This window comes from Marinobacter sp. H13 (genome assembly GCF_059072335.1).
The window spans coordinates 4004479-4119821 of the sequence record NZ_JCACRU010000001.1 but is presented as its reverse complement, the minus strand read 5'-3'; the positions used below and the strand labels follow the sequence as shown (position 1 = coordinate 4119821).

101 protein-coding genes and 14 pseudogenes (2 of these 115 only partly in view) are annotated in these 115343 nt (G+C 54.6%); 31 read left to right on the top strand and 84 right to left on the bottom strand.

What is annotated here, in order from left to right:
* From AC5JQH_RS19255 to AC5JQH_RS19230, 6 genes are all read right to left on the bottom strand, one after another.
* Positions 1–1889, bottom strand: the 5' portion of a protein-coding gene (locus AC5JQH_RS19255; protein ID WP_493805880.1) for a hypothetical protein. 799 nt of this gene lie to the left of the window's left edge; 1889 of the gene's 2688 nt are visible here — the first part of the coding sequence; the start codon lies at positions 1887–1889; its stop codon lies off the left edge, out of view.
* 8 nt (positions 1890–1897) lie between these two features.
* Entirely contained in the window at positions 1898–2860 is a 963-nt protein-coding gene (locus AC5JQH_RS19250) for a hypothetical protein (RefSeq protein ID WP_039881919.1), read from the bottom strand.
* A complete protein-coding gene (locus tag AC5JQH_RS19245; RefSeq protein WP_412537408.1) occupies positions 2857–4893 on the bottom strand; it encodes a hypothetical protein in 2037 nt (678 codons plus the stop codon). Before AC5JQH_RS19245 ends, AC5JQH_RS19250 begins: the two co-directional genes overlap by 4 nt.
* Before the next feature lie 57 nt (positions 4894–4950).
* Entirely contained in the window at positions 4951–14778 is a 9828-nt protein-coding gene (locus AC5JQH_RS19240; RefSeq protein ID WP_493805879.1) for a DUF6603 domain-containing protein, read from the bottom strand.
* Between the two features lies 1 nt (position 14779).
* Complete coding sequence (locus AC5JQH_RS19235) at positions 14780–15376, bottom strand: hypothetical protein (protein ID WP_008172101.1); 597 nt, start codon at positions 15374–15376, stop codon at positions 14780–14782.
* Positions 15377–15773: 397 nt separating this feature from the next.
* Positions 15774–16649: a LysR family transcriptional regulator gene (locus AC5JQH_RS19230; protein ID WP_039881921.1), complete on the bottom strand. Its 876-nt coding sequence runs from the start codon at positions 16647–16649 to the stop codon at positions 15774–15776.
* 94 nt (positions 16650–16743) lie between these two features.
* Here AC5JQH_RS19230 and AC5JQH_RS19225 point away from each other — a divergent pair, with 94 nt between their 5' ends.
* Positions 16744–17244, top strand: coding sequence for a lactoylglutathione lyase family protein (locus AC5JQH_RS19225; protein WP_008172104.1), 501 nt, complete (start codon positions 16744–16746; stop codon positions 17242–17244).
* Between the two features lie 52 nt (positions 17245–17296).
* Here AC5JQH_RS19225 and AC5JQH_RS19220 read toward each other — a convergent pair whose 3' ends face one another.
* The 3 genes from AC5JQH_RS19220 to AC5JQH_RS19210 form a co-directional block, all read right to left on the bottom strand.
* Positions 17297–17833: a GNAT family N-acetyltransferase gene (locus AC5JQH_RS19220; RefSeq protein WP_008172106.1), complete on the bottom strand. Its 537-nt coding sequence runs from the start codon at positions 17831–17833 to the stop codon at positions 17297–17299.
* Between the two features lie 98 nt (positions 17834–17931).
* Complete coding sequence (locus tag AC5JQH_RS19215; RefSeq protein WP_008172108.1) at positions 17932–18195, bottom strand: Txe/YoeB family addiction module toxin; 264 nt, start codon at positions 18193–18195, stop codon at positions 17932–17934.
* On the bottom strand, positions 18192–18434 hold the full coding sequence (locus AC5JQH_RS19210; protein ID WP_008172109.1) for a type II toxin-antitoxin system Phd/YefM family antitoxin: 243 nt from the start codon (positions 18432–18434) through the stop codon (positions 18192–18194). The genes AC5JQH_RS19215 and AC5JQH_RS19210 overlap by 4 nt, the downstream gene beginning before the upstream one ends.
* Positions 18435–18861: 427 nt before the next feature.
* Here AC5JQH_RS19210 and istA point away from each other — a divergent pair, with 427 nt between their 5' ends.
* The 6 genes from istA (at position 18862) to AC5JQH_RS19180 (ending at position 26925) form a co-directional block, all read left to right on the top strand.
* Positions 18862–20406, top strand: coding sequence for an IS21 family transposase (gene istA / locus AC5JQH_RS19205; protein WP_493805878.1), 1545 nt, complete (start codon positions 18862–18864; stop codon positions 20404–20406).
* Between the two features lie 14 nt (positions 20407–20420).
* Entirely contained in the window at positions 20421–21176 is a 756-nt protein-coding gene (gene istB, locus AC5JQH_RS19200; protein WP_493792073.1) for an IS21-like element helper ATPase IstB, read from the top strand.
* Between the two features lie 275 nt (positions 21177–21451).
* A complete protein-coding gene (locus tag AC5JQH_RS19195; protein ID WP_139043652.1) occupies positions 21452–21757 on the top strand; it encodes a hypothetical protein in 306 nt (101 codons plus the stop codon).
* A 62-nt stretch (positions 21758–21819) separates the two neighbouring features.
* On the top strand, positions 21820–25278 hold the full coding sequence (locus AC5JQH_RS19190) for an RHS repeat domain-containing protein (RefSeq protein ID WP_493805877.1): 3459 nt from the start codon (positions 21820–21822) through the stop codon (positions 25276–25278).
* A 20-nt stretch (positions 25279–25298) separates the two neighbouring features.
* Entirely contained in the window at positions 25299–26189 is an 891-nt protein-coding gene (locus AC5JQH_RS19185) for an RHS repeat domain-containing protein (RefSeq protein ID WP_493805876.1), read from the top strand.
* Between the two features lie 328 nt (positions 26190–26517).
* Positions 26518–26925 carry a hypothetical protein gene (locus AC5JQH_RS19180; RefSeq protein ID WP_139043667.1) on the top strand — a complete coding sequence of 136 codons (408 nt, stop codon included), beginning with the start codon at positions 26518–26520 and terminating at the stop codon, positions 26923–26925.
* On the opposite strand, the gene AC5JQH_RS19175 is transcribed toward AC5JQH_RS19180, so the two are convergent.
* Together AC5JQH_RS19175 and AC5JQH_RS19170 are read right to left on the bottom strand one after the other, a co-directional pair.
* Positions 26908–27459: an RNA 2'-phosphotransferase gene (locus tag AC5JQH_RS19175; protein ID WP_008172787.1), complete on the bottom strand. Its 552-nt coding sequence runs from the start codon at positions 27457–27459 to the stop codon at positions 26908–26910. The two genes, AC5JQH_RS19180 and AC5JQH_RS19175, sit on opposite strands and share 18 nt — an antisense overlap.
* 313 nt (positions 27460–27772) lie before the next feature.
* The gene (locus tag AC5JQH_RS19170; protein WP_008172791.1) at positions 27773–28810 is read right to left on the bottom strand and encodes a DNA-binding protein; all 1038 of its coding nucleotides are present in this window, start codon (positions 28808–28810) and stop codon (positions 27773–27775) included.
* 205 nt (positions 28811–29015) lie between these two features.
* On the opposite strand from AC5JQH_RS19170, the gene AC5JQH_RS19165 reads away from it, so the two are divergent.
* The 4 genes and pseudogenes from AC5JQH_RS19165 to AC5JQH_RS19150 all read left to right on the top strand — a co-directional run.
* Positions 29016–29510, top strand: coding sequence for a hypothetical protein (locus AC5JQH_RS19165; protein WP_008172793.1), 495 nt, complete (start codon positions 29016–29018; stop codon positions 29508–29510).
* Entirely contained in the window at positions 29500–30759 is a 1260-nt protein-coding gene (locus AC5JQH_RS19160) for a site-specific integrase (protein ID WP_008172795.1), read from the top strand. The genes AC5JQH_RS19165 and AC5JQH_RS19160 overlap by 11 nt, the downstream gene beginning before the upstream one ends.
* Positions 30760–30766: 7 nt before the next feature.
* A complete protein-coding gene (locus AC5JQH_RS19155) occupies positions 30767–33796 on the top strand; it encodes a Tn3 family transposase (RefSeq protein WP_050898297.1) in 3030 nt (1009 codons plus the stop codon).
* Between the two features lie 81 nt (positions 33797–33877).
* Positions 33878–34876: pseudogene (locus AC5JQH_RS19150) on the top strand (ISL3-like element ISPpu12 family transposase); the annotation flags it as partial.
* 42 nt (positions 34877–34918) lie between these two features.
* Here the strand turns inward: AC5JQH_RS19150 and AC5JQH_RS19145 are convergent.
* The 12 genes and pseudogenes from AC5JQH_RS19145 to AC5JQH_RS19090 all read right to left on the bottom strand — a co-directional run bounded on the left by AC5JQH_RS19145 (position 34919) and on the right by AC5JQH_RS19090 (position 46876).
* A complete protein-coding gene (locus tag AC5JQH_RS19145; RefSeq protein ID WP_493805875.1) occupies positions 34919–35311 on the bottom strand; it encodes a hypothetical protein in 393 nt (130 codons plus the stop codon).
* 1179 nt (positions 35312–36490) lie between these two features.
* A complete protein-coding gene (locus AC5JQH_RS19140) occupies positions 36491–37060 on the bottom strand; it encodes a toll/interleukin-1 receptor domain-containing protein (RefSeq protein WP_493805874.1) in 570 nt (189 codons plus the stop codon).
* A 265-nt stretch (positions 37061–37325) separates the two neighbouring features.
* Positions 37326–37895 carry a Thoeris type III anti-phage system protein ThcA gene (thcA, locus tag AC5JQH_RS19135; protein ID WP_493805873.1) on the bottom strand — a complete coding sequence of 190 codons (570 nt, stop codon included), beginning with the start codon at positions 37893–37895 and terminating at the stop codon, positions 37326–37328.
* Between the two features lie 2 nt (positions 37896–37897).
* A complete protein-coding gene (thcB4, locus tag AC5JQH_RS19130; RefSeq protein ID WP_493805872.1) occupies positions 37898–39040 on the bottom strand; it encodes a Thoeris type III anti-phage system protein ThcB4 in 1143 nt (380 codons plus the stop codon).
* Between the two features lie 81 nt (positions 39041–39121).
* Positions 39122–40738: a CBASS cGAMP-activated phospholipase gene (locus AC5JQH_RS19125; protein ID WP_493805871.1), complete on the bottom strand. Its 1617-nt coding sequence runs from the start codon at positions 40736–40738 to the stop codon at positions 39122–39124.
* Between the two features lie 244 nt (positions 40739–40982).
* Positions 40983–42308: an IS1182 family transposase gene (locus AC5JQH_RS19120; protein ID WP_493805870.1), complete on the bottom strand. Its 1326-nt coding sequence runs from the start codon at positions 42306–42308 to the stop codon at positions 40983–40985.
* An 80-nt stretch (positions 42309–42388) separates the two neighbouring features.
* Positions 42389–42988, bottom strand: a complete 600-nt coding sequence (locus AC5JQH_RS19115) for a TIR domain-containing protein (RefSeq protein WP_493805869.1) — start codon at positions 42986–42988, stop codon at positions 42389–42391.
* Positions 42989–43211: 223 nt separating this feature from the next.
* Entirely contained in the window at positions 43212–43697 is a 486-nt protein-coding gene (locus tag AC5JQH_RS19110) for a TIR domain-containing protein (protein ID WP_473801209.1), read from the bottom strand.
* A gap of 11 nt (positions 43698–43708) precedes the next feature.
* Positions 43709–44236: a toll/interleukin-1 receptor domain-containing protein gene (locus AC5JQH_RS19105; RefSeq protein ID WP_493805868.1), complete on the bottom strand. Its 528-nt coding sequence runs from the start codon at positions 44234–44236 to the stop codon at positions 43709–43711.
* A gap of 359 nt (positions 44237–44595) precedes the next feature.
* Positions 44596–45490, bottom strand: a pseudogene (locus AC5JQH_RS19100) (IS91 family transposase).
* Positions 45487–45675: a tyrosine-type recombinase/integrase gene (locus tag AC5JQH_RS19095; protein WP_493805986.1), complete on the bottom strand. Its 189-nt coding sequence runs from the start codon at positions 45673–45675 to the stop codon at positions 45487–45489. The pseudogene AC5JQH_RS19100 and the gene AC5JQH_RS19095 overlap by 4 nt, the downstream one beginning before the upstream one ends.
* Before the next feature lie 202 nt (positions 45676–45877).
* Complete coding sequence (locus tag AC5JQH_RS19090) at positions 45878–46876, bottom strand: lipid A deacylase LpxR family protein (protein WP_493805867.1); 999 nt, start codon at positions 46874–46876, stop codon at positions 45878–45880.
* A gap of 698 nt (positions 46877–47574) precedes the next feature.
* Between AC5JQH_RS19090 and AC5JQH_RS19085 the strand changes: the two genes are divergently transcribed.
* Positions 47575–48138: an SLAC1 family transporter gene (locus AC5JQH_RS19085; RefSeq protein WP_493805985.1), complete on the top strand. Its 564-nt coding sequence runs from the start codon at positions 47575–47577 to the stop codon at positions 48136–48138.
* Between the two features lie 11 nt (positions 48139–48149).
* Here the strand turns inward: AC5JQH_RS19085 and AC5JQH_RS19080 are convergent, their stop codons facing one another.
* A complete protein-coding gene (locus AC5JQH_RS19080; RefSeq protein WP_350035550.1) occupies positions 48150–48641 on the bottom strand; it encodes a cytochrome b/b6 domain-containing protein in 492 nt (163 codons plus the stop codon).
* A gap of 107 nt (positions 48642–48748) precedes the next feature.
* The gene (locus AC5JQH_RS19075; protein WP_493805984.1) at positions 48749–49372 is read right to left on the bottom strand and encodes a hypothetical protein; all 624 of its coding nucleotides are present in this window, start codon (positions 49370–49372) and stop codon (positions 48749–48751) included.
* On the opposite strand from AC5JQH_RS19075, the gene AC5JQH_RS19070 reads away from it, so the two are divergent.
* Positions 49346–49519: a hypothetical protein gene (locus AC5JQH_RS19070; protein ID WP_493805866.1), complete on the top strand. Its 174-nt coding sequence runs from the start codon at positions 49346–49348 to the stop codon at positions 49517–49519. The two genes, AC5JQH_RS19075 and AC5JQH_RS19070, sit on opposite strands and share 27 nt — an antisense overlap.
* A 59-nt stretch (positions 49520–49578) precedes the next feature.
* Here the strand turns inward: AC5JQH_RS19070 and AC5JQH_RS19065 are convergent, their stop codons facing one another.
* On the bottom strand, positions 49579–50340 hold the full coding sequence (locus AC5JQH_RS19065) for a porin (RefSeq protein ID WP_493805865.1): 762 nt from the start codon (positions 50338–50340) through the stop codon (positions 49579–49581).
* Between the two features lie 28 nt (positions 50341–50368).
* Between AC5JQH_RS19065 and AC5JQH_RS19060 the strand changes: the two genes are divergently transcribed.
* On the top strand, positions 50369–51331 hold the full coding sequence (locus AC5JQH_RS19060; protein WP_493805864.1) for an IS30 family transposase: 963 nt from the start codon (positions 50369–50371) through the stop codon (positions 51329–51331).
* On the opposite strand, the gene AC5JQH_RS19055 is transcribed toward AC5JQH_RS19060, so the two are convergent.
* From AC5JQH_RS19055 to AC5JQH_RS19030, 6 genes are all read right to left on the bottom strand, one after another.
* Positions 51326–51682 (bottom strand): hypothetical protein, encoded by a 357-nt coding sequence (locus AC5JQH_RS19055; protein WP_493805863.1) that lies wholly within the window; start codon positions 51680–51682, stop codon positions 51326–51328. The genes AC5JQH_RS19060 and AC5JQH_RS19055 overlap by 6 nt on opposite strands.
* 74 nt (positions 51683–51756) lie before the next feature.
* Positions 51757–52470 carry an ABC transporter ATP-binding protein gene (locus AC5JQH_RS19050; RefSeq protein ID WP_350035556.1) on the bottom strand — a complete coding sequence of 238 codons (714 nt, stop codon included), beginning with the start codon at positions 52468–52470 and terminating at the stop codon, positions 51757–51759.
* Positions 52467–53231: an ABC transporter ATP-binding protein gene (locus tag AC5JQH_RS19045; RefSeq protein WP_493805862.1), complete on the bottom strand. Its 765-nt coding sequence runs from the start codon at positions 53229–53231 to the stop codon at positions 52467–52469. The genes AC5JQH_RS19050 and AC5JQH_RS19045 overlap by 4 nt, the downstream gene beginning before the upstream one ends.
* A gap of 2 nt (positions 53232–53233) precedes the next feature.
* Entirely contained in the window at positions 53234–54190 is a 957-nt protein-coding gene (locus AC5JQH_RS19040) for a branched-chain amino acid ABC transporter permease (protein WP_493805861.1), read from the bottom strand.
* Positions 54191–54203: 13 nt separating this feature from the next.
* A complete protein-coding gene (locus AC5JQH_RS19035; RefSeq protein ID WP_493805860.1) occupies positions 54204–55067 on the bottom strand; it encodes a branched-chain amino acid ABC transporter permease in 864 nt (287 codons plus the stop codon).
* A 111-nt stretch (positions 55068–55178) separates the two neighbouring features.
* Positions 55179–56348, bottom strand: coding sequence for an ABC transporter substrate-binding protein (locus AC5JQH_RS19030; RefSeq protein WP_493805859.1), 1170 nt, complete (start codon positions 56346–56348; stop codon positions 55179–55181).
* A 241-nt stretch (positions 56349–56589) separates the two neighbouring features.
* Here AC5JQH_RS19030 and AC5JQH_RS19025 point away from each other — a divergent pair.
* Positions 56590–57672 (top strand): annotated as a pseudogene (locus AC5JQH_RS19025) (IS630 family transposase).
* 31 nt (positions 57673–57703) lie between these two features.
* Here the strand turns inward: AC5JQH_RS19025 and AC5JQH_RS19020 are convergent.
* The 6 genes and pseudogenes from AC5JQH_RS19020 to tnpA (AC5JQH_RS18995) all read right to left on the bottom strand — a co-directional run bounded on the left by AC5JQH_RS19020 (position 57704) and on the right by tnpA (AC5JQH_RS18995) (position 61889).
* The gene (locus tag AC5JQH_RS19020; protein ID WP_349343477.1) at positions 57704–58792 is read right to left on the bottom strand and encodes an IS630 family transposase; all 1089 of its coding nucleotides are present in this window, start codon (positions 58790–58792) and stop codon (positions 57704–57706) included.
* A gap of 262 nt (positions 58793–59054) precedes the next feature.
* Positions 59055–59279, bottom strand: a pseudogene (locus tag AC5JQH_RS19015) (transposase); the annotation flags it as partial.
* A gap of 41 nt (positions 59280–59320) precedes the next feature.
* Positions 59321–59590 (bottom strand): hypothetical protein, encoded by a 270-nt coding sequence (locus AC5JQH_RS19010; RefSeq protein ID WP_349343496.1) that lies wholly within the window; start codon positions 59588–59590, stop codon positions 59321–59323.
* A complete protein-coding gene (gene tnpC / locus AC5JQH_RS19005) occupies positions 59580–61229 on the bottom strand; it encodes an IS66 family transposase (protein ID WP_493805856.1) in 1650 nt (549 codons plus the stop codon). The genes AC5JQH_RS19010 and tnpC (AC5JQH_RS19005) overlap by 11 nt, the downstream gene beginning before the upstream one ends.
* 28 nt (positions 61230–61257) lie before the next feature.
* Positions 61258–61602 carry an IS66 family insertion sequence element accessory protein TnpB gene (tnpB, locus tag AC5JQH_RS19000; RefSeq protein WP_350034853.1) on the bottom strand — a complete coding sequence of 115 codons (345 nt, stop codon included), beginning with the start codon at positions 61600–61602 and terminating at the stop codon, positions 61258–61260.
* Positions 61599–61889, bottom strand: coding sequence for an IS66 family insertion sequence element accessory protein TnpA (gene tnpA, locus AC5JQH_RS18995; RefSeq protein WP_493805855.1), 291 nt, complete (start codon positions 61887–61889; stop codon positions 61599–61601). Before tnpA (AC5JQH_RS18995) ends, tnpB (AC5JQH_RS19000) begins: the two co-directional genes overlap by 4 nt.
* 81 nt (positions 61890–61970) lie before the next feature.
* On the opposite strand from tnpA (AC5JQH_RS18995), the pseudogene AC5JQH_RS18990 reads away from it, so the two are divergent.
* Positions 61971–62429, top strand: a pseudogene (locus AC5JQH_RS18990) (IS91 family transposase); the annotation flags it as partial.
* 431 nt (positions 62430–62860) lie between these two features.
* Positions 62861–63949 carry an IS630 family transposase gene (locus tag AC5JQH_RS18985; RefSeq protein WP_349343477.1) on the top strand — a complete coding sequence of 363 codons (1089 nt, stop codon included), beginning with the start codon at positions 62861–62863 and terminating at the stop codon, positions 63947–63949.
* A gap of 16 nt (positions 63950–63965) precedes the next feature.
* Here AC5JQH_RS18985 and AC5JQH_RS18980 read toward each other — a convergent pair whose 3' ends face one another.
* Positions 63966–64232, bottom strand: a complete 267-nt coding sequence (locus AC5JQH_RS18980) for a hypothetical protein (RefSeq protein WP_349343502.1) — start codon at positions 64230–64232, stop codon at positions 63966–63968.
* 100 nt (positions 64233–64332) lie between these two features.
* Complete coding sequence (locus AC5JQH_RS18975) at positions 64333–64467, bottom strand: hypothetical protein (protein WP_493805983.1); 135 nt, start codon at positions 64465–64467, stop codon at positions 64333–64335.
* A 118-nt stretch (positions 64468–64585) separates the two neighbouring features.
* Between AC5JQH_RS18975 and AC5JQH_RS18970 the strand changes: the two genes are divergently transcribed.
* Entirely contained in the window at positions 64586–65725 is a 1140-nt protein-coding gene (locus AC5JQH_RS18970; RefSeq protein ID WP_493805858.1) for an AraC family transcriptional regulator, read from the top strand.
* Positions 65726–65971: 246 nt separating this feature from the next.
* On the opposite strand, the gene AC5JQH_RS18965 is transcribed toward AC5JQH_RS18970, so the two are convergent.
* The 7 genes and pseudogenes from AC5JQH_RS18965 to AC5JQH_RS18935 all read right to left on the bottom strand — a co-directional run bounded on the left by AC5JQH_RS18965 (position 65972) and on the right by AC5JQH_RS18935 (position 71835).
* A complete protein-coding gene (locus tag AC5JQH_RS18965) occupies positions 65972–67288 on the bottom strand; it encodes an IS1380 family transposase (protein ID WP_493805857.1) in 1317 nt (438 codons plus the stop codon).
* 296 nt (positions 67289–67584) lie between these two features.
* Positions 67585–67809, bottom strand: a pseudogene (locus AC5JQH_RS18960) (transposase); the annotation flags it as partial.
* A gap of 41 nt (positions 67810–67850) precedes the next feature.
* Positions 67851–68120, bottom strand: a complete 270-nt coding sequence (locus AC5JQH_RS18955; RefSeq protein ID WP_349343496.1) for a hypothetical protein — start codon at positions 68118–68120, stop codon at positions 67851–67853.
* On the bottom strand, positions 68110–69759 hold the full coding sequence (tnpC, locus tag AC5JQH_RS18950; RefSeq protein WP_493805856.1) for an IS66 family transposase: 1650 nt from the start codon (positions 69757–69759) through the stop codon (positions 68110–68112). The genes AC5JQH_RS18955 and tnpC (AC5JQH_RS18950) overlap by 11 nt, the downstream gene beginning before the upstream one ends.
* Before the next feature lie 28 nt (positions 69760–69787).
* On the bottom strand, positions 69788–70132 hold the full coding sequence (gene tnpB / locus AC5JQH_RS18945) for an IS66 family insertion sequence element accessory protein TnpB (protein WP_350034853.1): 345 nt from the start codon (positions 70130–70132) through the stop codon (positions 69788–69790).
* Positions 70129–70419, bottom strand: coding sequence for an IS66 family insertion sequence element accessory protein TnpA (gene tnpA / locus AC5JQH_RS18940; RefSeq protein WP_493805855.1), 291 nt, complete (start codon positions 70417–70419; stop codon positions 70129–70131). The genes tnpB (AC5JQH_RS18945) and tnpA (AC5JQH_RS18940) overlap by 4 nt, the downstream gene beginning before the upstream one ends.
* A gap of 378 nt (positions 70420–70797) precedes the next feature.
* A complete protein-coding gene (locus AC5JQH_RS18935; RefSeq protein WP_200205258.1) occupies positions 70798–71835 on the bottom strand; it encodes an IS110 family RNA-guided transposase in 1038 nt (345 codons plus the stop codon).
* A gap of 89 nt (positions 71836–71924) precedes the next feature.
* Here AC5JQH_RS18935 and AC5JQH_RS18930 point away from each other — a divergent pair, with 89 nt between their 5' ends.
* Complete coding sequence (locus tag AC5JQH_RS18930) at positions 71925–72266, top strand: hypothetical protein (protein ID WP_493805854.1); 342 nt, start codon at positions 71925–71927, stop codon at positions 72264–72266.
* Complete coding sequence (locus AC5JQH_RS18925) at positions 72263–72475, top strand: ATP-binding protein (RefSeq protein WP_349343494.1); 213 nt, start codon at positions 72263–72265, stop codon at positions 72473–72475. The genes AC5JQH_RS18930 and AC5JQH_RS18925 overlap by 4 nt, the downstream gene beginning before the upstream one ends.
* 127 nt (positions 72476–72602) lie before the next feature.
* On the opposite strand, the gene AC5JQH_RS18920 is transcribed toward AC5JQH_RS18925, so the two are convergent.
* From AC5JQH_RS18920 to AC5JQH_RS18910, 3 genes and pseudogenes are all read right to left on the bottom strand, one after another.
* Positions 72603–73976 carry an IS1182 family transposase gene (locus AC5JQH_RS18920; RefSeq protein ID WP_350034147.1) on the bottom strand — a complete coding sequence of 458 codons (1374 nt, stop codon included), beginning with the start codon at positions 73974–73976 and terminating at the stop codon, positions 72603–72605.
* A 161-nt stretch (positions 73977–74137) separates the two neighbouring features.
* A pseudogene (locus tag AC5JQH_RS18915) lies at positions 74138–74452 on the bottom strand (lipid A-modifier LpxR family protein); the annotation flags it as partial.
* 72 nt (positions 74453–74524) lie between these two features.
* Positions 74525–74689, bottom strand: a pseudogene (locus tag AC5JQH_RS18910) (IS4 family transposase); the annotation flags it as partial.
* A gap of 423 nt (positions 74690–75112) precedes the next feature.
* On the opposite strand from AC5JQH_RS18910, the gene AC5JQH_RS18905 reads away from it, so the two are divergent.
* The 3 genes and pseudogenes from AC5JQH_RS18905 (at position 75113) to AC5JQH_RS18895 (ending at position 79668) form a co-directional block, all read left to right on the top strand.
* Positions 75113–76522, top strand: a complete 1410-nt coding sequence (locus AC5JQH_RS18905; protein WP_493805853.1) for a hypothetical protein — start codon at positions 75113–75115, stop codon at positions 76520–76522.
* Positions 76523–76597: 75 nt separating this feature from the next.
* Positions 76598–78040, top strand: a complete 1443-nt coding sequence (locus AC5JQH_RS18900) for a hypothetical protein (RefSeq protein WP_493805852.1) — start codon at positions 76598–76600, stop codon at positions 78038–78040.
* A 225-nt stretch (positions 78041–78265) separates the two neighbouring features.
* Positions 78266–79668: pseudogene (locus AC5JQH_RS18895) on the top strand (IS1380 family transposase).
* Between the two features lie 167 nt (positions 79669–79835).
* Here AC5JQH_RS18895 and AC5JQH_RS18890 read toward each other — a convergent pair.
* On the bottom strand, positions 79836–80252 hold the full coding sequence (locus AC5JQH_RS18890; protein WP_493805851.1) for a hypothetical protein: 417 nt from the start codon (positions 80250–80252) through the stop codon (positions 79836–79838).
* 382 nt (positions 80253–80634) lie between these two features.
* Between AC5JQH_RS18890 and AC5JQH_RS18885 the strand changes: the two genes are divergently transcribed.
* The 3 genes from AC5JQH_RS18885 (at position 80635) to tnpA (AC5JQH_RS18875) (ending at position 84485) form a co-directional block, all read left to right on the top strand.
* A protein-coding gene (locus tag AC5JQH_RS18885; protein WP_085986444.1) for an IS3 family transposase occupies positions 80635–82178 on the top strand; the annotation gives its coding sequence in 2 pieces (ribosomal slippage) (positions 80635–81106 and positions 81106–82178; 1545 coding nt in all).
* 46 nt (positions 82179–82224) lie between these two features.
* A complete protein-coding gene (locus AC5JQH_RS18880) occupies positions 82225–84000 on the top strand; it encodes a phosphodiesterase (protein ID WP_493805850.1) in 1776 nt (591 codons plus the stop codon).
* On the top strand, positions 83973–84485 hold the full coding sequence (tnpA, locus tag AC5JQH_RS18875) for an IS66-like element accessory protein TnpA (protein ID WP_210425235.1): 513 nt from the start codon (positions 83973–83975) through the stop codon (positions 84483–84485). The genes AC5JQH_RS18880 and tnpA (AC5JQH_RS18875) overlap by 28 nt, the downstream gene beginning before the upstream one ends.
* A gap of 66 nt (positions 84486–84551) precedes the next feature.
* On the opposite strand, the gene tnpB (AC5JQH_RS18870) is transcribed toward tnpA (AC5JQH_RS18875), so the two are convergent.
* Positions 84552–84887 (bottom strand): IS66 family insertion sequence element accessory protein TnpB, encoded by a 336-nt coding sequence (gene tnpB / locus AC5JQH_RS18870; protein ID WP_168450426.1) that lies wholly within the window; start codon positions 84885–84887, stop codon positions 84552–84554.
* A complete protein-coding gene (gene tnpA / locus AC5JQH_RS18865; protein WP_168450425.1) occupies positions 84884–85249 on the bottom strand; it encodes an IS66-like element accessory protein TnpA in 366 nt (121 codons plus the stop codon). Before tnpA (AC5JQH_RS18865) ends, tnpB (AC5JQH_RS18870) begins: the two co-directional genes overlap by 4 nt.
* A 159-nt stretch (positions 85250–85408) precedes the next feature.
* Between tnpA (AC5JQH_RS18865) and AC5JQH_RS18860 the strand changes: the two genes are divergently transcribed.
* Entirely contained in the window at positions 85409–85777 is a 369-nt protein-coding gene (locus tag AC5JQH_RS18860) for a LysR substrate-binding domain-containing protein (protein ID WP_082040614.1), read from the top strand.
* A gap of 62 nt (positions 85778–85839) precedes the next feature.
* On the opposite strand, the gene AC5JQH_RS18855 is transcribed toward AC5JQH_RS18860, so the two are convergent.
* From AC5JQH_RS18855 to AC5JQH_RS18760, 20 genes and pseudogenes are all read right to left on the bottom strand, one after another.
* The gene (locus tag AC5JQH_RS18855; RefSeq protein WP_210425251.1) at positions 85840–86187 is read right to left on the bottom strand and encodes a ketopantoate reductase family protein; all 348 of its coding nucleotides are present in this window, start codon (positions 86185–86187) and stop codon (positions 85840–85842) included.
* A gap of 15 nt (positions 86188–86202) precedes the next feature.
* On the bottom strand, positions 86203–86784 hold the full coding sequence (locus AC5JQH_RS18850) for a ketopantoate reductase family protein (RefSeq protein WP_210425234.1): 582 nt from the start codon (positions 86782–86784) through the stop codon (positions 86203–86205).
* A 28-nt stretch (positions 86785–86812) separates the two neighbouring features.
* Positions 86813–87511 (bottom strand): class III extradiol ring-cleavage dioxygenase family protein, encoded by a 699-nt coding sequence (locus AC5JQH_RS18845; RefSeq protein ID WP_291948268.1) that lies wholly within the window; start codon positions 87509–87511, stop codon positions 86813–86815.
* A 4-nt stretch (positions 87512–87515) separates the two neighbouring features.
* Positions 87516–87707 (bottom strand): 2-hydroxymuconate tautomerase, encoded by a 192-nt coding sequence (gene thmT, locus AC5JQH_RS18840; RefSeq protein WP_168450424.1) that lies wholly within the window; start codon positions 87705–87707, stop codon positions 87516–87518.
* 18 nt (positions 87708–87725) lie between these two features.
* Positions 87726–88520, bottom strand: coding sequence for a 2-oxo-3-hexenedioate decarboxylase (gene dmpH, locus AC5JQH_RS18835; protein WP_168450423.1), 795 nt, complete (start codon positions 88518–88520; stop codon positions 87726–87728).
* The gene (gene dmpG, locus AC5JQH_RS18830) at positions 88517–89554 is read right to left on the bottom strand and encodes a 4-hydroxy-2-oxovalerate aldolase (RefSeq protein WP_168450422.1); all 1038 of its coding nucleotides are present in this window, start codon (positions 89552–89554) and stop codon (positions 88517–88519) included. The genes dmpH and dmpG overlap by 4 nt, the downstream gene beginning before the upstream one ends.
* Before the next feature lie 13 nt (positions 89555–89567).
* Positions 89568–90503 (bottom strand): acetaldehyde dehydrogenase (acetylating), encoded by a 936-nt coding sequence (locus tag AC5JQH_RS18825; RefSeq protein ID WP_291948261.1) that lies wholly within the window; start codon positions 90501–90503, stop codon positions 89568–89570.
* 26 nt (positions 90504–90529) lie between these two features.
* Positions 90530–91315 (bottom strand): 2-oxopent-4-enoate hydratase, encoded by a 786-nt coding sequence (gene dmpE, locus AC5JQH_RS18820; protein WP_345426419.1) that lies wholly within the window; start codon positions 91313–91315, stop codon positions 90530–90532.
* Positions 91315–92187 carry an alpha/beta fold hydrolase gene (locus AC5JQH_RS18815; protein WP_345426421.1) on the bottom strand — a complete coding sequence of 291 codons (873 nt, stop codon included), beginning with the start codon at positions 92185–92187 and terminating at the stop codon, positions 91315–91317. Before AC5JQH_RS18815 ends, dmpE begins: the two co-directional genes overlap by 1 nt.
* Positions 92188–92195: 8 nt before the next feature.
* Complete coding sequence (locus tag AC5JQH_RS18810) at positions 92196–93656, bottom strand: 2-hydroxymuconic semialdehyde dehydrogenase (RefSeq protein ID WP_345426423.1); 1461 nt, start codon at positions 93654–93656, stop codon at positions 92196–92198.
* Positions 93657–93687: 31 nt separating this feature from the next.
* Complete coding sequence (locus AC5JQH_RS18805) at positions 93688–94611, bottom strand: catechol 2,3-dioxygenase (RefSeq protein WP_493791800.1); 924 nt, start codon at positions 94609–94611, stop codon at positions 93688–93690.
* Between the two features lie 10 nt (positions 94612–94621).
* Positions 94622–94945, bottom strand: coding sequence for a 2Fe-2S iron-sulfur cluster binding domain-containing protein (locus AC5JQH_RS18800; protein ID WP_168450416.1), 324 nt, complete (start codon positions 94943–94945; stop codon positions 94622–94624).
* A gap of 250 nt (positions 94946–95195) precedes the next feature.
* On the bottom strand, positions 95196–95981 hold the full coding sequence (locus AC5JQH_RS18795; protein ID WP_168450415.1) for a 1,6-dihydroxycyclohexa-2,4-diene-1-carboxylate dehydrogenase: 786 nt from the start codon (positions 95979–95981) through the stop codon (positions 95196–95198).
* A 10-nt stretch (positions 95982–95991) separates the two neighbouring features.
* Positions 95992–97005 (bottom strand): benzoate 1,2-dioxygenase electron transfer component BenC, encoded by a 1014-nt coding sequence (benC, locus tag AC5JQH_RS18790; RefSeq protein ID WP_345426429.1) that lies wholly within the window; start codon positions 97003–97005, stop codon positions 95992–95994.
* Between the two features lie 160 nt (positions 97006–97165).
* Positions 97166–97660 (bottom strand): aromatic-ring-hydroxylating dioxygenase subunit beta, encoded by a 495-nt coding sequence (locus tag AC5JQH_RS18785; protein ID WP_168450414.1) that lies wholly within the window; start codon positions 97658–97660, stop codon positions 97166–97168.
* Positions 97657–99003, bottom strand: a complete 1347-nt coding sequence (benA, locus tag AC5JQH_RS18780) for a benzoate 1,2-dioxygenase large subunit (RefSeq protein WP_493805849.1) — start codon at positions 99001–99003, stop codon at positions 97657–97659. Before benA ends, AC5JQH_RS18785 begins: the two co-directional genes overlap by 4 nt.
* A gap of 174 nt (positions 99004–99177) precedes the next feature.
* Positions 99178–99395 (bottom strand): annotated as a pseudogene (locus AC5JQH_RS18775) (IS630 family transposase); the annotation flags it as partial.
* A gap of 301 nt (positions 99396–99696) precedes the next feature.
* A complete protein-coding gene (gene tnpA, locus AC5JQH_RS18770) occupies positions 99697–99864 on the bottom strand; it encodes an IS66 family insertion sequence element accessory protein TnpA (protein WP_210425232.1) in 168 nt (55 codons plus the stop codon).
* 27 nt (positions 99865–99891) lie between these two features.
* The gene (gene ltrA / locus AC5JQH_RS18765; protein ID WP_493805848.1) at positions 99892–101085 is read right to left on the bottom strand and encodes a group II intron reverse transcriptase/maturase; all 1194 of its coding nucleotides are present in this window, start codon (positions 101083–101085) and stop codon (positions 99892–99894) included.
* A gap of 668 nt (positions 101086–101753) precedes the next feature.
* Positions 101754–101960, bottom strand: a pseudogene (locus AC5JQH_RS18760) (transposase domain-containing protein); the annotation flags it as partial.
* Between AC5JQH_RS18760 and AC5JQH_RS18755 the strand changes: the two are divergent.
* Both AC5JQH_RS18755 and AC5JQH_RS18750 read left to right on the top strand, forming a co-directional pair.
* Positions 101954–102208: pseudogene (locus AC5JQH_RS18755) on the top strand (transposase domain-containing protein); the annotation flags it as partial. The pseudogenes AC5JQH_RS18760 and AC5JQH_RS18755 sit on opposite strands and share 7 nt — an antisense overlap.
* Positions 102198–102443, top strand: a complete 246-nt coding sequence (locus AC5JQH_RS18750) for a hypothetical protein (protein WP_246864569.1) — start codon at positions 102198–102200, stop codon at positions 102441–102443. The pseudogene AC5JQH_RS18755 and the gene AC5JQH_RS18750, both read left to right, overlap by 11 nt.
* Positions 102444–102788: 345 nt before the next feature.
* On the opposite strand, the gene AC5JQH_RS18745 is transcribed toward AC5JQH_RS18750, so the two are convergent.
* The gene (locus AC5JQH_RS18745; protein WP_200205258.1) at positions 102789–103826 is read right to left on the bottom strand and encodes an IS110 family RNA-guided transposase; all 1038 of its coding nucleotides are present in this window, start codon (positions 103824–103826) and stop codon (positions 102789–102791) included.
* 92 nt (positions 103827–103918) lie between these two features.
* On the opposite strand from AC5JQH_RS18745, the pseudogene AC5JQH_RS18740 reads away from it, so the two are divergent.
* Positions 103919–104254: pseudogene (locus tag AC5JQH_RS18740) on the top strand (DDE-type integrase/transposase/recombinase); the annotation flags it as partial.
* 128 nt (positions 104255–104382) lie between these two features.
* Here AC5JQH_RS18740 and AC5JQH_RS18735 read toward each other — a convergent pair.
* Complete coding sequence (locus AC5JQH_RS18735; RefSeq protein WP_342630632.1) at positions 104383–106209, bottom strand: hypothetical protein; 1827 nt, start codon at positions 106207–106209, stop codon at positions 104383–104385.
* Between the two features lie 94 nt (positions 106210–106303).
* On the opposite strand from AC5JQH_RS18735, the pseudogene AC5JQH_RS18730 reads away from it, so the two are divergent.
* Positions 106304–106525 (top strand): annotated as a pseudogene (locus AC5JQH_RS18730) (integrase core domain-containing protein); the annotation flags it as partial.
* A gap of 132 nt (positions 106526–106657) precedes the next feature.
* On the opposite strand, the gene AC5JQH_RS18725 reads toward AC5JQH_RS18730, so the two are convergent.
* The 9 genes from AC5JQH_RS18725 to AC5JQH_RS18685 all read right to left on the bottom strand — a co-directional run.
* Entirely contained in the window at positions 106658–107011 is a 354-nt protein-coding gene (locus AC5JQH_RS18725) for a hypothetical protein (protein WP_168450408.1), read from the bottom strand.
* A gap of 210 nt (positions 107012–107221) precedes the next feature.
* The gene (locus AC5JQH_RS18720) at positions 107222–107671 is read right to left on the bottom strand and encodes a limonene-1,2-epoxide hydrolase family protein (protein ID WP_168450407.1); all 450 of its coding nucleotides are present in this window, start codon (positions 107669–107671) and stop codon (positions 107222–107224) included.
* A 148-nt stretch (positions 107672–107819) separates the two neighbouring features.
* Positions 107820–109214 (bottom strand): OmpP1/FadL family transporter, encoded by a 1395-nt coding sequence (locus AC5JQH_RS18715; protein WP_493805847.1) that lies wholly within the window; start codon positions 109212–109214, stop codon positions 107820–107822.
* A 178-nt stretch (positions 109215–109392) separates the two neighbouring features.
* A complete protein-coding gene (locus tag AC5JQH_RS18710; RefSeq protein WP_342632592.1) occupies positions 109393–110493 on the bottom strand; it encodes an NAD(P)-dependent alcohol dehydrogenase in 1101 nt (366 codons plus the stop codon).
* Between the two features lie 123 nt (positions 110494–110616).
* On the bottom strand, positions 110617–111669 hold the full coding sequence (locus AC5JQH_RS18705) for a 2Fe-2S iron-sulfur cluster-binding protein (protein WP_342632593.1): 1053 nt from the start codon (positions 111667–111669) through the stop codon (positions 110617–110619).
* A 298-nt stretch (positions 111670–111967) separates the two neighbouring features.
* Positions 111968–113059, bottom strand: a complete 1092-nt coding sequence (gene xylM, locus AC5JQH_RS18700; protein WP_493805846.1) for a xylene monooxygenase subunit XylM — start codon at positions 113057–113059, stop codon at positions 111968–111970.
* 87 nt (positions 113060–113146) lie between these two features.
* Positions 113147–113356, bottom strand: a complete 210-nt coding sequence (locus AC5JQH_RS18695) for an aldehyde dehydrogenase family protein (protein ID WP_493805845.1) — start codon at positions 113354–113356, stop codon at positions 113147–113149.
* A 170-nt stretch (positions 113357–113526) separates the two neighbouring features.
* Complete coding sequence (locus tag AC5JQH_RS18690) at positions 113527–114828, bottom strand: IS1380-like element ISMaq3 family transposase (RefSeq protein WP_011784498.1); 1302 nt, start codon at positions 114826–114828, stop codon at positions 113527–113529.
* An 80-nt stretch (positions 114829–114908) separates the two neighbouring features.
* Positions 114909–115343: the end of an aldehyde dehydrogenase family protein gene (locus AC5JQH_RS18685; protein ID WP_493805844.1), read on the bottom strand. The gene runs 834 nt beyond the window's last position; only the last 435 of its 1269 coding nucleotides appear in the window; its start codon lies off the right edge, out of view; the stop codon is at positions 114909–114911.

Sequence of the window (115343 nt, the reverse complement as noted above, 5' to 3'; positions counted from 1 at the left end):
TACGCCCCGCTGCCGTCGTAGCGACCATCTGCGGAGTAGAGCCGGAGCATCTCTCCTTCAATGCGGCTCTGATACTTCGGGCGAACCTCGTCCTTGTCGGTGGCAGCGTTGGCCAGCCAGCGGCTGCAGTAGGGATTCAGAACCAGAGCTTCACGTACGATGGTCAACACTTCGGGCGGGATTGCGCCCGATCCCAGCGTGGGCACCAGGTCTTTCGCCTTGACCACGCCTTTGATGCCTTTCACCGCCTCATTGGGGTAACGGCACCGTAAACGGCCATTATCATCGTGGAGCCCGTCATAATGATGGCGCAGGCTTGGCTTGGCACCTTTTATGGCCAGCGACGGGGGCTGGGGCATGAAAAGACGGGGTGCGGGTCGTTCAACGGTGCGCCGGTCTTTGAGCGCACCCCGAATCGCATCGGATTTGAGCTCGATTGGTGGAGCTTTGGGCGCTTGCATTTCCTCGCTGAAGACAACTTTGTCACGCCAACGAGGCAGCGGCGACACCCGTTCGGCGGTGCTCTCCTTGCTCATCCTGGCTCGCCCTTTTCGCCCGACCGAAGTTGCGTTAACCGACGCGGAGTCCTCAACGCGCAGATGATCGAGTTTGGCTGCAGGCAAGGGTTTGCCCGGACGAGAGCTGAACATGTCGTCGTGCTCTCGCTCGGCAATATCCCGCAGGCCGTCCTGAGTGCCCATACGGTCCATCAAATCGCTGGTGAAGGCAGCGGCCAGCATTTCAGCGGCACGCCTCTGGGAAACGCTATCGCCAATGGCATCTGCGCCGAGCGCGGTAACCAGATCATCCGTATCAAACCCGGCCGCGACCGACAGCGCCTCTGAGGATGGTCGCTCGTCAATGACAGGCATGTTCTCTCCGATGGGGACGCCTGAAATCATGCCGTGAAAAAGCGACATGAAGGTGGGAGATTTCTGGGCAATAAACAACTTGGAGGCTTTATCAACCGGCAGGCCCATTTCCGGAGTCATGTCGGCGTATGTGAAAGATTCAACGCGGCCTTTTGCCACAAAACTGGTTGGAGTTGCCTCAGCTGGCTGCTTCATCTCCCCTTTCGATAACAGACGTTCCAACACGGCCAGATCCGGTTCGTTGCTGGGCGGCTCGGCTTCCGGATCCAGATACCATCCAAGGTCGGCCATCACATCCAGCAAGTCTTTTTTGCTAACCACCGCCAGCGGATCTTTGTCCATGTCCGTATACCAGCCCGCAACGGTGTAGGTACCGGCATCTTTCTCAAAACCGTCTTTCGCGGTCTTTCGAAGTTCTGGCAGATCTTCCAGGGCATCATGGAAAGCGAAACGATTGGCACTGGCATGATAAGACGCGGTCCAGAGGGGCGATCCGCCTACGGTCCCGTCCAGAGGTTCATAGGTAGGCTGTTCCGAGGTACCGAAATTCGATCCGTTAAAGGAGCCCAGAGGCCGAATGCTCGCGGTTTTTGCATCGATCACCCAGCCTCTTATCATGGGCCGTTTAATCCCGACGGGGAAAAGCGCTCGCACCACAACCCAGTGGTTGGGAAGCTCTGTCATTTCCAGCTCGCCGCCTGCAGCTGATTCGCCCCCCCTCAGGAGCGCATCGGGAAGTGCCCAGTGCAGGTGAACACCATTTTCCGGCACCTGCCCTTCAGCAAAAGGCGCAGGGTCGCCAGGCCCACCGGTCACGGACACCAACGGCTCCGGGTTGGATTCTTTTGCAACATAGGCCTGAACATCGATGGGAACCAGGATGCGTTTGTTCCGCCGCAAATCCGGGTCCCAGGTATTGACGGCGGCCAGGTCAGTATCCGCTCGAACCAGCCAGGCCCATCGTTCGTCATAGACCGCTTTCGTGAGGGTCTTTTTCTTCAACAGGTGTTTGAACATAGCGCCCCTCACAGCTTGAATGTGGCGTTAACCATGGGCTCATAAGCCACGGTCGCCCGGAACATGGCAGATATCGGTGGAACCTGAACCTCCCCAAACACCTGCCGCCATGGGAATCGAATTAACTGCAAGGCGTACTCCGCGCTATCCAGACCATCGCCCGCGCCGGTTTCATCATGCTCAGCCAGAGCCGCGGATAGCCGCCGAATATCAACAACACCGGATGACCCCACGCGAAACGGCACATCTATGTCCTCCACGTCGAGGTAGCTGAAGTCGCTCTTCCTGCGGGGAGTCAGCGTTGCTGAGCGTTGGTTACCGTTATCCTCGTGTTTGAAGCCAAACTGGACGCCCTGGCGCGGTTCCTCCAGGTGAACAACTTTGGGAACACCATCAAACAGGCAGAGCAAAACGGCGGGGGCCAACCTTTCCAGACGCAGCAGCCGGATTCGTCGGGGATCGTCCTCTTCGAACCGGGCTTCGTCGCCCTCCTCCGGGTCTACATCAAAAGCCCGAACATGCATGCCCGGCCACCCGGATACGGCGGCGGAGCGAAGCAGAAATCCGGTAATGGGACCCGTTTGCCCAGTCAGACGTGGGGCGAGCGTGCGACGACGTACGTTGCGCTCTTCGGTATCCAGTTCGGCGCGGATGGCGTTGTATTGGGCATCCAGTTGGATGCGGTCGTCACTATTCACCGTGCCAACGCTGAGCGCGCCCTGGACCAACGCATCCGTCCAACGCCGATCCATGTAAAACCAGCGAATCGATTCTTGCGGGAGTAGTTCGGAGTCCGCCACCAGATTGGCAAATGGAACCCCGTTGAGCAGCCGCAAGCTGACTAACCAGTTCCTCAGCTCCGCGGGCATCGCGGTGTTTTGGTCAATCCTGAATTCGCTGAGCGGAGCCCGTGCGGTTTTTTCCAGCTCCTGGCCGAGGTTTTCGAGGATGTCCTGGTTTTTGTTGATCATGACTCGTCCTCATCCGTGAAATCTCTGGGGCGGTCCCGCAGGATCACATCCAGATTGTCATTCAAGCCCTCTCTGATCAGGCGATCTGTGACCGGAAATGCAGGGCCGGTCAGGTGTTCGTTGATCAGTTCATTCGACAGCGTGCTGGACACCAGATCGACACGCTGCCGGTCCAGATCCGCCTCCAGGGTGTCCCGCAAATCGACTTTGCCCAGTTCACGTGTAAGCAGGTCTTCTTTGGGCACTTGGACACCCCGCAAACCCTCGAAAACTTTGTTCAGGTCGCCGACGAATAAGGCCGGCGGCAGCCCCAACCCCCGAGCAAGCACGGTGGTGGGCTGACCATTGAATTCCAGAGGCCGTCCCGGTCCGACTTGGGGCATTGGATTTCCCAGAAACTTTTCAGGGGTTCTCACAACAGCATCGGCAAAGAAACGCCCTGAAAGCCGGCCCAGATGGCGGATGTCGATTTGATCAATGCTTGCCCCGAGCACCTCCTCCCAGAGAGTTCTGTTTTTTATGAGCAGGGACTTCAGTCGGGCAGCGTGATAGTCGTTTTGTCGCCACCGCATCAACGAAGCGATGATGGACGGTTGAGACAGTGTGAGAAGACGGCCCGTTTCAAAGGCAGTGGCCAGTGACAGATCTTCCCGGCCATCCGGTATAACCACTCGGAGCTGATCTGAACTATGTGCCAGTTTCAGTCGATCAGCACTGGAATTTCGGGTGGGATGCGGCACCAGCGGTCCTCTGTACCAGGACCGTACCTTGTCACCCTCACGGGTTTGGTGGCCCAGACCGACATGCCCACTTTCGGCAACCTCCAGAGGCAGGCGGCCACTCACGGATTTCTGACCTGGCCCAACATCGCCAAGCAGACGGGAGTCCAGGTTTTCCATCAATGATCGGAAGGTGGTGTCGCCGGTCGTGGTGAAACTCCAGTGCAGTAAAACCGGGAACCGATATTCGGGGTCCAAAGGCAGGGCCTCGAAGGTTTGAATCACCCGAAAGGGCTCGGCCATATTGAGAGCAATGTCTGCCGAAGTGGAGCCTTTGGACTTTTTGATGGCCCAGGTACCGGAGCCGGAATATGGGACCGCGCCGGCCGTTGCCGCAGCGCCGGACTTGAATTGTGTCGACCGGGAGCCTTTGACGCCCGGCGCCAGAGGCACCGGCTGAGTCAGATTCTGAAGGTCACCGGCATTGATTCCCGCGGCCCGTGGAGCCAGAGCCGTGCCCATCACCTGATGGTCGTCGTAACTGGCCATACTCTGGTGAACGGTACTCTTGACCATGAAAGGTGTAACGAACGACGGCACCGGATCCGGGGACCGGTCCAACAGCACATCGTATTGGCCCTCAAGATTCACCAGGCAGGCCAGATACTTCACCGGGGCATCATTGCCGTCTTCGTCCTTACCCGGCACAGGCAGTCGGTTGCTGATGACAACGGCAAGAAACCCGTCATCATCACCCATCATCAGTTCGGTATCGTGGATGTCTACTTCCCGGGCATGAGCCAGCAGGTCCACGTCGTTTTTGGTGGGAAAAACCTTATCGATGATTGATTTTCTGATGGCCAGACAGTTGCCCTTGGCGACTTCTTTTAATCCGTCGAGTTCAACGCCCTCGGTTACGCAATTCGCGACATCAACGCCGGTTTCCAGCCTGGCTTCCCCTTCGGCGATGAGCACAAGTGCCAACCAGGGTGTATTGGCGGGTGCACCGTCAAGGCGGCGCTCCCATGGCAGAGTCCGCCTTTTGATGACCACCTGTGGCAGGCGGCTGCCATAGCTACCAAAAGAATTGGCCGGTGGATAGGTCGACAGAATCTGATCAGGCGGCAGAATGTAGCGCGGCGACCGAATCCTGAGGTGGATATTCTCCTCGTCCACCTTCAGCGCACCGGCATCCAGACTTGCCTCCGGCGTTTGCGCTGAGAATTTCTGGTTGGCCCTTATTCGCCACAGTCCGGCCTCCAGAGGCGGATTCAGCTTGGCATAGAGCTTGAATTTTCCTTCACCAACAGGCATCGCTTGCTTCCTTCTTGCTATCCTCTTTCGCCGGTCCCTGCGTGGATCTGCACGGCGTTACTCGTCCTGTGCCGGCACCCATTCGATCTCACAGTTGCTGCCGCCAACGGCACGCAGCCTTGAAACCGTTGCGGGCAATCCCTTTTCCGCAATCAATTCGGCCATCGCCTCAGCCGACGCGACCGCCCCAACCATTCCCGCAATTTCACGGGCGCCGCCCTGCAGGGCCCGAACGGAAACACCGGAATGACCGGCAAGGGCATTGATTTCAAAGAGCAGCACCGAGCGCGCCCCTGCCTGAACAACCACCGGCTGAACCGGCTGGCTGAGGTGCCGTGCACCGTGCAGCTCTATTTCCACATCACTGGCAGACCGACCCTCACCGGCTTTCAGAATCACACCAACACAGGTAACTGTGTTTGCGAACCGCGTGGACACGGCAGCCGCACCACGCACCACATTCTGGGCCAGATGCCATCCCACGGAGGCTTTTCCGGCTGTGCCGTTCAGCGACAGAACGCATCCGGCCCCGAGCGCTGATCGACCGGTCAGGCGAACCAGTCTGGACTGGTCATGCCAGCCCACAATTCTCAGACCGGTGGGGCGACCATCGCCTCCACCACTGGCCTGCACGGCAATTGTCGCAGTGTGTTTCGGAACGGCGATCTGACGATCCTGAACCTGCTCATCGGCAGCCACGGCACCGTTGCCCAATAACATGACCACTCGTGCCGCGCCGGTGATCTTGAGTTCAGGCCGGGTATCCTCCCCATCAATTGCGGCATCCGGAGATCGCATGGTGACGATATCGCCGGGGCGCAGTTTGCTACCTGGCGCCTGTGGAACCGGTCCAGCGTCTTTCCCGAGGCCCTTCACATAGGCGGCCCCCGCACCCGAGCCAACCCGGCCGCCGAGATATGTCTGGCTGGCGCTGGTAACGCTGGTGCGAGGTACAGAGCCGCGAACAACGACCGTCAGATCGTTGAAGCTGGACGGAGCATGGGTTGTGTTCAGTTTGATCGGCAAACTGCGGCCCAGTCGGCCGCGAACAGATTCCGTGGACGGTGCCGGGCGGCGCTTGATGCGTTTGTCCGCAACGGTTGTGGTCGCATCCCGCAGGGCCACGCCTGCCCCGCTGCTCATGAATCCGGTCACGAACGGCTTCGTTGGTTTGATGACCCGGGGGCTCTCATCCAGAGACATGAAGGCGGTCGAACCGTTGCTGGCATTCGAGGCCTCCAGGCCATCCATCAGTGTGCCAAACATGGGTGGCGCGGTGCGGGAGTTCTCGTAGATAGCCTGCGCTTTGGCGCTGCGCTGCCCTGTGGCCAGAAGCCCCTCGGGTAACGCGCCGGTGCCGTCCGCAAACAGATACTTCCGGGCTTCAATAAAGGCTTCATCAATGCTCGCGCTCTCGGCAACAACTCCCAAAGCGGTGGCCCGGTTCAGGTTGTCGGCCCGCAACGTACCGGCGGCAGACAACGGCAGTGGTCGCCGGCCTGCTTCAACCCGGTAGTAATCGATTTCCGGGCCGGTTTGCGAACTCATGTCCGCCTCGGCAACCATCTTTAACCGGCTGCCGGCGAAAATAACGTCGCCTTTCGGAATGGGACTGGAAGGTTGCTCGGGATCTTCTGGCGGCCCCCAAACACCGATCGGGAAGGCTTCCAGGCCATAGGTAGGGCCTTCCTCGGCAGTCTTTTCGTCCTTCATGCCCTCCACCAGGGGGCGCAGGTCCGAGGTGCGGTCCGTCCAGGTGTTTCCAACCCTGCGCTCAAGGCGAATTTCCAACTCGCCCTTCAACCCGGCGGCGTTCATGGGGCTCAACCCCATCGCTACCGCGGCGCCACTCGGCAATTTGGGCGTAATGTCCTTGTCGATGGCCGGGTTGTTGAAGTCAAACCGGGTGACCGGGCCGGTTGCGACAACCGATACTTCGAACTCCGCGAAGACTTCGAAGGGCCGCTCATAACTACCGTCACTGGAGGGTGCCGAGGTTTCACCCTCCGTGGAAGCGGGCAAAGCCCCCTTACCCGCTGCCCCCGAGAGCGTCCGCGCCCGGCCGGGCGAGGTTTCTTCCAGATACTTGGGTACGAACTCATCCCAACCCACGAATATGCCGCGAATCTCGCGGGAACTGCCGAACTTCACCTTGATGTCGCAAGGACCTACTTCGATGGTCGCCTTGCCCCGGAAATCAGGCCCCTCGACCTCAATACGTGCACCAAGGCTGATGCTGATTCGAATGGTGCCCAGGAAGGTTTTTATCTTCACACCGGCGGAAATGCGGGCGTAGGCGTCCGCCATGAAGTAAAACGGATCGAAATAGACAATGGCATTCGCACCAAAGGCAATGCGGGCCCAGGCGAAGCCAAAGTCGGCACTGACCTCTACTTCAACCCCTGCCATCAAGGCTTCCGATGTGAGGGCAAAGTAAGAACCACCCTTGATCACAATGGCGTTGGACACCCGCCATTGCAGGCCTAACCTGGCGACAATCGGATACCCGTCACGCTGAAAGCTGGGATGATAGCCGCCCAATGTCAGAACGAACTGGCCGGCATTGGGGCCGAGCCACCAGGTAGCAAAAGCGAAGCCCCCTGTAAGGCGGACCTCGGGGTACAGCAGCCAGCTATTGTCGGTAAGCTGCGCCTGAATCAGGAACAGCCCCTCCGAGGACGAGAACCGGGCAAGCAGCCCCAATTCAATGGATACCAGTGCGGCCTGGGGCCTGGGCAAAGCCATTCGAGCCAGGCCAAATAGATTGAGTTCCAACCCGTTGCCGACGGAAACCGACAACACGGCGACACCATCCACCAGAGAAAAGCTGGTAAAACTGATGCCGGCGGCAAACCAGAAGTTACCCGGCTCCGGAGGGAAGTACTCGGCAAGCTTTCGCAACTCCTCCAATGGATCGGAGGAGACGCTTGCCGCGGGATCCAGAGCCTTGATGAAGGGGTATTCGCCAAACTTTGACAGATCATCCGGAACGCGTAGCCCCCGCTTGATGCCGAGACCGCCCCCAATGCCGGTCAGGAAGAAAGCGGGAGGGCCACCAATGGGGCCTTGAATGGCACCAAACACAAAGAACGAGGGCAGCCCTTTGTCGTCGCTGTATCCGCCGAACAGGGAGAGTCCATACACCCCGAAACGACCCATCAGCATTCCGACGTAGCCGATCTGTCCGTCCAGGTCTGTTTTCAGAAGACCACCGGCGATAGACAGACCACTGAAGTCCCCGGAAACACCCAGGCCCTTCAGATCGACCGCCCAGTTGGTCAACTCGAAGACGTCCCCGCCGAGCCAGTGCAGGCCAAGCTCCTCAACCGATGCCGTTAGCCCGAACAGTGAGACGCGCGCATCGAACAGCAGCGAAATCCCGGTAACGGAACCATCAACTTCGGTGACATCAAAACCAAATTGCTCCAGGTAAAGCGGGCCCAATTGTCTCTGGATCGCCAGCCACCAGGGGCCCGGTGGATCCCCTGCCCTTAATGAAATGCCGAGATCGCCCCCCGGGTTCTTCTGAATCGCCAACGCCGGGCTGAAGGCAGGACGGGCCGAGGGCGACGCATCATTTCCGGCGTCGCTCATGATGTTGTTGGCAACCGCATTGTCGCCGCCGGCCGCCGAGGGCACGATGGCCAGCCCATCAAGCTGAACCTGAACGCCGCCGCCTAACCCTGCCGGCACCGCCTCGCCGTATAAATGAACGCCGATGGCGTCGATACTCATAATACCCAGGTTCAGCAAAGGCCCTGCGTTTTTGCCAACGCGAACGCCCAGACCAGCGATGGAGAACCCCGCATTCAGTTGAAAATCGCTTCCGACCTTTTCAACGAGCAAGATCGACAAACCCGGTGCGATTCCGGGCGACGTCACCCAGTTGGCAACCACTTCGAGATCCACCGTCGGGTCGCTACCACCGAGCGAAATACGCTCGCCCGGGGGCAAAGACACGAAGATGCCTGCAAGATCGCCGTTGCGGGTGAAGCCGACATCCACTTTGCCATCAATGGTAATTTTCAGGTTGTGGTCGGCCAGGTTGAAGCCGAGCTGGAACAGACGCTTCAACAACGCTTCCGGGTCGACGATGTCGTCAAACAGGGTGGGATCCAGGGTTGGTGTGCCACCGGTGAACAGAACATCCTGCAGTGCATCAACCGCATCCGTTCCCAATGTACCAAGTGCTTCCAACGTGACACCTGCGGCCATGGAAACAGCCTGGGACAGGAGCGCCAGGGCCACAGCTGCGGGCTCGTTGTCTTCTGTTTCACCGGACGGTGACTCTTCAACAACAACCACCCGCGGCGGCGTCTGATTCAACGCCCACCGGAACTGAACGGACTGGTCGCCCGTGCCATCAGTGACGAGACCAAGGGCGGCCATTCGGGAGAAACCGGTGCCGGACACGCCGGCTTCAATTTTCGCTACAGGGCGAAGAATCAAACCATTGCCAACGTCGAATCCGCTTGCCACATAGGAAACAGCAACGGCGACGCCGCTCGCGCTGAGTCGCACCCGGTCGAATCCGACCGTTCCGACATCCGCTATCGAAAGAGCCGCGGCCAGTTCAATGGCAGGGCCCGTGGGGCTGGCATCCAGAGTGATCTCCACAGGATCCGTGCTACCCAGTGACAGTCGACAGATTCCCGTCGCAGGCGTCGATGTCGAAACGACAGTACCCGCAGGGTCGAGAGCATTGGCCAACTGCGAAATTGCGGTAACAACCAGATTGGGCAGGCGGGATAAAAGTACCCCGGCGGGGTCTGCGGCAAAGGTCTGAATTCTGGCGTCGGCAAACTGATTGGATTCCAGAAGATCCAATGCGCTACCCAACTCAAACACTGCCGTAGCCACATTTTTTTGCAGCGACGGCGTCGGGTTGGCCCTTTCGGCAATCAATGCGTTAAGCGCGACCGGGATGGCCATACCTGCTCCAGTCGCCAGAAGTGATCCCAGGCCCGGTCCCGAAGGGTAAATCTGCATGGGCGCTGCAGGGGCAGCCCGCAAGAGGTCGATGCGAATGTCTGGCGATAGGGAGATAGCAACGCCCTTCCCATCAAAGGTCGCCGAACTGGAAACGAGGGTGCTAATCGAGCCGTTGGTGGCTATGGACAGGCCGCCGCCCAGGCTGATGATGACCGGAGTCGCGCCCAATGAATGACTTGTTTCGATGGCGACGGCTACATTCAGTCGTTCTGAGGCCACCCCGTAGGTTACGGACACCTCATTACTGAAATCGAATCCGCCTCCGGTGAAGCCGGGTATCAACAACTGGCCGAGCGCATCGAACGCCTGAATCGCCTGGCCAAACGGGTCGGCCTTCCAGGGTGCAGCGCCTGTCTTCAGCCAACCCACCGGGTCCATAAACAACGCCCAGGGCAGCAACACCCTACGTGAGGGCAGTTCAGAAGGCGGCGCCAGCAAATCCAGGCCATCCATTATCACCTCAATGGCGACCCTCGCATCGTCAGAAGCGGTTTCGCGGAGGTGATCAACCAATCCCGCCAGAAGCGTTGACGGGATGAACCCCGCTCCCAGTTTCGCCAGGGCGGCCTGCTCGGAAGTGCTTAGCGATGACAGAAGATTGATTGACGTCGCGGACAATGAACCAGGAGTTTGCCAGGCAATAGTCAGGGCGGGTGAAACTCCACCCGTTGCTGCACTGGCTACAAGCCGAAGACCACCCACATCCGGCTCGATTGCGCCGATGGAGCCGGAGATGGAGGCCGAGGATGCCGAAGCAAATAGCGTCAGGCCCAGTGGAACAAGGTCTGCCGCCACATGGTTTACGTCCAGAGCAAAGGCGCGGGAGTTCAGATCGACGGCAATGGTTGCCGCATCGAGTGCCCAGGATATCTCGGCGCCTGCGCCACCAAATCCGCCAAGCGCCCTTAGTGCGCCGGCAAGGCTGGCCGGAGATGCATCTACCGCCGCGTTGATTGCGGCACTGGCATCCAGAATAAGCTGATCAAAACCTTCCGGATCATAACCACCTCCGGCAACCAGCCCGATGTCGGCAAGCAGTTGGCTGAGATCCGGAGATGCCGCAGCCAAGCGCCCCACAACTTCGGCCAGAATCAAATGAACCTCAGACGTGGGCAAGCTCGGCGAGGCTACACCAGCCCCGCTTTCAATCACCCACTGGTCCCGCCGCACCCCGAAGCAGTTGGCCTCGTGCAGAACTATCCGGGCGCCAGATACCCGCGTGCTACCGGCCAAGGGCAGGTACAACCGGGCAGATACCCAGCGCACCTCAATGTCGTTCTGGCCGGCGCCCGGGCCACCAACAAGCCAACCATCCTGAACGCCGAAATGCAGATCCAGGATGACCTGCCTGTCTGTTTGCACCTCAAAGCCATCGCCACCGGGGCCTCGATCGCAGGTCGCCAGTTCCAGGATGGCCCCCGCCCCGAGGAAGACGCCGCCGAGATTGGCATCAATAACTGGCAGATCCACACCGGCGTGCAGTTTGGTTGGTGGCGTTGCCGGAGGCTCATAGGTTTCGTGGCGGTAGGCAATGGCACCGGCAACGGTTGCAGCAAGACCGGCTTCCAGGGCTTCGGCGTCAAGGGCACCGAATACCGCGTCTACCGGAAGGCCTGACCGGATCGCTTGCTGGTCCGCCCGCAAAAGCTCATCAAGGCTGTCGGGTGTTAAACCGGCGGCCCGGGACGCCCGCTCAAGAACATAGCCAAACTGCAAGAGGGCGTTGGATTCTCCGGCAATCTCCTCTTCGTTAATCGTCTCGGGCTCTGGTCGCTGGAGCTGCAAGAGGAGCCGCAACGCGTCGCCGCTCAACCCCGACAACAAGCCATTCAGGGAAACCGGCGCCCAGGGCGCGCCTACCGTTGCCACCCGATCAATCGAAGTAATCGTACTTGCCGCCTTGATGGCAGCCGCCCCGGCGGAACCGAAGGCAACAACCGTTATGGGCGTGGCCCGATCCTGCAACACCTCGATCAGGCGCTGGCATTGCTCGTCTATGGCACCACGATCAGGTCTCGCTGCCGCGGCTGTTGTTGGATTCGGCAGGCAGATGGACCAGTGTCCGTTGGCGGACGCCGGAACGCCGGGTCCGCTGACCTCTCCCCGAACATCCAGGCTGTCGCTTCCGAAACAGGTACTCCAGAGGTCCTCACAGCCCACGTAAACCACAGAGTCAGGTGCGCTTCCGAAGGCTTCCTGCGGCAACAGGTTGATGGCACCGAATGCCACCAGTTCACGATAGCTCAAGCCTCCAATGTCGATGCCATTCACACCGGTTGGCAGCGAGGCTGGGCGGCCGATCAGGCCGTCGGTACCGGTGAAGCGATCAATTAACGCCTGAAACCCCTCGTCCAGGCGGTTCCGGCCCGTCATCAGATCGGCGAGCTCCGGAAGCTCCGTACCTGCCGCCCGAATCGCTTCTGCAATGGAGGCCAACTCCGTCGGCTCGCTGGAATCGAAATTGCCAGCTGGAGGTTGATACCGCCCGCGGTGGATGTCGCAGCCAGGGTCCAGCCACACCGCAACGCCCGGCGCCCTGGAGTCTGCGGCAATGGCGGCTCGATACGGCGTGCGTTCATTGCCATTGCCCAGCGGTGCCCACTGGCGGAAGCCGCTGAAAAGGTATGAGAGCGGGCTCATCGCCACCCGAACATTGCTGCAATTCAGTACCAGATCACCCATCCAGGATTTCAGAGCAGCTTCCGGGTCGCTCAAAAGCTGCTCAATGGATAGACGAGCTCCCTCGCCATTCCAGCCAATCAGGTCCGTAAGCGCGGTGATAATCGGCGAGCCCAGTCGCCGAAGCAACGCGGCCACCGCGTTTTCGATGCCCCCCCAATCCGCGCTAAAGCGGACCGTGCCATCGCTGCTGAACTCAGGCAGCGGCAACGGAACTTCGATGGTTGAACTGTCGGATGCATCGACGGCTTCAACTTCGACTGACAGGTCTGGCGCATCCACACGCACGGCAAAGCCCGTTGAAGCCCCCCAAACCACCGAGGCACCGATCGACCGGGCCGAGACATCAACCTGCCCCATATCCAGCCTGAGATCAGATCCATCGGCTTCCCGCAGCCGGGTGCCAGCGTTAATTCGGCTCAGGAACTCCGCACTCGGCGCCGAAAAATTCAGCCGCAACAACCTTGCGCTGACAAAAACGTCTGATCGCTTGTCGTCCAGAACAGTGTTTTCGAGGCGAGCTTCCAAATCAAAATTGATCCAATCACCGTCGATCGAAACCTCAAGCGCTACAGGGTCCAGATCAATGCTCCAGGGATCCGCTGCCGTCCCGGCGCCCGAAACACTGGTTGAGTTACCGGTGATGAGTTCCTGGGTTGACGTTAAAACAACCGCCATGGCTGCCGGCGAGGCAACGAGTGAATTCCAGTAGGCGGCCGTTTTACCCAGAGGGTCGGTCAGGAGTTCGATCGCCGAAGGGCCGGAGATACCGGTGGGCGGATCAAGCCCCAGCAGTTGGGAACAGATCTCGCCGGGGCGACCCAGAGTGGCCAATGCCGAAACCAAAGCACCGTCGACCAGGCTCTCGGCGGCGTCCAGCGCGGCATCGGGAGACGACAGATCCAATAGCTCATGATTGGTGCCGCCGAGCGTGACGTTGTGAGCCGTCAATGCAAAAGCCGGTTTTCCGCCGGTCAGAGTAATACCGGTTTTGATTGATCCAATTGCCGGGTCGCCCGCAAGCAGTGGCGACCCCATGCCCGCTACCTGCCCAAATACAGCAAGAAGCGACAAATTCGGCACGGCTTTGATACTGCCATCCAGGGTTGCCAGCGTAAGCAGGTCCACCTGCGCCTTCACTTCCGCCCCGGCCTGAGGTCTGAGCGAACCTTCCAGCCAGGGCGTGATGATCAATCCCCCGGCAGCTGACGACGCCACACGTAAACCAACGGCTCCGGCCAATGATCCGTCACTGAACTCAATGGCGCTTCGGCCAGAATTGACAGTACCGCCCAGCAGCGTGGCCCACTGGCCGAGCCAGGCATTGCGAGCGGGTGCGGAAGAAAGGATGGATTCAATCCAGCCGGTCAGCGCAGACACGCCATTTGTAATCAGTGACTCCAGCGGAAATGGTGGAATATTCGGAACAGATCTTAATCCCGCCAAACCGGTGAGCGCCGCAAACGGAGCGGTCGCCGCATTGGTGGTATCGAGCGCCTCGGCCTGGGCCTGAATCAGGCCCGTCATGAATTCCAGAAAATCGGAGCCCAGCTCGTTAATGTTATCCACGGTGAGCTCAAAATCCCTGGGCGCATTGGTGCCAGGGAGCTGAAGCCGTTCAAAACCGAGACTGAATTCCAGATCATCAGAGGGGCTGGTTGGAACGTCCACACCCACGGATACGGCGCCAATGTATAGGTCCCCTGGCGCAGGGGCATCGTTGGAAATAATGACTTTGATGGCTAATTCGATGTGCGCGTCGTCCCGACCCAACACCAGCCAATCGGGTTGCGCCCCGGAAATGTCCAGCGCTCCAGCGCCTTCCCGTTCGAACTGGAATACCGGAACATAGGCACTTACAGAGATTGCGGGCACTGAGCTAGCGCTGTCGTATTCGATGCCAAATCCGACTCTGGCGCCGTTGTCGGCCTCCTCCACCACTACGAAAACAGTCGCACCGGAGTCGCTGAAAAGCGGGACCCAGATAGCGCCCCCTTGCTCTTCCCTGTCCGGTGCTCCCAGCACGTCATCAACAAAAGCGATCAATGCCTCTCGCTGCTCGTCGAGGTACATCATCGAACTGAGGCCGCGCTTGCTACCGTTGGGATTGCCTAACGGGTCCTGGAACCAGTCACCCTGTAGTTCACCGTCTCGGGTCAGGCCAACTGCTTCCGCCAGTGTGCCAAAAACGTCCAGATTCTGGTCAGCACCCATGTCAGACTCCCGGCATCAGTGAAAACCGGGCAACAGGTTGCACCAGCATTTTGTTCGGAGCAGCGGCGATCGCGCCAGGAACCAGCGGCAAACCACGCTTGTCGTTGCCAACCTCGGCGCAGAACACGGAAGCGACTTCCAGCACGGACTCCCAGGCGAACGCCTGAATCGCGTCCCGCCAGGCCAATATAAGTTCTTCCGGGCCCTCGAGGTCTTCGAACGTGGACATAACAAGGCCGCTTGGCGACTGTTTGGTGCCAACGCCAATCGGTACCGGAATACTGAGCTTTCCATGCTCTTCGCATTCCGCGCTCACCGTTACCGTGATAACGCCGCTGGAGAATTGAATACGGGTTTGGTCACTGTGGATGAGCAGCTCGCTGTCGCCTTTGGTCCAGACAACCAGGGGTGTGCTGTTTCGCGGCAAATCGAGAACCAGTCGAACCACTTCCGAAAGCACACGCTGGGCGTCTTTACCGGGAACAGTCAGCAGGTCTGGTGACAGGTCACCGACATCAAGCAGAACATCAGCATCGATGCGGTTTAGCCAATCGAATTGGGAGAAGTCGACGGTGATAAAGCGGGCGAAATTTGCCATAGCGATCCCTCGCAGCGAATGTCTTGCGCAGGTTTCGAGACCGGCAGGAAAAACATCCTTCTTTCCCGTGGTAGCCGGACTGCAGCATCAAAACCCTGTTGCGTAGATTCAGGCCATAGGCCCCGGAAACAGCAAACAGCGTCATGAATTCAAGCTATGACATAAGGGAGTATAGGCAGGGTGAAGGAGGGTGCAAAAAAATTGGATAAATTTTAATCAAATGAGCCGATTAATCATACATATCATGAGTATCGGATCATGATTAACGGGCTTTCAAGGCCCCGGAATACCCGCTTCGGCGTTGGTCAAGAAAGGTCGCAGGTACGTCAAATCAGGCATGCGCCTTCCAAAATAATGTGAAAATCTGGTGACTGCGCAGAGTCATTCAAAACCTGCCTCAACCATTCAGCCACCGCTTGGCCTCAGCTATCACAGTATTCATTCTCGCCTGAAGTGATCGATTCCGGGGAACGCTGAGATACAACGTTTCGCTGACCGGGTGAGAGAGACGATGAGCTTTGATGCCCTCAGACTTTTCAAAGGCCTCAACGGCATGTGCTGGTAAAACAGCAAAGCCCAGCCCCAGGCTGACCGGCTCCAGGATCAAACCGATCTGGTTCGAGAACCCCTTTCTGGGAAACAGGCTACTGTGCTGAAACTCGGTGTAATTGGCACCAAGAAGCAAGCCGGCGTGATGACTTCCATCAGGGTGGTCGATAAACCCGAGGGTCATCAACGTCTCCCAATCCGGTTCTTCGACCGTAGCAGGTGTTACCAACAGCAGTGATTCTTGCGCGATGGGCGTACAACTCACTTCCGCCAGGGTAGATTTTGCCGTCATGAATCCGATATCAACAGTGGATTCGGCGATTGCCTTTTCCACATCAGGATTCGGCGCAAACCGGTAATCAATAATGAGCTTCGGGTGCTTGCTCTGCAGCGACAACAAATGAGGATACAGCTTCAGCCCCACACTTCCCGGAGACATAAGCCGCACAGTTCCCTCATAGGGCGGGTCCTCACCAACTGTTTGCTCAAGATTCGACAACGCCAGGAGAATGTCCTGCGCCTCGGCATAAAGCTTTTCGCCGGCACCCGAAAGCGAAAATTGTTTCCCCTGTCTGACGAGCAATTCCGTACCAAGCTGCTCCTCAAGCTTACGCACATGCTGACTTACCCCCGATTGTGTCATGTGGAGACGTTCGGCTGTGCGGGTGAAATGTCCCACTTCAACCAGCGTGCAAAACGAGCGTAACCAGGTGGTATTTATCATTACTTTTCGTAATCTTTTAAAGAATAAATGATAATTTTAACTGATAAACACCAGCATGTAACCTGCTCTCAGTCTCACTAAAGGAGGACAGGCAATGAGCAACGTGTACCCAAGAAATTTCTCGCACATCGGCATATCCGTGCCGGACCTTGAGCAAGCCGTGAAGTTCTACACAGAGGTTATGGGTTGGTATTTGATTATGGAACCAACCGAGATCGAAGAGGACGAAAGCGCCATTGGGGAGATGTGCACCGATGTTTTCGGTGCCGGCTGGGGAAGCTTCCGTATTGCTCATTTATCGACGGGCGACAGAATCGGTGTGGAGCTTTTTCAATTTAAAAACCAGACCAACCCGGAAGACAATTTCGAGTACTGGAAAACCGGCATCTTTCACTTTTGTGTGCAAGACCCGAACGTCGAGGAATTGGCTGACCGTATTTTGGCTGCTGGCGGGAAAAAACGCATGGAGAAGCCGCGCTACTATTATCCCGGCGAGAAGCCCTACCGGATGATCTATATGGAAGACCCGTTTGGCAACATTTTAGAGATCTATAGCCACAGCTATGAGTTGATATACAGCGAGGGTGCCTACTGATAAAGGCCAGAACAGTTCAAGGGGGCTTTCCGAGGCGGAGAGCCTCCTGGATTTACCAATACTGAGGATCGTTGAATGCCTCAACGCAACACGCCTGCCCCAGTGGGAGTTTAATACTGCCGCCATCCAACGACTGCCCCAGCCACCCCTCTGGATGGGTTAATTTAAATGGCGCTTCCGCAACCTCTTGAGGTACGTGTTCGAAACCCGCTTTTGAATAGTAGTTCGGATCACCATAGGTGAAAATGAGTTCGACACCCCGTTCACGCAAGTGCTCAATGCCAAAATTAATCAGTTTTTGACCAACGCCTTTCCCCTGATGGTCCGTATCAACGGCTACCGGTGACAACATAAAAGCGTTTACGCGGGAACCGAACGACAATCTCGTGAAAAAGATACACCCGACTATCTGCCCTTGCTCGGTAGCGATGAACCCGAACATGTCATCGGTTTCGGTCCCGTTCATCAACTCATGCACCAGATGGCCAATCAGCTTTTCCTCGGACTCACCTTCCGAATCAGAGAATGTCCGGGTAAACAGGACCTCGATTTCCTGACGATCAGACTCGCTAGACTTCGAGAATTTCATGGCTTGAAAACCCTATTGAGTTCCTTGAAGAACAGGCCGTTTTTATACATAACGGGAAGCAGTGGAAAAATTGTCCGGCGACAGCGGCTGGCTATGGATTATTCGTAGTGGCTCCAGAGCCTGAGGACTTTCACCACTTGCTCGTCCTCTAGCACTTGGTAGACCAGACGGTGCTGAATATTGATTCGGCGTGAATAGGCTCCCGAAAGATCACCTATGAGCTTCTCAAGCGGAGGGGGCTTGCGGTATGGATCTTCTGCTATAAGCGCCAACACTTCCTGGGCTTTTGGTTTGAGACCGCTGAAGGCCAGCTTTTTTGCATCTTTCTGGGCTTGCTTGGTGTAAACCAACTTCCATGTCACCAGTCCAGCTCCTCATCGCATTCATCCTCGGGGGTATCCATCCCCTCACGAATAGACTCCCGCATACCAGGCACGGAGAGCAGGTAAAGCGTTTCCTGAATTGCAGACCAGTCTTCCTCGGAAACCAGGACGGCTTTGTTCCGCTTACCCATGATGACGATTGGTTGGTGGGACTCGGCGGTCTCGTCGATCAACCGATATAGGTTGCTGCGCGCCTCAGTTGCTGTGATTCCGGTCATGACGCACCTCTTGCGTGTTCAACTTTTCACCAAGTGTACGCTTTTGGGTACGTACGTCAAGACGAACGTCATCTATAATCGGGATAGGGAGGCACCTCACGATGCCCCTCCTCCCACATCACCGGGCATACGGATCACGTACCACGGCGATTCAGTGACTTGACTCAACCCGTTACCGCACTGCCAGTTCCGGCAGTCCATAGCTCCGAAACAACCGGGCCGGTAAGGCTTGCCGCAGTGCTGCATATTCCGGCCCATCGTGACCGCTCATTCCGTTTTATCGTGACCGATTTTGGACGTTTTTCCGGAATCGCTGGTCACGATGCCGGAATCCCCGGTCACGTTCCTCCGGAATCATTGCCAACACGCTGGAATTCTTCAACTTTGTCCGGCATACCCCTTCCTTTTTCATCACGAGGAAGGGCGGATGCCGGCAGCGAGGATTTCCATGCGACAGATCATCGAGGTCTTGCGCCTCAAGTACGAAGCGGGCCTGAGCCATGAGCGCATTGCCCGTGCCTGCGGACTCTCCAAGGGCGTGGTCGGCAAGTATGTCAGCCTGGCCACTGCGCAGGGCATCACCTGGCCGTTGCCGGAAGGCACGGATGAAGTACGGTTAGAGGCCCTGCTGTTCCCGGCCAAGACACCCCCATCTCGATTTGCTGAACCCGACTACTTCCAAGTCCACCAGGAACTCAAGACCAAGGGCGTCACCCTGCAATTGCTCTGGGCTGAGTACGTCGAACGCCACGGCGACAAGGCCCGCCGGTACAGTCAGTTCTGCCATCACTACCGGCTCTGGCGCGGCCGGCAGCGGCGCAGCATGCGCCAGGTCCACCGGGCCGGCGAGAAGATCTTTATCGACTACTGCGGTCCCACCGTGCCGGTGGTGGACCGCAGCACCGGCGAGATGCGTAAGGCCCAGGTCTTTGTGGCTGTGCTGGGCGCGTCCAGTTATACCTTCGCCGAGGCCACCTGGAGCCAGAGCCTGCCGGACTGGATCGCCTCCCACCAGCGGATGCTGGCGTTCTACGGTGGTGTGCCGGAACTGCTGGTTCCGGACAATCTCAAGGCAGCGGTCACCAAAGCAGACCGATACACGCCCCAGCTCAACGAGACCTACGCGGAACTGGCAACCCATTACCAGACGGCGGTCTTACCGGCCCGCCCCTACAAGCCCAAGGATAAGGCGAAGGCCGAAGCCGCTGTGCTGCTGGTTGAACGCTGGATCCTGGCCCGGTTGCGTCACCGAACGTTCTTCTCACTGGCCGAACTGAACTCGGCGATTGCAGACCTGCTACCGGCACTGAACCAGCGCCCGTTCCAGGGGCGCTCCGAGAGCCGCCAGAGCCTGTTCGAAGCGCTGGACCGACCTGCACTCAGGCCACTGCCGGCAACGTCCTACGTCTACGCCGAGTGGCGCAAGGCACGACCGGGCATCGACTACCACATCGAGATCGACAAACGCCTGTACAGCGTGCCTCACGCCCTGGTGGGTGTGAAGCTGGATGTTCGGGTGACCGATACGTCCGTTGAGGTCATGCACAAAGGACAACGGGTAGCCCTGCATCCTCGCCACGGCAAGAGCCGCTTCGTGACCCTGACCGAGCACATGCCCAAGTCCCATCAGGCCCATCAGAACTGGTCACCGGGACGGTTCCTGAACTGGGCCAGTGACATCGGTCCCGCCACGCTCGACGTGGTACAGCGACAGCTTAAGGATCGCCCTCATCCGGAGCATGGCTACCGATCATGCCTGGGGCTGTTGAACCTGAGTCGACGTTACAGCCGTGACCGGTTGGAGCAGGCCTGTAGTCGAGCACTAGCTATCAACTCGGCCAGCTACCAGAGCATCAGCTCGATCCTGAAACAGGGGCTGGATCAGCTCCCGTTACCCCTGGCCGAGGAGGAGTCGGAACTGACAGAGCTGCCAGTACACACCAACGTTCGCGGCCCCCGCTACTACCACTGATCCCGGAGAAACTGATGTTGACTCAAAACACCCTCGACGCCCTGCGCCAACTCAAACTGACCGGCATGTGCGATGCCCTGGAACAGCAGCGGGCACAGCCCGACACCCACGACCTGGCGTTCGAGGAACGCCTGGCCTTACTGATCGACCGGGAGGTGCTGCACCGGGAAAACCGCCGCCTGGAACGGCTGCTGAAGGCGGCCCGGTTGCGGGTCTCGGCCTGCGTGGAAGACATCGATTACCGCCACCCGAGAGGGCTGGAGCGCTCCCGTATGGCGGGGCTGGCCAGCTGTGACTGGATCCGCCAGTCCCTGAACCTGTGCATCACCGGGCCTACCGGTTGCGGCAAGACCTGGCTGGCGTGCGCCCTGGGCAACCAGGCCTGCCGGCAGGGGCTCTCAGTCCGTTATTTGCGGGTACCGCGCCTGTTCGAACAGCTGCGCATCGCCCACGGCGATGGCAGTTACGCCCGCCTGATGAACCAACTGTTGAAAACCGACCTGCTGATCCTGGATGACTGGGGGATGCAGAAGGTCACCGCACAACAACGCCAGGACCTGATGGAAGTGATTGAGGATCGGCACGGAAGAGGCTCAACCCTGATCGCTAGTCAGTTACCAACCGAACACTGGCACGACTACATCGGCTCCGCCACACTCGCAGACGCCATTCTGGACCGGCTTCTGCACGGCGCTCACCGACTCAATCTGAAGGGGGAATCACTGCGAAAAGCGAAAGCACAAAACACGGAATCGGTTGACCCATCGTGACCGCTCAGAGTACAAAACTAGCTCGAGGGTTGGCAGACAAACGTGAAAAATTCCCCAGAAACACGCCCAATCCATTGAATTTCCGAATTTTTGGGTAGGTTTTTTTTATCCAGCTTCATCCTCAACGCTCGGCCGAGCTTTGGACGCTCCCGACTTCTCCAAAATGTATCCGTTTCATGAAACATGTATCGTTTTGTAAATTCGTTTGGACAAAAGATCAACCCTAGCCTAGCTTGGATTGTACGGAAATTGACCAGCACACAGGGAGTGGATACATGAAATTTACCGCTATCAGTTTTACGTTTTTCGCACTGATTTCGTCAGTTGCGCTTGCAGAGAAACCGCGTGCAATACCGGACGGAGCTTCAGCGATTGAAAACCTGTCATTTACGGTAAGTGCTTCGGACAGAAATCCAGCTTCGGCGACAAGACAAGCCGCATCATTTGGTAAATCTCCGCAACAGCGACCCCCATCTTTTGCGCCGGCATCACTTAAAGCTCCCAAAGCCAATAAAACCATGGAGAAGCACGGAGCCAAAAAAATTAAGGTTCGCTCAGTGATTGCTGGCCCGAACTCTTAATTATCACTTGGCATCGTGAGTGATGCCTAGCCCCGAACGTCCAAACCACATGGAGGTGACTTATGTCATTCCGCATTCGAGTTGTGGCTTGCCTGATCGCAAGCACCGCGCTTGCGTCAACCGCCCAGGCCAACATCCGCGATTACTACGAAGAGCCGGGTTTGAACCCGTTCAAGGAAACTATCAACCAGAATTTCGGAGAAGAGATCGATCCCTTCTCGGGTCAACTGCAACTGAGCTATACGGATCTCGTCGTGCCCGGTAATGGTGGTTTCGATATCCGCATCAACCGGATTTACAACAACCCTCAAGACGCCTTTTTGCCATACAGCCCCTATGGCTACGGCTGGAGCATGCATTTTGGCCGCATTGCCGTCTCAGAAAGCAACGCGGATAAGGTTTGTAATCAGAATCTGTTTGCCGTGGATGTGCTCGACAACCCCTCTCTGGAGCTGGCCGACGGTAGTCGCCAGTTGCTGGTACTGGCGGATCAACACAGCCCTGAGCTAATTACCAAGCAGTGGTGGAGTGCGAATTGCAATAGCAGCAACGATGTGATTGTAAAATCGCCGGATGGCACCACCTACACCATGGATTACCGGGCCAACGACTCTGAGGGCCTGAAGATCTACGCGACCCGCATCGAGGATGCCAACGGCAACTGGATGACCATTGACTACAACACCAATGCGTTCAGCATCACCTACATTGAGTCGATTTCGACCAGTGACGGGCGCTCGGTCAATTACAGTTATGCGAATACCGGAAGCGACAACACTCGACTGACATCCATTACCGCCAATGGACAGACTTGGAGTTATAGCCACACCTATACCAACAACACTACGCCGGACTTTGCGCAGCTAACCACAGTGACCCGTCCAGACGGTGAGAGCTGGAACTACACTTATTACCCAATCACCACCAACGGTGATGCCGGCAGCCTCGCGATCGATACCGTGACCTACCCCTCTGGCGGCATCATCGACTACGACTATGACTATGTTTACTTCAACTTCGGTGCCCAGAAGGCAACAACGGTTGTGACTGGCAAGCAAAACAGCGGCCGCGACATAACGCCGGGCACTTGGTCCTACGCTTACACACCGGCCTACAACGGGCAGTATGGTTATGACGAAACCCACATGGTGGCACCGGACCATCAGCGCACTTTCTATCACATCGGCTACACCACCAGCGCCAATGTCTGGGAAATTGGTACCAAGCGTTACGAGGAAGTGTACGACCTTCAAGGAACGATGCTTGAACAGTACGCCTACCAGTACAGCAGCGCATTGCTATCCAATGAAAATTTCTGGCACGGGCGGGACACGACCAGAATTGATAACGATACGCAGGTTCCCCTACTGACCAATGTGACCCATTGGCGACAAGGCACCTCCGTACAAACCCAATACTCCAATTTCGATGCGTACGCCAAGCCGCAAACCATCGTTGAAACCACCAATACCACCGCCACTTCTGATCGGACTCGCACTCGTACCTACAGCCATTCAGCCAGCGACTGGATCCTCGGTCTGGTGACTCAGGAAACGATTGACTATCCCAACGGTGCGCCGGTCACCCAGTGGGTCACCGACAGAACTTACGACTCGGCCGGGAATATGCTGACGGAAGACAAGTCGGGCGTTTTGACCGCCTACACGTACACCCCTGAGGGCGACATTGCCTCGATCACCGATGCCAACAACCATGTAACTACCTTTTCAAATTATTACCGGGGCGCACCTCAGGTTATCAACCGGCCCGAAGCCATCTCCGAGACGCGGATTGTCAATGCGGACGGTACCTTGGCCTCGTCCACAAATGGTGAAGGACACATTACCTCCTACACCTGGGACGACCTGAACCGCCTGACCGGTATCGACTTCCCCATACACGCAGATGTTTTGATCAGCTACGATGACCAGTCGGCCGTATTGACCCGGGGAAACTACAAGGAAACCCGTTTCTTCGACGGCTTCTGGCGCGACCGTGGTATCAAGCGTGAAGACACCAGCTCCAATACGATGACCGAAGTCACCAAGGCCTGGGACGCGGTGGGTAATATGACCTTTGAGAGCTACCCCAACAGCGCTCAGGGCAGAACTATCGCCTACGATGCTCTGCAGCGAGTGACGAGCATCGACTTTCCCGATCAGACCTCGAAAACCTATTCCTACCCAAGCGGGTTTGAAATTCAAGAGGTGGATGAAAACGGCTATGTAACCACGAAGACCATCGCCAGCCATGGCACCATGGACGGCAGTTGGCTGATCTACATCTCGTCGCCCGAAAGCCTCGCGACCAGCATTTCCAGAAATGGTCTGGGCCAGGTTTACCGCGTCTTTCAGGGTGAAGTTCAGGACCAGGGTCTTTTTGGCTACGCTCGCCAGTACATTCATGATGCACGGGGTTTCCTGATGCAGGAAATCCATCAGGAGACAGGAACCACGGTCTATGGTCGCGACAACGTCGGAAATATGACGAGCAAGGAAATCGGTACCAGTGGCATTGTTGAAACGCGGACCTACGACGACCTGAACCGCCTGACCTCCATTTCCTACTCAGATGGCACGCCAACAGCCACCTTCACCTACGACGACAACAGTAACCTGAAATCGGTGACCAGTTCGGCGGCCAGCCGTAGCTATACCTACGATCAGAATGACAATCTGGAAAACGAATCATTGACTGTTGGAAGCGCCACCTACAACGTGACTTACGGCATTGATAATCTGGACCATCTGGCTTCAGTGACTTACCCCAGTGGACGCACAGTGAACTTTGGCACCAACGCCCTGGGCTGGCAAACCCAGGCAACGCCCTATGTGTCGTCGGTGGATCGTCACCCCTCTGGAGCGATCGACACCATGACCTTCGGTAACGGCGTTGTGACCACCCAGACCCTGGATAGCCGATTGCGGCCTGATACGTTGGTATCCAATAACGGCCAGGTGGATTTTGTCGACCTGGGCATGGGCTATGACAACGTCGGCAACGTCACCAACATCGTGGATAACGCTGGGTCACTCCACAACCGCACGATTGGCTATGACGATGTGAACCGAATGACGTCCGCAACTGGGTCCTGGGGTACCGAGACAATCACCTATGACGGCCGAGGCAACATTGATACCCGGGAGCGCAATGGAAGCCTGCAGGACTACTACTACAATTCTGACAGGTTGACGTACCGCGTCTTTCCAACCTTTTTTTACACTATCACTCATGACCTACGGGGCAACATGACCAGCGATGGCCCAAACATCATGGTCTATGACGGCGCGAACAACCTCGCTTCCATTGATAACGGTGCCAAGGTGATCGATTACACTTACGACGGCGCTAACACCCGCATCAGCCGGAGTACTCCCACAGACACCACCCATGTGTTGTACAGCCTGATGGGGGATCTGCTGGGTGAATACGATCCGTCAGGCGGTTTCAAGGAATACATCTACGTGGATTCGAAAACCGCCGCCAAGGCGGTGGATGACACCACTGTAGTTGGCCAGTAACGGTTAGGGAGGACATAACTATGACACGCACTATCTGGAACACGCTGGCCATCCTGGCCGTGCTCATCTTCACCGCCTTGCCCCTCAGTGCCGCTGAGGTGGTGACTTACTACCACAACGATCATCTGGGCTCGCCCATCGCGGCGACGGACAGTACTGGAGCTGTGGTGTGGCAGCAGGCTTATGACCCTTGGGGATTCAAGCTGACGACTAACACCGACGAACGTGGTTATACCGGTAACTGGCTGGACGAGGAGACAGGCCTGGCTGATCACAAAGCACGTTGGTATACCTCGTCGATTGGGCGATTCACGGGAATCGATCCCGTTAAATGGCACGAAACAAACATCCACTCTTTCAACCGCTATGCGTACGGGAATAACAATCCGTACAGCTATGCAGACCCCGATGGAGAACTGGCGTTTCCGGTTGTGCCAATACTCGCGGTGATGGCTTGGGAAGCTTTGGGAATAGGCCTTGAAGTCGCGACGATGGAGGAAACCTCCGACTCGATCAATCGTTCTGGTTCTGGAACCTTTGGGGTGACAGGTATCAAGCTTCTTGGCTCTTCAATGAAGATGGGATTGAAGGGTGCGAATGTTACAAAGGGAACATTCCAAGTTGGTAAATCAGTCGGTTCGGCCGCGACACGTATTTCTGTTCGAGGAGCTAGTCATTTAGCCGAAGGTTCTAAAGTTACGAATATCAGAAAAATAGCAGATGGGCGTGGAATTAGAGAGGTCGGGCGACTGGTTGAACAGTATGGAGGCAAAGCTAAAAATTGGTTGAAGCGATCAGGCGATGCAGATGTGGTTACGACGTCTGGAAATGTCAGGAGAGCAGAAGTCCATTGGTATGAAGCTCATGGTGTAGGTAAAGTTGAATTTAAGGTAAAGACATGGCTGGATTAAAAGTACGATGCGTCTCTATAAAACCTTACTTAGATGAGAAGCCAGATGGAAGCTTCGTCGAAGGAGAGTTCGAGGGAGAAATGATCAGCTTAACGTTGAATAAGATTTACGATGTCGTAGAGCAAGATGATGAATATTACAGAATAGTTGATGACACAGATGAGGACTATTTGTATCCGAAATCGATGTTTGAGGTTATTTAAAACAGGCATAGTCCTCCTGTAATTTTACAGCTTACGAAGCAAGGCTGACCGGGCAACTTAACCGTAATAGTGAGGTGGACCCGATCAGGGGATACCAACTGTAAGGCGAAGTGGTGGTAACTAATATGGTCAGCACTGCTGAATGCTATACATTACCGGAACCCTCAACATCCTCAGTATCAGGTGTTCGGCTAGAGTTCCCTGGCGGCATTCTCTGTCTTTATTTTGACTACGACAGGGATGGCATTATCTATAATACTGGTCTGCGTTTCGAAAAAGTTAGAGCGCATTCCCATGTTGCCGAAATGCATTGTCCTGCGTGGAAAATAGAAAATGCTTACGACAAACTGGTCAAGCTTTCAGAATCTACATGGATCGACGAACTAATTGAATCGACGTCAAGTGATCACCGAGATTCATGGATTCTTAATCACTATATGATCTATTTTGATAGTGATGGCTGTTATGAAATTATAGCTGATTCGTGGGAAGTCTTGCCGGAGAAAGAAGGCTCTCTAAACAATAACCGTTAAGAAATTGGCTGGTACATATTCTGTTAACCAGACTTTATTCTTGGATAGGAAGAACTTAAATCCCTGCTGGTGCATAGCGCTAGCAGGGATTTCTATAATAGAAGGCTTGCCATAGCGCTTCCCAACCGCAGTAGCTGTTTCGATATCTGATGACAAGTGTACGTGATGTCGCTTCCCTGGTTTTAATCCCTCCCGTTTTATTGAATCTAAAAACCGAGTAGCAGTTCCATGATAAAGTACTGCTGGTGGTTTTTCCGGAATGAGTTGTAAATCTACTTTAATTGAGTGACCTTGGTTAGCACGAATATATTGGTTATCATAAGAAAGTGAAAAACGTTTTTTTTCATTATCGATGACGACCTGTCTGATAAGTGCAGGTGTGAGTGTGATTTGTGGTTTGGCTTTCTCGATAATATCGGCAACCGATGCCCATCCTTTATCATCAAGCGTTAGGTTAATAGCCTCGGGCTTATGTCGAAGCACATAGCTTAAAAATTTACTGACCTTGGTGAAGTCTTGTTCCGGTTTTCTCAAAGTTAGTCGACCCTGCGAAAAATCTGTTTTCTGATAACAAGCAATTCACCGGCTTCTGCTGATCCATCCGGAAACGCCGTGTCTGAACATAAAATAGTCAATATCAGGAGTAAATACCGCCCGTTTTCATAGGGCCAAAATAGCTCGGCGAGCATCTTCAGGTTCACGCCTGCGCCGCACTGGGAAAACTGGTCCCTCATTTTACACCATCACCCACTACACCTGGGAATAGGAATCGTACAAGCTGCCTTCACTGATATGCTGGAAGTGAACACCTGATGAAGCTCCCTTCCTATGGCGCAGGCAACATAAACTATTTTTTCAACGCTTTGTGGCTATTTTGGGACTTTTTTTCACGTTTGTCTGCCAACCCTCTAATCGTCTCGTCGGAATCGTTGCCAGCGCTCAAACGATCCAACAGCTCATTCTTCACGCTCAGCTCGGTTTCAAGCTGCTGAACCCTCGCTTTCAGTTGGTCGTTCACGCGCTGCTGCTTTTCAAGGGCAGTCTTCCGTTGGCGTAACGCTGCGGCTTGCTGTTCTAGCCGCACCGTTTTGTCGGCCAGACGACGATTTTCGCGCTCCCGCTCGCCAAGTTGCTGCGTCAACTGATCCGACTGCTTTCGAACTTCAGTCACCTCCGTGAACAGCCGGGTAATCTCCCGGGTGGCCTGGGCCTGCTCGTCGCGTTTCACGGCCAGGGCTTGTTGCAGATGGCGTTGCTCTTCCTGGACTTGCTGGATCTGCTGCTCATGCCGCCGCTGATCCTGCTCGCGCTGCTCTTGCACGGAGCCGCGATAGTGCTCTAGTGCCTCGCGGGCATGTCCGTGCTTTTCTTCCAGCGAGTCTACCTGGCGCTGCTTGTCCTGAACCTGCTCAGTCAGACTTTCAATGCGTTGGGCCTGTGCGCGGTTATCGCCTTCGAGTGTCGAGAGCGCCTTCTGAAGCCAGCGGACGTCGGCCTGTAACGCATCCCGCTCCTGAGTCAGCGATTCGTTCTGCGCCTGGTGTTGCCGGATCTCAGCGGTCTGTGCCTTGAGGGTCTCCTGCAAGCTGGCGATCTCGGCCTTGTGGTGTTGTTCAGCCTGTTCGATGGTCTCCTGCGCGTCCTGGCGTAATTGCCTGGCGAGTCGGCCGACCAACTCGGTAACGTGGTTACTCAGAAGCGCCTCATCATCCAGACGAGTGCTTTCTCGCGCCTCAATCGCTTTCAGATGGTTGCTGATGGTGGTCTTTGAGCCGGTGTTGCCCAATTCGGCGCGTATGGCGTCGATAGAGGGGCGAACATTGCGAGCCAGAAGACGTTTGCGGGCGTCCTCGACCAGGGGTTGGGTGATGCCGCCTCGGGCCATGATGGTGTCCTCATGCTTATTTCTTACTGTGTTACGTAATACGTAATTACATACTATATAAGTTAGAAATATAGTTGATAAGCAGAATAAAATAAACATGTGATAATCCAGCGTTATCCATTGTGATGCCCGTTTCAGCGGCTATACTGACTCACGACCGGTACGATATGGCCCCGGACGAAGGCCACGCAGCAGGAGGTCACACATGCACACACAAGCCGATCCACTGGATCAGGTGTTTGCCTTCCGGGCGTTTGATTTTCGCAACCGGTTTCCCGCCCCATTACCAAGCTTTCGTGCGGCCCTTGAATGTCTGCAAAGCGAGGACGCCTATTTGCCGGACGTTGACGCGGAGATCAGGGCCTACCTCAAAGACGGACGATCAATCGCGATTCCAAACAGTTTCCTCTGGGTGGAGCACAAGCAGTTCGGTTCATTGGCTGAGGCGCAAAGCTGGGTTCAAGGCCGTCAGGATAGAGCAGCCACGGGGTCTACGCTGGACAGGCTGTCTGGCTCACTGATCGCCAATCCCGACGATCCATTCGATCAACAGGTGCGCGATGCCATGGCCAAGACGTTCACAAAGATGGTTTCAAGCGCGGACAACGATGCTGTGTGCGAGTCGGTCGAGCGCTGGTTAACAGAAGCAATAGCGGCATTGCCGACATCGAACGAGGCGGGTGGGCCCAATGACGATTGATCGGTACGTTCGGGCGGCGACCCGCGACAACACCCGACGCAGCTACCGATCCGCCGTCGAGCATTTTGAGGTGACCTGGGGCGGGTTTTTACCGGCAACCGCCGATAGTGTCGCTCGCTATCTGGCCGATCATGCCGAACGGCTGTCGGCCGCTACCCTGAAGCAGCGCCTGGCGGCGCTGGCTCGCTGGCATCGGGATCAGGGGTTCCCAGACCCAACCAAAGCCCCGTTGGTACGCACGGTATTGAAGGGCATTCGCGAAGAGCATCCGTACCGGCAAAAACAGGCCAAGCCCCTGGCCATCACCCAGCTCCAGCAACTGGATCAGTGGCTGTCCCGACAGATCGCGCAGGCCCGTCAGCACGATTCACGGCGTCTCGGGGTCTGGTTGCGTAACCGGGCCATGGTCCTGCTCGGGTTCTGGCGCGCCTTTCGCAGTGATGAACTCTGTCGGTTAACCATTGAAGACATCACGCTGGCCCCCGGTGCCGGTATGTCCCTGTACCTGCGGAGAAGTAAGGGGGATCGTCAGGCCGAAGGGCGTCTGTATAAAGTGCCCGCTCTGAGGCAGTGTTGTCCGGTCGAGGCCTGTCAGGATTGGCTGGATTTTCTGAATCAACCCAGCGGAGCCCTGTTCAGGGCGATTGATCGCTGGGGGAACCTGTCGGACGTGTCATTGCACCCGAACAGCGTCGTGCCGCTGCTGCGCCAGCTCTTGTCTGACGCGGGCATTGATGCCGTGGAAGCGTTCAGCAGCCATTCACTACGACGCGGGTTTGCCACCTGGGCCAGCGCTTCAGGCTGGGAAATCAAAGCGCTGATGGAATACGTCGGTTGGCGGGATACCCAAACCGCCTTGCGTTACATCGAAGCCAAGTCACCGTTCGAGCAGGCCCTGATGCAGATTCCAACCGAAATGGCGTCACCGGTTGGCCAGCCGCGCCTGGCTAGCGCATCCCAACCGCGCTTACGGGCCTTGACCGTCCAGCTTACTCTGGAGCCACAGCGCCCGCGCAGCCGCAAACACTACCAGGCCCGCACGGTGATCGAAGCCCATTGCCTGAAACCGTTCGAGGTGGAACACCAGACCGATGGACACTACCGCATCGAGGTGCCTGCAACGTCGGATGAGCATCTGGACGAAACGATGGACGACCTGATCGATGAGATACACCGTATAGCATCCGACAAAGCCTGCTGGGTGGAGACACTGATCACGGACCCGGCCACCGGGCAGACATGGGATTGAGTCGATCATGAGTGCGATCCAGGATACGGCTTATCCACGGTTTCGGTCGGGTATCCCACAACACGAACTTGATACCGTTTACACGCCCGCACCTAACGAGCAACGCTGGGCTCGTCGACGTGCTAAACAACTTCAACAACGCTTCTTTTTGCTGTTGCACCTGAAAGCTTATCAGAAACAGGGCTTTTTCTGCGCGACGGTTGATTTGCCTTCCGACTTGAGTGGCTACATCGCTAAACGCCTCGGCCTTCAAAAACGACCGACCAAGATCCAGCAGAGGCAGTATGATCAATCCAGTGCCCGTGATCGCCACATCAATTGGATTCGGGCCTATGTCGGCAGCCGAGTCTTGAACGATGAAGACCGCCTCTGGCTCGCAAATCAAGCCATATATGCCGCCGAGTCCCGCGAGGTGCTGGCTGATGTTATCAACATCCTCCTCGAAGAGCTGGTGCGTCACCGTTTTGAGATTCCCGGCTTCACAGTGCTTTTGCGGCTTGCCAAGGATGCCCGGGCCACCGTGAACGACCGCTGTTACCGATCCATCGTCAGCGAACTGACCGACGACACAAAGGCACTGGTCAACGACTTGCTGGTCTCACCACCGGGGATTGAGATCAGCGGTTGGCAGCGTCTGAAGCGAGAAATTCGCAAGCCGACCAACAAAGAGATCCGGTCCTACCTGCAACACCTCAAGTGGCTCAGGGATATCGTCGAGCGATTACCGAGTGTCCAATCCATTCCCGTGACCAAACGGCGGCAGTTCGCCAATGAAGCAAGAGCGCTGGACGTGGCGAGAATGGCCCGCATCCCCGCACGCAAACGCTATGCCCTGGCGGTCGTCCTGATCCGGCAACAGTATGCCCAGGCACTGGACGATACGGCCGAGCTTCTGATCAAGCTGATGAGGCAACTGGAAACCACCGCCCAGCAAAACCTGCTGACCTATCAAATGGAGCAGACCCAGCGCACGGATCGACTCGTGTCCTGCTTTAAAGACGTGCTGACCGCCATGGAAGCCGAGCCAAACCCGTGGCAGTCACTTCAGGCCGTGGTCGGAGACAAGCGCCAGGAGTGGCTGGACGAATGCGAGGAACATCTGGCCTACGCGGGCAATAACTACCTGCCTTTCATGTTGCGACCGTTTCGAGCCAAACGCAGCCTGCTGTACAACTGCCTGGACATACTGACGTTTCAAAGCACCTCCAGCGACACCTTGTCGATTCAACTGATTGAGCTGCTCCGAAAAACCCGTTCGCTGAAAGCCGAGACGCTGGATTTGCGCGTCCATGCGCCGGATCTGGTCGAAAACATTCAGCAGACAAAGTGGACGCTCGATAAGTGGCGACGTCTGATTTTCATCCGTCCGGACAGCCTGACGGTTCACCGTAAATATTTTGAATTGGCCGTTTTGAATCTGGTGAAACAGGAACTGAAGTCAGCGGACCTGGCGGTTGTTCACGGAGATCGGTTCGACGACCATCGGGATCAACTGGTGAGCTGGTCGGGTTACGAACAGGAAATTGACCAGTACGGGTTGGAAGTGGAGCTCCCCATGGAACCGAAGGCGCTGATTAGCCACCTCAAGGATCAGCTGACTCAGGTGAGCCGCTCGGTGGACGCCGCCTTCCCGGACAACACACACGCCACCATTGAAGACGGCCGCATTGTCATCAAGCGGAATCAGAAGCAGGGACTGCCGACGAATTGGCAGGCCCTTGATGACGACATCACACGTCGGCTTGGCACCCGCAGCATCGTCGACGTTCTGGTGGATGCAGAGCGTTGGCTTGGGCTACACCGGGAATTCGGGCCACTGTCAGGCTATGAGGGGCGCGTTGAAGACCCCCGGTTACGCTTCATCGCGACGCTTTTCTGCTACGGCTGCAATCTGGGGCCCTCCCAGACCGCCGACTCTATTAAACAGCTGAACCGCCGCCAGATAGCCTGGCTCAACCTTAACCACGTGACCGAAGACAGGCTGGACCGCGCTATCGTCAAGGTCATCAACGCGTATAAGAAATACGAACTGCCCGGATACTGGGGGACAGGGCGGCGGGCCGCCGCCGATGGCACCAAATGGAATCTTTACGAGCAAAACCTGCTCAGCGAGTACCACATACGCTATGGCGGCTACGGCGGCATCGGTTACTACCACGTCTCGGACACCTACATCGCGCTGTTCAGTCATTTCATCCCCTGTGGCGTTCACGAAGCGGTGTACATCCTCGACGGACTGCTGAAAAACCAGAGCGATATTCAGCCGGATTCCTTACACGGTGATACGCAGGCCCAGAGCTATCCTGTGTTCGGACTGTCGTACCTACTGGGCATCAAGCTGATGCCGCGTATCCGGAACCTCAAGGATCTGAACTTTTACCGGCCTGACCGGCGATTTCGCTACGCCCATATCGAAGAACTGTTCAACGGCCATATCGACTGGGCACGGATTGAACGGCATCTGCCGGATATGTTGCGCGTGGCCGTGTCCATCAAGTTGGGTAAAATCACGGCATCAACCATTCTGAGACGGTTGGGAACCTACAGTCGCAAGAACAAGCTGTATTTCGCCTTCCGGGAGCTGGGAAAGGTCGTGCGCACCGGCTTCCTGCTCAATTACATCGACGACGTGGAGCTGCGCCAGACCATTCACGCCGCAACCAACAAGAACGAGCAGTTTAACGGGTTTGCAAAATGGAGCTTCTTTGGTGGCTCGGGCATCATTGCCGCCAACCTCCGGCATGAGCAGCAAAAAGTGGTGAAGTACAACCACCTGGTGGCGAATATGCTGATCCTGCACAACGTCGAAGCCCTCAGCCGGGTATTGCGCGACATGGCCGCAGAAGGGATTGCCATCACAGAGGATGTTCTGAAAGCGTTATCGCCGTACCGAACCCGTCATATCAATCGCTTCGGGGACTACACGCTGGATCTGAAGCGACCGGTGGGGCAGCAGCTATTTGATTTGAAACTGGCTGAACTTGCCTCTCAGGGAGCGTCCAAAGCTCGGCCGAGCGTTGAGGATGGAACTGAATAAATAATTTGACCTAAAGATTTCTTATTTCAATGGCTTGGGCGTGTTTCTGGGGAATTTTTCACGTTTGTCTGCCAACCCTCTATGACACTGCGGCTGCATGAGTACGTGGAGAAGGAATCCTTCAACCACCCCTACACCTTTGTGGCGGCACAGACCGGCCTGGACGAGAAGACGGTGCGCGACATCTTCAACGCCCGCGCCGAGTTCCTGGGGCGCTGGCACCGCTTCGAGACGCCCCGCATCCTGGGCATTGACGAGCTATACCTGAACAAGCGCTACCGCTGCATTCTGACCAACATTGAGGAGCGAACCCTGCTCGACCTGCTGGCCACCCGCCGCCAGAACGTGGTGACCAACTACCTGATGAAGCTGAAAGACCGGCAGAAGGTCGAGATCGTCAGCATGGACATGTGGAACCCCTACCGGGCAGCGGTCAAGGCTGTGCTGCCCCAGGCCCGTATCGTGGTCGATAAGTTCCATGTGGTGCGCATGGCCAACGATGCCCTAGAGAGAGTGCGCAAGGGCCTCAGAAAGGAGCTGAAACCGTCCCAGAGCCGGACTCTCAAGGGAGACCGGAAAATCCTGCTGAAACGCGCTCACGAAGTCTCAGACCGGGAGCGCCTCATCATGGAGACCTGGACAGGCGCGTTCCCGCAACTGCTGGCCGCCTACGAGCACAAGGAGCGCTTCTACGGCATCTGGGACGCCACCACACGGCTCCAGGCAGAAGCCGCCCTGGACGAGTGGATAGCCACCATCCCGAAGGGCCAAAAGGAAGTCTGGAGCGATCTGGTCAGGGCAGTGGGAAACTGGCGCGAAGAGACCATGACCTACTTCGAGACGGACATGCCCGTCACCAACGCTTACACGGAGTCCATCAACCGACTGGCCAAGGACAAGAACCGTGAAGGGCGCGGTTACTCCTTCGAGGTGATGCGGGCACGAATGCTCTACACCACGAAGCACAAGAAGAAGGCACCGACTGCGAAGGTCTCTCCTTTCTACAAGAAAACCATCGGTTACGGACTGCCGGACTTCGCAGAGGAACTCAACTACGGAGTCGATCTATCAACCATCTGAGGGTGGTATCAGATTGATGGGGTGAAGGTGCCCCATCAACCATTAAATCCGTATACCCGATTTACAAAGCCCATCAAAGGCCTCCGGGTACTTGCCTGCAATCCAGACAGAGTACGGCCGATTGCGACCATCAGGCATCGCAAGTTCCTTCATGAACAGAACGAAGTCATCCCCAGTTGCTGGATTCTTTACGTCTACTGTCCACGACATAGTCCCATCTGTACCTGACTTTGGCTCTTTGAGACTGAACAAAGCATCTACCATTGGGCTTTGAGCCTGCTCGATGTCATCAAATGCACCCAGTTGGTTACACCGGTACTGAAGAAGCTTTGCAAGCGCGGCCGTTGATGACGGGACGGAGGTGGCCACACCTTCCGGAGGGAAGGCCATGCTAAACCCATCACCGCTTGTTCGACTCAGCGCCTCAAGCTTCATTTCCAACCACTTCCGATCGAAAGATCGCATATCTGTAGACAGCGTCTTCGCCAAAGCCCCGCAGGCGGAGTATATAGTGAATTTTGTGTACTTCTGTTGGTGAGTGAGTGAATGCCCCATAAGCAAAGGCTTTTGGGGCATTTTTAGTTTTTACACGGTATGTAATTTGGTGTGTAAAATAGGAGCACTTGCTCCAAGGGCTCTGCCCTCTCGCCGCAAGCGGCGATTCACCCGAGGTATTTCACGACCAGCGATGTGATCCAGTGAGAGCACAGATACAGATAACTTCCTCGGGGATGCTTAAAAGTGAGCAATGGTCGTACCACCATACTCATACTGTAGCTGGAGGATGCCACAATAAATTGGCCGCCCGTAGCTTTGGTCGCAAAGCGAACATTAAGGCAGGACGATTAACGCCGCGCTCTGCGGCAAATTTGGAGAGCAGCGGAAAATTTGTCCGACAGAAGCGCCTTATGTACGCCCAGCATGGGCATGAACTAATGGGGTGAAAGTTCCCTGTGGGAAGATTACCGCTCAGTCGGTTTTACCCGATTGAACGCTAACCGCTAGCGGATGGCAAGAGCCAACCCGCGAGGGCTGGTCTGAAGGAAGCCGCTAGCAAAGCTGCGAGCTGATGAACAAGAGCATCATATGAGGCGTAGGCTGGAGGCCAGTTGGTACAAGACGACGAAGCCAGGTGATCTAAATGATGCAGCAGTGCAGTGACAGTGCATGCTCTTATCTGGGGAGATCTGCTCAACAAGCGATCAGTCAATTACCAGTCAGGCCTCTGGTCGATCAAGCCTGGGCGCAGCCGTTGCCATCGGCGGTTGCGAGTGAACGAGGTGGACACCGATAGCGCCGATGGGGATAACCCCACCGGCGATTGAGAAGAAGTCAGCAGACGGCATAGCAGCCAAATGCCCAGCGTAATGGCTGGGACACGGTGAAGGCTTGAACTCGGAAATCAATGAGGAGCCTGTGCAGCTCAACTGCTCTATATCCGACCGGGCCCAGGAGCGTTGGTGCAAAATCGAAGCCGTCATTGGGGTAAGAAGGAGGTAATCGGCCATTTTACTCTAAACATTTCCTGGAAACGCCCTGTGTGGTCCCGCATGCAGGGTGTTGTGGGGGCTGAGGTTTAGAAACCCTCGGCTTCCCGATTAGGTATATCCTGCTTCACTTCGGCTTTTCCCCTTGCATCCAATCTCCAAGCGTAACCCAGGATCCGATTCCTCTATGTATATAAAAACTATCTCCAGTTAGATCTAAATAAGGGTATAAGCCAAGGTATTCTCTTCCGTCAAACTCTTCATCATCTTCGATAATTGGCGCAACGGATACCCTTCCAGTACGCGCATCCATATACCCCAATTCCCATGGCATCCAAACCGATTTTTCTGCGGAATCTGAAGTTAAATAGATTAAAGATGAGCAGTTATTCATTCTATTTCTCAGCACTGTCGCTGTATATTCGCTTACTTTTCCTCTATCCAACTGCTCATCCTCAATCCAGTCAACATATACGGAATACCCTTTTTCTATTAGCATGCCTCTGATTTGCTTTACTATTCGCGCATCCGAATATGCATGAGAAAGAAAAATGTCATAATGCTCAGAAAAAGAGAATGATTCAAATGCTTTTTGAAGGCTATCTGCTGCCCAGCGTCGTTCACTGGCCTCTTCTAATAATGTTGTTTGTGCGGCGTTGTAGCGGCGGAGTATCTCGGATTTACGAATTATAGCCATTCTTCTTCTCGTCTAAACCCGGCACCCTACTCGCCCAAAGAGTAACGACGTGATGCAGGTGTTTGGTGAATTTTCTTCACTATGAGTTTGATTTACGGTTACGGGTTACTTCATCAACCGCATTTGGAAGGTGTTTAGCAATCCAAGCGTATCTCTCTTTATTGGTAGCGCTTAGCGAGTTATAGCGCACTTGCTTCAATTTCGATCGCATGAAACCCGAGACGACTCACACCTGGATCAGAAAAAACTGGGCTTCACGATATGACTATTGAGCCGGTATATAACGACTAAATAGCGTGGCGAAATCTATGTCTTCGAGCTCCCGCCCAGTGAAATAGCCATTATCCCGAGCGAGATTAAGTGCTGCACCGCCTGGTGCGGCAACTGGTAAAACGAAAGCCTCAGGACTAAAACGCCTGAAAATGTCGTATTCAACCTCAACACCATCCATCCCACCAATAAACACGGCTCCGATCAGATCATCTCTAGAGAGCATCTGCTCGCGCATCAGTTGTAAGCTACCGTGGATGTCGCCGGGCACGGGATCGGTATAAACTACGTTGTCAAACCGCTGATTCTCATCCGGGTAGCGGCCCTCAAAAAAGCGGCTTTGATACAGAATCACAGAGTTTGTGTAGTCAACCGCTAGATCCTCGCAGATGCTCCAGATCATTGGGGTAATGGCAGGATGGCCGCCCCATACAATCTTGTGCCGGCGAACGGTAGCGATGGCTAGTTCGCGAACGGCGCACTGGATAAGAAACGGGTCAGCGGTCTCGTAGTACTGCCCTCGTCCGATCACAGGGATGCTTGCTGAGAGGAAAATCGCGCCCATTTCTATTCACTCCAGTCTGCAAATTGCCAGCCCACTTCACAGGCCTTAACCCAGCGCGTCGCCTGAATGTACTGGCCCAGCCAGTCCAGATGACTCAGCCACTGGGGATGTAGGCCTACATGATCATAGAGTATAGCTACGGATTCGTCAGGAGAGTTCATTGAAGCTTCGTGCATTGTCGTGGAGGTCGGCACACCTACCGTTGGGAAGACTACAATAATTCGGTCATCGGGAAGACGTACTCGAATCCCTCGGCCGATGCCCATACCAATCACTTCACCACCAATTGTATCAATGCCTATTCGCAGATTGCTCACCAAGTTAATGGTTCGCACCGCATGGCTCTTACTGCGAACGGCTTCAAGCTGAAGGCAGATCCGGTCAATCGCGTGGTCACCAATCCGCCCAGATGCGACATTTAGCTCGCTCGCATCAAGCTCAGCGTGGCTTGCGGTGGCCAAACGCTCAGAGCGCTGGGCTTCGGGCCAACCTACTCGAAGAACGCTGATGCCCTTGGCAAGCGCTCTTCCAAACTCGGCTGCTGTCCATCGGCTGTTGAAGTAGTCAGGCGTGTCGAGCATCAATAACACGTCAGAGTCGCAAAGCCGATGCCACAGCATGGTCTGAAAATCTTCCGCCGGCGCGATGCTGTGAGTATCCAGAAAAACGTCGAAATGCCTAGCAGAGAGCGCGTCGAACATCTGCAGCGCCGCCTGCCTAGCCTCGTCCTGCCGGTAACTGACAAAGACCCGGCGTTGCTTCGGAAGCAGGCCTGCGCATTCTAAGAGCGCATTAGCTACCCGTTTCGCCCCACCATTTGCGTATGACAAACAATTCAATGGTCGAAGGATTTCCGGGACTTCCGTCGCAACTCGACCTAGGTCAGACACGACAGGGACAACAGGCACACCGCTTCGCAGCAAGCTTGGTAGGCTGGGGTGATCAGCGCCGACTCCGCCGAAAAATACAATGGCAGCCGATCGTTGCTGATGAGGAGTGAAGACAGCTGGAACTACCTCCCAGCTAATCTCCTGGCCCAACCTCAAACCAAACATGGAAACAGCATCCGCTACGGCTGTTTCAAGCTCAGAAAGTTGCTCCGTCGAGGGAGCACCCAGAACAGCAAGTTGATAGATGAATGACATGACAGCCTCGCTATCTGGATCTATTAAACGCCTGTAAACAAGCGGACGCTTGGAGACTATTTCCCAAACATGCACACCTTCTCAGAATCTCTTCCACGGCACAGCATATTGACCGTCAAAGAATCTGGAACGTACCTCCGCAAAGTGATCTTTACCAGCCTCATTGCCACGGTGAACCATCTCCCGGATAGCCTCGGCGTCATCCATTTTGATTTCGTCAGGGGTCTGCTGGTTAACGCGCATGTGACGCGTCGGACCCAGGAAGCTCTCCGCTAGTGCCAGGGCTCCATGCTCTTGGGCGGCGAAAAAGAGATCCACGCTGTGAGGAGCCCAACCTGCCTTGCCCTTCCCAAGCTGGTCGGTGAAGTCTCTTTCGCTGCTGAGTGTACCAATACTCAGAACATCGATCCTGTCTAGAGGGATCTTAAGATAGCGAACCGCTTCCGCCAACGCCGGGAGGATGGGGTTATTGGCCCAGACTCCTCCATCCAGGAACCTCTCCAGCACGACAGGCCCATCGTAGGTAGCTTCATCAAAATAGGTAGGTGCAGCGGAGGAAGCCAGTGCAGCATCGACGGCTGAAATATCTCGGTAAGCGGTTCGATCTGGGCTATGCGGGGTGACGATCGCCTCTGCCTGACCTTGCTTCGCCCTCACAGTGGGAATCACTAGGCGGCAGCGGGAATCTGCTTCCAACGTTTTGTCCCCGTACACTTTTGTCAGCAGGCCCCGAAGTGTGGCTGAGTCATGCTTGGATTTGAGCCAGTGCCGCAGTTTCCGATCCTTCGGAAAAATCTGAGAACCCTTTTTCTCGTAAAACTCCAAGATTTCACGTGGCTTCAAGCCCATGGCGAGCCCAATAGCCAAGATCGCACCCGTGGAAGTGCCGGCAACTAGGTCGAAGTGAGAAACCAGGTCGTTCCCACCACCGGCTTTCAGCATGTCGTCCCACTTGGCCAAGACTGCTGCAGTGAAGGTGCCTCTGAGCCCTCCTCCATCTAACGCCAAGATGCGGAAGTTTCGGCCTCGCGAGACATTACGGCGAGTAAGCGGTAGGTTCTTCAGCTGGTCGACTATCAAGCCAACGACTTGATCAACCGATGTACTGTTGGCAATAGTCGCATTCGCCTCAAGAGATAGCCCGTTTCGCAGACGAGATAACAACGAAGGATCTTCTTTGAGATAACCTGCGATCGCACCGCCAAAGCCAGCGACGACAAAGCCAGGCTTTCCAAGTTCAAGCATTGTGTCCAGCTCATTGGGAACGCCTGCTTTTACTTTATTAACGTCCCACCACGCACCACCGACGCAGATGACGGCATCGGAACGATCAGCCATCCAATCACGCATTGGGATCAGGCCGTCTGCGGCCGGGCCATCGCTGTTATCTGCAGGCACAATCTCTACAGAAGCGAATGCTCTCTGCTCTTCAATTTCAGCAGTGTACAGGTCAGTTGAGTAGCTCTTCGCCCGCACTAGGGTAAGCGCCCCCTTGCCCCCCCCGGCCTGGATGAAATCCTCAGCAGCTTTGCGCAGTGGCTCAATGAACGAGGGATGGCTCCCATGGACAATAGAGCCCCCTTCACTGAATACTTTCGCTGCGAATTTCTGTACGAAATCAGTAATATCTGCTTGCAGTTCATTGTTCGATCCGGACAGGTGAACCCTGACTCCGGCTAGACGCTGCGTGGCTGCCATGTGTAATACCTAAATCATCTAAAATATGGAGTTCTGCCAGCTAATACTTCTAGGAGTCTGCGCGGCAGAAGTGTTTTGAGCAAGTGACCCCGCCGCGTCGAATCACAGTTCGGCCCGAGAACGTATCCACAATATCCAGCCGAATAGAGTCTCGATTCTCTCTATTCAGTCAGTCAAGACGGTTATCAGCGAATGCGTTATCGTAGTCCGATCACTCAGTACGCCCAAGGATCCCTCGGACCCTCTATTTCAGCCTCATCAGTGAACTCATCCGCCTGAGATTAAGCGACAGACAGACCAGATCCCATTCACCCTGCACGGCGTGAAGGCCCCGCAGACTGAACTGTCGGAAGCCCAGAACATGCTTGATCCAGCCGTTGACCGCCTCAACCAGATGTTTGCGCTGAGCGTAAACCGATCGCCCGGTTGCCGTGGCCAGCTTCCCGGCCATCCGGGCGCTGGCCGGATAACGGCTCGCGTCTATCTCTGAACTCTTCTTGCCCTCCCGGCGCAGCGAGACATAGCCGTCGATGCTTTTGTCTTCCAGGGTCTGTAGATCTTCTTCTTTACGGTAACCCGCGTCAGCCAGGCACTGATCCGGATAGGTTTCCAGAGTGTCTTTTGCCTGATCCAGCAGTGGTATCAGACAGCCATTGTCACTGGGATTATTGCCCAGGTGGTTGGCGACAATCAGCTGGAATTCACCATCCACGGCCAACTGGCCGTTGTAGCATTGCTGGAACCCGTCCGCCGTTTTCATAATCCGGCTTTGCGGATCGGTAAAATTGCTCTGCTCCTTGTCATCCGGCACCCCGTAATCCCGCTTGAAGTTCGGGCCCCCGCGAGGTGAGCGCCGATCATCGTCCGGGGACCGACCCCGGGCCTTGTCCCGCTCTTTCTGGTCTGCTTCCAATTTCTCTTTGGCGGCACGAATCTTGTCCAGCCGCGCCTGCCGGTACTGAAGCTCTTCAGGCAGTTCATCACCCCGGTTATCCGGGCCGAACTGTCGGTCTTCCGACTGGTCTGTCTGACGCGCCTGACGACAAAGTGCATCGATCTCTTTCGATAAACGATCGTCTTCCTCGCCCATGCGGCCATAGCTCATGGCCTTGTGCTTGCTGGCATTAGCCCGAACCTTGGTGCCATCAATCGCCAGTGTTCCCAGCGTGATCAGCTCCGCTTCCCGGGCAATCCGGACCACCTGAATAAACACGGCCTTGAAGGCAACCAAATGGTGTTTGCGGAAATCACAGATCGTGCGATGCCTGGGGAAGTTGCCTGCCGCCAGAACCCGGAAGGCCACGTCTTCTTCCAGCTTCCGGGCGATCTTGCGTGAAGAGAAAACGCCGGTGGCGTAGGCGTAGATCAGAACCTTCAGCATCATTCGTGGATCGAAGGGCGAGTTGCGTCGGCCGTTGCCTTCGTAGCGGGCATAAAACGCGCTTAAATCCAGCTCCTCGACGACATCACTGACAAAATAGGCCAGATGCCCCTCAGGCAGCCACTCGTTCAGGCTCGGGGGAAGAAGCAGTTCCTGGTCAGGCGAATACGGGCGGAAAGTGGTTCCCATCAGATTCTCCGGTGCTGAAGAATTTTTACGCATTATGCCAGAAGGTGTCTCCTGCCGCGCAGACTCCTAGGGTCGCGTTATCAACGACCGGCCAAGTTAGCCGCGGTTTCAATCCAGTCTGCGATGTTTTCCCCGCCATTTTGAGCCGCGAAGTCGTATCTGATGCAGTACTTGGATAGTTTAACAACCGTATTGCTGGTAGGTGCTTCAAACCACAGGTCAGAAGCAGGGATAGCTAAGGTGTAGTCCGAGTATTTCACCCACTTACCGTCCTTGAGCTCCGCGAAATAAATTTTGCCGTTGGACAGATAGACACCCACTTCAGCCAGTGGGTTTTTACCTTTCACTCCAAGCTCCTTCGCGTTATTTTTTACGCCATGGATATCGACCGTGAGAAGTCCATTGCCCTTCAACACGCTGCGCACGATCTCGTAACGCACCCATCGTCTAGAAGCTGTGTACTGGCCAGAAAGCACGCACGTCACTGAAGTTTTTTTGAGTCCATTTCGAAGAAAGGTCTTAAGTGCATCATCGCCTTCCTTCTTGGAGGCTTCAAAAACGCTGCCATCGAAGAATCCGACCGACTCTTGGTCGCCGTTTACGACCCAGCAATTCCTGACATTCCATGCTCGCCAGACGTCTTCTTGATAATGGAATGAAAAAAATGTTCTTCGTGCCATCCCTTACTCCAGTTCGTTGACAATCCCCCTCACTCCGTAGCGACTGCTGCTCACTTTGGAATATGTTTTCTCTACTCGTCGTGTAATGCGAGCCCGTCAGATACTGAGTGGTTTAGAAGACGTCAAACATACATCAAGTAATCCCCGAGAAATCACTAGAATGCCTGACTGTGTCAAATTAATGCCGCTTCTAAATTTAATTTAATAAATTCACAATATCATCTCAATTTGCCTTATGTCGAATGGCGTGATCAATCCAGCTTGAGATATTATTTGCTATATCTTCGTAAGCATTAGAAGAATTAGGGTCATAACAAGGTACAACGCCCGACATTGCTCTACCATCATTGAATTTGATTAAATCAAACGGATTTTTTCCCTTCCTGCAAGTCCCGGTTCTTGGGCACTTAAGGTTATGAATATGAATGCCTAACAGAGCTTTCCCGTCATTCCATGCTTTGATGATTTCATACTCTACCCATGGCCTTGAAGCAGTTTCGCTACCAATCAAAACAATAATACATCGTTTGTACTTCATGTTTTGATTTATCCAATTCTCAACTGCGCTCTTGCCAGTTCTCTTTAGTGTTTCCCATTCATTTGGAGTGGTAGGTGGATTACCCTCAATGCTACCAATATTACGTATTTGTTGAACTCTCATTACGTCATTGTCAAAATGAAAGCTATAAAAAACAGGAATTTTAGCCATTTAAGTTTCCTTTATAGATCTTTTACCCAAGTCCCAGAATTCGTTCCTGCATCAAACACAGCATAACCAGACTTTCCCGTCTGTTTATTGCTTCCTTCATCTATTTTCTTATACAATTGAAGATATTCGTTTCCATACCAAGTTCCGCAATCATCTTCTGTCGGAATAATTAATATCTTTTCGTATCCTTTGGCTGAATCTGCAAAACCAATTTCCCAAGGACACCAGCGTGACTGATTAGAATTGCCCGTTGCTAAAAACAAGAACCAGTCTGTAGTCCTTATTTTTGTCTTAATTCTGTTTGCAGTTTCTTTGTTGGGAGTGCTCGGCATTTCGCTATCTTCCCAGTCAATGTACAAGTCCCATCCATCTTCTTTCATTAGAACTTGAAGACCTTTAGCTAGCTCATGGTCTTTGTGGCTGTGGCATAAAAAAGCCGTTTTCTGATTTTTAGCTAAAGCTTCATTGAGCGATTTAGCTACAAAAACTCTTCCCGAGCGATTAGATGCTGATCGTAAGTCCCTTATCTTAATGGCCATTCCTACTCCTGTGATTCATAGTGCTCGGGCACCTAACACCTAAGCATTTAAAGGTCGGGCGCAGCATGACCTTTAAATGTCTGTTGAACTAAACCGCCACTGCCGCATAGTGAGCAGTGCATAAGGATAAAGTAATTTGGGCGCGGGGCCAGAAAGGTGAATCTGTTAACAGATGCGCATTGATGCTAGCGGGTTTTGGCCTCTTTAGATCCTTCACGGGGCAGTTCCTTGTTGTGATTTAGTTGTGATTTAGTTCAGATTACCTCCCAACTACCTGTTTTTCCAGTCTTCAGCCGCATAGGCGTTCAGCTCACAAGGAACTGTTGATTTCGATACGCCGAATCAACAGGGCCGGGAAGCTAGCCCGTCGGCACAACCGTTGTTCTGAACCGTGGTACCTGGCGAACCATGCGCACCAGACCATCATCACAGCGTAGGCATGGCCGACAATGTTGGGGCGACTGCGCGAGGCAATGCCGGATCACACCCAGTTTGCGTCGTCGGGTGCGGTTGCTCAGATAGCCAAAATGACGAATGCGCATAAAGTCCTTGGGTAGAATATGCATCAGGAACCGCCGCACGAACTCCCGTCCCTCCAGCCACCTAATCAACCTCACCGCTATGGATAATCCGGCGCAGGTCATCGGCGTTCGCAGAGGTGCTCAGCAATGACACCATTCGCCCGCCAAAACGCCGGGATAAGGCCCGCACTGGAAATAGGTAATCGTTTTTGGTTTTGTGCCAGTCACCGGTGTCGGTCAACACTCCGCCGGGAACTAGGCAGTGCACGTGAACATGACGGCTCAGGTTCTGCCCCCAAGTGTGCATCACCGCCGTCATGCCCAGCTCACCACTCAAGTATCGTGTGTTACGTCCGAACTGACTGAGCGTATCCCACGCCGCTGCAAACAAGCAGCGATAGATCACCTCGGGATGGATCTGACCACCCCAGCCGTTCAAGGTATGGGGCAGCGTAAACACTAGGTGGAAGTACGGCACCGGCAACAGCAGGGACCGCTGACGGGCGCTCCATTGTTCCGTCGCACGTCCCTGGCATTGCGGGCAATGCCGATCCCGACACCCGAAATAACAGATAGAACGGGCCTGGCAATGATCACAACGCATCTCCATACCGCCCATGCGGTCGGTTCGGCAAGCCGTTAACCGGGCACAGACCTTGCGACGATGACTGTCCAGTGTTTGATCCGGGAGGAAACGTTGCAGAATACTCTGGACACTCAGTGTGGCTGTCATCCTACACCGCGGAGACCCGCGATCAGGTCCGCAGGCCCATGGTTCTGAGGCGTTACGCCTGGCAGCCAGTGTAAGTAGCGTTGGGTATTACGCAGATCGCTGCGGCCCAAGAGCCGCTGCAACTCATGAAGGGGAACGCCCTGTTCTAACTGGTGGGTGGCGTAGGCATGGCGTAAGGCATGAATGCCTCCTCACTTCTGAATGCCGCTGACGCTCTTGGCCTGGTGGTACACTTTTTGGGGTGTGGTGATATGAAGGTGCTGGTCCCGCAACAAATTACTGGAAAATAACCAGGGCATGGGTCGGGCAATGCGAATGTTCGCTTTTGTTTAAACAGCGGGAACAAGCGCCACCACATCCCGTAAGCAACGGGCAAAACCAACCTTTCTACAATTCCCAAGAAACTGACAGCGTCCCAAAGCTGAAGTTGTCTTTATGACGCTCGTCTTCACTGGTTGAGCCACGCAGTGTGACCGAGGCCAGCAGGTGATCCCACTGCCAGGTAGCGCCCAGACCAAGCTGACCAATCAACGGCCCCTCGTCAAAACGATAAGCCCCGGCATTGTCATCGATGTAGGAATAGCCTACATACTCCAGCCCCAGCCCCACATATACTGACCAGCTACTGCCTGAATCCTTGAACGAGCCCGGCAAAGCGATGGTTGAGGATGTACCAGCGTAGTCCGGCACAAAATTTATAGGAAGGTGTCTGCCAAGCTGCCAGACCAACCCGGTTTTAGCGGAGGTCCGAAAACTCGACAGTAGTCCGGATCCAACCACCGACACACGCTGTTCAATGTTGCCGCCCTGCCCGAGTTGCAGGAGTTTTCGGCCATGCGCAGCCTGTATGCCACCCACCACATCGGTTCCAAGCTGATTCCCCCACCCTTGCGGCTTGTCGCTTCCCGTGGCTTTGTGCACCCATTTCTGAACCGACTCGGCACCGCTTTCGGGCCCAATAACACCAATGTGAGCACCAAAGCCGGTAATCGTATCGGCGTTCCAGCTCCATAGTGTGCCGCTGAGCGACAGGTGGCCGGCATAGGGAATGTCGTCGAACTGCGGATCTTCAACCGTAATATCTTCAGGTGTGACCATGAATTGCCGCAAACTCAGGCTTACCGCCTGCTTTGAATCGACAGTTCCAATACCTGGCAGAAAGCGCAGCTCATCACGCAGAACCCGGGCAAATCTTGCCGACTTTCCATCGTTCTCGTCAGCGGTGTCTGTCAGATACGAAAAGCGTACCCCGTTTGTATAGCCGCGATCGGTTCCGGTAAGCAGGTCGTTATCCCAGGACAGGTTCACGACTTCTGCCTTCAGGCTGGTTGGGAAAACACTAATAACGAAAAACAGCAGGAAGGCACATTCGCAGCGACGGCTCAAATCCAGTCTCTCCGGTTGATACTATGAGTTAACGAGCATGGCCTACTGTCGAGTCATACCTGTTACAACGGCCACTCAATCCAGATGTGCAGACTAAGTCGCTTTCCCTCGCTTTTCTAGCTCCCTCCCATCGACGCGGTCAGCTCTTCCGGATTAACGTGCCGCCGGACGAGATAGAACACCCGATACTTGGAAAAGTTCAGCTGTAGTCAATCGACCTGACAGATACTGGCTCTTTAGCTATTGGTAGTCTGAACTCTACACTCTACTCTAATCGCCCCGAGTGTCAGCTATGTGGTTGCCGAATCCCCCCGTTACTCTTGATAACCTCTGATGCGGCCAACCCTTGACTATTAACGAGTGCCGATGGGTGATACTCTCTCGCAAAATATAGCTTTCTACAGGCGGACTTTCGGACTACCCCGCTCGACTACTGTCCAATTTCAGACAGTTAAAACCAGACATTTTTTCTGAGCTTGAAGTTCGCATAGTAAACTGTAAAGCTAGAAATTAAGCAGCTGGAGCAGCGGTCATTCTGTCCAGGTAGAGCCATCGCCAACCTGACAAATGTGTGCCCAAACCTGGGATAAAACGTGTAACTAGCGGTGTTAAAAGAACTTTTTTGAATTTCCGCCCAGCCTGCAAGTAACTGACGAACAACGATTTAGACCCACCGACCTCACTCCAAACCGACCCCAATCGGCGCCCTCCGGAGGCGGAGGTCAGAGGTTCGAATCCTCTCCATCGTAGGTAACATACTCGTACCCATTGCAGGCGTGCAGCATGCATCTGTGGAAATCTCGTGGTTCTTCTTCAGCATTGGCCTGGTTTTCTGGTTGGTTTTGTTAACCATCATTTTCTACCGGATGTTTTTCCATCAGCCGCTTCCGGCTAAACTCCTGCCCACTTTGTTCATTTTGATCGCCCCGCCTGCCGTGGGTTTCATTTCCTGGTTCCAGCTGGTTGGCGAAGTGAACGCATTTGGACGGGTGCTTTACTACGATGCGATCTTTCTGACCCTGATGCTGATGACCCAAGCCTCCAGGTTCCTCCGACTAGAATTCTTTCTTTCCTGGTGGGCGTACTCGTTCCCAATGGCAGCCATGACGATCGCCACTTTCGTAATGTACGAGGAGCTTCAACTCGTGTTCTTCAAAGGGCTTGGTGTTTTACTTCTTGGCCTGCTTACGTTGCTTATCGCAGTTCTTATCGGCAAGACCGCCCTGGCGGTTCAGCGCCGGGCGATTTGCATCGAAGATTAGCGAATGCCTCTTCAATGGTGCTCCTCGAGGTCCTCGTAGCCGGTAATCATGGGTTTGATCAGGCTAGTGAGCCTGGGGCCCATGGTTGCCATGTACACATGGGCAATGATGAAGACCAGCATGGCAAAGGCCGCTGCGGTATGAACCAGTGCCACCGTTTCCAGTTCCAGGGCATTGGATAGCGTTGCGGGCCAGTCGTTGTAGAAAAGATAGAGCAGGCCACTGAGCCAGATGACCGGTGTAATCATCAGCTTGAAAAACAGATAGGCCAAACGCTGGAGCGGATTGTGTTTGGCCCGGGTGGTTTTCCGGTACGGATGCGGCTCACCAGTAAAAGTCCCGATCAGGTAGTAGCGTATCACCGCGAACAGTTTGTTCCGGGTTGGAATGTATTGCCGCCATTCACCCGTGGTGACATGCCAGAAAATGGCGAACAGCCACAGGATGATCAATGACCAGGCGGCCAGGGTATGCAGCCGCGCCGCCTCGCTGAAACCAATCACGGAATAGCTACCGTGAATCTCGAATCAGGTAAACAGCAGCGTGAAGATCAGCAGGGCCTGGAATCAGTGCCAGAACCGTTCGAAACGCTTGTAGATCATTACCCGGCTCATGGCTGTTTCCTCCCCTTCAGAAGAATTCTTGCCAGACCATGCAGCACAACGCCGATCAAGGTCAGGGCTACCAACAACCAGCTAATACGATCCAGCCAGATGTTGCCGCTGTACCCTGGCATATAGATGCGGGGAAGACCTGCTAGACGGCTGTTTTCAGCATGGCAGGAAGCGCAATCCAGGGCCATTTCAGACGGTGGCACCATGTGGGTTATGGGCCAGTGCATGGTGGTTTCGATAAAGTCGTAGCTGCCGCTGAAGGGCATTCCGGACATCTCGCTGCCGGCCTTGAGCGCCCTGGGCCAGCTGAAAATGCTCCACAAAGAACTGTCATCGGCACCAAACACGTGGGTGGCCAGCAGGGTTTTCCGTTCGGTGTCGTAAGGCTGCTTGCCCTGCATGACTTTGAACGGCCAGATGCGGGAGCCCGGATCCTCCGGACTGCCCTCAATGCGGTTGATTTCAACCGGAGGATGAGCCACGTCGAGTTCTTCATCCACCAGGGTGTATTTCACCGTGCCGTCAAACCAGGCGTAGGTTGGCACGACATTTTCGCCGTGGCGGAAGTCCCCTTTCTCGCTCAGATAGCTGGGATGACCATGCTCGTCGTATTCTGTGATTGGCTGACCGTCATCATCCAGCCGGCCGGCAGTGGACCAGTCCCGGCCAGCACCACCACCTGTACCGGAACAGCGCCCGTCAAGGCGCTACGCGCCATGCCTGGCGCACAAATACAAAACGCCCGACGCGATGCACCGGGCGTTTAGATAGAAATAAGTGTAAACCTCTTTCAGGACTAGACAGAATATAGCTCAATTCACCACGTTTAAAATGCGTACTTAGCCATCACTTCGACCTGCTGCCCTTCTGGAGCTAGCGGCCCAAAAGCCAAGTTATACTTACGCCACTCAACCCCAACCTCCAACTCTGGTAAAATGTTATGAATTAGGTTCATCCGCGAACTCTCGTAATTGGTCTCTGCCTGATCGTCTACCTCCACCATAGTATAAGATACATTGGCTCGCCACTGGTTGTTGAAGACATAACGAAAGCCGGCATTTAGGCCAGTTTGGCTCACGGCTTCACCATTTTCCAATTCGTCCGAAAGAGATCCGTTCACACCGACACCAGTAAACGCACCCAGACCTTCTCCATAGTGGGCATTTAGGTTGAGGCTGTGAACGCCCAGCATAACTTTGGTACCGATTGCACCACCGGCGACGAAGTCTCCATTGTCCACATCTCGGCCACTTGCGGTCAGGATGACCCTGTGACCGCCATCCAGGTTCAGATCGTAATTGATAGCGAGATCAGGAGTATCGGCGTCAGCGTAAACCGGATCTTGGGCAGTTACTCGAAGCCCCTGAAACTGGTAGCTGGCTAGAGTGGTGCGGAAGTTATTACCCGCTAGTGTACCACGCGGACCTCCGAAAAAATCTAAATAATCTGTAAAGGCCACGGCCCAAAACTGGCCGGTCCAAGTCTGACCAATAGTCGTATTGTCTATTTTAATCGTGAATTCAGATAATAACTGCAGCACTTTGGTGTAACCAGGTAGAGATGGGAGGGCCGTTGCCGGTACCCTCACGGACTTTACCGACCAAAGTGAAGCAGTGATGAAGTACCGACAACTGACCCAGACACAACGATATCAGATTTCGGCCTTGCGTGTGGCCGGCAAAAGCCAACGACAGATCGCCGGAATAATCGGTTGCCACAGCAGCACCGTTAGCCGTGAGTTAAGGCGAAACAGCACCTCGGGCTATGACCCCGAGCACGCGCAGCAACAGTCGAACGCCAGGCGCAGCCGAGCCTTTAAATGGCACAAAAGATTGCAGTGGCTGACAGAGTGGGTCAGCACACGATTAAAGCAACACTGGAGCCCTGAACAGATCGCCGGCTTCATGAATCGCATGAAGACGCCGGTTCGTGTCAGTCACCAGTGGATCTATGATCTGATCCATCGTGACCGGCTCAGCGGCGGCAATCTCTGGCGCTATTGCCGGCACAGAAACAGCCGCGGTCGTAGGCGCAATGCCAAGGATGCAGGCTTAGGCAAAATACCCAATCGCACGGGCATTGAACATCGCCCGGAAGAAGTTGAAAGCCGCGGCGCGCTGGGGCACTGGGAAGGCGACACAGTTCTTCAGGGCCACAAGCAATCTGGTGTAGTAACTCTGGTTGAGCGTCGGAGTGGCTACTTGCTTGCAGGTCGTCTACCCGAGATCACGGCCAAACAGACAGCGCGAACCGTGATTCGTCTTCTGCAGCCGATTCGGGGCGCGGCTCAAACTTTGACCTTGGATAACGGCAGTGAGTTTTCAGAGCATGAACACATGGCCAAAGCGCTGAACTTGGACGCCTATTTTTGTGATCCGTATTGCTCGGGTCAGCGAGGCACCAATGAGAACACGAATGGTTTGCTACGCCAGTACTACCCGAAAGGGACGAACTTCGCCAAGCTGTCCCAAACTCAAATCAATCGAGTGGTTGAGCAGCTGAATAACCGACCCAGGAAACGGCTGGGTTACCGGACACCGGCAGAGGTGTTCTGGGGTGAATATTCCGGGGCACTATAAATGAGCGGTGCTGCGGTTATTGGTTGAATCCACGATAAAAGCGTGTCGCAGACGCCAGTCATTATTCTCGCCCGGGTATACGCCACCGTAAAAGTCCCCTTCTATGAAGCCTACCAGTGTGTGCCCCTGTTTTTGGGTGACCGTTTTAAGGTTGAAACGGCTTTGGTTCGCGCGGCCAAAAATTCGGCTGTCCCCATTTTCGGGATTTTCGAAGATGCCCTCAGCCTTGAGAAACCCTCCTATACTGAAAGATGTATCGTTGAAGTTACCAAGATCAATCGCATGCGTTACGGGCGCGATGCCAAAACAGAATGCGGCTACCAACATGATTAGAGACTTGCGACATTTCATTATTTTACTTCCTCTTTTTGTTTTACCAATGTACACCAAGAACATTCATCCATATTTATTATCTGATTCCTGAACTATACGCTTAGCGCGCTTTCAACCCTTTCCAAGTTCCGGTCAATTTCCTCTGAGCTTCCGTCAAAGTGCACCTTGCCTTTGACCAACACCACGTGCCGGTCACACAATTTCTTGAGAGCCTTGATGTTCTTGTCCACCACTAGGGTGGAAATACCGGACTCCCGGATAGTGGCAATCACGTTCCAGATGTCCTGGCGAATCAGGGGTGCCAGACCTTCGGTGGCCTCGTCCAGGATCATCAGGCGCGGGTTGGTGACCAAGGCACGGCCGATGGCCAGCATTTGCTGCTCGCCACCGGACAGTTCTGTGCCCATGTTGGACAGCCGTTCCTGCAGTCGCGGGAAGGTTTCCATTACACGGTCGTAGTCCCAGCCGATCTGGCCGTCGCTGCCCGGGCGGGCGGCCATCTGCAGGTGCTCCTTCACGGTCAGGTTATGGAACATCCCCCGACCCTCGGGTACATAGGCTATGTCTCGGCGCATGCGCTTCCAGGTAGGTAACCTGCCGATGTCCTCGCCGTCAAAATACACGTGGCCGCTGCGAGGCGGAACGATGCCGAGAATGGACTTCAAGGTGGTGGTCTTGCCCATACCGTTACGGCCCATCAGGCTCATGGACTGCCCCTTTTCGAGCCGGAAGGACAGGTCGTGCAGGATGTGGCTGCGTCCGTACAGGGTGTTGATGTTTTTGAGTGCCAGTAGTGCCGTGCTCATGCCGCTTGCTCCTCGTCCACGCCCAGATAGGCCTCTTTCACTCGTGGGTCGGCCCGTACCTCATCCACTGTGCCCGTAATCAGGTGGCTGCCGTTATCCAGTACCGTGAGTTGGTCCGACAGCTCGAAAATGGCATCCATGTCGTGCTCCACCAGTACGATGCAGTAGGTTTTCTTTAGCTCCTTGAGCAACTTGATGATGCGCTGGGACTCCTCGTGACCCATGCCGGCCATGGGTTCGTCCAGCAACAGGATGCAGGGGCTGGTGGCCAGCACCATGGCGATTTCCAGCTGCCGCTGCTCGCCGTATGAAATCTCGCCCCCAAGGGTGTAGGTCCGGTCCTCGAGGCCTACCTGCGCGAGGGCCTGTTCAGCAGCCTTGCGCACTAGCTTGTTGCTATGGCGGGACGCGATCAGGTTGAAGTTGCCACCAAAACGACGCTGGGCCGAGATCGCGCAGTTCTCCAGGCAGGTCACTTCTGGATAGATGTTGGTCTTCTGAAAGCTGCGGCCAATGCCGCGCCGGACAAACCTCCAGGGCTTAAGAGTGTCGATCCGCTGGCCCTTGTGGAAGATACAGCCGGAGGTGGGCTTAAGGGTGCCGCAGAGCATATTCAGCAGCGTGCTTTTGCCAGCGCCGTTGGGGCCCACCACGCCGTGCAGCTGCCGGTCCCGGAACTGCAGGCTGATGTCGTTGAGGGCCTTGATGCCGCCCCAGTACTTGCTCAGGGCTTCTGTTTCCAGAACGATGTCATTAACCATGGTTATTTCTCCAGAAGCTTTTCCAGGTAGCCGGCAATACCTTTGCGCAGCAGGATGACCATCAGGATGATGGCCGAGCCCATGAATAGCAGCCATTCCTCGGTCAGGTGCTCAAAGAAGTACTGCAGGCCCTCATAGGTGAAGGTGCCAAGGATGGCGCCATAGATGGTGCCCAGTCCGCCGAGGATGGACATGACCAGCGCTGTGCCGGACATTTCCCAGGCCAGGAAGGACGGATTCACGAAGCCATATTGCAGGGCGAACAGGAAGCCGGCATAGGCGCCCAGAGTGCTTCCGATCACATAGCAGGTAAGGCGGAAAGCAAAGATATTGTAGCCCAGGGCCTCGGTACGATCCGGGTTCTGCTTGGTGGCCTCGACAATGCGGCCAAAGCGGGAGCGCAGCACCACCTTGAAGAACACCAGGGTGTTGAACAGGGAGAACAGCGCCAGATAGTAAAAGTGCTGCGGGTCATCCAGATTCAGGAAGCTCAAGCCGAAGATACTCGTCTCAGGCGTCATGTAAATATAGAGACCATCGTCGCCGCCATATTTGAGCGAATCAAAGAAATAGTAGAACGCCATCTGGGAGATCGCGAGAGTGATCATGATGAAGTAAATGCCGGTAGTACGGAGTATCACCACACCTATCACCAATGCGATCAGGGCCGAAATAATGCATATATAGAAAGTGTAGACCCAAAAGTTTACGACTTCGTATTCCGGCGACAAAATCACGAAAAGGTACCCTCCGAGACCGTAAAAAAGCGCGTGTCCCAAGGTGATCAAGCCAACGCGCCCAACCAGAAAATCTAGGGACATAACAAAAATGGACATGATGATGATGGTCGATACTTTACCAACAAAAAAAGAATTGGCGTCCAAAAACAGTGGCACAAATAGAGCCAATATAAAAAATATCGGAACGATGATACGCTCGGTTCGTTTTTCGAAAATCATGATCGGCTCCCGCTTACTTGGCGAACAGGCCCTGAGGCTTAATTAACAACACCAGGATCATAAAAATATAGATAATCATATTTGCCATGCTGGGCATGAGTATCGAGAAGAAGGTGCTTATCAGTCCCACTAATAGGGCAGCAATAAAAGCTCCTTTAATTGAACCCATTCCGCCAATCACTACGACCACAAAACAGGTAATCAGAACGCTCTCGCCCATACCAGGCACAATAGAGCTGATGGGTGAGGCGATTATGCCGGCGATAGCGGCGAGCATGACTCCAAATGCAAACACAATGGTGTAGAGACTTTTGATGTTAACGCCTAAAGCTTCTACCATCTCGCGATTTGATTTTCCGGCGCGGATCATCATGCCTAAACGGGTACGCCCGATCACAAAATAAAGGAGCCCGGCAATACCGACGCAGATTACTGCTACAAAAATGCGGTAAACAGCATAGGTGGAGTTATTCGTTAAGGGAATGCCACCGTCCAGGGCATCAGGCACCGGAACACCGTAAGGATCGTTACCGAACAGGATACTTTGAAGTGAATTGAAAACCAAAATCATCCCAATAGTGACCAGTACTTGGTCAAGATGGTTACGATTATAAAATCGCTGTATCAGAACACGTTCGATAAGGATGCCAAGAGAAAGGGCAATGGTAGCCGAAAGCGCCGCCGAAACGGTGAAACTGCCGGTAACCGTCACGAAGTACCACATCAAGTAGGCACCCACCATATACATTGAACCATGGGCTAAATTAAGGATTCCCATGACGCCAAGTACCAGTGTCAGCCCCGAGGCAATCAGAAACAGTAACAAGCCATACTGGATGCCGTTAAGAACTTGTACAATAATGAGTTCTGCTGTCATAAAATACCCCAATGACACTTCACCACAATAAAGAATGAAAAGGCTAAGAAGCCCCCCCTGGCCGCCTGCGAATAGCACAGAGGAGGGGGAGAGTTGTGATAGGGAGCAATATTATAATTTGCAGCCTCGGGCCGGATCCTCCAGAGCCTCAGCGGCCAGGCCCGTCACTACATTGGCACCATCTATTACTTCCCGCAGATAAATATTCTGTATCGGGTTGTGACCCCGAGAGAAGGTGAAAGCTCCACGGGGACTGTCAATGGTCAACTTTTCCATGACATCAATCACCGCCCTTTTGTCACTTACATCTCCATTAAGCTCATTGAGGGTCATGTTAATAGCTTGACCGGCGTCATATCCTTGAACTGCGTAGACGTCCGGGTAATGACCATACTCATTGTGGAAGGCTTCTCGGAATTCAAGGTTTTTTTGCAACTCCAACTGCTCTGCATAGTGCAGGGTTGTAATCACACCTTCGGCAGCTTCAGCCTGAGCTTCCAGATTGCCCTCGGTGAGAAACCCGGAACCTAACAGTGGAATATTGCCGCGCAAACCCGAGGCGTCGTAGTCCTTAACAAACTTGGCGCCCCCCCCTCCAGCGAAGAAAACGAACACAGCGTCCGGATCCTGGGCGGCGATGTCACTGATATGCGGCTGAAAATTGGTGGATGGGAACGGCAACAGTACCTTTTTCACGACATTACCGCCCCCAGCTTTAAAGGATTCCTCGAAAGCTTCGAGACTTTCCCGGCCCATGCCGTAGTTCCAACTAATCAGGTAGACATCCCTATAGCCCTTCTCCAGAGCGACTTTGCCCATGGGGTAGGAGGGCTGCCAGGATGAGAAAGAAGTGCGAAAAATGTTAGGAGAACACAGCGAGCCGGTTGCCGCTGCAGCGCCGGCGTTCGGAATTATCATCACGGTGTCCTTTTCACGCAGCACCTTGATCATCCCCATTGCTACACCCGAGTGAGCTGGCCCAACAACAAAATCTACCTTGTGCTGCTCGAGTAAGGAGGTTGCTAATTCGGGTGCTCGTGCAGGCTTAGCTTCCGTATCGAGTATGATTAAATCGATCTCATTTTGATGAGCATTGGTTTCATATTCTTTCAGCGCGAGCAATAATCCGTTAAGTCCAGACTGCCCCGGCCCTGCATATACGCCAGATAATGGTTGCATTACTCCAATTTTTATAACTGAAGATGCGAATGCAATACTAGAGGAAAAGCTCAGAGAAAATCCTAAGGCTAATGCCGCGAAATAGGTTACACACTTACTCATTATTTTTAGCTCCAATTTTTATTTTTCGGAGTTTTCATTTAAAAGCTTTTTGTCAGATGTTGATATCCTTTTTATGCAGTTAGTATCCGCATATTGCAGTTCAATAAAATGAAACGGAAAAAACCCTCATGATCACACGGGATAACCGTCAGGCAACCACTGCTATTTTTCCGTCCGGGTAATTCTTTAGCATAAATGTGCTATAATTCGGGTCGTTTTTCACCGGCTTGGAGATCCTGTTGTGGCGCGGAAACCAGCACCCTTTAATCTTACCGTGAATGATCAGTTGGAGCTGGAAAGCTGGTTACGGACAAGCAAATTAAGTCAGAATCTTGTTCAACGCGCTCGGATCGTTCTGGCTCTGAATGCTGGCGAATCACCGAAAGCGGTGGCCGAGCGACTGGAGACCAGTACGCCTACCGTTTTCAAGTAGCGTAACCGTTATATCAAGCAGGGTCTGAGTGGCCTGCAAGATGCTCCAAGGCCCGGACAGCCCAGGAAGCTGGACCGGAAAAAGGTCAAGTCGATTCTTGATGACACGGTCAAAAAGCTGCCGAAGGAATCTACCCACTGGAGCGCCCGGTTGATGGCCGAATATGCCGGTGTCAGTCGTTGGCAAGTGCATCAGATCTGGAAAGCCGCTGACCTGAAACCGCACCGGCTGAAAACCTTCAAAATAAGCAATGATCCGGACTTTGCTGAGAAGGTTTTCGACGTCGTTGGCCTGTACCTGAATCCGCCGGATAACGCGCTGGTGCTATCGGTTGACGAAAAAACGCAGATCCAGGCACTGGATCGCACTCAACCAAAGCTGCAACTGAAACCCGGCCAGATCGAGCGCCGTACCCACGATTACAAGAGGCACGGGACGACCAGCTTATATGCGGCCCTGAATATCCTGAACGGCGAAGTGATTGGGCGCATTACACAACGTCACCGCGCCAAAGAGTTTCTCGATTTTCTGCGACAAATTGATCGAGAAACACCGAAAGAGCAGGACCTTCATCTGATTCTGGACAACAGCTCGACTCACAAAACACCAGAAGTGAAAGCCTGGCTGGAAAAGCATCCCCGGTTCAAGCTTCACTTCACACCAACCAGCGCCTCTTGGCTGAATGCCGTGGAGGGCTGGTTTGGTCAACTGGAACGCCGCGCTTTGTACCGTGGCATTTTTACCAGTGTCGGCGAACTGAAGAAGGCGATTCGTCGCTTTATCCAAACTCATAATGAGAAACTGGCAAAGCCGTTCCGCTGGCACAAGAGTGCAGAATCGATTATGACTTCAGTGGCGCGAGCAAAGCTGAGTATTATTGATAATAAATAAACGGATTACCCAGACGGGACACTAGTGTCCTTTAACAAAGGTTCGTCTTATTATTCAGCTTATCGGAAAGACGAGCGATTGATGCAATGATTTGATCCGCTGTTTTGCGCCAGATAAAAGGTTTGGGATCGTCGTTGTATCTTGCCAGGTAGTCTTTAATGGAAGCCTCCAGTTCACGAGTGCTTCGGTGCGAGTTGCGCTTGATCCAACGTTCCGAGATCAGGCCAAAAAATCGTTCCACCAAGTTGACCCACGATGCTGATGTTGGCGTGAAATGAACGTGATAGCGGGGCCTTGCGGCGAACCAGGCTCGTACCTTTTCTGTCTTGTGAGTCCCGTAGTTGTCCATGACCAGGTGAACATCCAGATCTTCCGGGACCTCCCGGTCAATCTCATTTAAAAACGCCAGGAACTCTTTGGCACGGTGTCGCCTGTGCAGGCGTCCGATGACCTCGCCAGTGGCAACGTCCAGGGCTGCAAACAGAGTGGTAGTGCCATGGCGAACATAATCGTGCGTTCGCGTTTCGGAGTAACCAAACGACAACGGAAGCGCCGGCTGAGTGCGGTTCAGCGCCTGTATCTGGCTTTTCTCGTCCACACACAGGACCATCGCCCGGTCAGGCGGGTTCATATACAACCCGACAATGTCGTGAACCTTGGCCACAAAATGGGGGTCAGTCGAGAGCTTAAAGGTCTCCAGACGATGAGGCTTTAACCCAAATGCCCGCCAGATCCGGCTGATGGCCATGGCATTGAGCCCGGTTTCCCTGGCCATCAGCGTGGTAGACCAGTGGGTCGCATCCTTGGGCTTGGATTGAAGCGTTTTGTTGATAACGTCTGTTACCTTGTCGTCATTAATACTGCGTGGCCGGCCACTTCTCGGGGCGTCTGTCAGTCCCGCCACACGAAACTGCTCGAACCGCTTACGCCACTTACTGACGGTCTCTGCCGTTACACCCACTCGCTCGGCAATCACTCGTCCGGGCAAGCCCTCAGTGCTCAACAGGATCATTCGTGCGCGTTGCTGCTCGGCTGCCGGCATCTGTCGCCGCCGAACCCACGACTGAAGCTCATCGCGTTCTTCATTTGTAATGATCAAAGGAACAACGGGTCGGCCCATTGCAGTAGCTCCGTAAATGCTTTCTGCAATTATAACCTTAAACTACAATTTATTCGACGAACTTTCGTTAAAGGACACTAGGAGTCTGCGCGGCAGAAACTTTTTGAGCGCTTGTTTCCGCCAGAGCGGGCCACTGTTTGGCTGGACCGAGTGTCCGCGATATCGGATTGGCTAAATCATCGCTTTCGGTCCAGCCGGTTAAAAGGGGGGCATCAAAGAGTCCCAACTGTACCTACCGTGAGCCAAAGGCTGCCTCAAGGACTTATGCCAGCCTCATCAGTGAACTCATGCGCCGGAGGTTGAGAGACAGGCAGACCAGATCCCATTCACCCTGTACCGATTGAAGGCCTCGCAAGCTGAACTGGCGAAAGCCCAGAATATTCTTGATCCAACCATTCACCGCCTCGACCAGGTGTTTGCGCTGAGCATAAACTGCTCGCCCCTCGGCGGTGGCAAGCTTCTCCGCCATCCGGGCCGTCGCCGGATACCGCGTGGCGTCGTAAGCGTTCATTCCAAGACGTAGTTGACCTACTTCACGTCACGGAGAGGCCTCAATAACTCCGGCGAGACCTTGTACTGTTTGGTGCCGTCCTCGGCCAACACGATCACACTCTTGCGGTTGATCTTGGTGACGATCCCCAGCACCGGTCCTTCCCGGCCCTCGAAGGTCACTTTCAGGCCCACCCGCAACTGGCTCAGCGCCTGTAGATTTTCCTGATCCCTCAGTTCGTCGATGCGCCGGCAGATGGTTTGATTCAGTTCCAGCAACTGGTCGATGCTCATGTCTTCAATGCGCATGAACGGCCTCCGGCTGTTTGTTCTGTCGGTCAGGGTGGCGTGGGTCGATCAGGGCCCGTAACGGGTTCTCCGCGAACCGGGTTTTCCAGAGGCGCGGGGTCAGGTCGCTGACTTCACGGGCCGGGTGCTGGCTGATGCGTTGCAACACGTCCACCAGGTAAGTGTAGGGGTTAATATCGTGCAGCTTGCAGGTACTGATCAGGCTCTGGATGATGCCCAGGTGTTCCGCGCCCAGTTCGGTCCAGCAGAACATCCAGTTTTTCTTGCCCATTGGAATGGGGCGTAGCGCCCGTTCCAGGTGGTTGATGTCTGGCTGCACGTCCGGGTCTTCCAGGAACACGGTCAGGCTGGCTTCGCGGCTGAGCACGTAGTTCAGGGCTTTGGTCAGAGGATCGCTGGGCAACAGCCCGCCTTGCTCCAACTGATCCCGGCACCACTGGAAGAAGTCGCTGACCACCGGCTTGGAGTGCGCCAGGCGGTACTGGCGTTTCTTCTCGCCAGTCAGCCCTTGAGCGTTGATGGCCTCTTCATTCCGGTACAGCGTCGCGATCCGTTGCAGGGCCTCGGTGACAGTTTCCGGGTGAGCCTTCTGCGCGTCGATAAAGTAACGGCGACTGTGCATCCAGCATTGGGCATGGGTGACGTTTTCCTGGGCGGCGGCATAACGGGCATAGGCCGCGTAGCCGTCACTGATCAGCGTGCCACTGAACGACTCGCTGAGTACCTGTTCGATGTGGGCGCGCCCACGGCTGTTCGAGTAGGTGAACACCACCTCGTCGGCATCGCCGTACAGCGGCCAGAACCAGCCGGATTTCATCTTGCCTTTTTGCGGGCCGGCGCGACCCTGGTGGCCGGCCTTGACGGGTGTTTCATCCATGGCCATCACCCGGCTGCGCAATACGTTGTCGGTCTGGGCATCTACGATGGGGCGAAGCAGGTCGATGGCACGCTTCACCAGGTTGGTCAGGGTGCTGCGGCTGACGGTGATGCCGGCCTGCTGGATGCGTTGGTGTTGACGATACAGCGGCAGGTGGAACTGGAACTTGTCCACCAGCAACCCGGCCAACAGGCTGACATCGGCCAGGCTGTTATCCAGCACGTTGAACGGAGCCGGGGTGGTGATGGGCTTCTCACTGCCCTTGCGTCGGAACACCGGCCGCTCCACCTTCAGCACCACATAACTGGAGGCGCGCTGGGCCAGGCGGTAGGTGGTCTTGCTGCCGATCACTTCGTACTGATCGGCCTCTGGGCCGGTCAGCTCCGGTGGCAGGTGTTCAATGACTTCCACCGGGACATCGGCGGTAAAGCCCAGTCCGGTGTCGTTCAGGCAGTCGTCGTCCCGCTGCTTTTTGCCGGTGCCGCGCTGATAGGCCTTAATGGTGCGTTTTTCTGCATCATCAGGCTGCTCCGGCAGCGGTGCTTCATCGGGCTGGAACAGGCTGTCCTGTCCTGGCAGGTCATACACTTGCTTCTCGGATTTGGGACCGAACAGCTGTTTCTTGAACCAGTCCAGCTGATGGGTCAGCTGGCGAATGGCCTCCGCCTGAGCGCCCAACTGCTCCCGCAACACGGCATTCTCCTCGGCCAGGGCCGAGTAAGAAGGTGCGTTGGAAGAAGGAGTGGAAGCCGTTGAATTCATGGCCGTTATTATACCGGAAGTCCACTCTCTATACCCCTCGAAAACGCTTGAACTGCCGGTATTTTTGCACTTCGATACCATCGATCAGCAGTTGCAGATCCGTCAGGGTCAGGGCCCGCTGACCAGAGGCAGATAACGGCACCCGGAACTGTCCCTGCTCCAGGCGCTTGGCCCACAAGCAATAACCGGTGGCGGTAAAGTACAGCATCTTCATCTGAGTCTTTCGACGGTTGACGAAGACAAAATACTGGCCGCTGAGTGGGTCGTGCTTCAACTGATTCCGGACCAGGGCGCTCAAGCCCCGGAACGATTTGCGCATGTCGGTGGACTCGGTGCACAGCCAGATGCGCGCCTGGCTATCGAGCCCGATCATCCGTTCTGGCTCAGCCGCAGTTCGACGCCGTTGCCCAGGCTGAGCACAATGTTCCAGCCTGGGCCGGAGGATGGAGAGTTGCCCATCAACGATGAGAGATCCAGAAAACCGGCTTCACCGCTTACTGCCGTCTCATCAGTCGACGGATCGGACAGGCGCTTGCGCCAGTTGCAGAAACAGGCGTAACCGATATTCTCCTGCTTACAGAACTGCGGCGCTGACAGGCCACTGTCACGCTGCTGATCAACCAGGGCCTGCCACTGTTTGGGTGTGCGGTGCTTTTTCATGGGGGTAACCTCGTGTTGGAAATTGCGAGGTTACTGTAGGGTGGAATTCAGTGAGTCGGCAGGACGTCTCGGAATGAACGCTTACAACAGGAATGGGTTGTCTACACTCGGCACTGCCTGAACCAGGCCGATACGGTTGTCGATTATCTCGCTCGCTACACTCACCGGATTGCCATCAGTAACGGGCGGTTGTTGTCGATGGAGGGTGACCGGGTCTCGTTCCGATATAAAGATTATCGGGACAATGGGTGGATTAAGACCCAGTGGCTGGAAGGGCAGGAGTTCGTCAGGCGATTCCTGATGCATATTTTGCCCAAAGGGTTCATGCGTATCCGCCACTTTGGTTACCTGAGCAACCGGACGCGACGACGAAAACTGGCTGTCATCCGGCAGTGCATGTTGCAGTCACCCCAACCAGAACCACACCGAGTGAACCAGGAACCGACTCGTTGTTGGCCTTGCCCGCGCTGCAATGATGGTCTGGTTCACATGGTTCGTCAAATGCCGTGCTTTAGAATAATGGCAGTGCCAACCGGCTAGCCATTAAGCTGCGCCTGATCTGGCGGGTGATCGCTTACAGTTCCAGGTGAGCTGGGCCGGTGTGCGGCCCGAGACTGGAAAAACCAGCATCTGCGGGTTAGTCTGAGCTACATCACAATAAGGAATCGGCCAATGATGGATATAACCCGGCAAATGTTCACTGGTGCTGAGGTCTGTCGGCAGCCAGCCTCACCGTTCCGAGCCTTGCCTCCTGATTACTTTACCCTTATCCGTCGCCAGACAGCTTCAGCGCCGGCGGCTTAGTCCAACAAACATTTAAAGGTCATGCTGCGCACGACCATTAAATGCTTAGGTGTTAATTTTTAGGAGAGCTTGTTGCTATGGAAAGTCTAGTGTCCTTTAACGAAAGTTCGTCGAATAAATTGTAGTTTAAGGTTATAATTGCAGAAAGCATTTACGGAGCTACTGCAATGGGCCGACCCGTTGTTCCTTTGATCATTACAAATGAAGAACGCGATGAGCTTCAGTCGTGGGTTCGGCGGCGACAGATGCCGGCAGCCGAGCAGCAACGCGCACGAATGATCCTGTTGAGCACTGAGGGCTTGCCCGGACGAGTGATTGCCGAGCGAGTGGGTGTAACGGCAGAGACCGTCAGTAAGTGGCGTAAGCGGTTCGAGCAGTTTCGTGTGGCGGGACTGACAGACGCCCCGAGAAGTGGCCGGCCACGCAGTATTAATGACGACAAGGTAACAGACGTTATCAACAAAACGCTTCAATCCAAGCCCAAGGATGCGACCCACTGGTCTACCACGCTGATGGCCAGGGAAACCGGGCTCAATGCCATGGCCATCAGCCGGATCTGGCGGGCATTTGGGTTAAAGCCTCATCGTCTGGAGACCTTTAAGCTCTCGACTGACCCCCATTTTGTGGCCAAGGTTCACGACATTGTCGGGTTGTATATGAACCCGCCTGACCGGGCGATGGTCCTGTGTGTGGACGAGAAAAGCCAGATACAGGCGCTGAACCGCACTCAGCCGGCGCTTCCGTTGTCGTTTGGTTACTCCGAAACGCGAACGCACGATTATGTTCGCCATGGCACTACCACTCTGTTTGCAGCCCTGGACGTTGCCACTGGCGAGGTCATCGGACGCCTGCACAGGCGACACCGTGCCAAAGAGTTCCTGGCGTTTTTAAATGAGATTGACCGGGAGGTCCCGGAAGATCTGGATGTTCACCTGGTCATGGACAACTACGGGACTCACAAGACAGAAAAGGTACGAGCCTGGTTCGCCGCAAGGCCCCGCTATCACGTTCATTTCACGCCAACATCAGCATCGTGGGTCAACTTGGTGGAACGATTTTTTGGCCTGATCTCGGAACGTTGGATCAAGCGCAACTCGCACCGAAGCACTCGTGAACTGGAGGCTTCCATTAAAGACTACCTGGCAAGATACAACGACGATCCCAAACCTTTTATCTGGCGCAAAACAGCGGATCAAATCATTGCATCAATCGCTCGTCTTTCCGATAAGCTGAATAATAAGACGAACCTTTGTTAAAGGACACTAGAAGCGATCAAAGGCGAGATTGAGAATTACCACCCAATTGAGCTGCGACCAGCCGGACGCGATACCCTCGTCTCTGGAGCTCCCGCGCCCAGTGATGGGCTGAAGCACACGCTTCCATGCCAATCTCGGCGCGGGCTGGTACTTTCCGGCTGAGAGCATCAAGCCACTTGCTACGAGAATACTTACCTTGCCATTGAGTGTGGCCGTGGCGGTTTGCGCCGTGCACGGGGAACACTGACTTGGCAATATCAACACCGACGCGGATAATATTCATGTGGACTTCTCCTCATCTTTTCGATGGTTGACTGTTCACTCACCATTTTGGCACGTAGATGCCGGTTAGGTGAGGAGGAGTCCATCCCATTGCTTACCCATCAACGACGAGAGATCCAGAAAACTGGCTTCACCGGCCCCAGTCGAATCTTCGGCTGAGGGAACAGACGCTTACGCCTGTTGCAGAAACTGGCATAGCCGATGTTCTCCTGCTTGCAGAACTTTGGGGCTGACAGACCACTGTTGCGCTTCTGGTCAACCAGGGCTCGTCACTGTTCTTCGGTGCGATATGGTCTCATGAAAGCAACCTCCTATTGGTGAATGATCGGTTACTGTAGGAAGAAACTTATCGGGGTGGCAGAACGTCGTGGAATGAACGTGTGCAAATCGCCGCGGAATCGTGCCCATCATCGTCTGTTGAAACGAATCTCGAAATTGCTTAGAATAAAATTATTTTTAAGTACAATGATAAAAATCAAAGATGGAAATAATAAAATGAATAGCATTCTAGATAACGCTTTAAGTCAGGCAGTAGTTTTTGAGTGCACTCACCCAGAAGTGGTCTCAGATTTTGTAAATAAAAAGATTGGCCGTCACACTATTGAACTAATGAGTAATCCAAAAGCTCTGTCACGCTTGAGTTTTACAGAATTTTCTGGGCTTGGATTATCCTCTCTTTCCTATGGCAGCGAGGTTCGGATCAAAAGTCCTGAGTTAGAGAATACATTTCATTTACAAATAATCACGAAAGGCTTCTGTAATATAACTTTCAAGGACGGAGAAGTTTTTTTAGGTCAGGGTGACGCAATGATGTTGAATCCCCATGAATTGATAATACTTGATTATTCTCATGACTGTGAAAAGTTGATCTTCAATGTGCCCGAAAGCGAATTTCAGTGTACTGTCGTTTCTGATCTTGGACATATTCCAAAATCAGGTATTCGCTTCCACCGAACTCCGGTAAACCTTTTTTCTTTCCCATCATTAGTAAAACTTTTCGAAGCTATACTCCTGGAGTCTGAAAATTTAGACTCAAGCCTTTTTTGTACTTCTAGCCTATACAAAGAAATCTTTGCAAAAAAACTACTAAGTGTATTTAGAGGCAATTTTAATATAGATGATGATATTCAGGATGTTCATCCTTGCATGAAAAATATTATCCAGTACATTGATGAGAATCTCAAAAATGATATTACTTTAGAAGAGTTATCTGACGTGTCAATGGTTAGCGTACGCTCAATTTATAATATGTTCGCCAGCTCATTTTCAACAACTCCTAGAAACTATATAAAGAACAAAAAACTTAATAAAGTTAGAGAGGAATTGTTAAGCGGTCGTGCGAAAAATATCACGGAGATTGCGTTCGATTACGGATTTATGCACTTGGGGCGACTATCGTGTGATTATAAAAAGGTATTTGGTGAGCTCCCTTCTGAAACCCGAAAAGCGGGATTTTCTCTGGAGACTCTGAATAAGTCTCAAAATCGGCGATAATCGAGGGCTAGGACCTGAATCAGTGACTTTGCAGGCGAATATACCCCGCAAATCGCCATCGGCGCTAACGGGAGCCATCAATTGTCGAAAAATAGGTTGCGAGTGCCTGAAACGCGCAGCCTGAAGTCGACCAGAGACCAGGATTTGGCTGCTTTTTGATCAAACCATGGTCGTTAGGCAATAGCGGATTGCCCCGGTATGGTTTCCCGGGTGGTTTTAAGATGATGCGGTCACTGCCGAACGAGCCTATCCGGAGGCGGCGATTCCTTCGTAGAGGTCGCGGTAAACGGCAAAGCCCGGACAGTGTCGACCAAAGCGCAGAACCCACTGTCGGCCACTGTGTACCAGGCGACAGGCCATGGTCATCAGCTCCTGCATCACGGTTCTCAGGCGGCGGCGTTTAGCCGGGTGGCGCACTGGCGCATCCGGGCCAGTCAGTCTCAGGCCCATCCAGCGCAGCACGTTATATCCCAGTGTTGCGAAGGCCATGACCAGGTTGTTGGTGTCGAACTTGCCGGACGGCAGGCGCTCCAGATCCAGGTCGGTTTTGAACTCGCTGTGGAATTGCTCACTGGTGGCGTGATCGCTGTAAAACGCCATGATTTGTTGTTCATCGGCCACCTCGGCTGGCAAGGAGGTAATCCAGCCTTCAAGACTGACCTCCGGCTCCAGATACAGCTGGCCACCGGCATCGCTGGTGCGCACCGTGACTTTAACGATCTGGCGCAACCCGGGCTCGTCCGACAGGTTTTCCGATAAAACCGCCTCCATCTTGCCGTTGCGGTCCAGCATCCAGGCTTTCTGAGCCTGGGCCTTCTCCGCCCAGGCCAGGGGATCCTGCTTGCGGGGATTCCACTTGATCAGGAAGTCGACCTGCTTCTGCTCGCGCAGAAAGTCGCGATTGTCACGGGCATCGTGTGCGCTGTCCAGGCGCAGCAGGATGGGCTTGTCCGTCAGTGCCCGGGCCCGGGGTAAAACCCGCTTGAGGGTATCGAGAAACCCATTATTGGCGTGCTGGCTGCCAGGGCGCAGTTCGCAGCCCAGGCACCAGCCTTCCTGGCCCAGATAGGCCGCTATCGGTGCGTAGCCGTCGTAGCCCTTGTAGGTGTAGCTGACACCCTCTTTGCGGGTCTGGCTGTTGTCCATGGGAAAGACGTCCATATCCAGGGCAACGTGACCCATCGCCAGAGGTGATACCGGGGCTTCGATGGACTGAAGAAACTCAACGCTGGCATCATCCAAAAGCGGCGTCAGGGCTCGGGCATCTTCATCAAACCGTTGCCGCAAGCGGGCTGACGATGGCGACTGCTTGATGCCCATGGCGGTTTTGAAGAATGGATCCGTGCGTACCGGCTCGACCGCCTCGAAGTCACTCTTGCCCAGCGTGATCAGGCCAAGGTAGGTGCGGATCAGCTCGATGTTTGGAATGCCGTGGCGCTTGACGACCGTGCGAGCGGTTTTGATCAGCGACGTGTGCCGGTTCAGACAATGGCCTATCAAGGCCAGTCCGCCATGGGGTGTATAGACTTCGGTTCGGGATTGCTGGAGAGTGAAAGTACGCATGAGCCAAATGCACTGACTGGGTGAATGGATGTCAGGTGCCATTATATCGCTTAAGGCTCTGTTATTGCAGGCTTTAAGCGCAGTTTTAGCCGATTGAAGTCACTGATTCAGGTAGGAGTCTGCGCGGCAGAAACTTTTTGAGCGCTTGTTTCCGCCAGAGCGGGCCACTGTTTGGCTGGACCGAGTGTCCGCGATATCGGATTGGCTAAATCATCGCTTTCGGTCCAGCCGGTTAAAAGGGGGGCATCAAAGAGTCCCAACTGTACCTACCGTGAGCCAAAGGCTGCCTCAAGGACTTATGCCAGCCTCATCAGTGAACTCATGCGCCGGAGGTTGAGAGACAGGCAGACCAGATCCCATTCACCCTGTACCGATTGAAGGCCTCGCAAGCTGAACTGGCGAAAGCCCAGAATATTCTTGATCCAACCATTCACCGCCTCGACCAGGTGTTTGCGCTGAGCATAAACTGCTCGCCCCTCGGCGGTGGCAAGCTTCTCCGCCATCCGGGCCGTCGCCGGATACCGCGTGGCGTCGTAAGCGTTCATTCCAAGACGTAGTTGACCTACTTCACGTCACGGAGAGGCCTCAATAACTCCGGCGAGACCTTGTACTGTTTGGTGCCGTCCTCGGCCAACACGATCACACTCTTGCGGTTGATCTTGGTGACGATCCCCAGCACCGGTCCTTCCCGGCCCTCGAAGGTCACTTTCAGGCCCACCCGCAACTGGCTCAGCGCCTGTAGATTTTCCTGATCCCTCAGTTCGTCGATGCGCCGGCAGATGGTTTGATTCAGTTCCAGCAACTGGTCGATGCTCATGTCTTCAATGCGCATGAACGGCCTCCGGCTGTTTGTTCTGTCGGTCAGGGTGGCGTGGGTCGATCAGGGCCCGTAACGGGTTCTCCGCGAACCGGGTTTTCCAGAGGCGCGGGGTCAGGTCGCTGACTTCACGGGCCGGGTGCTGGCTGATGCGTTGCAACACGTCCACCAGGTAAGTGTAGGGGTTAATATCGTGCAGCTTGCAGGTACTGATCAGGCTCTGGATGATGCCCAGGTGTTCCGCGCCCAGTTCGGTCCAGCAGAACATCCAGTTTTTCTTGCCCATTGGAATGGGGCGTAGCGCCCGTTCCAGGTGGTTGATGTCTGGCTGCACGTCCGGGTCTTCCAGGAACACGGTCAGGCTGGCTTCGCGGCTGAGCACGTAGTTCAGGGCTTTGGTCAGAGGATCGCTGGGCAACAGCCCGCCTTGCTCCAACTGATCCCGGCACCACTGGAAGAAGTCGCTGACCACCGGCTTGGAGTGCGCCAGGCGGTACTGGCGTTTCTTCTCGCCAGTCAGCCCTTGAGCGTTGATGGCCTCTTCATTCCGGTACAGCGTCGCGATCCGTTGCAGGGCCTCGGTGACAGTTTCCGGGTGAGCCTTCTGCGCGTCGATAAAGTAACGGCGACTGTGCATCCAGCATTGGGCATGGGTGACGTTTTCCTGGGCGGCGGCATAACGGGCATAGGCCGCGTAGCCGTCACTGATCAGCGTGCCACTGAACGACTCGCTGAGTACCTGTTCGATGTGGGCGCGCCCACGGCTGTTCGAGTAGGTGAACACCACCTCGTCGGCATCGCCGTACAGCGGCCAGAACCAGCCGGATTTCATCTTGCCTTTTTGCGGGCCGGCGCGACCCTGGTGGCCGGCCTTGACGGGTGTTTCATCCATGGCCATCACCCGGCTGCGCAATACGTTGTCGGTCTGGGCATCTACGATGGGGCGAAGCAGGTCGATGGCACGCTTCACCAGGTTGGTCAGGGTGCTGCGGCTGACGGTGATGCCGGCCTGCTGGATGCGTTGGTGTTGACGATACAGCGGCAGGTGGAACTGGAACTTGTCCACCAGCAACCCGGCCAACAGGCTGACATCGGCCAGGCTGTTATCCAGCACGTTGAACGGAGCCGGGGTGGTGATGGGCTTCTCACTGCCCTTGCGTCGGAACACCGGCCGCTCCACCTTCAGCACCACATAACTGGAGGCGCGCTGGGCCAGGCGGTAGGTGGTCTTGCTGCCGATCACTTCGTACTGATCGGCCTCTGGGCCGGTCAGCTCCGGTGGCAGGTGTTCAATGACTTCCACCGGGACATCGGCGGTAAAGCCCAGTCCGGTGTCGTTCAGGCAGTCGTCGTCCCGCTGCTTTTTGCCGGTGCCGCGCTGATAGGCCTTAATGGTGCGTTTTTCTGCATCATCAGGCTGCTCCGGCAGCGGTGCTTCATCGGGCTGGAACAGGCTGTCCTGTCCTGGCAGGTCATACACTTGCTTCTCGGATTTGGGACCGAACAGCTGTTTCTTGAACCAGTCCAGCTGATGGGTCAGCTGGCGAATGGCCTCCGCCTGAGCGCCCAACTGCTCCCGCAACACGGCATTCTCCTCGGCCAGGGCCGAGTAAGAAGGTGCGTTGGAAGAAGGAGTGGAAGCCGTTGAATTCATGGCCGTTATTATACCGGAAGTCCACTCTCTATACCCCTCGAAAACGCTTGAACTGCCGGTATTTTTGCACTTCGATACCATCGATCAGCAGTTGCAGATCCGTCAGGGTCAGGGCCCGCTGACCAGAGGCAGATAACGGCACCCGGAACTGTCCCTGCTCCAGGCGCTTGGCCCACAAGCAATAACCGGTGGCGGTAAAGTACAGCATCTTCATCTGAGTCTTTCGACGGTTGACGAAGACAAAATACTGGCCGCTGAGTGGGTCGTGCTTCAACTGATTCCGGACCAGGGCGCTCAAGCCCCGGAACGATTTGCGCATGTCGGTGGACTCGGTGCACAGCCAGATGCGCGCCTGGCTATCGAGCCCGATCATCCGTTCTGGCTCAGCCGCAGTTCGACGCCGTTGCCCAGGCTGAGCACAATGTTCCAGCCTGGGCCGGAGGATGGAGAGTTGCCCATCAACGATGAGAGATCCAGAAAACCGGCTTCACCGCTTACTGCCGTCTCATCAGTCGACGGATCGGACAGGCGCTTGCGCCAGTTGCAGAAACAGGCGTAACCGATATTCTCCTGCTTACAGAACTGCGGCGCTGACAGGCCACTGTCACGCTGCTGATCAACCAGGGCCTGCCACTGTTTGGGTGTGCGGTGCTTTTTCATGGGGGTAACCTCGTGTTGGAAATTGCGAGGTTACTGTAGGGTGGAATTCAGTGAGTCGGCAGGACGTCTCGGAATGAACGTGTATGGACTCCTCCTCTATTGCAAGCACTTTGTCTGATCGCGACTAAGGTACGACTGCCTACGTGTATTCGGTCTCTTTAATGATGCCGTCCCTGTAGGCATCGGACCCTGATGGGCTATCCGCGCACTGGTTCCCAATCGCTTACACGAGCTCAAGGCTCCACGTTCATTAGGGGTTTCCCAGCGCCGGTTCGACCTGTTCGCCATCAATCAAAATGCCATGCAATCGTGGTGTTGGACGTCTCCTGAAAAGTTGCCGGTTGTTACCCTGGCACACTCAGCCTTGCAGCTACCCACTCAAACTCCTGCCGCTGAGAGCCCTTCGTTATAGGCTTCCTCGTTGTGTACCAGCGCCCAGGCAATACGGGCTGTTTTGTTGGCCAATGCCACCGTTGCCACATTGACATGCTTCCGGGCGGCAAGGGCTTTGAGCCAATGACTCAGTCCGTCGTCTTTGCTCTCAACATGACGCAACACGGCCCGTGCTCCGTGAACGAGCAGCTTGCGCAGGTAACTGTCGCCGCGCTTGCTGATCCCTAACAGACGATCCCGTCCCCCGGTGCTGTGCTGTCGAGGTGTCAATCCAAGAGAAGCGGCAAAGTCTCGTCCTTTGCGGAAGGCCTTCCCGTCGCCCAGGGCACCTGCCAAGGCACTGGCTGTGAGCGGCCCCACGCCGCGTAATGTCATTAAGCGCTTTGCTACAGGATCCTGCCTGACACTCTCAGTGATCCGGTCATCAAGGGCTGTGATGCGATCATCAAGATGCCGGAGGTCCTCGGCCAACCCATTGAGCAGAATGCGGAAACTATCGGTAAGCTCGCTCTCAGCATCTTCAAGCCAGCCTGGTAAGGCCCGGCGCAGCTGCTGGATGCCCACTGGCGCTACAATACCGTACTCGCCCACTAAACCCCGGATCTGGTTGGCCTTGGCCGTGCGCTGCCCCACAAGCTCTTCCCGGATCCGATGTGCAGCCTGAATATCCTGCTGAGCGACCGTCTTTGGAGCGACAAATCGCATGTTCGGGCGACTCATGGCTTCGCAGATTGCCTCCGCGTCTACTCGGTCGTTCTTGTTGCTCTTGACGTAAGGTTTGACAAATTGGGCGGCAATCAACCGAACATGATACCCCCGCTTCTGGAGTTCCCGAGCCCAGTGGTGTGATGACGCGCAGGCTTCCATACCAATCTCGGCGCCGGCCGGTACTTTTCGGCTGAGGGCATCAAGCCACTTGCTGCGAGAATACTTGCCTTGCCATCGAGTTTGGCCGTGACGGTCTACGCCGTGCACGTGGAAAACTGATTTGGCAATATCAACACCGACACGGATAATGTTCACTTGGGCTTCTCCTCATCTTCATGATGGTTGGCTAATCACTCACCATTTTGCCACGTAGATGCCGGTGAGGTGAGGAGGAGTCCATCCCATTGCTTACGGCCTTCCGTTACTCTCAGTTACGTGATGATCTGCTGCCGGACGACAACTACCGCGAACTCTGGCAACTCGCCGATACGCATCTTGAACCCCGTGAAGCCTGCAAGTGGATCGTGACAACACTGCGGCTGGCCTTCGAATACGATGACGAGCAATCGCTGGGGGAAGACCTGTTGATAGAAGCCCGGGCCGGCCGGTTCGCGTCAATTACCGAGATCCAGTCACGCTACCTTCGCGGCAATCCCGACCTCGAATTCTCAGCTTCAAGTCAACACACTCTGGTCAGTTATGACGATTTGCTGTCTTCGATCCGCAGCCAGGAGGCGTCGATATGACCGACTCCGTCGCCTTACTGCTTAAAGAACTCCGTCTGCCGGCCTCCCATCGTCACTATCAATCGCTCTGGGAAACGGCCGTTGAAAAGCACTGGTCGCACACCGATTATCTGGCGGCCCTGTGTGAGCACGAACTCTCTGACCGCTACCAGCGCCGTACCCAGAAGTGGCTACGGGAGGCAAAGCTTGCCGCGAACAAAACCTTCTAGCAGCCTGTCGGACTTAGCATTGGCATATTTTTGCCCCTGCTTATCCAAACAGATTTCGCACTATCTTGGTGCGTAATTGTGACCTACAGCGCCCAATAATCCCAAAACGAGCAGAATTGCCCCCATTTCAGGCCCATTGGGCGGATTTCGGACGCAGTACGGCCATGCGTTTCAGATTCCAGGCCAGACAAACCAGTGCCCATTCGCCGCTCACTTTGTCCAGTCCGCGTAACGAGAACTGACGAAATCCGAGCACCGACTTGATGATGCCGAATACCGGCTCGACGGTTTGCTTACGCAAGGCATAGGCCGTGCGTCCGGCTTGGGTTTGTAGCTTGTGCACCATGCGCTCGACCGGCGTACTGCCTTCGGTTATTGGCATCGGTTCAGCGAATCGCGCCAACGGCGGCTGGTGGTGGTTTTCCCGTTTGACGGCGATGTGCGGATCGATGCCGGCCTTTTCGCAGGCGGCGACATTTTTGGCGCTGAAATACCCGGTATCGGCAAGCAGTGTGTCAGCTTTGCCCAACGACTCCGGTAATGCGGCCAGTTGCGCGAGCATCGGCTCGACTTGTTCCTTGTCGTTACAGGCCTGGGTAACCGCTGGTGCCATCACCAGCATGCTGTCTGCATCGACAGCTGCCTGGGCATTGTAGCTCTGCTCGAAGCCGCCACCGGCCACTGGCATGATGCGCGATTCTTCATCGGTGAGATTGAGCTGATCTTTTGCCTTGGGGCCAGCCGTGGGCGGCTTGGGTGGACGACCGCCTGGTTTTCTGCCGTTCTTCTTCTGCTTTTCTTCTCGCGCGGCAAGTTTGGCCTGGTACTGGGCTTGCTCGCGCTCGAAACGCGCTTTGGCCCGGGCTTCGATCTTCGTTTTGGCTTCCGCCATCGCCTTAAGCCGATCTTCCCGGCGCTGTATTTCTTCCGGCAGGCTGATTCCATCTGGGGCATTGGACTGGTCGGCCTGCTCAGCTAACGCCAGCAGTTCCTGCACTTCGCCCTGGAGCTGAGCTTCCATCTTCTCGATGTGGCCATGGGACAGGGCGCTGTGGCGCGACGCATTGGCCTGGACCTTGGTCCCGTCCAGGCTGATGGTGCCCAGCTTTACCAGTTTCATTTCCTGTGCGACTTCGAGAACCTGAACGAACAAGTCGGCCAGTTCACCGAGAAAACGTCGACGAAAGGTCGCCAGGGTGTCGTGGTCTGGATGCGCACCAGCTGAAATAAAGCGGAAGGCCACAGAGTCGTAGGTCGCCCGCTCGATCCTGCGGCTGGAAAACACGCCGGTGGCATAGCCGTATATGAGCAGAGACAACAGCAGCGATGGATGATAGGCCGCGCTGCCGCGCCCACCATAGGCGTTCACCATTGAGCGCAGATCAAGGCCGTCGACAACCTCAACAATGAAGCGCGCCAAATGGTCTTGGGGTAACCAATTGTCAACGGATGGCGGAAGCAAATAGGCCGTGTGACGGTCGAAAGAACGAAAGTTACTCATAGCTGATTCGTGATTTATTTAAGGTCAGCATTATCTCATACTGGCCCATTAAGTCCGACAGGCTGCTAGGCGTGTCGGAAAGGCGCTAGAATGTTCGCTTTTGTTTAACAGCGGGAACAAGCGCCACCACATCCCGTAAGCAACGGTCAAAACCGACCTTTCTATATTGCCCAAGAAACTGACAGTGTTCCAAAGCTGAAGTTGTCTTTATGGCGCTCGTCTTCGCTGGTCGAGGCACGCAATGTGACCGCGGTCAGCAGGTGATCCCACTGCCAGGTAGCGCCCAGACCAAGCCGACCAATCAGCGGCCCTTCGTCAAAACGGTAAGCCCCGGCATTGTCATCGATGTAGGAATAGCCTACATACTCCAGCCCCAGCCCCACATATACTGACCAGCTACTGCCTGAATCCTTGAACGAGCCCGGCAAAGCGATGGCTGAGGATGTACCAGCGTAGTCCGGCACAAAGTTTATAGGAAGGTGTCTGCCTCACTCCAAACCGACCACAATCAGCGTCCTCCGGAGGCAGAGGTCAGAGGTCAGAGGTTCGAATCCTCTCAGTTCGGTCTGCAAGGCGGACTGGGGTTGGTTGAGCAGGAACAGCACCAGATGCTTGAAGGTCAGGTGGCAGTGGCGGGTGAAATCCTGGGGGCGCTGACGGTGCTGGGCGATAAAGGCGGGACCATCAAGCAGGTTGGTTATTTTATGTACAATTTTTGGTCAGGACCTGGCTGGGGGTGTCAACCGTTGGCTTTTGTGGGTGTTTCATAAGGCGTTTTCCTCAGGAGTGTGTGAGCGATAATTGTATGGTATTTATCGATAAAAGTCACTAATTCAATGACGTTGGCTGTGGATCAAGCGGCAGGCCATATACATCAGTTCCTGCATGACCGCTCTCAAGCGGCGGCGTTTGGCCGGGTGCCGTATCGGAACATCCGGGCTGAGGAAGGCAATTGCTTGATGCCCATAGCCGACTTGAAGAACGGGTCGGTGCGGACGGTTTACGTCGGTCGACCAGAATGGGGAGACAGCAAAGGACTATTAAAGTTCAATAATTATTTGACACGCTAAAACCGGCATGCTTTGCTAAGCAGACCAATAACAAAATGCTGTAAAAAGCAATACAGGAGTACGCCTATGTCTAAGTCTACTAAGCCCGTGTCTTTCAAGAAATTGACCCTTGCCACTGCGATATTGGCATCACTCGGCCTCGGAGCGGCCCAGAGTAACGCTGCAGAGATCGAGTTCTTTGGTACTGCCAAGATCAAACCGACCTATTACTCCAATTTTGACTTTGATGACCAAAAAGAAGATGGCGCGACGCTCAATGAAGGGGGCCTTGTCAGTGGTAACGGCGCTAATACCCGTGCCGAAACGCGTCTGGGCTGGAAAGCCGCCGGCGATGACTGGTCGGTCAAGATGATCGCAGAGGCCGATCAGATCCTGACCAAAGACAACGTTGACCGGAGTTTTTTTACTACAGCAGAAAAGAACGGCCTGCCCAACGCGGGTGGCGAATTCGGTATCGAACGCGCCGAGTTCCTCTACTCGCTTGCGCCGGCTGTGCAGCTGCAGGCGGGCTGGGACATACGCTATCTCGATCTGCAGTCCGGCGGCCTTCTGTACGGTGACGATCACCCGTTCGTCGGCTTGCGGGGCAAGAACAACGATACCAGCTACGAAGTGCTCTATATTCCGATCAACAATAGGGTAAATACCGGCTCCAGTGAAGCAGGAGACTGGCGCGTCTACAGCGCCAAGGTAAGTCAGAAGGTAGCGGAATGGACGCTCAGCCCGATCCTGGCGTATAGCGATAACGTCGATAGAAATGCCGATGTGACCTATTTCGGCCTGGAAGGCTTCGGCAAGATTGGTGGTGCCAACCTGTCGTTTGAAGTGATCGGCGCCGATGGCACTGTCGGTGAGCGTGACCTGAGCTCCGCGGCTGCCTACGCCGGTATCGAACTCCCTGTCAACGACAGCTTCAGTCCCTATGTGGCGGTCAGATATACCCAGGGCGACAGTGACGCAACCGACAACAAGGTCGAAGGCTTTAACGGTATCACCGATATCGGCCGCTTCAGTGGCCTGATGGGCATGGACGGCAACATCCTGGGCGAAAACCTGAGCACCGGTTATGGCGCAACACTGTATGCCTATGCGCCGGAGCGTACTGGCGGCGCGGGCGTACAGGGTTACGGCGGCATCGGTAACGGTGCATCGGGTATCAACCCGGGGTCGCGGATCTTCGCGCTTGGCACCAAGGGCGCGTTAGCCAATGTGTCACCGAACCTGTCATATAAGGCGCAGTTGTTCATGATCTGGTTTGATGAAACCGGCAACCTGATCAATGCCAAAAACCCCGGCCAAAAGGTTGATGATTATGCCGGTACTACCGTGGATCTGCAGCTGAAGTACGCCTTCAACCAGAACTTCTCGATGGATTACATCCTCTCGACGTTCGTTCCGGGTGACGGCATTCAAGATCAGACCAACGCCAATGATAGTGCCTACGTTAATACGCTGAGCATGAACTGGGCGTATTAAACCGGTCATACGAACAGCGATCAAGTAGCAAGGCAAACGATACCTTTGTATCGTTTGCCTTTTTTTGGAGGCAATATGATCGACATCGCTCGGATCAATTTCAGGCTCCCCGTCTTACTCATTTGGCTGCTGTCTGTCGCCTGGCTGCCAACAGCCTATGCGGAATGGATCCAGACAGAGAAATCATTAGCCGCGTGGGACGATAGCAAAACCATCGATTTCATCATGACCGGTGACGATGGCAGACTCGCTCTGGAGTCACTGGAACTGCTGCGACGGCTCGTTAGTCTCGGCTACCAGATCACCCTGGGGCGGCATGCCGACTCTCCGGTCAGCGCACTGGAGTTGCGCTTAACCGTGACGAACAGGACGGCGACACTGGTGCTTAACCGTACGCGGGACGGCATGACCATCGGCGCCGAGCAGCGTCAGCTTGCTGAAACGACGGCCACGAACTACACCAACAAGACAGTGCGGCCGGCTAGCCGGCCGTCGGTTGGCAACTTTGTCCCTGACCGTCGTATTGACCTGAATCAACAGCCGCTGCGCATTGTTTCATTAAATCAGCCTAACCCCGATATTTTGCGGGTGGCGCTGTTAGATTCGAAGGGGTTATCGGTCTATGACATTGATAACGGACAGGTTTTAAAGCCAGTCGCTGAATTCAGACCGCCCGATACGAACCTGGACGCTTTGTACCTGGATGCCGGCGATATTGACGAGGACGGCAACCCGGAGATCGTCGCAGTATGGGGCAAGAATAATCTGGCTGCTTTTGATGGCATCGATACCAGGCTGCATGCCTGGGTGTTGGCTCTGGACGACGGCGCTCTTAGGCCGGTCAGCGATGATTTGCAGGCCTATCTGCGCATTAACAACAATACCGCCTATCTGCAACGGCGCGGGGTTTATGAGGCTTTTGCGGGTAAAGTGCACCAACTGGAAGGCAATGACGGCGCATTCAGCATTGCCAAAACACCGGCATTCCTGGGGTTAAATAATATTTATCGGGACACCCCCATTGACGACGCATCCGCGTTCTCATTCGATGATAATGACCGGTTATTATATCGGAGCGGTTTTGGACAGCCGCAAACGGAGGTAACGAGCGCACCCTATTCAGACTCGCTGGGAGAGATCACATTTCCTGTGGTCTACGTGAAACTGGAGCAGCCGGAGTATCCACTGGGGCTTGCTGAGAGTGATCGCGTCCTGGAGCGGGCGGTCCCGCTGGCACGGCGAGTGCAGATCGATGGCGATATCGCTTATACCCAGGTGCGGGGCAGAAATACCTCTCTGTTTAGATCCAAAGCGGAAGGGACGGATCGGATAGTGGCAGTCGATATTCGGTCCGGGCGGATGACAGAGCCATTTGCCGCCGTGGGGAACTTTATCCTCGACTTTACGGTAAGGCAGGATCCTAATAACGCCCGCGTCGCCATTTTACTGCTAAATGACAAACCCGATGGTTCAGGTCGGTCGAGTCTTCGTATTCAACAAGATTCTACCAACCAATAACCACCCGCAGCTCGGGTAATGTAATGGTTGACGGGCAGCGCCGCCGTTCTTGGTGTCGAAGTGGGGACGACGTTCGCAGTTCTCGTGAATCAACCGGTCATAAGTGAGGCACCGTCATCAACTTAACCCGAATTATTCATAAAAAAAGGCGAACCTTGTTTATCCCATTGATATAATGGGAGTTAGACCAATAACGCTTCGGAAGAAGCTAAACAAGGCTCACCCATGTCCAATTCTATCCCAACTCAACTGCGTTTTCCTCCCTTTGCCGGCTTTACCGTACGGGCTGATTTTGAGGGCGGGGCGCTGTCATCCGATTTCGGCCCCCTGCTGCTGCGGGGCGTTGACCAGCAGATCGGCCTGATCCATCGACTGGCCCAGGGCAGGCCATTGACGACCGCCGTCACGCGTCCTACATCGACCACTCGCTTGGTGCTCTGCTGACCCAACGGATCTTCCAGATCGCTTGCGGCTATGCCGATGCCAACGACGCCAACACCCTGCGCCGTGACCCGATGTTCAAGCTCGGCGCCGAGCGCAAGCCGCTTGACACTGAGCAGGATCTGGCCAGCGCTCCGACCTTCTCGCGCCTGGAAAATGCCGCTAACAATCGCGACCTTTACCGCCTGGCCCAGGCATTTGTGGAACAGTTTGTCGCCAGCTACGCCAAACCTCCAAAGATGATCGTACTCGACATGGATCATTCCGAAGACCAGACACATGGCCAACAGGAGCTGGCGTTTTACAATCATCATTACCAGAGTCACTGCTACCTGCCACTGTTTCTGTTCGAGGGCCTGTCGGGCAAGTTCATCACCGCCGCCCTGCGCCCCGGCAAACGCCCGAAGGGGGCAGAGAACGCGATGATCCTCAAGCGGGTGCTCAAGCGGCTGCGCCAGCACTGGCCCGAGACCCGCATCCTGCTGCGAGGTGACGCTCATTTTGCCAACGTGGAATTGATGCAGTTGGCGCTCGACGATCCGTACACGGATTTTCTGTTCGGCCTGACCGGCAACAGCCGCCTGAAAAAACTGGCCGAGCCACACCTGGAGCGTACCCGCCGGTTGCACGACACCCGCTGCCACAACGCCCGCCTCGCCGAACAGGAGCCGCCGCAACGCTCGCGCACCTTCCACGAGATCGACTATCAGGCCCGCTCCTGGCCGCAGAACTTTCGCACTGTCCTGAAAGCCGAAGTCATGGGACTCGGCGATAACCCCCGCTTCGTTGTCACCTCCCTGAAAGATCCGGCCCCGGAGATGCTGTACACCGAGCTGTATTGCGCCCGGGGCCAGGACGAGAATTTCATCAAGATGATGAAAAACGATCTGGCCAGCGACCGCACCTCGGATTGCCGCTTTGCGGCTAACCACATGCGCCTGTTTTTCTCCTGCGCCGCCTATGTGCTGCATCACGCCTTGCGCGCCGAACTGTTGCAAGGCACCGAGTTGTCCCAGGCCCAGCCCTCGACGGTCATCATCAAGCTGTTCAAGCTGGCCGTACGGGTGGTGCAGTACAAAGACCGCATCAAGCTCCACCTGCCAGGCAGCTGCCCGGTCAAAGCCCTTCTGCACACAGTCACCGAACGGTTATATCGCCTGCCTCGGCCCAGGTTAAACACCGGCTGAGCCGCCGTCGGCGCTCGTGGCCACCTCCATCTCGGGCTCGGGAGGCCTTCCCTCGCCCGGACGCTGGAATTGATCAAATAATAAACACTTAAGGCCGGTGACTGGATGACATCAGAGCGACATTGGCGCGCATACTACTAATAATTCTCATATCTGGGCGTAATGGGCTAACCGAGAAAATTTCGTGGCTGCTGCTTGGGGTGTTTATGAAATGTTCGGGCTAGGTATACAACCACCGCTTCGTGGATACTTTGGTTATCTTTTGCCCAGGCACTCAGCTGTGCACTTCGCTGAATCGCGCTCCACTTAGCAGGAATAGACTCTGCAAGTGACTCGTATTCTTCGTTGATCTCACCCCACAGCAGTAACTGACCTTTGATTTTGAAAGAAAGGTCCTGCACAAGCCGCAGGTCCTGCTCCAGATCATCCAGTAACCAGGCTTCATGCATGCGATTCTGGATCAAATCTTTTGCGGCGTTTTCCGCCTTTCCAATAATTGACCAGGACAACAATGCAAGTGCCAAGAGCGCAAGGACCGAAAAAAATGAAAAGAACAGGATTCTACTTCGAACGGTTTTGAGCATGACGCCACCACATATTAATGATGGCTATAAGGCTGCAGATCGATTGTGACATTCTTGTTACTTGAGCCACATAACACTCTGATTTAATAAATTAATTTACAAAAAATAACATCGATTAGCACACGACTTCAGCATCACTGAAATATTTCGGTAATGTTTAGCGAGGAGTATGTGAATTGCATGAAGATACTTGGCACAACCGGATATGAGCCATTCGAATCAGTAGGTTTGGGATCTGCGACGGAGCGACAAAATTTGGTTTCCCGAAGCCGCACTCACATCCAGGAGTGACCTAATGCAGGACTGCCTCAGTCAAGAACTGAATCGCTTGTTGTCCCTATGTGTCAGCGTAGTTGTCGCCTGAATATTTCAGAGGACAACCATGCCCCATTATTCACCGGAACGTAAAGAAGCCATTCTCCAGAAGATGGCCCCACCTCACAGTCTGACTGTTGCCGAGTTGGCCAGCCAGGAAGGCATCAGTACCGCAACCTTGTACAATTGGCGTAAAGCCGCCAGAGGACGAGGTGCCGTTTTGCCATCGAATTCAGCTCATCCAGACAAGTGGAGTAGCGAAGAGAAGTTCCGCATTGTTCTGGAAACCGCCCCGATGACGGAGGCGGAAGTTAGTGAATATTGCCGTAGGAACGGCCTTTACCCGGAACAAATCGAAACCTGGAAAGCCGCCTGCATGGGAGCCAATGCCCTGTCGGATGAACAGGCCAAGCAGAATCGGCAAGCGGCCAGGGCTGAGAAAAAACGAGTCAAAAAACTCGAAGCCGAGTTGCGACGCAAGGAAAAAGCTCTGGCAGAAACGGCTGCACTGCTGACGCTGTCAAAAAAAGCCGAGGCGATCTGGGGCCCCAAAGACGAGGACGAATGACCAGCCTCCCGGATCGCCAGCAGGCGGTTACCCTGATCCAAGAGGCTCAGGGTAACGGAGCCCGGCTGGTCAAGGCCTGCGCCTTGCTGAACCTGAGTATACGCACTTATCAGCGCTGGACGGCAGATAAGGCCGTCAGCGCCGATCAACGACCGGTGGTGCCCAGACCAGCACCCACCAATAAACTCTCGGAGGCGGAGCGTCAGGCCGTGGTCTCACTGTGCAACCAGAAGGAATATCGAAGCTGTCCGCCGGCCTTCATCGTTGCGGATCAACTGGATCAGGGTCGCTACCTGGCCTCGGAATCCACCTTCTATCGGGTTCTGCGGGAGAAGGATCAAGTACACCCCAGAGGTCGGCAAAAAGCGCCCCAGAGCAAGCGCAGGGCAACTACACACAAGGCCACAGAACCGAACCAGCTGTGGTCGTGGGATATCTCATGGCTGCCGGGGCCAGCAAAAGGCACCTGGTTCTACCTGTATCTGATGCTGGACGTATACAGCCGCAAGATCGTCGGTCACGAGGTCTATCACAGTGAGACCGGCGAGCTTGCCAGCGAGTTCATCGAGAAGGCCTACTGGCGTGAACACCTGGCGACGAAGGACAAGCCTCTAGTGCTGCACTCCGACAATGGCAGCCCCATGAAGGCCTCGACCTTCTTGGAGAAACTGTACGATCTGGGTATTACGCCCTCGAACAGTCGCCCCCGGGTCAGTAACGACAATGCCTACTCGGAGTCGTTGTTCAAAACCCTGAAGTTCCGCCCGGGGTTCCCGGTAAACGGCTTCAGAACGATCGAGGAGGCCCGCAAATGGGTACTGGCGTTCGTGCGCTGGTACAACACCGAGCACCGACACAGCGCCTTGAACTACGTAACACCTCAGCAACGCCATACGGGCGAAGCTGATCAGATCCTGGCCCAGCGAAAACAGATTATCGAAGCGGCGAAAGCCGAGAACCCGCGTCGCTGGTCTGGTGATATCCGAAACTTCAGCTTGCCGGAATCAGTCACTCTGAACCCGGAAAAGGCGGCCAATTGTTAAAGAGCTGATGACTTAAACGCGACATCTACGTTGACAGACTCCGTTGTTGACAGAAGACATTACGACACTTCTACAACCAATCGTAAACATTAATAGAAAATGTGTGTTTGGTTTTGAGGCACTGAGCCGCGGACCTTCGGACAGCCCCTTGCACACGGCCCCAATGCTGTTTGAAACAGCAGAACGCTGCGGCCAGACGCTAGAACTGGAAACGCTCTGTCTTCGCACCGCTGCACGCCATTGGTCCGGTCATGGCACTCCGCTGAAACTTTTCGTCAATATCAGTCCGGCCAAACTGATGCCTCCAGAATTCAACCCGACGCAACTGCAGGAGCTTTTGTTGGCGAACGGGCTGAAGGCATCAGACATCGTTATCGAACTCTCTGAACGCTACCCCACTGCCGATCCTTCAGAGCTTTTGAAGACACTGGTATGGCTGAAAGCAGAGGGCTTTCTCATTGCTATCGACGATCTTGGAAGTGGATATTCCGGATTAAAACTATGGTCCGAGCTGAAGCCGGACTTTGTGAAAATTGACCGGCACTTCATCCGTGATATTCAGGACGACCTCATCAAGCGCGAGTTTCTGCGGTCCGTTGTAGATTTGGCAGACCGATTGGGCTGCAAATTAATCGCAGAAGGGGTCGAAACGGAAGCAGAATTCCGGGTTGTCTCGGAGCTTGGCATTGCACTGGTTCAAGGTTTCCTTTTCGGTCGACCAAAACCGATAGCTACAGCCTACCTCGACTCGCTGAACGATCATGCGGCCCTTGCGTCCAAGCCACCCCGGAGAGAAAAGGAAATAGCAGGGCTCTTGTGTCGGTACATCGAACCCGTCACTTCGGAATCGACACTGCGAGATGCATGGGAGCGGCTCCAGAGTGAGCCTGACGTGTTCGCTTTGCCGGTGGTGGATAACGGCAGGCCGCTTGGCCTGATCCATAAGTGGAGGATTATGGAAACTTTCAGCACGCCTTACGGCCGGTCGCTTTATGAGCGGCTCCCAGTTTCCAATAGACACAGTGCAGATGCATTGGTTGTGGATTACGAGGTGCCACTAAACGAAGTGAGCGAAAGGCTGATTAATGACGATGCGCACTATCTCAAACAGCATTTCATTGTTGTCAAGAATGGAAAGTACGCCGGCCTGGGAGCCACGCGCTCGCTGCTCAAACACATCACCGAACAAAAGATCGAAAACGCACGCTACTCAAATCCACTGACCTTCCTGCCAGGCAATGTTCCCATACAACAGACTTTGGTTGCCCGAACGGAAGAAATGCGCGCCTTTTCACTAATTTATTTCGATATCAACATGTTCAAACCTTTGAACGATGTCCTCGGCTACCGGGTTGGTGACCAGGTAATAGTTTTGCTGGCTGAGCTTTTGAAAGAGGTATTCCATGCCAGTGATGACTTTGTCGGGCACATAGGTGGGGACGATTTTGTCGTCATCAGCTCTTCGTCCTCAGCTAATTATAATGCTGGTACCGTACAGTCACTATTCGCCGAACGAAGCCGGCGCTTTTACAGCGATTGCATACTGAAAAGCGGGTTTATTGAATCCGAAGACCGAAACGGCCAGCCCTGCCGTTTTCCACTGGTATCTCTGTCAGCGGGCACTGTAGAGGTAGGCCCCGACGAGAAGGTGACGGCCGATCAAATCTCAGAATTCGCCAGCTTCGCCAAGACAAGGGCCAAAGCCTCACCGAACTTCCGTTTTGTGGTTTTTTCAAGGGCCCGATCCGGTGAGCGATCGGAAGGATCGCAAGACTCAGATGGGTCGTGTGTGTCATGCGTATTGGGGGAAGTGCAGAATTAAGCGTAAACAAACCCTACCAACGCCGTCGCCGGTTTTCTCGGGAATTCAAAGCTCAGATTGTTGCCCAGTGCCAGGAACCCGGTGCTTCGGTTTCCCGGATCTCACTGGATAACGGTCTCAACGCCAACATGGTCCGGCGCTGGATGAAGGGCGCGCAGCGAGCGAATAAAACACCAGGAACGCCGGGATTTGTTCCGGTTAATCTGCCTGTGGCAACTGCTTTATCGGGCAACCAATCGGTCTCGGACAAGCGTAGCACCATCCGCATCGAGTTGTTCACTGCGCCTGGCGTACTTGTGACGCTTGAGGATGGCTACTTCGTGGGTCAGCTTCTCGATGATGGCGTTGCTGCGCACCAACTCTCGCTCCTTCAGGCCCAAGACTTGATCCTTGGCGTCCAGAGAGTCCATCAGTTCCGTCGCCAGGGCACGGAGCTGATCGGCAGAGAGTTGGTTGATGTCGGGGCGCTGAGTCATGCCACCTAATATGCCAAGTCCCTGTGCGGCAAGCGATTCGCGGTTCTGGCTATAGCGGCATCACGGCACTTGTGGTTACAGGATGGAGATAACGCCGTCGGCCCCAAGGCGTTGCCAGGGCTGGCCCTGAACCAGGGCGGACAACTGCTCTTCGGTCAGGCGCAGTTGCTCACCGCGCCAGGTTTCGCCCCAGTGGAATTTGCCTCGGTTCAGCCGGCGGGCGCAGAGCCAGATGCCGAGGCCATCGTGGATCAGTACCTTCATCCGGTTGCCCCTTTTGTTGGCGAACAGGTAGGCGCAATGGGGTCTGGCTGAACCAAACACCTGAATAACCCGGGCCAGGGCCTTGTCGGGCCCCGCCCGCATATCCAGCGGCTCAGTGGCCAGCCAGATCTCGTCGATGCGTATCATCCCAACAGGTCCCGCAAAAGGGCAGCACACTGGTGAGCCTGCTCCGCAGGCCACTCCACCACGACCGCACCGCCGGCGCGGGGAATCTCAATGCGGATGGTGCTACGCTTGTCCGAGACCGACGGGTTGCTCGGTGCTGAGGTTGCCGCTGGCAGTTTGACCGGTACAAATTCCGGTGTTTTATCCGCTCGCTGCGCTTCACTCATCCAGCGCCGGACCATGTTGGCGTTGAGGACGTTATCCAGGGAGATCCGGGAAACGGAGGCACCAGGTGCCAGGCATTGAGCAACAATCTGGGCTTTGAATTCCCCGGAAAACCGGCGACGGCGTTGGTAGGGCTTGGTTACGCTTACTTCGTTCATGTTAAGTGTCCACTAGAAAATAAGTGGACACTATCCTGACGGCGGCAGCGCCTGGCTCAAGATGGGATTATCGGCCGCTTACGGATCATGGGCATTTTCCCGGTTTTTGAGCGAAACGGGTAAATTTATGGTGGATTGTATACCCCAGATTCACGGTAAATAATTGCATTTACTCAGGTTTTTATTTTTCAGGGGCGACTACTTACCCTGGATGCAGATCACACGGTACAGAAGTGGCTACAAGGCAGTGGTCGCGACGAAACTAGGGAGATGATCAGCAATAACAGTGACGTATTGATAGAAACGGCGATTGCCGTAGCCGGCACCGCCCTGCAGCCCACCTTCATTGCTGGGGCGGCGATCAGGGAAGGAAAACTGAAGGTCGTCCTGCCAGAGCATGAACCAGAGCCCATGGTACTTTATGCGGTATATGCACACCGGCAGTTGTTGGCAAGCAAGGTTCCTAGCTTTGTCGACTTTATCGACAGTTTTTTCGGCGAACCTCCGTACTGGGACAGGTTCAAATAGCGAGCGCAGGCAAGCCTCCGGTTGCTTCAATGCCCGCCCGTCAATGAATTCATCCCAAGGTTTCAATCACCTGAGTGCATCAATAATGTGTGGACTGCCTCAGTATAGGGAGCCTTAATCCCCAGACGCTCGCAGCGTCGCAGTACCGCCCCGGCAATGGTATCCAGTTCCAGCGGGCGACCTCTTTCCCTATCGACAAGCATTGACGTCTTGATCGCATTGAAGCTACTGATCAGCTCAAACATCTCGCCCAGGTCCTTCTTTCCGAGATTCACGTCGTCTGCCTTTGAGGCTTCGACGGTTTCAGCCATCATTCCATACACGATTTTTCTGAATCCGGGGTGATGGGTAAGGCTTCGAGTATCCAAGCCAGTAAGGGCAGAGAGTGGGTTAACCCCGTTATTAATCAGGAGTTTACGCCAGAGCTAATAGTTAATGTTATCGGAATACCTAGTTGGAATACCGGCATCATTAAAAGCGGCAACCAGGATCTTGAGTAGCGGAGTTCGGGAATCCTGCCTACCGCTGACTTTGGGCCATTCCCCCATCACGATTTGCGCGAGGCCCTCGGCTTCTATAACGCCCGGCCTCGCAATGTGTCCTCCTATAAGGACCGCAAGTCCACCGATGACTCTTTCAGCACCAACTGCTTTCGCTAGCAGTGGTTCATTATCGACTCCGTTCTGCAAGGAAAGCACGGGTGCCCGTCCCTGCTTCAGCCAGTCGCCGAGCTCACTCACCACCGAAACTGTTGCCGTGGCTTTGAGTGTGATGATGATAAGGTCAAACTCGTCAGACTTATATCGGGTGACAAGTTCCTGATGGTCATGAGCAGCCGCCATATGGACCGGCTCGCGACCTTCATAGTGGACTGTCAAGCCGCTCCGCTTAAGCGCATGCAAATGAGCCCCGCGGGCTGTAAGTACAACCTGATGCCCTGCTTCCAGAAACCTTGCTGCGTAGTAACCACCAATGCCGCCGGCACCCACCATCAACAGTTTGAGCATTTACGGAATCCTTTGTTTTTTCCGTAGTTTATTGCATCCAACCATAACCTGCGAGGGACTGCCTGTTCTGATTCAGGGAAAACCCGAACAGGCGCTGGGGCGCTTTCATTCCGCCCAGGCTGAAGGCGGTATTGAGGATACATAATGTCGGTTCTGCCACGGGGCTGCCATTGGTGGCGTACGAACCACCTCCCCTGAGGCTTGAGTTCGACATCGCATTCACCCACCTTTGCTCATCCTCCCACTGCCGGATCAGGTTCCGGATATAGCTGTCGTGGGGCTGATGATAGCTGGCGTTATTGCCATTGGCGTCCAGTCGGTCAAGGCAAATCAGTAATACACCCTGATCCCGTAATGCTTCAATGCAGTGGCCGATCTCCCGATAATGCTCACTGGCCATCCCGGTATTGAGGCGCAATTCAATCACCTCCGCGGGCACCAGCTGTATCATGCTCTCGGCAAGCAGCTTGAGGCCGGGCTCCCGCGAACCATTGACGGCAACCTCAAACCCCCGCGCCTTCATGTCGGATTGCAGGCGCCTGGCCAGAACGCCCTCACCACACTGGTGAAGTATGTTCGGCTGTGCGCCGCCTTCCTCTGAGGTGATAAAAGCCACGCTGTCCACGACTTGATCCCGCGGTACCAGTCGGCGCAGACTCTCCTGTCCCTTGGGACCGGTCAGGGCTTCCGTTTCGCAGGACAGGTACAGCACTGGCAGTTTGCTCACCTGTCTACCGCCCCAGTTTTTTGGCCGACTGACCACCAATACCGAAGTGTTGCTTCGGCATCTCGGTGATCATTACCCGGATACGGTCCATGGGGGCATCCAGGGAGCGGGCCATGGCCTCGCTCACTTCCTGGATCAGGGTTTCTTTCTGCTCGTCCGTTCTACCGTCAATAATGTAAAGCTGAGCAATGGGCATAACGCCTCCTTGTCAGAGTCAGATGAATCGTCCGGAAACGGTTCCCAGTCCCTGATAACGCACAGTGATGTTGTCACCGGGTTCCACGGCGATGGCGGCGGTGATACCACCGGTCATGATGAAGGTGCCTGCAGGGATGTGTTCGCCCCGCTCGGCCAGCAGGTTCGCTAGCATGGCCACGCTGGAGGCCGGATGGCCCAGCACGGCAGCGCCTGCGCCCACATCGACCACTTCGCCGTTCTTCTCGACCACCACACCCAGGGTTTTCAGGTCCACGTCCGCAACGTCGGCCATCTGGCCACCGGTTATAAAGCGGGTCGACGAAGCGTTATCGGCAACCACGCTCACCAGATCGAACTTGAAATTCTCATAACGGGAATCGATCACTTCCACAGCAGGAATCATGAAGTCGGTCGCTGCCAGAACCTGGCCAATGTGACACCCTGGCCCTTTCAGGGGTGCCTTGGTGACGAAGGCAATCTCGGCCTCGATTTTCGGGTGAATCAGTTCTTTGGTGTCGACCACGCCGCCATCTGGCACGCTGAAATAATCGGCGAGGAAACCATAGATCGGGGTCTCGACACCCATCTGTGCCATTTTGGCCCAGGACGTTAGCCCCATTTTCATACCAACGATCTTGTTGCCCCGCTCCTCCTTGCGGCGGCGAATTTCCCATTGAACGTCGTAGGCATCCTCGAAGGTCATATCCGGGTAATCATTGGTGACCTTGGTAATGTCATGGGCCTGCAGTTCGGCGTTTTCCACATGTTCGGCCAGGGCCAGCATCTGCTCGCGGCTCAATGTTTTGCTCATGCGTTTTGCTCCTTTTGGGCGGCCAGCAGATCCAGCGCCACATCCACGATCATGTCTTCCTGGCCACCCACCATACGGCGGCGGCCAAGCTCAACCAGAATATCCACGGCCTTCAGCCCATACTTCTGCGCCGCCACTTCGGAGTGGCGCAGGAAGCTGGAATAGACACCGGCGTAACCCAGCGCCAGGGTTTCACGGTCCACCCGTACCGGGCGGTCCTGCAACGGGCGAACAATATCGTCGGCCGCGTCCATCAGGGCGTAGACATCCGTGCCGTGCTCCCAACCCATCTTGTCAAAGGCGGCCACACAGACTTCCAGCGGGGCGTTGCCGGCACCGGCACCCATGCCGGCAAGGGAAGCATCAATCCGGTCGCAACCTTCTTCGACGGCAACAATGGAATTGGCCACACCAAGGGCGAGGTTGTGGTGAGCGTGCATGCCGGTCTGGGTTTCCGGCTTCAGCACGTCTTTCAGGGCCCGGAAGCGGTCGCGGATGTCGTTCATGTTCATGGCGCCGCCGGAGTCGACCACGTACAGGCAGGTAGCCCCGTAGTCTTCCATCAGCTTGGCCTGTTCCGCGAGACCTTTCGGGGTCTGCATGTGGCTCATCATCAGGAAACCGACGGTGTCCATGCCCAGCTTCCGGGCATGTTCGATGTGCTGTCTGGACACATCGGCTTCGGTGCAGTGGGTCGCTACTCGCACTATTCGTGCACCGGCGTTGTAGGCGTTGTCCAGGTCATGGACGGTACCGATGCCGGGCAGCAGCAGAGTGGCGATCTGGGCGTGGGTCACCACTTCGGCCACCGCTTCGATCCATTCCAGATCGGTGTGGGCGCCGAAGCCGTAATTGAAGCTGGAGCCCTGAAGGCCGTCGCCGTGGGCCACTTCGATGGAATCCACCTTGGCCTGGTCCAGGGCACGGGCAATGTCCTGCACGTTCTTGATGGAGTACTGGTGGCGGATGGCGTGGCTGCCGTCGCGCAGGGTCACGTCGGAGATGTAGAGTTTCTTGCCAGGATTAAAAGTCATCGTTTTTTCCTCCTCAGTTGACCAGCGATTCGGCAATGCGCTCAGCGGTGCCAAGTGCTGCAGAGGTCATGATGTCCAGGTTGCCGGCGTAGGCCGGGAGGTAATGGGCGGCACCTTCCACTTCCAGGAAAATGGAGGTCTTCAGGCCGCTGAAGCGACCAAGGCCCGGGACGTTCATGGGCTGATCGGCCGGAATGTCGTCAAATTGCACTTTCTGTTTCAAGCGATATCCCGGCACATAGCTGTTCACGGCCTTCACCATTTCTTCCACGGAAGCCTCAACTTCCGCCTTGTCTGCCGCATCCGAAAGTACGTACACGGTATCCCGCATCAGCAGCGGAGGCTCGGCCGGGTTCAGGATGATGATGGCCTTACCCTTCTGGGCGCCGCCGACCACTTCGATGGCCTTGGAGGTGGTTTCGGTGAATTCGTCAATGTTGGCTCGGGTGCCGGGGCCGGCGGACTTCGATGAGATGGACGCCACGATTTCGGCGTAGTGCACCTTGGCCACTCGTGAAACCGCCGCAACCATGGGAATGGTGGCCTGGCCGCCGCAGGTGACCATGTTGACGTTGCCTTCCTGAAGCTGTTGCTCCAGGTTCACGACCGGCACGCAGTAGGGACCGATGGCCGCCGGCGTCATATCAATGATCTTGATATTCTCTTTGTGGCCACGCAGGAACACTTCGTTGTGCATATGGGCCTTGGCGGAGGTGGCATCAAACACGATGTCGATGTCGGCGAATTCCGGCATTTTCACCAGTCCGTCCACACCTTCGTGGGTCGTGGCCACGCCCATGCGGTTGGCGCGGGCCAGACCGTCGGATTCCGGGTCGATGCCGACCATGGCCCCCATTTCAATGTTCTTGCCATTGCGCAAGATCTTGATCATCAGGTCGGTACCGATGTTGCCCGAGCCAATGATGGCTGCTTTCAGTTTTTTGCTCATTGCCTATTCCTCATTGCTCTTTTCGATCAGGCAAAGCGCACCGAGGCGCTCCCGATACCACCGATGTCCACCCGCATGTAATCGCCTGCCTTGACCGGTTCCAGCGGTACCAGAGAACCGGACAGAATCACTTCGCCAGCCTTCAGGGAAATGCCAAACTCGCCCAGGGTATTGGCCAGCCAGGTCACGCAGTTCACCGGGGACCCCAGCGCGGCTGCACCGGCACCAGCACTGAGTACACTGCCGTTTTTCTCAACCACCATGCCGCAGGTCACCAGATCCACCTTGCGGGGAGACACCGCCTGATCACCCAGTACAAACAGGCCGCAGGAGGCGTTGTCGGCCACCGTGTCCTGAATGGCAATCTTCCAGTCGCGGATGCGGGAATCGACAATCTCGAAGCAGGGCATAACGCACTCCGTGGCGGCCAGCACATCGGCGTTGGTGATGCCCGGGCCGATCAGATCCTTCTTCAGAATGAAGGCGATTTCACCCTCCGCTCTGGGTGCAATCAGGCGATCGCTGATGGGCATGACTTCGCCGCTGTTGAACACCATGTCGTCGGTCAAATAACCGAAGTCTGGCTGGTGAACGTTGAGCATGTTTTGCACGGCCTTACTGGTAACACCGATCTTCTTGCCAATGATGGATGCCCCGTCCGCCAGACGTCGTTCGAGCATGCGCAAGGAAATGTGGTAGGCATCGTCGATGCTGATGTCCTCACCGCGGCTGGTCAGCGGCTCTACCGCCTCCCGACTCAGCATGGCCTGGTAAAGCTCATCGCCAAGCGCCTGGATTCGTGACTGTTCCATTATTCAGCTCCTTCCGCCGCTTGATCGGCTTCGTTCAGAAAGTCGTTGACCAGCCGGGCGAAACGGTCGGCATGTTCAATCTGGGTCCAGTGGCCACAACGACCGAACACGTGAAGCTGGGCGCGGTCGATCAGTTCTGCCAGCTTGAGTGATGCCTCCAGAGGGATAACTTCATCTTCACGACCATGCAGTATCAGGGTCTCGTGAGGCAGTGCCCGAATGTCTTCTTCCCTGCTGGCCAGGTTGTCGACCCAGCGCTGGCGCGGAGCCGGGAACATGGCCGCAAAAGACTCCTGGAAACCAGGCCGGATGCTGGCCTGGTAGCGCATCTCGGCCAGTTCATCGGTGAGCAGGCCTTTGTTGAAGGCAAACACGTCCATCAGGCGGCGCATGTTTTCAAGGGACGGCTCGTAGCCCCAGACTTCATCCAGCCCTTCGGTAATCGGAAAGCTGACGCCAACCGAGCCCATCAGCACCAGACGACGCACCCGTTCCGGGTGCTCGATGGCCAGGGCAAGAGCCAAGCCGCCACCGAAGGAGTTGCCCACCAGATTCACTTTCTCCAGGTCCAGCGCGTCCATAACACCGATGGCGTGGGCCACCCAGCGTTCACGGTTGTAGGTGTTGTCCTCCGGGCGTTCGGTGTAACCGAAGCCGAGCATGTCCGGGGCCACCACACGGCGATTCTTCGCCAGCTCCGGAATCACCAGGCGCCAGTTGGCCCAGGCAGTAACACCTGGCCCGGACCCGTGGATCATCATGACCGGGACATCACTCTTAGCATTGTCGGCACCGTGGTCATGCACGTTGGTGCGGTAGCCGGCGGCGGTTATCTCACGCCCGATTTCCGGGCTATTTTCAGGTGTAGTCATAAATCGGCTCACAGTTTCACGCAGATATTTTTCATTTCGGTGTAGAACTCAAGAGAGTGAACGCCACCCTCACGTCCGATGCCCGACTGTTTGCTACCACCAAAGGGCGTGCGAAGGTCCCGCAGGAACCAGCTGTTCACCCAGATAATCCCGGCTTCAATCTGACCCGCAACCCGATGCGCACGGGTGATGTTTTCGCTCCAGATCGCAGAGGCCAGCCCATAGGGCAGGCTGTTAGCCAACTCGATCGCTTCCTCTTCGGTATCGAAAGGACGGATATGGCAGCAGGGACCGAAGATCTCATCGGTAACCACCGCCGAGTCATCAGCCAGTCCGGTCCAGATAGTCGGCTGCACCCAGGCACCACCGGCCAGTTCTGCCGGCATATCGGGAACGCCGCCACCGGTCACGACAGTTGCCCCGTCATCCACGGCTTTCTGGTAGTAGGAAAGGACTTTTTCACGATGCTTGAGGCTGACCAGCGGTCCCATATTGGCGTCCGCATCGTCTGGAGGGCCGATCTTCAGGCCCTCCGCCGCTTCTTTCAGGCGGCGGACAAACTCGTCAAAAATCGACCGCTCAACATAAACCCGCTCAGTACCCAGGCAAACCTGGCCACAGTTGGCGAACGCGGAACGCATGGTGCCTTCGATAGCCTTGTCCATATCGCAGTCCGCAAACACCAGGCCGGCATTCTTGCCACCGAGCTCCAGGGAAATATCCCGGATACCTTTGGCGGCGGCTTTCATAATGACCTCCCCGGTGCCGGTCTCGCCGGTAAAGGTGAAGCCATCGACCAGTGGATGCTCGGTGAGGTAGGCACCGGCAGAATCTCCGCCGAAACCATGGACCACGTTATAGACACCGTCCGGAACACCGGCCTCTTTCATCACTTCGCCAAGAAGGGCGGTCGTGGTCGGAGTTTCCTCAGAGGGTTTGACCACCACCGTGTTCCCGCAGGCCAGGGCTGGTCCGACCTTCCAGGTCATCAGCAGCAGAGGCAGGTTCCAGGGGCTGATCACGCCAATCACGCCTTTGGGGCGGCGAACGGCATAATTCAGTGCACCGGTGCCATCCGGCGTGGGCATTTCAAAAGATTCGGTCGGAACATTCTTGATCATGTCCGCGAACACTTTGAAGTTGGCGGCGCCCCGGGGAATGTCGATGTGGCTTGCCAGAGATTTGGGCTTGCCGGTATCGAGGCATTCCGCCTCCAGGAACTCATCAAAACGGGCATTAATACCGTCCGCCACCTTATGGAGAATGGCGGTACGCTGTTCCAGAGTCATCTTGCCCCAAGGCCCCCGCAATGCGGCCTTTGCGGCCTGCACTGCGGCGTCAACCTCTTCCCTTCCGGCTTCGTGGACCTTGCTGATCACTTTACCGTTGGCGGGATTGACGTTCTCGAACAGCTTGCCACTGGCTGAGCCAACGTACTGCCCGTTGATGTAGTGCTTGATGTCTTTCATTGCTGCTAAGTCCTGTTTCATCCGTTCGAGATCACGTCAGAACCGTCATGAAACGTTCGTTCAGTGCCCGGTCGTGATAAAAGATCGCTTTGCCGAGCTCTTCCGTCTTCCAGGTGACCGGTTTGTGATCCGGGTAGAAATAATCGCCGCCACAGAACACTTCGTTGCGGTTGCCGGACGGGTCGAAAAAGTAGATGGTCTGGCCGTGGGTCAGACCGTGGCGGGTCGGGCCGATATCGATGGAGGTATCGGTCATCGAGATCAGATCCGCCGCCCGCAGTACGGCTTCCCAGGTATCCAGGAAGAAAGAGGCGTGATGGAACTTGCCTTTCTCTTCGTGGTGGATGAAGGCCACGTCGTGCTCCTTCATGGAGACAGTCAGAAACTGCGCTACACGAGTGCCTTCGGGGTCCAGTACCTGCTCGGCCAGATGGAAGCCCAGTACGTTCACGAAGATGTCGTACACGGCAGCCAATTCCGGGCCGTAGAACAAAGCGTGGTCAAAACGCACGGCTTTCATGCCCTGCAGGCCACGGGGCCAGGCTTCCGGGTTAACGCTGGATACGCCCCACTTACCGGTGTACTTCTTGTCAGCATAGAGTTCAAAGGCATGACCGGAAGGCACGGTAAAGCGAACGCGGCGACCGCAGTCTTTCAGCTCTTCTGCCGGTACCTGCTCAACCTCAACACCGTAATCAACCAGGTCTTTTTCGAGCTGGTTCAGGGCGGCTTCGTCCACCACCTTGAAGCCCATGAAATCGCAGCCCGGCTCATCGGCTTCAACCAATACCACAGAGAATTTGTCCACTTCGGTCCAGGCTTTCAGATACACGCGGCCCTGGTCGTCGCGGTCGGTTTCGATCAGCCCCATCAGGTCTGTGTAGTGTTTGACGGCTGCTTCCAGATCAAGAACTCGAATCTGAACGTGGCCGGGACGCATCACACCTTTTTTCATGACAGTTACCTCAACGGTTTTTTGTTGTTTGCTTCGCAGGTGCCGCCTCAGGCAGAGGCACGCACTCAATGATCAGATCAGTCAGTGGGTAGATCCGGCAGGCCAGAACTTCCCCTTTTTCAACGGCTTCAGGCGGGGCGTGCCGCTTGCTCATCTTGCCGCACTCGAAATGCCCTTCCAGAACCTGAATCTTACAAAATCCGCAACCACCACCCCGGCAGCCCACGGGAACACACTTCAGGTCCCTCTGCTCCATGGCCTTGAGCACACTCTGGCCCTCCTGGCAGGTAAAGTGGTCTCCCGTCGTGCGGTTAACTACCTGAAACACGGCCATGCTACCTCCTGGTCAAATCTTCTTGAACAGAGCCGAGCGCCGCCTGTCTACCGCGCCGTCAGCCGCTGCCGAGAGTTTTTCCATAGTTAGCAGGCTGTCGGGCTTAAGGCTGATCTACTGCTTTCCCACCTTGCTCGTGACGATCGCTTAAGTCCAACAGGCTACTGCCCGAAACTACCTTCTTAAGGCGAACGCGCACTACCCAACCACAGACGAAATCCGTGCGTGACTCCTGATTGGAAAAAAAGGGTCACCCCTGATAACCGCCGCCCACCGGTAGTACCATACCTGTAACATACGAGGCCTCGTCTGAAGCCAGAAAAAGTATGGCATTGGCCTGCTCTTCCGGAACGCTGTAGCGCTTCATGAAGCTCAATTCGGTAGCCTCATCAACGATGGCCTGATACCACTCCTTCTCCAATTGGCTCATGGTTTCACTATTACGCGGAATCCGCCGCTCGCCAACATCAGTGCCACCCGGTGCTACTGCATTGACACGGATGCCGTATTTGGCATTTTCAAACGCCATGCACACGGTCAAAGCATTTACGCCCCCCTTGGCCGCAGCATAGGGCACACGGTTAGTGCCTCGAGTTGCGAGGGATGACACATTTACGATCACTCCACTTTGCTGTTTTTGCATCTGCGCCAGAACTGCATGGGAGCACCAAAGGGTCGGAAACAAGGAGCGACGAATCTCGGCTTCGATCTGCACTTCCTCGTAGACTTCATAGGGCTGAACCCAGATCGTACCGCCGACGTTATTGACTAGAATGTCGATACGGCCAAAATGACTTATCGCCGAATCTACTGCCTTGCAGGCACCTGCGTACTGCTCCAGATCGACGATGCTGGTCTGGACGTTTGCCGCACCGGCGGCCAGAGCCTCCTCTGCCACCTCTTTGACGATCTCGGAGCGATCCACCAGCAGCAGGCTAGCTTTTTCGGCGGCCATCTGCAGGGCAACGGCACGACCGATACCCTGGGCAGCTCCAGTCACAATAGCGACGCGGTTTTCAAAACGTTCACCTCTCATTTAGCTTTCCTTACTTGCTGGTCGTAAACTTCTCATAGTAGAGGCTGGCCGGTTGACTACCCCTTTCCTGCACAAAGCTGCTAACAGCTTCGACCATCGGCGGCGGACCACACAGATAGATATCGACATCGCCATCATTCAAATGGCCAGGTTCAATATGATCTGTGACGTAACCCTTCTGCGGCCAACTGCTCTCGTCTGAGGCCACGCAGACACCAAATGTGAAGTTGTCGATGGCCCCGGCGAAAGCTTTAAGCTTGTCCAGCTCGACTAGATCAACGTCGTGCGTAACGCCGAAGATTAGGTGGATCGGATAGGCGCTTCCGTCCTGCTGAATGCTTTCCAACATCGCCAGGAAGGGTGCCAGCCCCGTTCCCCCAGCCAGCATCAGTACCGGGCGCTTCACTTCACGCAGGTAAAAGCTGCCAAAGGGACCGCGCAGAGTTATGCTGTCACCCACGCTGGCCTTTTCCGTCATGTAGGTGCTCATCAAGCCTTCGGGCACCACCCGGATCAGAAAAGACACCGACTCATCGGCCTGATTGACCATGGAGCTGAAGGAGTAGGCACGCCAGTGGTCAGTCCCCGGCACCTGTACATTGACATACTGCCCCGGCAGAAAATGCATGGCCCGCACCTGATCACCGGAAACGGTAAAGGACAGGGTGGAGTCAGACAGACGGTTAATCTCAGTCAGCCTGGCATGCACGTCGGCCTTCTGGCTGCGCACACAGACTTCTGACGAGGCCGGCACGGTAACGACACAATCCGACTCCGGAATCATGCGGCAGGTCAGAACATACCCCTGTTCGGCTTCCCGATCGGACAGCGCATCCTCGATATAGCCATCCATCTCATAGCTGCCCGATTCGCAGTGACACTTACAGGTTCCACAGGCACCGTCACGGCAGTCGAGCGGAACATTGATTCCGGAACGATAAGCGGCATCGGCCACCGTTTCCATCGGTAGCGTGGTAATAAATCGAGTTACATCATCTTCAAAATTGAGCGCTACTTTATACACTGTTTGCTACCTCAGGCCCCTTCAAGGGTGCCGACGACACACCGAGAGGCGCTTGTTATTAAACCGGGTAATTCAGATCTGGAAATATCGGCTGAAAGCCCCGTGGTTGCTGTATGCTGACTGACAGAAATAACCACGAGGCTAATATATCGGAACGAATTCAAAGGTGATAGATATCCACAACGTGGTGGATGTAGTCGTTCTTCAGCACAGCCTTCTTGCGCTTAATCTTCAGCTTGCCGTCTTCACCACGAATCAGCGTAACAAACGCGGTACCGAAATAGGTATCTACGTTGTTATAACGTACGCTGTGGGTCATCCAGCTGTAGCGCACTTCTGCATCATTGGACGATGCAGCGAGCACCTCCAGGTTGCTCAACATGTGCTGAGTACGTGGCTCCGGCAGCGAACTGGCGCTGGAACGCTCTGTCTGGATGCGGAAAACACGATCCTCAATTCCATCCCGCTTATCATAATAGAGCAACGACATCTCTGACTGCGGATCTTCCGTCAGCCCGCCGTCCACATCCCAACATGGTACCCAGAATTCAGAGTTCTTATCGTAGTGCTCAAGCCAATGATTATAATCCTTGTCATCCAGCGCACGCTGCTCAGAATGCAGAAAATCACGGATCTCGTCGTAACTGATTGTCATGGTTGCTCTCCCTTTTCCTTGCGCGCCGCTTTGGCAATCATTTGTTGCCAGTAATGGTGCTGAGCAATGAACAGACCCTCATCTTCAGACTTCTTACCACTCATCATAGGGTGCAAATCGATACTCTTCGCCCCTTCGTCCGGCCCATCGATCCAGTGTTCAGCACCACGACTTAGGTCATTCCAAGGTTGCTTCATGGCCTTAAAACCTTCCTGGCATGCACGAAACTCTTCTAGGTCGTCCGGAGTCGCCATGCCGGAAGCGTTAAAAAAGTCTTCATACTGACGGATGCGGTGGGTACGCGCTTCAGCACTTTCCCCCTTGGGCGCGATGCAGTATATGGTGACCTCGGTCTTGTCCACGGAGATTGGACGGAAGTGACGAATCTGGGAGCTCATCTGATCCATGAGGAATACGTTCGGGTACAGGCAAAGGTTACGCAACTTGCCTATCATCCAGTCGGCACGATCAGCGCCAAACTTTTCGATAAGTTCGTTTCGGCGATAGTACAATGGGCGATCCTCCGGATTAGGCCAGTCCATCCACAGCAGAATGTGGCCATGTTCGAAGGCATAGAATCCACCGGTTTGCTTATTAAAGGTGGATAGGTCCATCGCCTTAACATCATCAGTGGACATGCCGGCCTTACGACGAGCCACCGTGGCAACGTAGTTCCAATGAGTAGCAGATGCGTGGTACCCATCAGCACCATTCTCGGCCTGCATTTTCCAGTTGCCGTCATAGACGTAAGTCGATGAGCCACGCAACACCTCCAGACCTTCCGGCGACTGATCTACAATCATGTCGATAATTTTGGCGGCTTCGCCCAAATGTTCAGTCAGCGGTTTGACATAATCATTCAGCGAGCCAAAAAGGAAGCCTTTGTAGCTTTCCAGACGCACCTTTTTTAGGTCATGAGAGCCTTCGCAGTTAAAGGAATCCGGATAGCCGGCATTGTCGGGATCCTTGACCTTGACCAACTTTCCGGAGTTATTGAAGCTCCAGCCGTGGAAAGGGCAGGTTAAAACCGCCTTGTTATCCTTTTTTTTGCGACAAAGAACAGCGCCACGGTGGGTGCAGGCATTGATAAAGCAGTTCAGCTCACCATCTTTATTGCGGGTAATGACGATGGGCTGACGTCCGATATAACCAGTAAAATAGTCGTTTGGGTTTGCAACCTGGCTTTCATGCGCCAAATATACCCAGTTGCCTTCGAAGATGTACTTCATCTCCAGCTCGAACAACTCGGGATCAGTGAACATGTCGCGACGACCACGATACAGGCCTTTTTCTTCATCGGTTTCGATTAGACCGCCTACTTTTGCTATCAGATTATTGTGCATGGACCACCCTCCTTTTTATGATTTCATATTGAAGGGCCGTCCCGGGAATCACTATCCAGTGAGTGCACTCTTTATCCTAGGATTGCAAAGGCTGGATTTTGTATTGCATCTTCTGTTCAATTAAATCGTACGGCAGCGTCATTAACGTACTAGTGATCTGTCTGGGTAATCCGTTTATTTATTATCAATAACACTCAGTTTTGCTCGCGCCACGGAAGTCATAATCGATTCTGCACTCTTGTGCCAGCGAAACGGCTTTGCCAACTTCTCACTATGAGTCTTGATAAAGCGACGAATCGCCGTTTTGAGTTCGCCCACACTTGTGAAAATGCACGGTATAAAGCACGACGTTCCAGCTGACCAAACCAGCCCCCCACCTCATTCAGCCATGCCCCCTCTGGCAGGATAGTTGGCACTACTTAATTTTTAACCAGTTTGGCGGTTCAGGTGTTGATAGTGCCTCGTTATTCCGATGAGCGTAAAGCAGCAGTGCTGGCGAAGTTGTCGCCGCCCGGACCAGGGCACTCAGGCCCCGAAACGATTTGCGCATGTTGGTGGGCTCGGCACACAGCCAGATGCGCGCCTGGCTATCGAGCCCGATCATCCGTGCTGGCTCAGCCGCAGTTTGGCGCCGTTGCCGAGGCTAAGCACAATGTTCCAGCCCGGACCGGATGATGGAGACCTGCCCACCAACTATGAGACATCCAGAAAACCGGCTTCAGCGGAACCTGACGACTCATCAGTCGACGGATCGGACAGGCGCTTGCGCCAGTTGCAGAAACTGGCGTAGCCGATATGGTCTTGCTTGCAGAACTGCATGGCTGACAAACGGTCGCGGTAGGAATGCTGATCACTCAGCACCCCCCGCACAGATCCCAGCGTGCGCTGCTAACGCACTGGGCTCCTCCCTCGGGTTCTGGCGTCAAAACGATGCAACGGTTGTGGATGCAAGATACGGACTTTCGGAAAGAAGAAGTTACGGATCGCAGCGAAGCGTGACCAGGGCATTCGGTGGCGTTGGCTTCGACGCCGGAGCATCTTGAGCCATAGCCGAGATACCCGGAACACGAACCCCGACACCCTCTCCCCGTTTCCAGGGACGGCGAAGTAGTTCATGTGCCCCTGGATTACGCGGCGGAGCCAGCGCCCGGTTTCGCCAATGGGCCGATTTATTCGCCGTCGCAGGGCGTCTTTTACCGCCCGCAACTGCGCCCGCAGTCGCTTGCGCGACGTTACGCGGGCAATCTTGAACCAGCCATTTTGGCGAGATCGGGTGCAATAGTGAGTAAAGCCCAGAAACTCGAAAGTTTCCGGCTTCCCCAACCCCCTTTGCCGACGCTTCGCCGACGCAAAACGGCCAAACTGGATCAGCCGGGTTTTATCGGGATGTAAGTCCAGACCGAATTTAGCTAGCCTGCCAGCAAGGGCTTGCCTGAAGGTGTACGCATCACGCTCGTACTGGAATCCCAGCACTGTGTCGTCAGCGTAGCGTATGACCACCACATCGCCATACGCTCTCCTCTTTCGCCAGGTATCGACCCATAGGTCGAAGACATAGTGCAGGTAGATGTTGGCGAGTACCGGTGATATGACAGCTCCCTGCGGAGTGCCCTTCACACTTCTGATTACCTGCCCATCTTCCTGCACTCCGGCAGTGAGCCACTTCCGAATCAAGCGCAATAAGCGCTTGTCCGCGATACGGTGCTCCAGGAATCGCATCATCCATTCGTGCGACATGCTGTCGAAGAATTTACGGATGTCTGCGTCCAGGACCCAGTTGATCTTCTTCCTATAAAGTCCCGCCTGTACCGCATCCAGTGCGTCGTGTTGTCCTCGACCCGGCCGAAAACCATAGGAGAACCCCATAAAGTCCGGCTCGTAGATCGCATTCAGGACGAACACCACTGCCTGTTGAACAATTTTGTCTTCCAGGCACTGGATGCCAAGGGGCCTTGTCGAACCATCCGCCTTCGGAATGTAAACCCGCCTTGCGGGTCTGGCTCGGTAGCTCCCCTTGTGGATACGGCGGTTGAGATTCTCTAACCTCGCATCTAGCTCGCTCCCATACGCTTCCCATGTCACTCCGTCTATACCAGCGGCCGATCTGCGCTTGAGCGCAAAGTAGCTTTGGTGTAACAGCGGAATATCAACATGATGTAGCAACGCAGAGAAGCGAGTTTCTTTGTTCCGTTGCGCCGCCTGGCGCACGGTCAGCAAACCGGGCGACGCAGCGACCTGGCTCTGAGTCCAGACTGCGGCGGCTCGCTGACCGTTTCCCTTGGGTCCGGTCCTTTCCTCCAATCTCTCCGCAGGTACCTTCGCACCGTTGTTCGAGATCTTCTCAGGTACTACGACCGGATCCGACTTCTCACCCACGTTCATACTCATCCTGCGGTGTTACCCTTCGGTAAGTCGCCTCGGCTATGCCGGGGTGGGTGAGACCTCCCAGGTTCCGCACAAAAGACGTCGCCACGTGCACCGGGTCTACGACTGCGTGGAGTGCCACCACAGCTTGCCATCGCGCTGAGATGATTGTTGCCTTCTGTTTCGCTTAACAACATCCGCTCTCCAGAATTGGGTTTCGCAGCTCAATACCGAGCCCATGGTTTCCCCTGTCAACACTTCACACGCGACCTCGCGATCGGGTGCGCATGACTCGGGGCCGGGGCAGCTGGCTAGGCCTTACCCCGTGCGGGACTTTCACCCACTATCTTTTGCCAGCTTTTCCTGGCGTACTAAGCGGCCGCCCATCACACCTTGTCAGGTATAGCCGGCTTCCAGTTGTGGGGCAATAGCTCGTCGATGGCGTTGTTCTTCTGCGTCGGAAGGCGGGTCAGCACATCTTTCAGGTAAGCATAGGGATCATGGCCGTTCAGCTTGGCTGACTGGATCAGTGTCATGACCGCAGCTGCCCGTTGACCACTGCGCAGTGATCCCGCAAACAGCCAGTTGGACCGAACTGGGCGCGGAACACCTGGGCATCATCCAGAGCCTGATCAGCACCTGCAAGCTGCACGATATTAACCCCTACACTTACCTGGTGGACGTGCTGCAACGCATCAGCCAGCATCCGGCCAGTGAAGTGGTGGATCTGACACCGCGACTCTGGAAAACTCGGTTTGCCGAAAATCCGCTACGGGCGCTGATCGATCCGCGCCATCCTGGCCGACAGAGCAAACAGCCGGAGGCCGTTCATGCGCATTGAAGACATGAGCATCGACCAGTTGCTGGAACTGAACCAATACATCTGCCGGCGCATCGACGAACTGTGGGATCAGGAAAATCTGCAGGCGCTGAGCCAGTTGCGGGTGGGCCTGAAAGTGACCTTCGAGGGCCGGGACGGACCCGTGCTGGGCATCGTCACCAAGATCAACCGCAAGAGTGTGATCGTGTTAGCCGAGGACGGCACCAAACAGTACAAGGTCTCGCCGGAGTTATGAGGCCACTGCGTGACGTGAAGTAGGTCAACTACGTCGTGGAATGAACGTGTATGGACTCCTCCTCTATTGCAAGCACTTTGTCTGATCGCGACTAAGGTACGACTGCCTACGTGTATTCGGTCTCTTTAATGATGCCGTCCCTGTAGGCATCGGACCCTGATGGGCTATCCGCGCACTGGTTCCCAATCGCTTACACGAGCTCAAGGCTCCACGTTCATTAGGGGTTTCCCAGCGCCGGTTCGACCTGTTCGCCATCAATCAAAATGCCATGCAATCGTGGTGTTGGACGTCTCCTGAAAAGTTGCCGGTTGTTACCCTGGCACACTCAGCCTTGCAGCTACCCACTCAAACTCCTGCCGCTGAGAGCCCTTCGTTATAGGCTTCCTCGTTGTGTACCAGCGCCCAGGCAATACGGGCTGTTTTGTTGGCCAATGCCACCGTTGCCACATTGACATGCTTCCGGGCGGCAAGGGCTTTGAGCCAATGACTCAGTCCGTCGTCTTTGCTCTCAACATGACGCAACACGGCCCGTGCTCCGTGAACGAGCAGCTTGCGCAGGTAACTGTCGCCGCGCTTGCTGATCCCTAACAGACGATCCCGTCCCCCGGTGCTGTGCTGTCGAGGTGTCAATCCAAGAGAAGCGGCAAAGTCTCGTCCTTTGCGGAAGGCCTTCCCGTCGCCCAGGGCACCTGCCAAGGCACTGGCTGTGAGCGGCCCCACGCCGCGTAATGTCATTAAGCGCTTTGCTACAGGATCCTGCCTGACACTCTCAGTGATCCGGTCATCAAGGGCTGTGATGCGATCATCAAGATGCCGGAGGTCCTCGGCCAACCCATTGAGCAGAATGCGGAAACTATCGGTAAGCTCGCTCTCAGCATCTTCAAGCCAGCCTGGTAAGGCCCGGCGCAGCTGCTGGATGCCCACTGGCGCTACAATACCGTACTCGCCCACTAAACCCCGGATCTGGTTGGCCTTGGCCGTGCGCTGCCCCACAAGCTCTTCCCGGATCCGATGTGCAGCCTGAATATCCTGCTGAGCGACCGTCTTTGGAGCGACAAATCGCATGTTCGGGCGACTCATGGCTTCGCAGATTGCCTCCGCGTCTACTCGGTCGTTCTTGTTGCTCTTGACGTAAGGTTTGACAAATTGGGCGGCAATCAACCGAACATGATACCCCCGCTTCTGGAGTTCCCGAGCCCAGTGGTGTGATGACGCGCAGGCTTCCATACCAATCTCGGCGCCGGCCGGTACTTTTCGGCTGAGGGCATCAAGCCACTTGCTGCGAGAATACTTGCCTTGCCATCGAGTTTGGCCGTGACGGTCTACGCCGTGCACGTGGAAAACTGATTTGGCAATATCAACACCGACACGGATAATGTTCACTTGGGCTTCTCCTCATCTTCATGATGGTTGGCTAATCACTCACCATTTTGCCACGTAGATGCCGGTGAGGTGAGGAGGAGTCCATCCCATTGCTTACACTGAATCTGCGCATCAAGCCCAAGAAGCGTCTGGTTCGTGAAAAGCCGGAACCATTGGCTGTGCCGGAAATGATCAACGACAGTTGGTCGATGGACTTCATGCACGACCAGCTCAACGACGGACGCAGTTACCGGCTGCTGAATGTGATCGATGACTTTAACCGCGAGGGGCTTGGCATCGAAGTGGACTTCTCGCTTCCGGCAGAGCGGGTTATCCGATCACTGGAGCAGATCATTGAGTGGCGGGGTAAACCGCGTTCTATCCGCTGTGACAACGGACCTGAGTACATAAGCGGCAAGCTGTCAGCCTGGGCTGAAAAACGGGAGATCAAGCCAAGCCGTTTACCTTAAGTGGTGCTCGCTTCCGGGGCGGCCAAAATAAAAAGAGCCAGTGACCGATAATCACTGGCTCTTTTTTTGTCAAAATTTCTGAACATATCTTGAGAATAAATCCCTGTCTAACGCCGGTTATTGAGATAAACGATTTTTTTCACTTCGACTGGACCTCTCGCGAGCCCAAGCCTCATCGCTGGAGTTTGACCTGTCTTCTTTTCGCTACAGTAGTTGTAGTAGACCCGGAAAATCTCACCAATCATGGTATACATGGTGGGATCGTAGGCTGAGTAGCCATACCAGGTTCTGCCTTTGCTGGTTCCCGAAGTGAAAGGTCTCTCAAAATATGTCGAGAATCGACGAATCTTCATGAAAAAGCGATCAACCGGTGCCAGCGTCGCAATCCTATATAAATTTGCCTGGTGCTCACGATCAAGCCTTTCAACATCAGTGATTGCTGCCACCATTTTTTCTGGCTCTGCCATCGAGGCACCTGGATGCTCAATCCATTTCTCAGGAGACTTTGGAATCCGAATCGGTTTTTGAAGACGCTCCAGTATGATGTTGTTCGAAACATCAACGATATCCTGATAGGTCAGGCTACGAAGTGGCACCCCGGACATAACCGAAACCATTTTCCGGAATCTGGCGACGATCTTTTCTTTTTCATCAACAGTTTTGTTCTTCGCGGCTCGGATCAGAAAACCGTCCGAATTACCTTCGGCAACCATCTCACGAAAAGCAGATAGATAGGCTGCCTTCATGCCACTATCAAGATCCATAAAAAACCGGGTCTTTTCGGTACTCTGGAAAAGCCGCTTTAACAGAAAGAAATGTGCCATCATCGTGTACTCATTGTGAATCAGCACACCTTTGGGCGGAAGAATATTGGTGCGGTCAAAGTGTTCCGATGAGTCACTTAGATTCAATTTCTGGTCGGCAAGAGTCCTTATTTGGACCTCATCCTTCAAGCTTCCTCCAACTGGGAGGTCCTGTTTCGAAGGGAGCCCTTTCAAATACTCATTGAACTCTTGCCGTAGCCATACACGGGCGTACTTTCGGTGGTGTCGAGGGGTTTCATATTCGCCAATCGCCTCAGCGTCCTTCTCAATTTCTTCTGCATCGACACTGCCGTCGAAATTAAAGTTAAAGGCAAATACGTAACCGGTATCCTTGCACGCTGTAGCAATCCCGTAGATATCGCAATTTCGTTTGTCCTCTCGCTTGGTCCAGTTGCTCACCACAACTTGACGATCCGTGCAAAAATACATTCTCCTGAACGCTCTGTTCTCAAGATCCCTTTCTCTACCGGCTGAAAATTCCTGACACTGCCGATAGAGGAACCGAATCTTGTCGTAAACAGTTTTCGTGGATATGTCACAGAGGAACGCGATTCTGCGAATAGGAACCTTGCTAACGAGAAGCTTAAGTATCTGGATGTCAATGTGAGGCTTGGAATGCTTCCGGGTTTTTGGGCGCGATGTAAAACCTTTGCCGCAAACCCCACATTTCAGGCGCTGATTGCCGGATGCCGTTCGGCCATTTCTTTTGACTGATCCGGCGACGTTACCTATATTGCTATCACAGTCGGCATTTGGACAAGAAGGCATCTTTGGATCTAAATGACGTGAAATTCGGTTTAACTCTTCAACCACAGCCTGATTGCTTTTCAGTGAGGTAGAAATTGCGCCAACCTCAAGTCCATCGCGCTTTTTCTCACGGCACTTTAAACAGAAAATCGATGAGGTTCCTTTACCGGTTCCGGACACTTGAAAGAGACCACTCCCTTTCTCGTAAGCGCCGAGGCTAACTTCAACTGCTCCATCAGAATTTTTGACAGGAGTCAGTGCCAAAAAGCTTTCACATGTCGGATTGCGGCACCCATTGACCTGAATGCCAGCCACTGGAAGAGGGATGCGGGGATGTTGCTGCTGGCCAGATATCGAACCCATAAAAAAAGCGCCATACTGTCTGGATATCCAGTAGTATAGCGCTTTCGTCGGCCTTGTCACCCAAGCCAGCACCACTTAAGGTAAACGGCTTGAGATCAAGCTGGCGTTTATCCAGCCGGGCAAGCCGCAGCAGAACGCCTATATCGAACGCTACAACCGAACGGTCCGTTACGATTGGCTGGCACAATATCTGTTCGACAGCACCGAAGAAGTCCAGGATTATGCCACTCGCTGGCTCTGGCACTACAATCACGAACGACCCAATATGGGACTCGGAGGAATTACTCCTCAACAGAAGTTGGCCATGCTGGCCTGAGGTCTACTTTTGAACTCCGTTAAAAATGGGGGAATTACCTTTTCGAAATACCCCGAAAACGACAGGTTGCTCACGTCGACGGCCCGGAGGCTCAGTAATGGTGCAAGTCGCCAGGAAGGGACGCGCCCCACCTCAGTAAGCGGCAAAAAATAGCACGACGACGCCGGCCAGCGCCAAGCCGCCGTGACTCAGGATCACCCACCAGGGTTTGGCCTGGCGGAACACCACGCCAAAAAACAACGCCCCACCCAGAAACGCCGCGCCCAGCAGGCCGAGCGCCCAGTATGCGGTCTGCGGAATCGTGGCGTCGGGTCCGGCGGTATACAAGGCATATCCCAGCATTATGAGACCGACAAAGCCCAGCACGCCATGCCCCACGCCGAACCATGAGGGATAACGCACCTTCATTGCCGACAGCAGCGCGAACAGCAGCCCGCCCGCAGCAGCAGCAGCCAGCACCCAGAATGCCCACTGTATAAGTTCCATCGATTCATCCTCAATTTGTAATGTTTTTAGAATGACGGTCAGAACTGACCGCCCCCAAACACCCCGCCCTATCGCACAATACAGCGTAGAAACGAGGGGTGACCGACTCCGTAACTAAATCGCGTTTCACGCCATTTTGGGACACGAAGCGCGGCTAAGGTCCATCAGCGCACAACCATAGCCGTCCTCCTATAAACGAGCAAAAATACCTCAGCCCTTGAATGGTGCTGTGTCGAAATAGTCACGCCAAGCGGTAATCTTTCTGTCTTTGACTTGGAAAATACTCATCAGACGCAGGCCGGCCAAGACTTTGCCACTTGCGTCGCAAAGATCATCGATTCGCTCAGTCATCACTGATTCGCCGCATCGGATCGCTGACACTATCTTCATCTTGAAATCGTTAGAGTCGATCCCATCGACAAAACCGTTCATAACCATTATCGACCCCTCTGGGCTCTTCGCAAGGGTCAGTCCGACGCTTCCGTAGACGCAGAGTCCTCTGTCGAATTCTCTGAGCGCGTTGCAAACGGTTCCGAGGCTTTGAGAACCTGGCTTATCACTCCGATGGTCTGAGTTATGGTGAAATTTTTGCTCTCCGCGTGGAGCGTAGTTTTGGGAATGGTGCCGGGATGATTGCGGTTCTTCAACCGCACACGACAACAGTGTCTTCTAGTTTTGATCTCTCAGCAGGTCGTTCATCTGGTGCTTTAACGGAATCTTGGAAGTGCGCCAACCAATACTTCCAGAAGCTTCGGACGAACCTGCATAAACATTCCCGCTTACTTACGCACGAAGTAGTAAATTCTAATTAGAATGAATGGGTATAGCCAAAAACAAAATTATCTTGCGCTATGGACGACCTGACAGCTGATGAGGTGTTAAAATCCGATTGGTTGGTCATGCTCTGCTCAAAGGCTCGAGAGTATGCGGCATCGAACCTGCCTGAATTTGAAACTTGGTAGCTAATGCCTAAGGTTGCATGCCTCTTCAGAACTGCTGGAATCAGGGCCAACAACCCCTCACCATTGAATAGCTGCGTAGCCTGACGGTATCCTGCCCGCAACGTTAAATTTTGGGTCGCGGCATACGACGCTCCAATCGCCACTATCGTTTGATCCTTGGCATTCTGAGGAAGCTTCAGATCAACATCTCCGGCGTCACTGGCAAACCCCACCTTAATATCCTTCAGGGCGTCCTTCCAGAAAACCCGAGACAGATCTAAAGCGACCAGGAATTTGTCAGTGAATTGATGACTCACCCCTACATCCAATTTGGCAGGACTATTAAAATCCAAAACTCGTACTTGTCCTTCAATAGGTATATTTCCCACGATACCGTCAACCGCAGTGACCGTTCCGTTCCCTTTCAAATCGTTCATTTTACTCTTGAACATGTAGGAAATGCCCAAATTTGTTTTGGGCGTCACCTTGTACGCCATACCTAATCTACCCGAGTACCCCCAACCATCAACACCACTTGAGACTTCTTTGTTTTTGCTGACGCTTATGTGTACTCCGCGTGGATCAGGTAAAGTCCCGACCAATCCCAGTAGCGACCCGGACGCGCGGCCATCCCCAATGAGACTACCCAACTGTTTACTTCCAAACAAATAATCAAGATTCAAACCTGTCCACTTTGCATCCAGGGTTGCACCGACGGAGAGATCGTCATTAACCTTAAAACTCGCAGCAAGCGGTATGTCGAGAATAAACAGACGACTTGCATTCTCGAGCCCCGTATCAGCACCGGCAGCATAGCCCGTCTCACCAATATCGCCGCGCGACAAAAAGCTAGATTCACCATATTCAACACCCACTCCAGCTTGAGCAAACATGCCCGCACCAAAGGTCCAATTTGAAACTTTACTGGTGAAAGCAATCTGAGGGGCTACATATGGCCCTCGATTATGTGAGCGCGTACTCGATGATACCTTTTCACCTGTGCCAAGATTCGTCGCGCTAATATCCGTAGTAATCAGGTCGAACCCTAGCAACACTTCACCTGTCGTATCGGACAAACCCATCGTCGCCGGGTTAACCATCATTGACGCAGGCCCGACATAATGAGATGCGGCCGTTCCTCCCATACCCCTGGAAATCGCTCCAAATCCCTCTAGTAACAATCCCTCCGTCGCTACCGCGTAGCATGAGATCACATACAGAACCAGACCGATAATGCATTTATTGAATATTTTAAATCGCATATCCTTTCACCACCTTTTTATTTTTGTTTAATGAACCATGATTTCAGCTTATCAACCGATCATGCCTCCTTTTAGCATAAACGGCATAAAACTGGATTTATAAGCCTTTCGACTTATTAGGAGGTTGTACGCTATCCGTAAGAACAGCGCACCGAGGCTTGAAGGAACTCTTATCCCTTTAAACGATACAAATTACCGGCTTAAGTGTTATTCCTTTTTCCGAATCTTCCGCAGCTCGATCAATTTCATCAAATGAGTAAAATTTAATTAATTTATCAAACGGAAACTTTCCTTGGCGATACAACTCCACCAATCTTGGAATAAAGATATCCGAAACAGCTTGACCCTCAATAATTCCTCGGAGCTTACGGTTAAATAGTAAAAAATTAACATCAACAGGGACTGTGGTCCCCATTGGTGGTGCACCAACAATACCGATCTCACCACCTACGGCGGAGCTCAAGATCGCTTGCGACAGCACGGAAGGCAAACCGCTGGTTTCCAGCACATACGGAGCCCCATCAGCGCACAGTTTCTTGATCTCCTCAACTGGATCAGTATTTGTTGCATCAATCACGTGGGTCGCCCCAAGCTCATGAGCTAATTTCAGGCGATTTTCCTTGACATCGACGGAGATAATCTTCGTACATCCGGCCACGACGGAAGCCATCACTGCAGAAAGACCTACGGCCCCAGCACCAAAGATCACGATAGCGGAGCCCGCAGGAGGATTGAGTGCATTAAGAACAGACCCTGCGCCCGTCTGAATGCCGCACCCGAGCGGCCCAAGGAGTTCAAGTGGGACGTCTTTAGTGACCTTCACAGTGTTGCGTTCGTAAGACAAAGCATAGGTCGCAAAGGAAGACTGCCCAAAAAAACTCGCCCCAACTTCCTCTCCATTGTGTTCGTGAATGGTGCACTCACCGGTAACTGAGCGCCCCATAAAATTGGGGACGAAAGAGTTGGCACAACTTGTGGGATCACCGGAAAGGCATGCTTCACAACCACCACAAGTATAAAAAGTCAGAACAACATGATCGCCCGGTTGTACTTTTTTGACAGAAGATCCAACCTTCTCAACCACGCCAGCCCCCTCATGCCCAAACACCATCGGGAGAGGAACCGGGTAATGCTGATCACGACAAATCAGATCGGTATGACACATTCCCGTCGCAACCACTCGAACCAGAATTTGATCCTCAGCAGGCTCATTAAGGACTAAATCTTCGAGTTCAAATGGACCACTTTTTTGACGAACAACTGCTGCTTTTATTTTCATTTTGGTCTCCGTTTTTGAATCATCACACAGTTTAAAAACCACTCATCATCTCTCGCCAAGCTCAACACACTCTTTTCCGGATGTGCTTAACCAAAAAGGTAATTCCCCCTTACACTCCTGGCACTATTGCGCGGTCGCAGCGGTTCGATTGTAAAAACGATCTGCATATATCGATCCATGCGCCACACCAAGTCGAAGAAGCTCGGTCTCAGCCGCGTCAACCATCGGCGGTGGCCCGCAGAGGTATGCTTCACACGACCGCCCCTGCAGATATTCTTGAAAATATTCAGTCACCATGCCTCGTTTCCCTTTCCAGGAGGATGTCGCCGGTTCTTCGGACAACACTGGAATAAGCTCTAAGTGTCCACCCCAATCCCGTTGAAGCGCTTGAATTTGTTCAAGGCAATATAAATCACGCTGCTGCCGCACCCCAAAAAATAAGAAAACATCACGCTCGCGTTGGGTTCCGGTCATGCTCTCCAAAATGCATTTAATGGGTGCGAGCCCCGTTCCACCAGCCACGCAGACCATCACGTCGTCGCTTTCATGGAACCCAAACTGTCCGTACGGGCCTCGCAACGTAACGGTGGTCCCAGTTCGATCACCACCAAATAGCCAACCACTGAAAACGCCTCCTGGCACTAGGCGGACATGAAAGTTCAGGCTGCCGTCAGCTTGGGCGGGGGTCGAAAATGAATAACTTCTTACAACAGACAGTTCTGTGTATTCAATATCAGCATACTGACCAGGATTAAAAGCTATTGGTTTTTCTGGCATGAGAGTCAATCCGATTACATCGTGTGCCAGAGTTTTCTGTTCACTGATCAAGGCTATCGTCTCTTCCGGAACAATGGCCCTTCCGAGTTCTGAATCCAGTTCAATTTCCAGGTCTTCTTTAGGTATAGACTGGCAACCCAACCGATACCCAGACTGATATAAATCACCACTTAGTCCCATAGCAGATGATGCCAGTTCGCTTATCTTCCCCGAGACCAGTTTATATTTACACGAACCACAGCTTCCGACTTTGCAATCATGTGGAAACGCCAGGCCATGATGCAGTGCACTTTCCAAAATCGTCTGACCTCGTGGAACTTTAAATTCCACTCCTTGCCCTCTCACAGAAACAGTTAGCTCTCGAGAAGGCGCAAATAGGCCAATGATTTTCTCAAACATATTCAAGCGTCCATCATTAAAATTTCGTGGTCATTACTTGTGAAAATACCAGAACGATATCTTTGTTCCAGGCGTTTATGGCAACAGGGAGATGATGCGTCCGCCGGCACACAAATTCTTTTGACAAAAAAGGCCGTAGAGCCATTTTGCTCCATAGGCTTCTACGGCCAACATCAAAAAAATTCTATACGTTGACTGCTATTAACCTCGTGGCCATTCTTCCCAATCAAGTGCTAGCAATCCCAATGCTTTCAGTCGAGATTGCTAGACATGAACCGCCATCAGTTTAATAAAATTATTAAGCTGCCTCTGGTATCCACTGTGGCCATCCGGCATTTTTATTAGCCTCCATGGCCAACTTTCGCTCACCGGGCGTGGCATATTGCAGATCCCAATCCTTCAATTTCGGCTTTGCAACGAGATTCTCCCAAAGAGGCGGAACAAGTCCAAGCAGAAAGCACAAGAATAGTGAGGGCATCTGGGGAGCCTCCTTTTCCGGGTGCAGGTAGTAGAACCGTGTATAGCCGTCAATGTGATGGTTAATATGGTTCGTGATCTCGCATCCCAGCGGGCGGACGATCATTCCCATGTGGTTCCAAGCGTGGTGCAGGAGGATAGGGTGGCCGATTTCGCGCACTAACCCATAGTGTTGAAAATAATTGAAGCCCTCAACGATCGCTTTCGCAATCAGCATTGAAATAATTGTAACCAGTCCCGACTCTGCCCCTCCAAAATAAGTTACCACGCCAGGCAGAGCGATCAGGAGCATGACATACTGGTACATTTTGTTTGACAAATGCCACGGCGACTTTCCTTTTCGACGCAAGGTCTCAGCTTCAATTTTTGCTGCATCCATGACGGAACCAACCGTTGCACTGACCACGAAACTGTACATTGTCTGGCCACGGAATGGGGTATCGCTATCCAGCGGCGTGTCGAGCTCTAGGTGATGCGTGTTGACATGAGCAATATCTCGGTTTGGATCACCATAAAAGGTTGCCAATAATTGCGCCATTCTCCGCGGCAACCAGTGCCGCCGGTGCATCAATTCGTGCGAAACTGGAAGTGTAGGTACCCCACTAAGCCAAGCCAAAGAAAGAATGCTTCCCAGAAATTGCACGGGTTCACCAAGGTCAATCCTTCCTTCCCTGACGCCGAAAATAAGAAACCCATACATAGCAATCATTAATGGTAATTGCAGGTACTGAGTAAGGTCTGCAAAAAAAGGACTTACCTTTCTCTCTTCATAATCCCTAGGTAACAAAACATCCAGTATCATCAGCGAGGGAAAGGTTGCAGCCCCGAGCCAAACCCAATCTCCTCCATAATAAAAGCCCAATGCCCCGCAAGCGCTGACAAGTGGAATCAGGTAGTAACGAATGGTATCCATATTTTCCTCCTTTTATTTATTGTAATAACGGATTATCAAATATATTAATCATCAAAGGTTTTGTTTAACCTGACCTATCCAACCAGGTCAGAAGGGGTAAATGGAGGGCTTTTCAACCATGCTGATCCATTGAGACTGAGTAAATTCATCAATACTCGCAAGTCCGCCAAACCTTCCACTGCTACCCGAGGCTCCCATTCCTCCAAAAGGAACATGTGGCTCACAGTTGATCGGCTGGTCATTGATATGAACCATCCCTGTTTTTAAGTTCCTCGCAATCTCCAGACCCGTCGCCAAGGACTTAGCCCGGATTTCTCATAGTGCTCCAACAACCTTCGCAGACCAAGCCTGGTAGTGCCAGATCCGAGTGGTCATGGTCGAAGTTGGCGATTATTTAGCCAGTTTCCGGCATTCAGGCACAACTCCCCCTTTCCCCCATTGGTATCGGGCCGGGGGAGCCCGATTATCTACTGGGGCACCAAGCGCTGAACCAGTGCTGAGAGATCGTTCTTGTGTGGATAGCTATCACTCATCAACACCCGTATTCGGCGGGTGTTGCGGATGATGACTGCGCCAACCTTGATCAGCTTCAAGCGCAAGGTGCCGGCACTCATACGTTCGAAGGGCGTGTTTTTCAGATGCACCCGCAAACGCTCGAACAGGGTGTAGGCGAAGCCGGATAAGATCAGCCGCCACTGGTTGGTCCACCAGTGTGTGCTGGAGGTGCGACCGGCAAACAGATCCAGTTGTTGATCCTTGATCCGGTTCTCCATATCACCCCGTGCGCAATACTGTTCGTAGTAGAGCTTGAATCCGTCATCGTAGCGGGAGCTGATAACGAACCGGGGGTTCGGGCCTTGAGGGCCATATTCCAGGCGCGCAACCACCCAGCGTGGCTTATGCCAGCTTCGGGCTTTGTAGCGGAAGCGGAAGGTGCTGGCGAGCTTATGGCCATGAGCCTCGTAGTAGGTCCGGACTTTGTCCATGGCTGGGGCGGCAAGCGCCTCCAGCCGCTGGTTGCGGGCCATGCCTACGATGTAATCCACCTGGTTGCGATCGCACCAGGCCAGCAGTCGGGGCTTGCTGAAGTGGGAGTCGCCCCGGAACACGATCCGGGTCTGTGGCCAATACTCGCGAATAAATCGCACCAGCAGCGCCAGAATGGCCCAGCTGTGCCGGGCATCACCTCGATTGCTGGTGCGCAGATAGCTCACCAGCAAGTGCCTACCGCAGAAGACGTAAAGCGGGAAGTAGCAGTGATGGTCGTAATACCGGTTAAAGAACTTACCCGGCTGGTCGCCGTGCACCGGAATATCGGTGCCGTCAAAATCCAGCACGATTTCCTTGGGCGGCTTCTCATGCTGCTCGATAAAGTGGTGCCAGAGCAACTCATGCGCTTTGACAATGGTTTGCCGATCCATCGCCTGCTCCATTCGACAAAGCGTGGACTTGCCGGCCAGAGTCGAGGCATTCCCCGTGGCGGTTTGTAGTGCCTGATCAAAGCGAAGCGCTTCATGATCATTCAGATCTTCGTAGCCACCGGCCACACCGTAGACCCGTTGCCGGACCAGGGACTTGAGCTCATGACGAATCATCCGGGGATCCCGCTGGTCGGTCAGCGTCTCGGCCAGCCGTTGGGTTAACCGGTGTTGTTTGTCGACTTCGCGCAGTAACAGCAAGCCGGCATCGGAGGTGATATGGCCTCCGGAGAAGTCGGTTTCAATCTGGCGGCGGGAAAGTGGCGAGAAGGTCAGTTTTTGAGGTACCATTTTGGATAGCGGTTGTTGGTGTTGATTGATGGTGTAAGGTCCTGAAATTTTAACACTTTCAGCCGCTTTCTTTTATCCCCTCATGAGAAATTCGGGTTAGTGTGAATAGACGCAGCCAAGCCATATTCCGAACTGTTTGCCAATTCGATGGCTTCCTCTACGCTGTCGACAACTGTGATTGGTGCCACTGGGCCGAAAGTTTCCAACTTGAAAACATCCATTTTCGGCGTTACGTCCATGAGCACGGTAGCTTGGTAGTAGCGATCCTGATAGGCACCTCCCGCCAAGATCTTTGCGCCGGCCTTTTGCGCAGATTCTACGAGAGCATGGACGTGTGCCACTTGTTTATCGTTGATAAGAGGACCGAGGTGTACTTGATCCGTTTTCGGATCTCCAACCACCAGATTCCGAGCACGTAGCGCAAGTTTCTCTGCGTATTCCTGCGCAATGTCACGATGCACCAGATGACGCCCAGCGGCCATGCACACTTGGCCCTGATGTAAAAATGTGCCCCA

Bases quoted from the DNA above. Each gene is read 5' to 3' on its own strand.
- AC5JQH_RS19250 (WP_039881919.1), bottom strand. From the start codon at position 2,860: ATGATCAACAAAAACCAGGACATCCTCGAAAACCTCGGCCAGGAGCTG.
- AC5JQH_RS19245 (WP_412537408.1), bottom strand. From the start codon at position 4,893: ATGCCTGTTGGTGAAGGAAAATTCAAGCTCTATGCCAAGCTGAATCCG.
- AC5JQH_RS19240 (WP_493805879.1), bottom strand. From the start codon at position 14,778: ATGGGTGCTGACCAGAATCTGGACGTTTTTGGCACACTGGCGGAAGCA.
- AC5JQH_RS19235 (WP_008172101.1), bottom strand. From the start codon at position 15,376: ATGGCAAATTTCGCCCGCTTTATCACCGTCGACTTCTCCCAATTCGAT.
- AC5JQH_RS19230 (WP_039881921.1), bottom strand. From the start codon at position 16,649: ATGATAAATACCACCTGGTTACGCTCGTTTTGCACGCTGGTTGAAGTG.
- AC5JQH_RS19225 (WP_008172104.1), top strand. From the start codon at position 16,744: ATGAGCAACGTGTACCCAAGAAATTTCTCGCACATCGGCATATCCGTG.
- AC5JQH_RS19220 (WP_008172106.1), bottom strand. From the start codon at position 17,833: ATGAAATTCTCGAAGTCTAGCGAGTCTGATCGTCAGGAAATCGAGGTC.
- AC5JQH_RS19210 (WP_008172109.1), bottom strand. From the start codon at position 18,434: ATGACCGGAATCACAGCAACTGAGGCGCGCAGCAACCTATATCGGTTG.
- istA (WP_493805878.1), top strand. From the start codon at position 18,862: ATGCCGGCAGCGAGGATTTCCATGCGACAGATCATCGAGGTCTTGCGC.
- istB (WP_493792073.1), top strand. From the start codon at position 20,421: ATGTTGACTCAAAACACCCTCGACGCCCTGCGCCAACTCAAACTGACC.
- AC5JQH_RS19195 (WP_139043652.1), top strand. From the start codon at position 21,452: ATGAAATTTACCGCTATCAGTTTTACGTTTTTCGCACTGATTTCGTCA.
- AC5JQH_RS19190 (WP_493805877.1), top strand. From the start codon at position 21,820: ATGTCATTCCGCATTCGAGTTGTGGCTTGCCTGATCGCAAGCACCGCG.
- AC5JQH_RS19185 (WP_493805876.1), top strand. From the start codon at position 25,299: ATGACACGCACTATCTGGAACACGCTGGCCATCCTGGCCGTGCTCATC.
- AC5JQH_RS19180 (WP_139043667.1), top strand. From the start codon at position 26,518: ATGGTCAGCACTGCTGAATGCTATACATTACCGGAACCCTCAACATCC.
- AC5JQH_RS19170 (WP_008172791.1), bottom strand. From the start codon at position 28,810: ATGGCCCGAGGCGGCATCACCCAACCCCTGGTCGAGGACGCCCGCAAA.
- AC5JQH_RS19165 (WP_008172793.1), top strand. From the start codon at position 29,016: ATGCACACACAAGCCGATCCACTGGATCAGGTGTTTGCCTTCCGGGCG.
- AC5JQH_RS19160 (WP_008172795.1), top strand. From the start codon at position 29,500: ATGACGATTGATCGGTACGTTCGGGCGGCGACCCGCGACAACACCCGA.
- AC5JQH_RS19155 (WP_050898297.1), top strand. From the start codon at position 30,767: ATGAGTGCGATCCAGGATACGGCTTATCCACGGTTTCGGTCGGGTATC.
- AC5JQH_RS19145 (WP_493805875.1), bottom strand. From the start codon at position 35,311: ATGAAGCTTGAGGCGCTGAGTCGAACAAGCGGTGATGGGTTTAGCATG.
- AC5JQH_RS19140 (WP_493805874.1), bottom strand. From the start codon at position 37,060: ATGGCTATAATTCGTAAATCCGAGATACTCCGCCGCTACAACGCCGCA.
- thcA (WP_493805873.1), bottom strand. From the start codon at position 37,895: ATGGGCGCGATTTTCCTCTCAGCAAGCATCCCTGTGATCGGACGAGGG.
- thcB4 (WP_493805872.1), bottom strand. From the start codon at position 39,040: ATGTCATTCATCTATCAACTTGCTGTTCTGGGTGCTCCCTCGACGGAG.
- AC5JQH_RS19125 (WP_493805871.1), bottom strand. From the start codon at position 40,738: ATGGCAGCCACGCAGCGTCTAGCCGGAGTCAGGGTTCACCTGTCCGGA.
- AC5JQH_RS19120 (WP_493805870.1), bottom strand. From the start codon at position 42,308: ATGGGAACCACTTTCCGCCCGTATTCGCCTGACCAGGAACTGCTTCTT.
- AC5JQH_RS19115 (WP_493805869.1), bottom strand. From the start codon at position 42,988: ATGGCACGAAGAACATTTTTTTCATTCCATTATCAAGAAGACGTCTGG.
- AC5JQH_RS19110 (WP_473801209.1), bottom strand. From the start codon at position 43,697: ATGGCTAAAATTCCTGTTTTTTATAGCTTTCATTTTGACAATGACGTA.
- AC5JQH_RS19105 (WP_493805868.1), bottom strand. From the start codon at position 44,236: ATGGCCATTAAGATAAGGGACTTACGATCAGCATCTAATCGCTCGGGA.
- AC5JQH_RS19070 (WP_493805866.1), top strand. From the start codon at position 49,346: ATGACCATGCTCGTCGTATTCTGTGATTGGCTGACCGTCATCATCCAG.
- AC5JQH_RS19060 (WP_493805864.1), top strand. From the start codon at position 50,369: ATGAAGTACCGACAACTGACCCAGACACAACGATATCAGATTTCGGCC.
- AC5JQH_RS19055 (WP_493805863.1), bottom strand. From the start codon at position 51,682: ATGAAATGTCGCAAGTCTCTAATCATGTTGGTAGCCGCATTCTGTTTT.
- AC5JQH_RS19050 (WP_350035556.1), bottom strand. From the start codon at position 52,470: ATGAGCACGGCACTACTGGCACTCAAAAACATCAACACCCTGTACGGA.
- AC5JQH_RS19045 (WP_493805862.1), bottom strand. From the start codon at position 53,231: ATGGTTAATGACATCGTTCTGGAAACAGAAGCCCTGAGCAAGTACTGG.
- AC5JQH_RS19040 (WP_493805861.1), bottom strand. From the start codon at position 54,190: ATGATTTTCGAAAAACGAACCGAGCGTATCATCGTTCCGATATTTTTT.
- AC5JQH_RS19035 (WP_493805860.1), bottom strand. From the start codon at position 55,067: ATGACAGCAGAACTCATTATTGTACAAGTTCTTAACGGCATCCAGTAT.
- AC5JQH_RS19030 (WP_493805859.1), bottom strand. From the start codon at position 56,348: ATGAGTAAGTGTGTAACCTATTTCGCGGCATTAGCCTTAGGATTTTCT.
- AC5JQH_RS19020 (WP_349343477.1), bottom strand. From the start codon at position 58,792: ATGGGCCGACCCGTTGTTCCTTTGATCATTACAAATGAAGAACGCGAT.
- AC5JQH_RS19010 (WP_349343496.1), bottom strand. From the start codon at position 59,590: ATGCGCATTGAAGACATGAGCATCGACCAGTTGCTGGAACTGAATCAA.
- tnpC (WP_493805856.1), bottom strand. From the start codon at position 61,229: ATGAATTCAACGGCTTCCACTCCTTCTTCCAACGCACCTTCTTACTCG.
- tnpB (WP_350034853.1), bottom strand. From the start codon at position 61,602: ATGATCGGGCTCGATAGCCAGGCGCGCATCTGGCTGTGCACCGAGTCC.
- tnpA (WP_493805855.1), bottom strand. From the start codon at position 61,889: ATGAAAAAGCACCGCACACCCAAACAGTGGCAGGCCCTGGTTGATCAG.
- AC5JQH_RS18985 (WP_349343477.1), top strand. From the start codon at position 62,861: ATGGGCCGACCCGTTGTTCCTTTGATCATTACAAATGAAGAACGCGAT.
- AC5JQH_RS18980 (WP_349343502.1), bottom strand. From the start codon at position 64,232: ATGAATATTATCCGCGTCGGTGTTGATATTGCCAAGTCAGTGTTCCCC.
- AC5JQH_RS18965 (WP_493805857.1), bottom strand. From the start codon at position 67,288: ATGCGTACTTTCACTCTCCAGCAATCCCGAACCGAAGTCTATACACCC.
- AC5JQH_RS18955 (WP_349343496.1), bottom strand. From the start codon at position 68,120: ATGCGCATTGAAGACATGAGCATCGACCAGTTGCTGGAACTGAATCAA.
- tnpC (WP_493805856.1), bottom strand. From the start codon at position 69,759: ATGAATTCAACGGCTTCCACTCCTTCTTCCAACGCACCTTCTTACTCG.
- tnpB (WP_350034853.1), bottom strand. From the start codon at position 70,132: ATGATCGGGCTCGATAGCCAGGCGCGCATCTGGCTGTGCACCGAGTCC.
- tnpA (WP_493805855.1), bottom strand. From the start codon at position 70,419: ATGAAAAAGCACCGCACACCCAAACAGTGGCAGGCCCTGGTTGATCAG.
- AC5JQH_RS18925 (WP_349343494.1), top strand. From the start codon at position 72,263: ATGACCGACTCCGTCGCCTTACTGCTTAAAGAACTCCGTCTGCCGGCC.
- AC5JQH_RS18920 (WP_350034147.1), bottom strand. From the start codon at position 73,976: ATGAGTAACTTTCGTTCTTTCGACCGTCACACGGCCTATTTGCTTCCG.
- AC5JQH_RS18905 (WP_493805853.1), top strand. From the start codon at position 75,113: ATGTCTAAGTCTACTAAGCCCGTGTCTTTCAAGAAATTGACCCTTGCC.
- AC5JQH_RS18900 (WP_493805852.1), top strand. From the start codon at position 76,598: ATGATCGACATCGCTCGGATCAATTTCAGGCTCCCCGTCTTACTCATT.
- AC5JQH_RS18890 (WP_493805851.1), bottom strand. From the start codon at position 80,252: ATGCTCAAAACCGTTCGAAGTAGAATCCTGTTCTTTTCATTTTTTTCG.
- tnpA (WP_210425235.1), top strand. From the start codon at position 83,973: ATGCGTATTGGGGGAAGTGCAGAATTAAGCGTAAACAAACCCTACCAA.
- tnpB (WP_168450426.1), bottom strand. From the start codon at position 84,887: ATGATACGCATCGACGAGATCTGGCTGGCCACTGAGCCGCTGGATATG.
- tnpA (WP_168450425.1), bottom strand. From the start codon at position 85,249: ATGAACGAAGTAAGCGTAACCAAGCCCTACCAACGCCGTCGCCGGTTT.
- AC5JQH_RS18850 (WP_210425234.1), bottom strand. From the start codon at position 86,784: ATGCTCAAACTGTTGATGGTGGGTGCCGGCGGCATTGGTGGTTACTAC.
- thmT (WP_168450424.1), bottom strand. From the start codon at position 87,707: ATGCCCATTGCTCAGCTTTACATTATTGACGGTAGAACGGACGAGCAG.
- dmpH (WP_168450423.1), bottom strand. From the start codon at position 88,520: ATGAGCAAAACATTGAGCCGCGAGCAGATGCTGGCCCTGGCCGAACAT.
- dmpG (WP_168450422.1), bottom strand. From the start codon at position 89,554: ATGACTTTTAATCCTGGCAAGAAACTCTACATCTCCGACGTGACCCTG.
- AC5JQH_RS18825 (WP_291948261.1), bottom strand. From the start codon at position 90,503: ATGAGCAAAAAACTGAAAGCAGCCATCATTGGCTCGGGCAACATCGGT.
- dmpE (WP_345426419.1), bottom strand. From the start codon at position 91,315: ATGGAACAGTCACGAATCCAGGCGCTTGGCGATGAGCTTTACCAGGCC.
- AC5JQH_RS18815 (WP_345426421.1), bottom strand. From the start codon at position 92,187: ATGACTACACCTGAAAATAGCCCGGAAATCGGGCGTGAGATAACCGCC.
- AC5JQH_RS18810 (WP_345426423.1), bottom strand. From the start codon at position 93,656: ATGAAAGACATCAAGCACTACATCAACGGGCAGTACGTTGGCTCAGCC.
- AC5JQH_RS18805 (WP_493791800.1), bottom strand. From the start codon at position 94,611: ATGAAAAAAGGTGTGATGCGTCCCGGCCACGTTCAGATTCGAGTTCTT.
- AC5JQH_RS18800 (WP_168450416.1), bottom strand. From the start codon at position 94,945: ATGGCCGTGTTTCAGGTAGTTAACCGCACGACGGGAGACCACTTTACC.
- AC5JQH_RS18795 (WP_168450415.1), bottom strand. From the start codon at position 95,981: ATGAGAGGTGAACGTTTTGAAAACCGCGTCGCTATTGTGACTGGAGCT.
- AC5JQH_RS18785 (WP_168450414.1), bottom strand. From the start codon at position 97,660: ATGACAATCAGTTACGACGAGATCCGTGATTTTCTGCATTCTGAGCAG.
- benA (WP_493805849.1), bottom strand. From the start codon at position 99,003: ATGCACAATAATCTGATAGCAAAAGTAGGCGGTCTAATCGAAACCGAT.
- AC5JQH_RS18750 (WP_246864569.1), top strand. From the start codon at position 102,198: ATGCGCATTGAAGACATGAGCATCGACCAGTTGCTGGAACTGAACCAA.
- AC5JQH_RS18735 (WP_342630632.1), bottom strand. From the start codon at position 106,209: ATGGGTTCGATATCTGGCCAGCAGCAACATCCCCGCATCCCTCTTCCA.
- AC5JQH_RS18725 (WP_168450408.1), bottom strand. From the start codon at position 107,011: ATGGAACTTATACAGTGGGCATTCTGGGTGCTGGCTGCTGCTGCTGCG.
- AC5JQH_RS18715 (WP_493805847.1), bottom strand. From the start codon at position 109,214: ATGCGATTTAAAATATTCAATAAATGCATTATCGGTCTGGTTCTGTAT.
- AC5JQH_RS18710 (WP_342632592.1), bottom strand. From the start codon at position 110,493: ATGAAAATAAAAGCAGCAGTTGTTCGTCAAAAAAGTGGTCCATTTGAA.
- AC5JQH_RS18705 (WP_342632593.1), bottom strand. From the start codon at position 111,669: ATGTTTGAGAAAATCATTGGCCTATTTGCGCCTTCTCGAGAGCTAACT.
- xylM (WP_493805846.1), bottom strand. From the start codon at position 113,059: ATGGATACCATTCGTTACTACCTGATTCCACTTGTCAGCGCTTGCGGG.
- AC5JQH_RS18690 (WP_011784498.1), bottom strand. From the start codon at position 114,828: ATGGTACCTCAAAAACTGACCTTCTCGCCACTTTCCCGCCGCCAGATT.